90 protein-coding genes, 11 tRNA genes and 9 pseudogenes (2 of these 110 running past the window's edge) are annotated in these 115,343 nt (G+C 53.6%); 65 read left to right on the top strand and 45 right to left on the bottom strand.

Annotated features, from left to right (window positions below; genetic code table 11):
• On the top strand, positions 1 to 559 hold the 3' portion of the coding sequence (locus P4S53_RS08275) for a DUF1481 domain-containing protein (protein WP_337112308.1). The gene continues 113 nt to the left of window position 1, outside the view; 559 of the gene's 672 nt are visible here — the last part of the coding sequence; its start codon lies beyond the left edge, outside the window; it ends in the stop codon at positions 557 to 559.
• An 80-nt stretch (positions 560 to 639) separates the two neighbouring features.
• On the opposite strand, the gene purD is transcribed toward P4S53_RS08275, so the two are convergent.
• Together purD and purH are read right to left on the bottom strand one after the other, a co-directional pair.
• Complete coding sequence (gene purD, locus P4S53_RS08270) at positions 640 to 1,926, bottom strand: phosphoribosylamine--glycine ligase (protein WP_337112307.1); 1,287 nt, start codon at positions 1,924 to 1,926, stop codon at positions 640 to 642.
• Positions 1,927 to 2,021: 95 nt separating this feature from the next.
• Positions 2,022 to 3,608 (bottom strand): bifunctional phosphoribosylaminoimidazolecarboxamide formyltransferase/IMP cyclohydrolase, encoded by a 1,587-nt coding sequence (gene purH / locus P4S53_RS08265; RefSeq protein ID WP_337112306.1) that lies wholly within the window; start codon positions 3,606 to 3,608, stop codon positions 2,022 to 2,024.
• Positions 3,609 to 3,828: 220 nt separating this feature from the next.
• Between purH and zntR the strand changes: the two genes are divergently transcribed.
• Positions 3,829 to 4,245 (top strand): Zn(2+)-responsive transcriptional regulator, encoded by a 417-nt coding sequence (zntR, locus tag P4S53_RS08260; protein WP_337112305.1) that lies wholly within the window; start codon positions 3,829 to 3,831, stop codon positions 4,243 to 4,245.
• Between the two features lie 104 nt (positions 4,246 to 4,349).
• The gene (gene ppnP / locus P4S53_RS08255; RefSeq protein WP_120513536.1) at positions 4,350 to 4,631 is read left to right on the top strand and encodes a pyrimidine/purine nucleoside phosphorylase; all 282 of its coding nucleotides are present in this window, start codon (positions 4,350 to 4,352) and stop codon (positions 4,629 to 4,631) included.
• A gap of 218 nt (positions 4,632 to 4,849) precedes the next feature.
• Here the strand turns inward: ppnP and P4S53_RS08250 are convergent, their stop codons facing one another.
• From P4S53_RS08250 to P4S53_RS08185, 14 genes are all read right to left on the bottom strand, one after another.
• Entirely contained in the window at positions 4,850 to 5,380 is a 531-nt protein-coding gene (locus P4S53_RS08250) for an MltR family transcriptional regulator (RefSeq protein WP_337112304.1), read from the bottom strand.
• A gap of 55 nt (positions 5,381 to 5,435) precedes the next feature.
• On the bottom strand, positions 5,436 to 6,584 hold the full coding sequence (locus P4S53_RS08245; protein ID WP_337112303.1) for a mannitol-1-phosphate 5-dehydrogenase: 1,149 nt from the start codon (positions 6,582 to 6,584) through the stop codon (positions 5,436 to 5,438).
• Between the two features lie 63 nt (positions 6,585 to 6,647).
• Positions 6,648 to 8,567 (bottom strand): PTS mannitol transporter subunit IICBA, encoded by a 1,920-nt coding sequence (locus tag P4S53_RS08240; RefSeq protein WP_442958649.1) that lies wholly within the window; start codon positions 8,565 to 8,567, stop codon positions 6,648 to 6,650.
• A gap of 631 nt (positions 8,568 to 9,198) precedes the next feature.
• Positions 9,199 to 9,495, bottom strand: coding sequence for a DNA-binding transcriptional regulator Fis (fis, locus tag P4S53_RS08235; RefSeq protein ID WP_027254108.1), 297 nt, complete (start codon positions 9,493 to 9,495; stop codon positions 9,199 to 9,201).
• Between the two features lie 22 nt (positions 9,496 to 9,517).
• The gene (gene dusB / locus P4S53_RS08230) at positions 9,518 to 10,483 is read right to left on the bottom strand and encodes a tRNA dihydrouridine synthase DusB (protein WP_337112301.1); all 966 of its coding nucleotides are present in this window, start codon (positions 10,481 to 10,483) and stop codon (positions 9,518 to 9,520) included.
• 155 nt (positions 10,484 to 10,638) lie between these two features.
• Positions 10,639 to 11,523 carry a 50S ribosomal protein L11 methyltransferase gene (gene prmA, locus P4S53_RS08225; RefSeq protein WP_337112300.1) on the bottom strand — a complete coding sequence of 295 codons (885 nt, stop codon included), beginning with the start codon at positions 11,521 to 11,523 and terminating at the stop codon, positions 10,639 to 10,641.
• Positions 11,524 to 11,666: 143 nt separating this feature from the next.
• Entirely contained in the window at positions 11,667 to 13,142 is a 1,476-nt protein-coding gene (panF, locus tag P4S53_RS08220) for a sodium/pantothenate symporter (protein WP_337112299.1), read from the bottom strand.
• Positions 13,135 to 13,416 carry a YhdT family protein gene (locus tag P4S53_RS08215; protein WP_337112298.1) on the bottom strand — a complete coding sequence of 94 codons (282 nt, stop codon included), beginning with the start codon at positions 13,414 to 13,416 and terminating at the stop codon, positions 13,135 to 13,137. The genes panF and P4S53_RS08215 overlap by 8 nt, the downstream gene beginning before the upstream one ends.
• A gap of 190 nt (positions 13,417 to 13,606) precedes the next feature.
• Positions 13,607 to 14,950 carry an acetyl-CoA carboxylase biotin carboxylase subunit gene (accC, locus tag P4S53_RS08210; RefSeq protein ID WP_337112297.1) on the bottom strand — a complete coding sequence of 448 codons (1,344 nt, stop codon included), beginning with the start codon at positions 14,948 to 14,950 and terminating at the stop codon, positions 13,607 to 13,609.
• A gap of 11 nt (positions 14,951 to 14,961) precedes the next feature.
• A complete protein-coding gene (gene accB / locus P4S53_RS08205; RefSeq protein ID WP_337112296.1) occupies positions 14,962 to 15,426 on the bottom strand; it encodes an acetyl-CoA carboxylase biotin carboxyl carrier protein in 465 nt (154 codons plus the stop codon).
• Between the two features lie 22 nt (positions 15,427 to 15,448).
• Positions 15,449 to 15,901, bottom strand: coding sequence for a type II 3-dehydroquinate dehydratase (gene aroQ / locus P4S53_RS08200; RefSeq protein ID WP_337112295.1), 453 nt, complete (start codon positions 15,899 to 15,901; stop codon positions 15,449 to 15,451).
• 502 nt (positions 15,902 to 16,403) lie between these two features.
• A complete protein-coding gene (gene acs, locus P4S53_RS08195) occupies positions 16,404 to 18,353 on the bottom strand; it encodes an acetate--CoA ligase (protein ID WP_337112294.1) in 1,950 nt (649 codons plus the stop codon).
• A gap of 201 nt (positions 18,354 to 18,554) precedes the next feature.
• Positions 18,555 to 19,181, bottom strand: coding sequence for a 3'-5' exonuclease (locus P4S53_RS08190; protein WP_337112293.1), 627 nt, complete (start codon positions 19,179 to 19,181; stop codon positions 18,555 to 18,557).
• A 23-nt stretch (positions 19,182 to 19,204) separates the two neighbouring features.
• Complete coding sequence (locus P4S53_RS08185; RefSeq protein WP_337112292.1) at positions 19,205 to 21,034, bottom strand: DUF294 nucleotidyltransferase-like domain-containing protein; 1,830 nt, start codon at positions 21,032 to 21,034, stop codon at positions 19,205 to 19,207.
• Positions 21,035 to 21,288: 254 nt separating this feature from the next.
• On the opposite strand from P4S53_RS08185, the gene P4S53_RS08180 reads away from it, so the two are divergent.
• Together P4S53_RS08180 and P4S53_RS08175 are read left to right on the top strand one after the other, a co-directional pair.
• Positions 21,289 to 22,461 carry a 3-phenylpropionate MFS transporter gene (locus P4S53_RS08180; RefSeq protein WP_337112327.1) on the top strand — a complete coding sequence of 391 codons (1,173 nt, stop codon included), beginning with the start codon at positions 21,289 to 21,291 and terminating at the stop codon, positions 22,459 to 22,461.
• 114 nt (positions 22,462 to 22,575) lie between these two features.
• Positions 22,576 to 26,036 (top strand): annotated as a pseudogene (locus tag P4S53_RS08175) (PAS domain-containing hybrid sensor histidine kinase/response regulator).
• A 176-nt stretch (positions 26,037 to 26,212) separates the two neighbouring features.
• On the opposite strand, the gene P4S53_RS08170 reads toward P4S53_RS08175, so the two are convergent.
• A complete protein-coding gene (locus P4S53_RS08170; RefSeq protein ID WP_337112291.1) occupies positions 26,213 to 27,916 on the bottom strand; it encodes a sodium:solute symporter family protein in 1,704 nt (567 codons plus the stop codon).
• Positions 27,917 to 27,930: 14 nt separating this feature from the next.
• A complete protein-coding gene (locus tag P4S53_RS08165; protein WP_046222165.1) occupies positions 27,931 to 28,197 on the bottom strand; it encodes a DUF4212 domain-containing protein in 267 nt (88 codons plus the stop codon).
• A gap of 407 nt (positions 28,198 to 28,604) precedes the next feature.
• Here P4S53_RS08165 and P4S53_RS08160 point away from each other — a divergent pair, with 407 nt between their 5' ends.
• Positions 28,605 to 30,347 (top strand): potassium/proton antiporter, encoded by a 1,743-nt coding sequence (locus P4S53_RS08160; RefSeq protein ID WP_337112290.1) that lies wholly within the window; start codon positions 28,605 to 28,607, stop codon positions 30,345 to 30,347.
• 8 nt (positions 30,348 to 30,355) lie between these two features.
• Here P4S53_RS08160 and P4S53_RS08155 read toward each other — a convergent pair whose 3' ends face one another.
• Together P4S53_RS08155 and P4S53_RS08150 are read right to left on the bottom strand one after the other, a co-directional pair.
• Positions 30,356 to 30,994: a response regulator transcription factor gene (locus tag P4S53_RS08155; RefSeq protein WP_337112289.1), complete on the bottom strand. Its 639-nt coding sequence runs from the start codon at positions 30,992 to 30,994 to the stop codon at positions 30,356 to 30,358.
• 138 nt (positions 30,995 to 31,132) lie between these two features.
• Complete coding sequence (locus tag P4S53_RS08150) at positions 31,133 to 33,001, bottom strand: protein-disulfide reductase DsbD (RefSeq protein ID WP_337112288.1); 1,869 nt, start codon at positions 32,999 to 33,001, stop codon at positions 31,133 to 31,135.
• Positions 33,002 to 33,370: 369 nt separating this feature from the next.
• Between P4S53_RS08150 and P4S53_RS08145 the strand changes: the two genes are divergently transcribed.
• Complete coding sequence (locus P4S53_RS08145) at positions 33,371 to 33,907, top strand: FxsA family protein (protein WP_337112287.1); 537 nt, start codon at positions 33,371 to 33,373, stop codon at positions 33,905 to 33,907.
• A 63-nt stretch (positions 33,908 to 33,970) separates the two neighbouring features.
• Here P4S53_RS08145 and P4S53_RS08140 read toward each other — a convergent pair whose 3' ends face one another.
• Positions 33,971 to 35,362 (bottom strand): MATE family efflux transporter, encoded by a 1,392-nt coding sequence (locus P4S53_RS08140; protein WP_337112286.1) that lies wholly within the window; start codon positions 35,360 to 35,362, stop codon positions 33,971 to 33,973.
• A gap of 215 nt (positions 35,363 to 35,577) precedes the next feature.
• Between P4S53_RS08140 and P4S53_RS08135 the strand changes: the two genes are divergently transcribed.
• The 11 genes from P4S53_RS08135 (at position 35,578) to wrbA (ending at position 47,353) form a co-directional block, all read left to right on the top strand.
• The gene (locus P4S53_RS08135; protein ID WP_027254091.1) at positions 35,578 to 35,868 is read left to right on the top strand and encodes a co-chaperone GroES; all 291 of its coding nucleotides are present in this window, start codon (positions 35,578 to 35,580) and stop codon (positions 35,866 to 35,868) included.
• A gap of 41 nt (positions 35,869 to 35,909) precedes the next feature.
• Positions 35,910 to 37,550 (top strand): chaperonin GroEL, encoded by a 1,641-nt coding sequence (groL, locus tag P4S53_RS08130; RefSeq protein ID WP_337112285.1) that lies wholly within the window; start codon positions 35,910 to 35,912, stop codon positions 37,548 to 37,550.
• Positions 37,551 to 37,821: 271 nt separating this feature from the next.
• Positions 37,822 to 38,412, top strand: coding sequence for a hypothetical protein (locus tag P4S53_RS08125; RefSeq protein ID WP_337112284.1), 591 nt, complete (start codon positions 37,822 to 37,824; stop codon positions 38,410 to 38,412).
• Between the two features lie 552 nt (positions 38,413 to 38,964).
• Positions 38,965 to 40,173 carry a hydroxymethylglutaryl-CoA synthase gene (locus P4S53_RS08120; protein WP_337112283.1) on the top strand — a complete coding sequence of 403 codons (1,209 nt, stop codon included), beginning with the start codon at positions 38,965 to 38,967 and terminating at the stop codon, positions 40,171 to 40,173.
• Between the two features lie 62 nt (positions 40,174 to 40,235).
• Complete coding sequence (gene asnB / locus P4S53_RS08115; RefSeq protein WP_337112282.1) at positions 40,236 to 42,182, top strand: asparagine synthase (glutamine-hydrolyzing); 1,947 nt, start codon at positions 40,236 to 40,238, stop codon at positions 42,180 to 42,182.
• Positions 42,182 to 43,306, top strand: coding sequence for an FAD-dependent oxidoreductase (locus P4S53_RS08110; protein ID WP_337112281.1), 1,125 nt, complete (start codon positions 42,182 to 42,184; stop codon positions 43,304 to 43,306). Before asnB ends, P4S53_RS08110 begins: the two co-directional genes overlap by 1 nt.
• A 1-nt stretch (position 43,307) precedes the next feature.
• Positions 43,308 to 44,435, top strand: a complete 1,128-nt coding sequence (locus P4S53_RS08105) for an acyl-CoA dehydrogenase family protein (protein WP_337112280.1) — start codon at positions 43,308 to 43,310, stop codon at positions 44,433 to 44,435.
• An 8-nt stretch (positions 44,436 to 44,443) separates the two neighbouring features.
• Entirely contained in the window at positions 44,444 to 44,923 is a 480-nt protein-coding gene (locus tag P4S53_RS08100; RefSeq protein ID WP_337112279.1) for a PaaI family thioesterase, read from the top strand.
• A gap of 46 nt (positions 44,924 to 44,969) precedes the next feature.
• Positions 44,970 to 45,500, top strand: a complete 531-nt coding sequence (locus P4S53_RS08095; protein ID WP_337112278.1) for a ricin-type beta-trefoil lectin domain protein — start codon at positions 44,970 to 44,972, stop codon at positions 45,498 to 45,500.
• A 561-nt stretch (positions 45,501 to 46,061) separates the two neighbouring features.
• Positions 46,062 to 46,682 carry a DsbA family oxidoreductase gene (locus P4S53_RS08090; RefSeq protein WP_337112277.1) on the top strand — a complete coding sequence of 207 codons (621 nt, stop codon included), beginning with the start codon at positions 46,062 to 46,064 and terminating at the stop codon, positions 46,680 to 46,682.
• A gap of 68 nt (positions 46,683 to 46,750) precedes the next feature.
• Complete coding sequence (gene wrbA, locus P4S53_RS08085) at positions 46,751 to 47,353, top strand: NAD(P)H:quinone oxidoreductase (RefSeq protein WP_337112276.1); 603 nt, start codon at positions 46,751 to 46,753, stop codon at positions 47,351 to 47,353.
• Between the two features lie 2 nt (positions 47,354 to 47,355).
• Here the strand turns inward: wrbA and P4S53_RS08080 are convergent, their stop codons facing one another.
• Entirely contained in the window at positions 47,356 to 48,126 is a 771-nt protein-coding gene (locus P4S53_RS08080) for an enoyl-CoA hydratase-related protein (protein ID WP_337112275.1), read from the bottom strand.
• A gap of 204 nt (positions 48,127 to 48,330) precedes the next feature.
• On the opposite strand from P4S53_RS08080, the gene P4S53_RS08075 reads away from it, so the two are divergent.
• The 3 genes from P4S53_RS08075 (at position 48,331) to P4S53_RS08065 (ending at position 51,136) form a co-directional block, all read left to right on the top strand.
• Positions 48,331 to 49,239 carry a LysR family transcriptional regulator gene (locus P4S53_RS08075; RefSeq protein ID WP_337112274.1) on the top strand — a complete coding sequence of 303 codons (909 nt, stop codon included), beginning with the start codon at positions 48,331 to 48,333 and terminating at the stop codon, positions 49,237 to 49,239.
• Positions 49,240 to 49,371: 132 nt separating this feature from the next.
• Positions 49,372 to 50,826, top strand: coding sequence for an ATP-binding cassette domain-containing protein (locus P4S53_RS08070; RefSeq protein WP_337112273.1), 1,455 nt, complete (start codon positions 49,372 to 49,374; stop codon positions 50,824 to 50,826).
• 70 nt (positions 50,827 to 50,896) lie between these two features.
• Positions 50,897 to 51,136, top strand: a complete 240-nt coding sequence (locus P4S53_RS08065; RefSeq protein ID WP_337112272.1) for a hypothetical protein — start codon at positions 50,897 to 50,899, stop codon at positions 51,134 to 51,136.
• A 305-nt stretch (positions 51,137 to 51,441) separates the two neighbouring features.
• Here P4S53_RS08065 and rimK read toward each other — a convergent pair whose 3' ends face one another.
• The 4 genes from rimK to epmB all read right to left on the bottom strand — a co-directional run bounded on the left by rimK (position 51,442) and on the right by epmB (position 56,790).
• On the bottom strand, positions 51,442 to 52,341 hold the full coding sequence (gene rimK, locus P4S53_RS08060; protein WP_337112271.1) for a 30S ribosomal protein S6--L-glutamate ligase: 900 nt from the start codon (positions 52,339 to 52,341) through the stop codon (positions 51,442 to 51,444).
• Positions 52,342 to 52,579: 238 nt separating this feature from the next.
• On the bottom strand, positions 52,580 to 53,812 hold the full coding sequence (gene alr / locus P4S53_RS08055) for an alanine racemase (RefSeq protein WP_337112269.1): 1,233 nt from the start codon (positions 53,810 to 53,812) through the stop codon (positions 52,580 to 52,582).
• A gap of 25 nt (positions 53,813 to 53,837) precedes the next feature.
• Complete coding sequence (locus tag P4S53_RS08050; RefSeq protein ID WP_337112268.1) at positions 53,838 to 55,466, bottom strand: methyl-accepting chemotaxis protein; 1,629 nt, start codon at positions 55,464 to 55,466, stop codon at positions 53,838 to 53,840.
• 301 nt (positions 55,467 to 55,767) lie between these two features.
• Positions 55,768 to 56,790 carry an EF-P beta-lysylation protein EpmB gene (gene epmB, locus P4S53_RS08045; RefSeq protein WP_337112267.1) on the bottom strand — a complete coding sequence of 341 codons (1,023 nt, stop codon included), beginning with the start codon at positions 56,788 to 56,790 and terminating at the stop codon, positions 55,768 to 55,770.
• Positions 56,791 to 56,822: 32 nt separating this feature from the next.
• Here epmB and efp point away from each other — a divergent pair, with 32 nt between their 5' ends.
• Complete coding sequence (gene efp / locus P4S53_RS08040) at positions 56,823 to 57,389, top strand: elongation factor P (protein ID WP_027254071.1); 567 nt, start codon at positions 56,823 to 56,825, stop codon at positions 57,387 to 57,389.
• A gap of 103 nt (positions 57,390 to 57,492) precedes the next feature.
• A complete protein-coding gene (epmA, locus tag P4S53_RS08035) occupies positions 57,493 to 58,464 on the top strand; it encodes an elongation factor P--(R)-beta-lysine ligase (RefSeq protein ID WP_337112266.1) in 972 nt (323 codons plus the stop codon).
• 21 nt (positions 58,465 to 58,485) lie between these two features.
• On the opposite strand, the gene P4S53_RS08030 is transcribed toward epmA, so the two are convergent.
• The 5 genes from P4S53_RS08030 to rsgA form a co-directional block, all read right to left on the bottom strand.
• A complete protein-coding gene (locus tag P4S53_RS08030) occupies positions 58,486 to 59,373 on the bottom strand; it encodes a DMT family transporter (protein ID WP_337112265.1) in 888 nt (295 codons plus the stop codon).
• Positions 59,374 to 59,524: 151 nt separating this feature from the next.
• Positions 59,525 to 61,408, bottom strand: a complete 1,884-nt coding sequence (locus tag P4S53_RS08025) for a methyl-accepting chemotaxis protein (protein WP_337112264.1) — start codon at positions 61,406 to 61,408, stop codon at positions 59,525 to 59,527.
• A 174-nt stretch (positions 61,409 to 61,582) separates the two neighbouring features.
• A complete protein-coding gene (locus tag P4S53_RS08020) occupies positions 61,583 to 63,004 on the bottom strand; it encodes an SLC13 family permease (RefSeq protein WP_337112263.1) in 1,422 nt (473 codons plus the stop codon).
• Between the two features lie 131 nt (positions 63,005 to 63,135).
• Positions 63,136 to 64,038: an archaetidylserine decarboxylase gene (gene asd / locus P4S53_RS08015; RefSeq protein WP_337112262.1), complete on the bottom strand. Its 903-nt coding sequence runs from the start codon at positions 64,036 to 64,038 to the stop codon at positions 63,136 to 63,138.
• Positions 64,039 to 64,190: 152 nt separating this feature from the next.
• Positions 64,191 to 65,243: a small ribosomal subunit biogenesis GTPase RsgA gene (gene rsgA, locus P4S53_RS08010; protein WP_337112261.1), complete on the bottom strand. Its 1,053-nt coding sequence runs from the start codon at positions 65,241 to 65,243 to the stop codon at positions 64,191 to 64,193.
• Positions 65,244 to 65,323: 80 nt separating this feature from the next.
• Between rsgA and orn the strand changes: the two genes are divergently transcribed.
• The 12 genes from orn to P4S53_RS07950 all read left to right on the top strand — a co-directional run bounded on the left by orn (position 65,324) and on the right by P4S53_RS07950 (position 67,328).
• The gene (gene orn / locus P4S53_RS08005; protein ID WP_337112260.1) at positions 65,324 to 65,869 is read left to right on the top strand and encodes an oligoribonuclease; all 546 of its coding nucleotides are present in this window, start codon (positions 65,324 to 65,326) and stop codon (positions 65,867 to 65,869) included.
• 130 nt (positions 65,870 to 65,999) lie between these two features.
• Positions 66,000 to 66,076, top strand: a tRNA-Met gene (locus P4S53_RS08000).
• 41 nt (positions 66,077 to 66,117) lie between these two features.
• Positions 66,118 to 66,193 (top strand) — tRNA-Gly (locus P4S53_RS07995).
• 58 nt (positions 66,194 to 66,251) lie between these two features.
• A tRNA-Met gene (locus tag P4S53_RS07990) sits at positions 66,252 to 66,328 on the top strand.
• Between the two features lie 40 nt (positions 66,329 to 66,368).
• A tRNA-Gly gene (locus tag P4S53_RS07985) sits at positions 66,369 to 66,444 on the top strand.
• Between the two features lie 58 nt (positions 66,445 to 66,502).
• Positions 66,503 to 66,579 (top strand) — tRNA-Met (locus P4S53_RS07980).
• Positions 66,580 to 66,618: 39 nt separating this feature from the next.
• Positions 66,619 to 66,694 (top strand) — tRNA-Gly (locus P4S53_RS07975).
• Between the two features lie 58 nt (positions 66,695 to 66,752).
• Positions 66,753 to 66,829 (top strand) — tRNA-Met (locus tag P4S53_RS07970).
• A 22-nt stretch (positions 66,830 to 66,851) separates the two neighbouring features.
• Positions 66,852 to 66,927 (top strand) — tRNA-Gly (locus tag P4S53_RS07965).
• Between the two features lie 53 nt (positions 66,928 to 66,980).
• Positions 66,981 to 67,056 (top strand) — tRNA-Gly (locus P4S53_RS07960).
• A 53-nt stretch (positions 67,057 to 67,109) separates the two neighbouring features.
• Positions 67,110 to 67,185, top strand: a tRNA-Gly gene (locus P4S53_RS07955).
• Between the two features lie 52 nt (positions 67,186 to 67,237).
• Positions 67,238 to 67,328, top strand: a tRNA-Gly gene (locus P4S53_RS07950).
• 785 nt (positions 67,329 to 68,113) lie between these two features.
• On the opposite strand, the gene queG is transcribed toward P4S53_RS07950, so the two are convergent.
• Entirely contained in the window at positions 68,114 to 69,244 is a 1,131-nt protein-coding gene (gene queG / locus P4S53_RS07945) for a tRNA epoxyqueuosine(34) reductase QueG (RefSeq protein WP_337112259.1), read from the bottom strand.
• Between the two features lie 195 nt (positions 69,245 to 69,439).
• On the opposite strand from queG, the pseudogene P4S53_RS07940 reads away from it, so the two are divergent.
• The 18 genes and pseudogenes from P4S53_RS07940 to rplI all read left to right on the top strand — a co-directional run bounded on the left by P4S53_RS07940 (position 69,440) and on the right by rplI (position 87,774).
• Positions 69,440 to 70,942, top strand: a pseudogene (locus P4S53_RS07940) (NAD(P)H-hydrate dehydratase).
• Positions 70,943 to 70,956: 14 nt separating this feature from the next.
• Positions 70,957 to 71,421, top strand: a complete 465-nt coding sequence (tsaE, locus tag P4S53_RS07935) for a tRNA (adenosine(37)-N6)-threonylcarbamoyltransferase complex ATPase subunit type 1 TsaE (RefSeq protein WP_337112258.1) — start codon at positions 70,957 to 70,959, stop codon at positions 71,419 to 71,421.
• Between the two features lie 4 nt (positions 71,422 to 71,425).
• Positions 71,426 to 73,138 (top strand): N-acetylmuramoyl-L-alanine amidase, encoded by a 1,713-nt coding sequence (locus P4S53_RS07930; protein ID WP_442958647.1) that lies wholly within the window; start codon positions 71,426 to 71,428, stop codon positions 73,136 to 73,138.
• Between the two features lie 14 nt (positions 73,139 to 73,152).
• The gene (gene mutL / locus P4S53_RS07925) at positions 73,153 to 75,243 is read left to right on the top strand and encodes a DNA mismatch repair endonuclease MutL (protein WP_337112256.1); all 2,091 of its coding nucleotides are present in this window, start codon (positions 73,153 to 73,155) and stop codon (positions 75,241 to 75,243) included.
• Positions 75,236 to 76,170, top strand: a pseudogene (gene miaA, locus P4S53_RS07920) (tRNA (adenosine(37)-N6)-dimethylallyltransferase MiaA). Before mutL ends, miaA begins: the two are co-directional and overlap by 8 nt.
• 84 nt (positions 76,171 to 76,254) lie before the next feature.
• Complete coding sequence (hfq, locus tag P4S53_RS07915) at positions 76,255 to 76,521, top strand: RNA chaperone Hfq (RefSeq protein ID WP_027254057.1); 267 nt, start codon at positions 76,255 to 76,257, stop codon at positions 76,519 to 76,521.
• Positions 76,522 to 76,546: 25 nt separating this feature from the next.
• A pseudogene (hflX, locus tag P4S53_RS07910) lies at positions 76,547 to 77,835 on the top strand (ribosome rescue GTPase HflX).
• Between the two features lie 54 nt (positions 77,836 to 77,889).
• Positions 77,890 to 79,044, top strand: a complete 1,155-nt coding sequence (gene hflK, locus P4S53_RS07905) for an FtsH protease activity modulator HflK (RefSeq protein WP_337112254.1) — start codon at positions 77,890 to 77,892, stop codon at positions 79,042 to 79,044.
• 2 nt (positions 79,045 to 79,046) lie between these two features.
• Positions 79,047 to 80,045: a protease modulator HflC gene (gene hflC / locus P4S53_RS07900; protein WP_337112253.1), complete on the top strand. Its 999-nt coding sequence runs from the start codon at positions 79,047 to 79,049 to the stop codon at positions 80,043 to 80,045.
• Between the two features lie 92 nt (positions 80,046 to 80,137).
• The gene (locus P4S53_RS07895) at positions 80,138 to 80,332 is read left to right on the top strand and encodes a DUF2065 domain-containing protein (protein WP_337112251.1); all 195 of its coding nucleotides are present in this window, start codon (positions 80,138 to 80,140) and stop codon (positions 80,330 to 80,332) included.
• A gap of 122 nt (positions 80,333 to 80,454) precedes the next feature.
• Positions 80,455 to 81,753: an adenylosuccinate synthase gene (locus P4S53_RS07890; RefSeq protein WP_337112249.1), complete on the top strand. Its 1,299-nt coding sequence runs from the start codon at positions 80,455 to 80,457 to the stop codon at positions 81,751 to 81,753.
• Positions 81,754 to 81,944: 191 nt separating this feature from the next.
• On the top strand, positions 81,945 to 82,571 hold the full coding sequence (gene motX / locus P4S53_RS07885) for a flagellar protein MotX (RefSeq protein WP_337112247.1): 627 nt from the start codon (positions 81,945 to 81,947) through the stop codon (positions 82,569 to 82,571).
• 259 nt (positions 82,572 to 82,830) lie between these two features.
• The gene (gene rnr, locus P4S53_RS07880; protein WP_337112246.1) at positions 82,831 to 85,374 is read left to right on the top strand and encodes a ribonuclease R; all 2,544 of its coding nucleotides are present in this window, start codon (positions 82,831 to 82,833) and stop codon (positions 85,372 to 85,374) included.
• Positions 85,374 to 86,111: a 23S rRNA (guanosine(2251)-2'-O)-methyltransferase RlmB gene (gene rlmB / locus P4S53_RS07875; protein WP_337112245.1), complete on the top strand. Its 738-nt coding sequence runs from the start codon at positions 85,374 to 85,376 to the stop codon at positions 86,109 to 86,111. Before rnr ends, rlmB begins: the two co-directional genes overlap by 1 nt.
• A gap of 230 nt (positions 86,112 to 86,341) precedes the next feature.
• A complete protein-coding gene (rpsF, locus tag P4S53_RS07870; protein ID WP_337112244.1) occupies positions 86,342 to 86,731 on the top strand; it encodes a 30S ribosomal protein S6 in 390 nt (129 codons plus the stop codon).
• Positions 86,732 to 86,738: 7 nt separating this feature from the next.
• Entirely contained in the window at positions 86,739 to 87,041 is a 303-nt protein-coding gene (gene priB, locus P4S53_RS07865; RefSeq protein ID WP_027254047.1) for a primosomal replication protein N, read from the top strand.
• 16 nt (positions 87,042 to 87,057) lie between these two features.
• Positions 87,058 to 87,285, top strand: coding sequence for a 30S ribosomal protein S18 (gene rpsR / locus P4S53_RS07860; RefSeq protein WP_002539422.1), 228 nt, complete (start codon positions 87,058 to 87,060; stop codon positions 87,283 to 87,285).
• Between the two features lie 36 nt (positions 87,286 to 87,321).
• On the top strand, positions 87,322 to 87,774 hold the full coding sequence (rplI, locus tag P4S53_RS07855) for a 50S ribosomal protein L9 (protein WP_192017359.1): 453 nt from the start codon (positions 87,322 to 87,324) through the stop codon (positions 87,772 to 87,774).
• Between the two features lie 101 nt (positions 87,775 to 87,875).
• Here the strand turns inward: rplI and P4S53_RS07850 are convergent, their stop codons facing one another.
• Positions 87,876 to 88,643 (bottom strand): DUF481 domain-containing protein, encoded by a 768-nt coding sequence (locus P4S53_RS07850; protein WP_337112243.1) that lies wholly within the window; start codon positions 88,641 to 88,643, stop codon positions 87,876 to 87,878.
• Between the two features lie 256 nt (positions 88,644 to 88,899).
• Here P4S53_RS07850 and P4S53_RS07845 point away from each other — a divergent pair.
• The 4 genes and pseudogenes from P4S53_RS07845 (at position 88,900) to P4S53_RS07835 (ending at position 92,740) form a co-directional block, all read left to right on the top strand.
• A pseudogene (locus tag P4S53_RS07845) lies at positions 88,900 to 90,299 on the top strand (replicative DNA helicase).
• Between the two features lie 24 nt (positions 90,300 to 90,323).
• A pseudogene (gene alr, locus P4S53_RS22635) lies at positions 90,324 to 90,919 on the top strand (alanine racemase); the annotation flags it as partial.
• On the top strand, positions 90,911 to 91,402 hold the full coding sequence (alr, locus tag P4S53_RS22630; protein WP_442958648.1) for an alanine racemase: 492 nt from the start codon (positions 90,911 to 90,913) through the stop codon (positions 91,400 to 91,402). The pseudogene alr (P4S53_RS22635) and the gene alr (P4S53_RS22630), both read left to right, overlap by 9 nt.
• A gap of 138 nt (positions 91,403 to 91,540) precedes the next feature.
• The gene (locus tag P4S53_RS07835; protein ID WP_337112242.1) at positions 91,541 to 92,740 is read left to right on the top strand and encodes a BamA/TamA family outer membrane protein; all 1,200 of its coding nucleotides are present in this window, start codon (positions 91,541 to 91,543) and stop codon (positions 92,738 to 92,740) included.
• A 124-nt stretch (positions 92,741 to 92,864) separates the two neighbouring features.
• Here P4S53_RS07835 and P4S53_RS07830 read toward each other — a convergent pair whose 3' ends face one another.
• Complete coding sequence (locus P4S53_RS07830) at positions 92,865 to 94,331, bottom strand: RimK family protein (RefSeq protein WP_337112241.1); 1,467 nt, start codon at positions 94,329 to 94,331, stop codon at positions 92,865 to 92,867.
• 75 nt (positions 94,332 to 94,406) lie between these two features.
• Between P4S53_RS07830 and P4S53_RS07825 the strand changes: the two genes are divergently transcribed.
• A complete protein-coding gene (locus tag P4S53_RS07825; RefSeq protein ID WP_337112240.1) occupies positions 94,407 to 95,492 on the top strand; it encodes a GNAT family N-acetyltransferase/peptidase C39 family protein in 1,086 nt (361 codons plus the stop codon).
• A 49-nt stretch (positions 95,493 to 95,541) separates the two neighbouring features.
• Here the strand turns inward: P4S53_RS07825 and P4S53_RS07820 are convergent, their stop codons facing one another.
• Positions 95,542 to 96,138 (bottom strand): NADPH-dependent FMN reductase, encoded by a 597-nt coding sequence (locus P4S53_RS07820; RefSeq protein ID WP_337112239.1) that lies wholly within the window; start codon positions 96,136 to 96,138, stop codon positions 95,542 to 95,544.
• Between the two features lie 586 nt (positions 96,139 to 96,724).
• Here P4S53_RS07820 and pgi point away from each other — a divergent pair.
• Positions 96,725 to 98,377, top strand: coding sequence for a glucose-6-phosphate isomerase (gene pgi, locus P4S53_RS07815; RefSeq protein WP_337112238.1), 1,653 nt, complete (start codon positions 96,725 to 96,727; stop codon positions 98,375 to 98,377).
• A 71-nt stretch (positions 98,378 to 98,448) separates the two neighbouring features.
• Here pgi and P4S53_RS07810 read toward each other — a convergent pair whose 3' ends face one another.
• The 4 genes from P4S53_RS07810 to ypfJ form a co-directional block, all read right to left on the bottom strand.
• On the bottom strand, positions 98,449 to 98,658 hold the full coding sequence (locus P4S53_RS07810; RefSeq protein ID WP_027254038.1) for a cold-shock protein: 210 nt from the start codon (positions 98,656 to 98,658) through the stop codon (positions 98,449 to 98,451).
• 249 nt (positions 98,659 to 98,907) lie between these two features.
• Entirely contained in the window at positions 98,908 to 99,372 is a 465-nt protein-coding gene (locus tag P4S53_RS07805) for a chemotaxis protein CheX (RefSeq protein ID WP_027254037.1), read from the bottom strand.
• Between the two features lie 36 nt (positions 99,373 to 99,408).
• The gene (gene zur, locus P4S53_RS07800; RefSeq protein ID WP_337112237.1) at positions 99,409 to 99,855 is read right to left on the bottom strand and encodes a zinc uptake transcriptional repressor Zur; all 447 of its coding nucleotides are present in this window, start codon (positions 99,853 to 99,855) and stop codon (positions 99,409 to 99,411) included.
• 347 nt (positions 99,856 to 100,202) lie between these two features.
• Positions 100,203 to 101,105: a KPN_02809 family neutral zinc metallopeptidase gene (gene ypfJ / locus P4S53_RS07795; protein WP_337112236.1), complete on the bottom strand. Its 903-nt coding sequence runs from the start codon at positions 101,103 to 101,105 to the stop codon at positions 100,203 to 100,205.
• Between the two features lie 523 nt (positions 101,106 to 101,628).
• Here ypfJ and P4S53_RS07790 point away from each other — a divergent pair.
• The 3 genes from P4S53_RS07790 to P4S53_RS07780 all read left to right on the top strand — a co-directional run bounded on the left by P4S53_RS07790 (position 101,629) and on the right by P4S53_RS07780 (position 105,357).
• Positions 101,629 to 103,200, top strand: a complete 1,572-nt coding sequence (locus P4S53_RS07790; RefSeq protein ID WP_337112235.1) for a S8 family peptidase — start codon at positions 101,629 to 101,631, stop codon at positions 103,198 to 103,200.
• A 203-nt stretch (positions 103,201 to 103,403) separates the two neighbouring features.
• Positions 103,404 to 103,811 carry a DUF3597 domain-containing protein gene (locus P4S53_RS07785; RefSeq protein ID WP_337112234.1) on the top strand — a complete coding sequence of 136 codons (408 nt, stop codon included), beginning with the start codon at positions 103,404 to 103,406 and terminating at the stop codon, positions 103,809 to 103,811.
• 751 nt (positions 103,812 to 104,562) lie between these two features.
• Complete coding sequence (locus tag P4S53_RS07780; RefSeq protein ID WP_337112233.1) at positions 104,563 to 105,357, top strand: hypothetical protein; 795 nt, start codon at positions 104,563 to 104,565, stop codon at positions 105,355 to 105,357.
• 44 nt (positions 105,358 to 105,401) lie between these two features.
• Here the strand turns inward: P4S53_RS07780 and P4S53_RS07775 are convergent.
• A pseudogene (locus tag P4S53_RS07775) lies at positions 105,402 to 105,773 on the bottom strand (S24 family peptidase); the annotation flags it as partial.
• Positions 105,774 to 105,887: 114 nt separating this feature from the next.
• On the opposite strand from P4S53_RS07775, the gene P4S53_RS07770 reads away from it, so the two are divergent.
• The 3 genes and pseudogenes from P4S53_RS07770 (at position 105,888) to P4S53_RS07755 (ending at position 110,875) form a co-directional block, all read left to right on the top strand.
• Positions 105,888 to 106,996 (top strand): IS3 family transposase gene (locus P4S53_RS07770; protein WP_337112232.1). Its coding sequence is split into 2 segments (ribosomal slippage): positions 105,888 to 106,140 and positions 106,140 to 106,996, totalling 1,110 coding nucleotides; the frame shifts between segments, so codons are not numbered across the junction.
• Positions 106,997 to 107,520: 524 nt separating this feature from the next.
• Complete coding sequence (locus P4S53_RS07760; RefSeq protein WP_337112231.1) at positions 107,521 to 109,308, top strand: DUF3289 family protein; 1,788 nt, start codon at positions 107,521 to 107,523, stop codon at positions 109,306 to 109,308.
• Positions 109,309 to 109,661: 353 nt separating this feature from the next.
• Positions 109,662 to 110,875: pseudogene (locus P4S53_RS07755) on the top strand (IS256 family transposase).
• 25 nt (positions 110,876 to 110,900) lie between these two features.
• Here the strand turns inward: P4S53_RS07755 and P4S53_RS07750 are convergent.
• The 5 genes and pseudogenes from P4S53_RS07750 to P4S53_RS07730 form a co-directional block, all read right to left on the bottom strand.
• Positions 110,901 to 111,298 (bottom strand): annotated as a pseudogene (locus tag P4S53_RS07750) (site-specific integrase); the annotation flags it as partial.
• Positions 111,299 to 112,336: 1,038 nt separating this feature from the next.
• Positions 112,337 to 112,510 carry a hypothetical protein gene (locus P4S53_RS07745; RefSeq protein WP_337112230.1) on the bottom strand — a complete coding sequence of 58 codons (174 nt, stop codon included), beginning with the start codon at positions 112,508 to 112,510 and terminating at the stop codon, positions 112,337 to 112,339.
• 2 nt (positions 112,511 to 112,512) lie between these two features.
• Complete coding sequence (locus P4S53_RS07740; RefSeq protein ID WP_337112229.1) at positions 112,513 to 114,132, bottom strand: hypothetical protein; 1,620 nt, start codon at positions 114,130 to 114,132, stop codon at positions 112,513 to 112,515.
• Positions 114,129 to 114,614 (bottom strand): baseplate complex protein, encoded by a 486-nt coding sequence (locus P4S53_RS07735; RefSeq protein ID WP_337112228.1) that lies wholly within the window; start codon positions 114,612 to 114,614, stop codon positions 114,129 to 114,131. Before P4S53_RS07735 ends, P4S53_RS07740 begins: the two co-directional genes overlap by 4 nt.
• On the bottom strand, positions 114,608 to 115,343 hold the 3' portion of the coding sequence (locus P4S53_RS07730) for a hypothetical protein (protein ID WP_337112227.1). It continues 155 nt past the right edge of the window; only the last 736 of its 891 coding nucleotides appear in the window; its start codon lies off the right edge, out of view; the stop codon is at positions 114,608 to 114,610. Before P4S53_RS07730 ends, P4S53_RS07735 begins: the two co-directional genes overlap by 7 nt.

Below are 115,343 nucleotides of genomic sequence, written 5' to 3'. Positions count from 1 at the left end.
TGGTGATGCGTCATCACTGTATTGGGTCAACCAGCGTCAGTCGAAACCCGAGTCTTTGGCTGAACGGGTCTGGATGGGCGATTACGGGGAGTATCAGACGGATTATCGCTGGCACGACGGGCAACTGCGTGAATTGAAGCGGGCCGGCACAGCGCTGAAAGACGATCAACACCAGCCGTTTGAATTACATGTGCGTTACGATCAGCACGGCGATGCTGTGTTCCAGCGCTATAAAGTCGGCGACACAGTTTTTCCTTTGTCTGATACCCAACTCCATCAGCTCAGCCAGCAGGCCGACAGGGCGGTAGATCTGGTCCGAGAGCAGTCGCGGGAGGGATTCCAGCTGGTGCAGGGTGTGTGGGACGGTCAGCGGTTTGTTCACTGTGATGATCAGACTGAGATTGAGATCAACTGGCAGCAGATTCATGTCCAGCCGGGCTATATCGCGCTGGTCGGAAAATCTGACGGCCGGGGCAAGATCACCGCGCAGCAACTGGTGCTGAACCGGACAACCGAGCAGCGCTGCCTGACGCCGCCCAGATTACTGGATGTGTCCTGACGGACTGAGTGACAGATAAACGGATAACAACCAATAAGGCGCCTTTCGGCGCCTTATGTTTATGGGGATTGGCTGCCGGATCAGTCCTGCTCGCGGGCAATGGCGCGGTAGCCAATGTCATCGCGGAAGAACACACCGTTCCAGCTGATTTGTTTTGCCAGCGCATAAGCACGTTGCTGAGCATCTGACACTGTGTCACCCATCGCTGTGGCACACAACACGCGGCCGCCATTGGTCACGACGGCACCGTCTTTGCTGGCTGTACCGGCATGGAAGACTTTTTGTGCGTCGCCGTCCTGCTGAGGCAGACCGGAAATCACATCCCCTTTGCTGTAGTCGCCCGGATAACCGCCGGCGGCCAGTACCACGCCAATTGCCGCACGCGGATCCCACTGAGAGTCTACGGTATCCAGTTTGCCATCAACCGCGGCCAGACACAGCTCAACCAGATCGGACTGCAGGCGCAGCATAATCGGCTGGGTTTCCGGGTCGCCGAAGCGGCAGTTATATTCAATCACTTTCGGTGTGCCGTCGGCCATGATCATCAGGCCGGCATACAGAAACCCTGTGTAGGGATTGCCTTCGGCAGCCATGCCACGCACGGTCGGAACGATCACTTCGTCCATCACGCGCTGGTGGATTGCCTGAGTGACCACAGGGGCCGGCGAGTAAGCGCCCATGCCACCGGTATTCGGACCTGTGTCGCCGTTGCCAACGCGTTTGTGATCCTGACTGGTGGCCATCGGCAGAATATGTTCGCCGTCCACCATGACAATGAAGCTGGCTTCTTCGCCATCCAGGAATTCCTCGATCACGACGCGGTGACCGGCTTCGCCAAAGGCATTGCCTGCCAGCATGTCACGCACTGCCGCTTCGGCTTCTTCCAGTGTCATGGCCACGATCACGCCTTTACCGGCCGCCAGACCATCGGCTTTGACCACAATGGGCGCGCCTTTTTCTTTCAGGTAAGCCAGAGCCGGTTCGATCTCGGTAAAGTTCTGGTATTCGGCGGTCGGGATCTGATGGCGGGCCAGGAAATCTTTGGTGAAGGCTTTGGAGCCTTCCAGCTGGGCAGCAGCCTGAGTCGGACCGAAAATCGGCAGTCCGGCTGCACGGAATGCGTCTACCACGCCAATCACCAGCGGCGCTTCCGGGCCAACAATGGTCAGGCCGATCTGCTGCGCTTGGGCAAACGCCACCAGTGCAGCGGTGTCTTCGACGCCAATCGCGACATTTTCCAGCTTAGGTTCCAGGGCAGTCCCGGCGTTGCCCGGTGCCACGAAAACTTTTTCGACCTGTGCAGACTGAGCCGCTTTCCAGCCCAGGGCGTGCTCGCGGCCGCCATTACCAATGACAAGAACTTTCATGCTAAATCCTTTACCTCGTGAGATGGAGGAAAGCCCCTGATGTGATCAGGGGCTGATATACGCAGGAAGGCGCCACAGAGACGCCTGCCAAAATATTAGTGACGGAAATGACGCATGCCGGTGAAGACCATCGCCATGCCGTGTTCATCGGCAGCGGCAATCACTTCTTCATCACGCATCGAACCGCCCGGCTGAATCACACAGGTGATCCCGGCTGCTGCTGCGGCATCAATGCCGTCGCGGAACGGGAAGAAGGCATCCGATGCCATCACACTGCCGGCGACTTCCAGATTTTCATCCGCCGCTTTGATGCCGGCGATTTTGGCAGAATACACGCGGCTCATCTGGCCGGCGCCCACCCCAATCGTCATATTGCCTTTGGCGTAGACGATCGCATTGGATTTGACGTATTTGGCCACTTTCCAGCAGAACAGCGAATCGCGCAGTTCTTCTTCGGTCGGCTGGCGCTTGGAAACGACTTTTAAATCGCTCTGATCTACCATGCCCTGATCGCGATCCTGCACCAGCAGGCCGCCGTTGACGCGTTTGACGTCGAAGCCTGTGGTTTTGCTGTGCCACTGGCCGCATGCCAGCAGACGAACGTTTTGCTTGGCAGACACCACTGCAGCCGCTTCGGCGCTGACGCTCGGGGCAATAATCACTTCAACGAACTGGCGCTCAACAATGGCTTTGGCGGTGTCGGCATCCAGCTCACCGTTGAAGGCAATGATACCGCCAAATGCTGACGTTGGGTCAGTTTGATAAGCGCGATCATAAGCTTCCAGCAGGTTAGCACCCAGTGCCACACCACAAGGATTGGCGTGTTTGACGATTACACAGGCTGGCTGGTCGAATTCTTTGACACACTCCAGCGCGGCATCGGTATCGGCGATATTGTTGTAAGACAGTGCTTTGCCTTGTAACTGACGTGCAGTGGCGACGGATGCTTCTTCAGGCTGTGCTTCGACGTAGAAAGCAGCGTCCTGATGGCTGTTTTCGCCATAGCGCATGTCTTGTTTCTTGATGAACTGCTGGTTGAAGGTGCGCGGGAACTTAGAGTCTTCGTCAGCAGAGTCACCATAAGAAGGCACCATAGTGCCGAAGTAGTTGGCAATCATGCCGTCGTAAGCAGCAGTGTGCTCGAAGGCGGCAATGGCCAGATCAAAACGGGTGGCGTGGGTCAGAGAGCCGTCGTTGTCGGCCATTTCAGCCAGCACGCGGTCGTAGTCATGTGCATTGACCACAATCGTCACGTCTTTGTGGTTTTTGGCGGCACTGCGCACCATAGTCGGGCCGCCGATGTCGATGTTCTCAACGGCGTCTTCTAAGGTACAACCCGGCTTGGCGACTGTCGCCGCGAACGGATAGAGGTTTACCACCACCATATCAATCGGTGCAATGCCATGCTCAGCCATGATCGCATCGTCCCGGCCACGTCGGCCCAGGACGCCGCCATGCACTTTCGGGTGCAGGGTTTTGACACGGCCATCCATCATTTCAGGAAAGCCCGTGTAGTCGGAGACTTCAGTCACCTGAATACCCTGATCAGCCAGCAGGCGGGCAGTGCCGCCAGTGGACAGGATATCGACGCCACGGTTGGCAAGAGCTTGTGCGAATTCAACAATTCCCGTTTTGTCTGATACGCTGATCAGAGCACGGCGAATAGGACGAGCGTTTTCCATTGCTACCATCTCTTTGATTGCGGTGAATTATTTGCCAAAAGCTGACCTGTTATACTGAGGTTGCCTTTGGCAAATAGCCTCATCCGTCAGGCGGGATGGGATTTGCGTAATGGCGCGTATTTTACATGATTCCCTGCATTGCGCAAACGTTTGCCTTGGGCCAAAAATGGCCAGTTGCGAGTACTGTGCAGGGAGAGGGGAGAAGGATCAGGAGGTAATGATGGCTAGGTACTTGATCGGACAACTGGCAAAGCTCTGTGAGGTCAGCAGTGATACTTTGCGCTTTTACGAAAAGAATGGCCTGCTGATCCCCGGTGAGCGCAGCGAAAGCGGCTACCGGCTCTACAGCGACGACGATGTTTCCCGTATCCGGTTCATTCTGCGGGCCAAAGCCATTGGCCTGAGCCTGGAAGAAATCCGGGAGCTGCTGGCGATCCGGGTCGAAGCCGACCAGCACAGCTGCGCGGAAGTGAAAGCCATCACGCAGGCCAAGTTAGATGATATTGACAGCAAACTGGCGGAATTACAGCGAATACGGCGGGCATTGAAGCGCTTGAATGATGCTTGTTGTGGTGCGGCGGATGACGATGCCAGCCACTGTTCAATCCTGGAAGCGCTGGCCGATGAGCAGTACTGACTGAGGCCTCAGCAAGCGCTGAGAAAGGTGTATGCGACCGTAAAAATCTGTGATAGCGTGATGGGTTTCCAATGCCCGAAAAGAAGAACAGGATAAGGATTATCATGCTGAATACGAACGAATATTTTGATGGGAATGTAAAGTCTATTGGTTTTGAAGCCGAAGGTGCGCGCAGCAGTGTCGGTGTGATGCTTCCGGGGTCTTATACTTTCTCAACGGCTGCGCCGGAGCGCATGACTGTGGTGAAAGGGGCGATTTCGGTCAAGCTGCCGGGCCATGTCGATTGGGAAACCTACAATGCCGGTGATGATTTTGAAGTCCCTGGCGATGCTTCATTTGATGTCAAGATTGCAGAAACCACCGCTTATTTGTGTGACTACCTGTAATCTGCCCTGCTACCCGCCAGCTGGGGATACCAGCTGGTTTTCCTGCCTGATATTGCTTTGCGCCCCTCTTTTTATCTGCCGCCTTTAATCGGTTCAAGCACGTACTGCGCCTGGTTGCGAACCTGTCAGCTGATGGCTGAGCAGGGCAACAGAGGTTTGAGCGGGTGACGAGTCGCTGTTCATGCTGTCTGCCACCTGGCAGGGCAACCGGACGGGATCTAAAACGGACTGTCTTTGTTGAGCGAAGTGGCAATGCCGGAAATGGCCAGTGCCAGGGTGGATTTGACGATCTGCTCCTGACGGGCGGTCTGCATCTGATAGAAAGCCAGATCGATGTCTTCGGTGATCGGAGCCATGTCCAGCTGGGCGATTCCCATCACATTGGCCTGATGAAGCGCCTTGATTTCTTGAATGATTTTAGGGTCGGTAAACTGGTATTCGGTCACATCCCGGTTGAGCATGTCTTTGATATGCAGACAGCGTTCAATATCCTGATAGACAGGCTGGGCAATCACCCCCAGGCCGTACAGCAGCTTAAGACGCACGCTGAGCTCCCCGAGCGGACCTGTGTCGTGCAACAGCGGTTCTACCACAGATTTCACCGCAAAGTCGTCCTTGCGGAAAATGCGCTGGATCAGTGCATCGACGGCTTCTTCTAAGATATCCACAGAGGTAATAAAAAAGCCGCGAACTGTCGTCGCCTCGTTCAGGCGTTCTATGATGTCAGCTTCGTGTTTACTGGTTGCCATGGATTCGTCTTCTCTTTGTGCCGCAAAGGCGGGGAGCGAACTCCCCGCAAAGTGATCAGGTCAGTGCCTGATAGCAGTGTTCTATGTCGCGGGCCACTTTGCTGCCAGCATCCAGACCTGTGTATTGTGCCAGTGTCCGGCGGACCCCTTTCTCGTGTAATGTCTGCTGCAGTTCCACAGCCTGTGGATCGGTCGCATTCACATACTTCAAAGCCGCAGCGATACCTTTGATCAGCATACGATTGTCAGTACCGTACTCCAGAGTGCCCAGCAGAGGTTTAATCAATCTGTCGTTGCTGCCCAGCTTGCGCAGCGGCTGGCGGCCAACCCGGTCAATCTCATCGCGCAGGAAGGGATTGGCAAAGCGGGTCAGGATTTTTTCGATGTAAGCATCATGCTGCTCACGATCAAAGCCATAACGGCGAATCAGCACTTCGCCGCTTTCCCGCATTGCGGTTCGGACCTGCCCGCAGATCTCCTGATCTTCTATCGCATCGCGGATCGTCCGGTAGCCCTTCAGCGCGCCCAGATAGGCGGTCATGATATGGCCTGTGTTCAGGGTAAACAACTTCCGCTCGACAAATGCCATCAGGTTATCTGTGGTTTCCATCCCGGCAATGCGGGGGATCTCGCCTTTGAACTGTTGCTGATCGACAATCCACTCGCTGAAGCTTTCCACTGTGACTTCCAGGGGATCATCGTTAGCCGCTTCCGCGGGCGGCACAATGCGGTCGACGGCCGAATCGACAAAGCCGACATGCTGATCCGCCAGTTGCCGGTGCGCAGGCGTCAGTTGTTTATAGACCTCTTCTTTCAGATGCGTGGTGCCCCGCACCATGTTTTCACAGGCAATGATATTGAGCGGCTGGGTGTTACCCGCTTCAAACCGTTTGGCCAGTCCGCTTGCGATGGTACTGGCAATTTTATCCAGCACCGCAGGGCCGACGGCTGTGGTGATCAGATCGGTCTGCATTATCTGATTGATCACGTCCGGTCCGACGGCATTGACCGCGGTGATATGGCTGACGGTATCCAGATGACAGTCGTTGCCTACCACTTTAACCTTGTAAGACTGCGCATGGCTGAGCTGGTCGATCAACGGCCCGTTAACGTCGGCAAAAGTGACGTTAACCTCGGCATCTGCCAGTACTTTACCAATAAACCCCCGGCCGATATTGCCGGCGCCAAAATGAACTGCTTTCATGATGATGACTACCTTAAGTTTGTAAGAGGCCGCGCTGGGCGGCCCCGGAATCTGCACTGGCGGTTACGCCGCTTCTTCACTGGCCAGGATGCTGAGCACTTCCCGGACATCCTGAGTACGTTTGAGACGCTCAATGGCCTCGTGGTCATCCAGTGCGTTGGTGATGGTAGTAATCACCTGAATGTGTTCGTCATTTTTGGCGGCAATGCCGATCACCAGATGGGCGATGTCGTCTTCGTCGTCGGTAAACGCTACCCCGGCAGGGTACTGGCAAATGACGATACCGGTTTTGATCACCCGGTCTTTGGCTTCCACCGTCCCGTGCGGCACGGCGATAGATTCCCCGAGATAAGTCGGCACCAGCGCCTCGCGGGCAAACATGGCATCAATGTATTCAGGTTCGGCATAGCCCAGTTTGACCAGCTGCTCACCGGCAAAGCGGATGGCCTCGTCCTTATTGGTGGCTTTGAGCCCGAGATGGATATTGGCCGCCTGGATCTGGAAGACCGAGGGTTGCTGCGGCGCCAGGCTGTCGTCGTTGGCGGCCACCGGCGTCAGTTTGACCAGGTTCGGATCATTGGCCGCTTCCGGGCTGGACGCGGCGATGATACGGGTGATCAAATCATTGTAGATCTGACCGTCGAGGAAGTTGGTCAGCGACATATGTTGCGCCTGCGGGGCATGCTTGCGGGCACGTTCCGTGAGATCTTTGTGGGTGATCACAATATCGACATCATCGGGCAGGTTGTTGATGGCGCTGTTGGTGACATCAATATTCAGTTTGGCTTCATGGACTTTCTTGCGCAGTAAACCGGCCCCCATGGCGCTGGAACCCATCCCGGCATCACAGGCCACGATAATTTTGCGGACCTGACTGAGCTGAACCGCAGAAGCAAGCTGGCGGCTGGCAGTGGTTGCCGAAGCGCCTGTGGTCGCAGCCCCTTCCGTGGCTTTGCCCGATTTCATGGCTTTCATCTTCTCGCTGGCATTTTTCAGCGCGCTGCCGTCGTCGTCTTCGGTCACTTTCTGGGTTTTCAGCAGCAGTGAAGCCACCAGGAAGGACACAGTCGCCGCTGCCACGATAGAGCACAGCACGCCCACGATGGAGGCTTTCGGCGCCATCAGCATCACGGCGAAGATAGAGCCCGGTGATGCGGGCGAGACCAGACCGGCGTTGAACAGGGTCAGGGTGAAAACCCCTGTCATGCCACCGGCAATCGCCGCCAGGATCAGGCGCGGATTCATCAGAATATAGGGGAAATAAATTTCGTGGATCCCCCCGAAGAAGTGGATGATGGCGGCACCCCCGGCGGTTTGCTTGGCTGTCCCGCGGCCAAAGACCATGTAAGCCAGTAAAATGCCCAGTCCGGGACCCGGGTTTGCTTCAATCAGGAAGAAAATAGACTGACCGACCTCATTGGCCTGCTGAATGCCCAGCGGCGAGAAGATGCCGTGATTGATGGCATTGTTGAGGAACAGGATTTTCGCCGGCTCAACGAAGATCGAGGTCAGCGGCAGTAAACCGGCATCAACCAGGAAGTTGACCCCGGCAGCCAGACCGCCAGAGAGAATTTTTACGAAAGGACCGATCAGGAAAAAGGCAACGATGGCGCACAACATCCCGATGATGCCGGCCGAGAAGTTGTTGACCAGCATTTCGAAGCCGCTTTTGATTTTGCCTTCAACGGCCTTATCAAAGTGCTTAATTGCCCAGCCGCCCATCGGGCCGACAATCATGGCCCCCATGAACATCGGGATATCTGTCCCCACGATCACACCCATGGTGGTCACGGCGCCCACCACGGCACCCCGATCGCCACCCACAAGTTTACCGCCGGTATAACCGATCAGCAGGGGCAGCAGGTAAGTAATCATAGGACCCACCAGCTTGGCTATTGTCTCGTTGGGCAGCCAGCCGGTCGGAATGAAAAGCGCTGTAATAAACCCCCAAGCGATGAATGCGCCAATATTGGGCATCACCATGTTGGAGAGGAAGCGGCCAAAATTCTGTATCTTGACCTTGGTGTCTGGTGATATCATAACGTTTCCCCGTTTGATGTTCAGCTTCAAGTTCTGTTGCGTCGATAACGGTTCGCCAAAACCGTCGATTGCTTCGTACCCAATCAATCTACCACAGATCCTGAAAACGGAACTGATAACGGGGTTCTCGTGATCCCCGTCTCCTTTTCTAGCGCCTCCCCACCAAGATACAGTGATCCAACTAACATTTATCCTGTGTAATAAAATTACATTTAATGCGTCCTGCAATAGTCAATTAATTTTAGCTGCTTGATGTCACATTTATTAACTGATGGGTTATTAATCTCTTGGTGATCTTGATCACGCATCATGCATTTTGACAAACGGGCTCTGGCAATCTGGGTGATCTGTATCACGCTGATATTTTTGTTCGCGCTGTGAAATAAAAGGGCATCATTCAGGCGCTATTAATTTGTCGCTAAGTTACAGCTTGGGGATATGCATCTGAGGGCTTACGGGCGTGCATCGGGAAAGTTTGGCAGGGTGAGCGTCAGGGGCGAACAGGGGAAGGGCCATCAAAAAAGGGCTATGCGTGTGCATAACCCTGTAAAATCAGCGTCATCTGAACTGATGATCAGTTCATGCCGTATTTTTTCAGTTTCTTACGCAGGGTACCGCGGTTGATGCCCATCATGGTTGCCGCGCGGGTCTGGTTGCCGCGGGTGTACTGCATGATGGTGTCCAGCAGGGGTTGCTCGACTTCAGCCAGTACAAGCTCGTACAGATCATCGACGTCCTGACCGTTCAGCTGGGCGAGATAGTTCTTAAGCGAGGCTTTGACGGAGTCACGCAGTGGTTTCTGAGTGATTTGGTCTTGAGAAGTGACAGTAGTCACTGTAAGTGCTTCGGAAGTCAGATTTTGTTCGAACATATTCTGTAAGCTCTTCTGGTATTTATGCAACGTTGTCGAAGTAGCCTTGCAGCGCATCGATTTGCTCTTGAGCATCTTCGAGTGCGTTGAAGGTCCGGCGGAAATCACCCGCAGAAGCCTGTTCTTTGAGGTACCACGACACGTGTTTACGTGCGATGCGTAACCCCTGGTACTCCCCATAGAAAGCGTGGAGTGCCTGTACATGCTCCAGCAAGATGCTGCTGACTTCTTCAAAAGAAGGCGCTGGCAGGTGTTCACCGGTTGTTAAATAATGCTGGATTTCCCGAAAAATCCACGGCCGTCCCTGCGCTGGGCGGCCAATCATCAAGGCATCGGCCCCGGTATAATCCAGGACGAAGCGTGCTTTTTCCGGTGAGTCGATATCACCGTTCGCAATCACAGGAATCGACACCGCCTGTTTCACTGCCTTGATGTAATCGTATTCCGCTTCCCCTTTGTACATACAGGCCTTGGTTCTGCCGTGCAGGGCCAGTGCCTGAATGCCACAGTGTTCAGCGAGCTGTGCGATCTCGACACAGTTTCGGTTCTCTGTATCCCAGCCGGTCCGTGTTTTCAGCGTCACAGGGACGTCCACGGCGCTTACCACGGCCTTGAGGATATCCTCGACAAGATCCGGGTATTGCAGCAGGGCAGAGCCTGCCAGGCGTTTGTTTACTTTCTTGGCCGGGCAACCCATGTTGATATCAATGATCTGGGCACCGTGCGCCACGCTGAAGCGGGCGGCGTCGGCCATCTGCCGGGGATCTGCCCCGGCAATCTGTACCGAACGAAGTCCAGACTCACCTTCATGCACCATGCGGTTGAGCGACTTGGCCGTTTTCCAAACGTCTGGGTTGGCAGACATCATCTCGCTGACCGCCATGCCTGCGCCGTGACGCAGACATAACTCGCGAAACGGACGATCGGTCACACCTGCCATTGGCGCGACAATTAACGGGTTGTCTAATTGATATGGACCGATCTTCAATGTCTGTTCCTGACTATGCCAGTAAGGGCGCGCATTTTACGCATTTTTTGCTGTGCTGAAAAGGCCAATATTTGAGCATCCTGATTTTGGATTGCAAAAGGTCATGGAATTCAGTGTATTGCTCATAAAATGCACAATGGACAAATTTGTCAGGATCAGGCTTTTTGGCCTGAAATCCGGCACCATTCCTCGCGGGCAGCGATCGGGTCCAGCGTCAGCTCGTCGCTGTAATGGCTGGCCACATCGTCCGCCTGAGACTCCAGGACTCCGGAAATCGCCAGCAGGCCGTTGTCCCTGACCAGGCTCTTGATCACCGGTGACAGCTCACGCAGCGGACCGGCCAGAATATTGGCCACCACCACATCGGCTTGCAGATTTTCCGGCTGATCTTTGGGCAGATACAGGTCCAGGTTTTCAGACACACCGTTGCGTTCCGCGTTGTCACGCGAGGCCAGGATCGCCTGCGGATCAATATCAATCCCGATCACTTTGGCAGCGCCCAGCTTGAGGGCGGCAATCGCCAGAATGCCGGAGCCACAGCCGAAATCGATCACGGTTTTGCCGTTCAGATCCTGGCCGTCCAGCCATTCCAGACACAGAGAGGTGGTCGGGTGGGTGCCGGTGCCGAATGCCAGGCCCGGATCGAGCAGCACGTTGACGGCACCCGGCTCAGGCGCTTCACGCCAGCTCGGGCAGATCCACAGACGCTGGCCGAATTTCATCGGGTGGAAGTTATCCATCCACTCGCGCTCCCAGTCTTTGTCTTCCAGCTGCTCAACCTTGTAGGCAAAATCGTCCGCCAGTAACGGACTGCTTTTCAGCAGCGAGAGCACCATGTCCATGTCGCTTTCTGCATCGTACAGGCCAATGACGTCGGTATCGCCCCACAGGCGGGTTTCGCCCGGCAGCGGTTCGAAAACCGGAGTGTCCTGTGCGTCGAGAAAAGTGACCGACAGAGCGCCGGTTTCATCCATCAGCAAGTCGCCAATGGCTTCTGCATTGGCCGCAGTGGCATTCAGTTTCAGTTGAATCCAAGGCATGAGTAAATTCGCTATCAAAGAGACTTTGGCATAAGGCCGCGGAGTTTAGCACGAAAAGTAGTCAGCTCGCATCAGCTTCCTATCGCGCACGGCAGAGGATACTGGCTGCAGAGTAAAAAATAGCACCCCATGGTGCTATTTTGTCAGTTTGCAGTGCATTCCGCCTTGGCGTGCCGGGAATGTGCCCGGTTGGGCCAGAGGTAGCTGGCGGCGACAAAGCTGATCAGCCCGACCAGCAGGGTCGGAACAATCGCATGCACGCCATGCAGATCCGGCTTGAACAGCGATAGTGTGATGTAACATCCCAGCCCGCTCAGCATGGAGGCAAAGGCCCCGGCGGCCGAGGCTTTTTGCCAGTACAGCCCCAGCACCAGTGGCCAGAGGAAGACGGCTTGCATGCCGCCAAAGGCCAGCAGGTTAAGCCAGATAATCATATCCGGCGGATGGGTTGCCGCGATAAAAACCAGTAGCGAGAAAATGCCGGTCACCCACAGCGATAACTTTGGCAACCGGCTTTCGATATCAGGCTGTTCCGATGCTTTGGGGTTGATGTAATTCAGGTACAAATCTTTCAGCAGTGTCGCGGAGGCCTGAATCAGCTGGGAATCAATGGTCGACATAATGGCCGCCATCGGACCGGCGAGAAAAATACCGGCCACCACAGGCGGCAGTACGCCCATCATCAAGGTCGGCATGATCTGATCCGGCGTGGCAATATCCGGGAAAATCGCCCGCCCCAGTGCGCCGGCCAGGTGCATCCCCAGCATCAGAAAAGCGACCATGGCGGTGCTGATCACCATGCCGCGATGCAGGGATTGACTGTCTTTGTAGGACATACAGCGCACAGCGGCATGGGGCAGACCAATGACGCCGAAGCAGACCAAGATCCAGAAGCTGAGCATAAAGGGCTGTGACATAAAGTTGTCCGGACCGTACGGTGAAATCAGTGCCGGATCGATCTGGTGCAGTGTGGTGACCAGCTCACCGAGACTACCGCCAGCGTGAATAATGCCAGCCAGCAGAGCCAGTGTGCCGATGATCATCATGATGCCTTGTAAGGTATCGGTCATGACCACAGCCCGGAATCCGCCAATCGTGGTGTACAGCCCGACGGTGGCGGCAAAAATCATCAGCCCCTGAGCGTAAGACAGACCGGTGACGGTTTGCAGCAACCGGGCCCCGCCGACAAACTGCACCACCATAGTGCCGAAAAACGCCAGCAGCAGTGCCAGGGAAGCAAAAACCACCACGCCCCGGTGCTGATAGCGGGCGTAGAGCATGTCATTGAGGGTCAGTGCGTTATGCTTGCGGGCTTCAATTGCAAATTTTTTCCCCAGCACTCCGAGTGTCAGCCAGGCGGCCGGGAGCTGGATCATCGCCAGCAATACCCAGCCCAGTCCCATCTTGTAAGCCGCACCGGGTCCGCCGATGAAGGAACTGGCACTGGCATAGGTGGCTGCCAGTGTCATCGCCAGCACGAAGCCGCCCATACTGCGGTTACCCAGCAGATATTCGCTCAAGAAGCCACTTCCTTTTTGAGCGCGGCGGCGGGTAAACAGAGCCAGAGCAAACACAGCCGCCAGATACAGCACGAGCGGGATCAGTAATTGATTATGCATCGTCATCCTCCGCATCCGCGGACAGCGGCATATCCTGATAGATGCACTTCACCATCAGGGCGCACAGCAGCGTAAAGAGTACCGGCCCGACGATACAGGCGAGCAGAAACCAAAGCGGTAACCCCCAGTAAAGCGCAGGCAGGCTGCTCTGCATGGGCTCAGGAGCAAAGAAATAGGCAGAGCAGTACCACCACAGAAAATAGGCGAAAGCCAGTCCCAGCGCCCATCTGGCTTCTCTGTGCGCCTGACGGTATCGGGTGGAAAGTGTCTTCATACTGAATTTCCGGTCAGTCAATGTAAAACGTCGAACGACGTCGATATCCGGGCGAAATCGTTCCGAAAAGAAGAAAAAGAAAGCTATTGTGACAAATGACATTCGTCTGCACCAGCGGCAGGTCATTGATTCGGGAAATAAAAAGGCTGCCCGGAGGCAGCCTTGGATATGACTGAAAGTGGGATTGCAATTATTGCAGGCCCAGTTTCTTCTCCAGATAGTGGATGTTGGCACCACCGTGCTGGAAGTTCTCGTCTGCCATGATGTCTTTCTGCAGCGGAACGTTGGTCTTGATGCCGTCGATGATCATCTCGTTCAGGGCGTTGCGCATGCGCGAAATCGCCACGTCACGGTTTTCACCGTAAGCAATCAGTTTGCCGATCATCGAATCGTAGTGCGGCGGCACCGTGTAGCCGGTGTAGATGTGGGACTCCCAACGGATACCCATACCACCTGGCGCATGGAAACGCTCGATCTTGCCCGGAGAAGGCAGGAAACGCACCGGATCTTCAGCATTGATACGGCATTCAATCGCGTGACCACGCAGGTGAATGTCGCTCTGGCTGAATGACAGCGGCTGACCGGCTGCAATGCGCAGCTGCTCTTTGATCAGATCAACGCCAGTGACCATTTCGGTGACTGGGTGCTCAACCTGAATCCGGGTGTTCATTTCAATGAAATAGAACTCGCCGTTTTCATACAGGAACTCGAACGTACCCGCACCGCGGTAATTGATTTCGAGACAGGCTCGGGTACAGCGCTCACCGATGTACTTGCGCATTTCTTCGGTGATGCCTGGTGCCGGTGCTTCTTCAACCACTTTCTGGTGACGGCGCTGCATGGAACAGTCACGCTCACCCAGATGGATAGCACCGCCCTGACCGTCGGCCAGCACCTGAACTTCGATGTGGCGTGGGTTTTCCAGGAATTTTTCCATGTACACCATGTCGTTGCTGAACGCCGCTTTGGCTTCGGCACGTGTCATGGCGATCGACTGGATCAGATCCGCTTCTTTGCGGACCACGCGCATACCACGACCACCGCCGCCGCCAGAAGCTTTGATGATGACGGGATAACCGATACGCTTGGCAATCGACTTGTTTTTGGCTTCATCGTCGCCCAGCGGGCCGTCAGAACCCGGCACACAAGGGACACCGGCTTTTTTCATGGCGTTGATGGCGGACACTTTGTCACCCATCAGGCGGATGGTTTCTGCCTTAGGGCCAACAAAAATGAAGCCTGAACGTTCAACCTGCTCGGCAAAATCCGCGTTCTCAGACAGGAAGCCGTAACCCGGGTGGATGGCAACAGCCCCGGTCACTTCTGCCGCACTGATGATGCGGGGAATGTTCAGGTAGCTGTCTGTGCCTCGTGCCGGACCGATACAGATAGACTCATCTGCCAGAAGAACGTGTTTCAGATCGCGGTCAGCTGTGGAGTGCACAGCGACCGTTTTGATCCCCAGCTCTTTACAGGCACGCAGGATACGCAGGGCGATTTCGCCGCGGTTTGCTATGACTACTTTATCTAACATATGCGCCTCAGTTACTCGATGATAACCAGAGGTTGATCGAATTCAATCGGGTCACCGTTTTCGGCCAGGATAGCCACAACGGTACCGGCTTTATCGGCTTCGATCTGGTTCATCATTTTCATGGCTTCAACGATGCACAGGGTATCGCCAACGTTTACGCTTTGACCCACTTCCACAAAGGATTTTGCTTCCGGGCTAGGCGCGCGGTAGAAAGTACCGACCATAGGAGACAGGACCTGGTGACCGGCAGGCGCAGCAGGAGCAGCTGGTGCCGCCGCTTCAGCAGGTGCGGCAACCGGTGCCGGTGCAGCAGGAGCGGCTGGTGCCGGTGCTGCGTACATTTGCGCAGGGGCAGCAACCGGTGCTGCTGTGGTACGGCTGATGCGTACTGATTCTTCGCCTTCAGAGATTTCCAGCTCGGAGATGCCTGACTCTTCTACCAGTTCGATAAGTTTCTTGATCTTGCGAATATCCATGTATCTTTACTCTTCATGTTGTTCATTGAGCGTTCTGAAGGCGGCGGACAGCTGCCTCCAGGGCGAATTCATAACCATCAGGGCCCAGACCGCAGATCACGCCAACCGCCTTGTCAGACAGGTAGGAATGGTGGCGGAAGGGCTCGCGGGCATGCACGTTTGACAAATGTATTTCAATAAACGGGATAGCCACGCCCAACAGCGCATCGCGAATGGCGACGCTGGTATGGGTGTAGGCTGCCGGGTTGATGAGGATAAAATCCACCTTACCGTGCGCCTGGTGGATGGCCTCTATCAGTGCGTGTTCTGCATTGGACTGCAGGTGATCCAGTGTCACGCCCAGACTGGCGGCTTTGGCACTCAGGTTTGCTACAATCTGATCCAGTGTCTGCTGGCCATAGTGTCCCGGCTCGCGCAGGCCCAGCAAATTCAGATTGGGTCCATTAAGCAGTAAAATGCGGTAATTAGTCGACATATTCTGTTATCTATACCTGTTCTTGCTGTTTCAAGCGACAAAGCACAAAAAAACTGTGACTTTGCTTCCTTTCATGCAAACCATCAAGGCCTAAAACCTGTTTGTGGCTCAATTATAGAGAATTCAGCACAATTCGCAGCAAAATACTGGTCTAATCACCACTTTTTTGACCTTACAACTGTACGCAACTGGCGTAAATTGCCGCGTGTCGCCTCGCTTTTCGTCGCTGCTTCAGTAAGATAGCCGACAGATGAAGCTCACCTACAAGATAAGCGGCCAATCACCTTGAATCTTAATCAGTTTTGCGGAAATTAACCGCATAATGCAGCAGGTTCAAACAAAGATGCTGTGGCGGTGAATCAGACAAATCAGACAATGGAAGATTGCCGGGAGTTCCCGCAATACGGATCTGCTTAGGTTTTTGCTGGCATCGGAGCCGGTTGGCCGGGGATAGAAGAAAGCCGCCTTGCGGCGGCTTGTGTGGCGTGCAGGTATTTGTCGATCAGACGACTTTTTCTTTTTCTGCGATCAGTTTGTCGACCACACTGGGATCGGCCAGGGTAGAGGTATCCCCCAGTGAGCCGGTGTCCCCGGTGGCGATTTTGCGCAGAATCCGGCGCATAATTTTACCGGAGCGGGTTTTCGGCAACGCGTCAGTCCAGTGCAGGAAGTCCGGTGTGGCAATCGGGCCGATTTCCTTACGGACCCAGTCTTTGACTTCTTTATGCAGTTCAGCCGTTGGGATCACGCCGTCATTCAGGGTGATATAGGCATAAATGGCCTGGCCTTTGATATCGTGCGGCACGCCGACGATAGCGGCTTCGGCAATCTTGTCGAAAGCCACTAGTGCCGATTCAATTTCAGCGGTTCCCATGCGGTGACCTGAGATATTCAGGACGTCATCGACACGGCCGGTGATCCAGTAGTAGCCGTCTTCATCGCGGCGGGCGCCGTCACCGGTAAAATACATGCCTTTGAAGGTCGAGAAGTAGGTCTGTTCAAAGCGCTCATGGTCACCCCAGAGCGTACGCATCTGACCCGGCCAGCTGTCCAGCATCACCAGGTTGCCTTCCGTCGCGCCAGGCAGAATGTTGCCCATGTTATCGACCAGCGCCGGCTGAACGCCAAAGAACGGACGGGTGGCCGAGCCGGGTTTCAGCGCGGTCGCGCCAGGCAGCGGGGTGATCAGGATGCCGCCGGTTTCGGTCTGCCACCAGGTATCGACAATCGGGCAGCGGCTGTCACCGATCGTGCGGTGATACCATTCCCAGGCTTCCGGGTTAATCGGCTCGCCAACCGAGCCCATGATCCGCAGCGATGAACGCTGAGTCCCGGCAATGGCTTCATCGCCTTTGGCCATCAGGGCGCGAATGGCGGTCGGCGCGGTATACAGAATGTTGACCTGATGCTTGTCGACCACTTCGCTCATGCGGGCTGTGGACGGATAATTGGGGACGCCTTCAAACAGCAGGGTGGTGGCGCCGTTGGCCAGCGGACCATACACCAGATAGCTGTGGCCGGTGATCCAGCCCACATCGGCGGTACACCAGTAGACTTCACCTTCCTGATAGTCGAAGACATATTTAAAGGTCATGGTCGCGTACACCAGGTAGCCGCCCGTGGTGTGCAGCACGCCTTTCGGCTTGCCGGTCGAGCCCGAGGTATAGAGGATAAACAGCGGATCTTCGGCATTCATCGGTTCCGGGTCGCAATGATCCGGCACGGCTGCCGTGGCGTCATGCCACCAGACATCGCGGTTATCATCCCATGCCACCGCATTGCCGGTACGCTGGAACACCACCACTTTCTCAATGCTGGTGACCTCAGGGTGTTTCAGGGCATCGTCGACGTTCTTCTTCAATGGCACCGCGCGGCCACCGCGAACCCCTTCATCGGCGGTGACAACGACTTTGGCTTTTGAATCGATAATACGACCCGCAAGGGCTTCCGGCGAGAAGCCGCCGAAGACGATCGTGTGCACGGCACCGATGCGGGTACAGGCCAGCATGGCTACCGCGGCTTCAGCCACCATTGGCATATACAGGCAAACCACATCGCCTTTTTTCACGCCCTGGGCTTTCAGGGCGTTGGCGAACTTGCAGACTTGCAGATGGAGTTCGTGATAAGTCAGGGTGGCATCATCGGCCGGGTCGTCACCTTCCCAGATGATGGCAGGCTGATCGCCGCGGGTTGCCAGGTGACGGTCGAGACAGTTGGCGGAGACGTTCAGTGTGCCGTCTTCAAACCATTTGATATTGACATGGCCGGTATCGAAAGAGGTTTGTTTAATCTTGTTGTACGGGGTGATCCAGTCAACAATCTTACCGTGCTCGCGCCAGAAGGCTTCCGGGTCGCTGACAGACTGCTGGTACATGTCGATGTATTGCTCTTCCGTGATATGAGCCCGCTCAGCAATCTGCTGGTTGACAGGGTAAACATGAACCTCACTCATCTCATTCTCCTTGTGTTTCCGTCTTCGTCCTGCGCGGACCGGATCATTGATCATTATAGTTGTGTTAACTTGAGCCAGATTCGGAACCGGCTCAATTAGACTTTAGGATGAGTGTGCGCTGTCATGGCTTTTTCTGTGTATTTGCATTGGCTTACATTATTTTCCGCCAGGCTGGTTGGAGGAGTGGCGAGCTAAAAGCCCTTACAAGGGCGAGGTCAGCGCGGGCAGATCCCCGTGTTTGAGCCGGACATAAATCAGGGCGGCGGTAATGCTGTCCTGCAAGGCATCGTGCCGCTCCGGGTGCGGCAGGCCCAAATGACGGCTGATGGCCTCAAGGCTCAGATCGTAACAGGTATTGGGCAATTGGCGCTCAAGCTGCTCATGGTACAGGTGGCTGACCTCGACCAGTTTATTGGGCAGGGCAAAGCCGAACAAGCGCTTGAAATAACGGTCGAGAATCGCCTTATCATAACGGATGTGATAGCCGACCAGGGGCCGGTTGCCGATGAACTCCAGCAGCAGTGTCAGAGCCTCTCTGGGCGCCAGACCGTGACGGAGATCCTGATGGCGCATCTTGTGGATGGTCACCGAGGCCGCGCTCAGGCTGTCGGGTGGGCTCAGGGTCAGATAAAGCGACTCACTGGTCAGGATCCGGTTGGCTTTGATGCGGGTTGCCGCAATCGTCACCAGCTCCGCGCTGGCGGGATCCAGGCTGGTGGTTTCACAGTCAACCGACACCAGTTCATCGCCGTTATAGCGCTGAAACAGGGCGTGTATCGGGTGATGGCGGAATTTGTACTGATACCACCAGCGACGCAGAATATTCATTTCATCTCACCATTCCTTAAGTCTCAGTCTCTGATCTGGTAGTGATAGCCGAGCCATTCTTTAAATTTTTTCACCACATGCAGGCTGTGCCGCAAGAGATCGCGCTCCGCGCGGCTGAGTGTGGCCAGATCCAGCAGATGATGCTGTCCGGCAGAGGCCGTGCCTGCAGGCAGGCTGAGCTGCTGACGGAGCCTGAGGCGGATGAAGAGCTTGAGGGCCTCGCTCAGATTTGAAGCCGTACTCGGCTCCAGCACCTGGCGCTGCTGCAAGACGGTCAGGCGGCGAAAGGTGTTGGTGTCTGCCACATCGTGCTCAAGTGCCAGAGTTCTGATGCCGTGAACAATCGGGAATATTCCGCCCCGCTTGATGTCCGGCCCGTTTTTACAGCGTTTGATCTGGCCGAACAGGGTCAGCGGGACGCTGAACCTGAGCGCCGGGCGGGCAAAGGTTGCCAGCAGTAATTCCTGACTGCTGAGCCGTTGATGCAGGCTGTTTTTGACCGGTGTCAGCAGTTGCCTGTTACCTGCAACGGCCTGAGCATCCGCCAGGATGGCCAGTGTCATCATGGCGGTTTCATCCCCTTTGTCGCAGCATGTCTGCACGGTGTGCTGCCAACCGGAGACGCTCTGGACCCAGTCCGGATTATTGACCATGACCCGGCCCGGGCAGGGCGGGTAACCGAGCTGACACAGGGTGTCGCTCAGCTGTGCCATCACGGCCCTGCACTCAGGCCAGTCGATGTTGTCTGCCAGAATCAGGGCGTTATCCTGATCGGTTTTCAGAATTTGCTCACCGCGGCCTTCTGAGCCCAGCACGAGCAGGCAGCAGCGGGACTGCCATTGTTCTGGCACCACCAGCTGAAAGGCTTTTTCAATTATCTGTTCATTGATGCTGGCAATCAGCTCCATCAGGAACCGGGTATGAATGCCGTTGTTGAACAATGTCTCTACCAGTGCCAGCTGGCTGGCTGCCGCCTGCGCCAGCTCCTCAATGCGGGTGGCACGGGCTATGCGCAGTGCCAGCACATGGGAATGGGTGGAAAACAGGCTCAGTACCTGAGTCATGTCCAGCATGCCGGCGATGTCATTGCCCTGTGTGACCAGCACGCGTTTGACCTTGTGCCGGGTCATGGTGATCATGGCCTTGAACAGATACGCCCCCAGCTCAATGCTGATCACCGGCGAGCTGGCGATCTGGCCGACTGCAGTGCCGGCGGCCCGGTTATCCAGCATCACGGCATGCAGCAGATCGGTGCGGGTGACGATGCCAAACCTGTGTTCGGCCTGCTCTGCCGTGTCATCCACAATGATGAAAGCCGCATCGCAGTTGCGCTGGCGCATATGTTCGGTGGCGGTCCGCAGATCGGTTTCGGCAGGCAGTACCAGACAGGGCTGGATATTGTCCTGGCGGATGCGGGTCAGAATGAACTCCGCCAGATTCTGTTGCTGGTGCGCCTGTTCGAGCAGTTGCTGGCGGGTGGCCAGATCGCTGTTGAAATAAGCCGCGAACGCCGGATTGTGCTGACACAAACCGGTAAAGTGCGCCTGAGGGAGCAGATAGCACAGCGTGTCTTCTGTCGCCCGGTACTGATGGCGGCTGTGACCGCTGAACTGGGCGCGCACATCAAACAGGTCATCTGTGGTGTAGTGGGCAAAGTGCTCTTGCCGGTCCGCCGAGGTCTCTTCCACGCTGCCTTTAATAATGATGTGCAGCGACTGGCAGGGATCGCCGGCCCGGATGATCACCTCACCGCTGCGAAAATACGCCACATCCAGCGCTTTGAGCAGTGCGTCCTGCTGGCTGGGGTCGAGCCGGTCAAACGGGATCAGGGACGTATTCAAGGTATCCGGCATTGCTCTCTCACTTTGGGTGCTAGCGCAGGTGGCGCGGGTGTGCACAGGGGTGAAGGTGAATCCTCTGCTAAGCAGTGTCGCCCAGTGCCCGCTTTTGCTCCAGCCGACTTTAGTCTAGGGGACGGCCAAACAGTCGCTGCACTGTCAAAGGCGGGAGAATGTGCGGGGTCAGGGCTAATAACTTTGCTGCCGCCTTTCCTGCCATGTGCTGGACAGGCATAATGACGACCATTTTCATGCAGCAGGGTTTTGGGATGTTAAGAAGTAGCCCGTTTGGCTGGACAGCACAGTATATGTTCGGCTTTTACTTTAACTATGGTGTGTATCTGCCGTTCTGGGCCGTCTGGCTGAATTCACTGGGCATACCGGCCGGTGATATCGGTGTGTTGCTGGGGCTGGGCCTGGGGGTGCGCTGCTTTGCCAATATGGTGCTGACGCCCAGGGTACACCAGGTGGAGCACTTGTTGCCTGCGTTGCGCTGGCTGGCGGTACTCAGCTTGATCTGCTGCGTGTCTTTTGTGATGGTCAGCGGCAATCTGGCCGCGCTGACGGCCGTGATTGTGCTGTTTAATATTCTCGTCGGGCCGGTGATCCCGCTGACAGACAGTCTGGCTAATTATTACGCCAAACACGGGCATTTAGACTATGGTCGAACGCGGCTGTGGGGATCGATCGCTTTTATTGTCGGTTCGACCATCGCCGGTATGGCGGCCGCCGAGTTTGGCGCGGCGGTGATCCCCTGGGTCGCGGTTGGCGGGCTGGCTGCTGCCTTGTTCTTGTCGTTGCGCCAGCCAACTGTATTGCCCAGCGAAGCCGACACAGTACGCCAGTCCCGACCTCCGTTACTGGGGATTCTGCGCGATAAACGGGTGATGCGTTTTCTGATCATTGTGGCCCTGCTGCAGGGGAGCCATGCCGCGTATTACAGTTTCAGCGCTATGTACTGGAAAACGATCGGCTACAGCGAAGCGGTGAGCGGCTATTTGTGGAGCTTCAGTGTGATCGCTGAGATTGCGGTGTTTGCACTCAGCAAACGGTTGTTTGCCGGCTGGCGTGTGGCAGCCATGTTCCGGCTGGCGGCGGTGGGTGTCTTGTTGCGCTGGGGACTGACCGCGACCATGACCGAGCTGCCGATGCTGGTGATGACGCAGGCGTTGCATGGCGTGACCTTTGCCGCGGCGCATCTGGCGGCGATTCGTTATATTCAGCATGCGCAAAGCCACCAGATGGTGGCACTGCAGGCGCTCTATAATGCCTTGCCGCTGGGCGCTGTCATGGCGGCGCTGACCACTCTGAGCGGCTGGGGATACGGCTGGTGGGGAGCCGATGTGTTCTGGCTGATGGCCGTGATGGGGCTGCCGGTCTTGCTGATGAAAATTGATGAATCGCCCCAGGCGGAACGCGCGGCAGCGCGCGAAGTGCATTAAGCACAGCAGCCTGCAGGTGAGATGTGACCTGCCGGACGGATACTCACCCGAGAGTGAGGTACACTCGGCCCCAGGCACGGGGCCGAATCAGGGAACATTTTTCAGGGAGATCCTATGGAGCAGGGATGGATAGTCGTGCCGGTATCACTGGCCTATCTTGGGCTATTGTTTTTCATTGCCTGGTACGGCGATAAACATACCGGATGGATGTCCCGCTGGCGCCCCTGGATCTACAGTCTGTCGATTGCGGTCTACTGTACCTCCTGGACGTTTTACGGCACGGTCGGTCAGGCCAGCCGGGATTTGTGGTCGTTTCTGCCGATCTACCTGGCGCCCATTCTGGTCTTCACCTTTGGCTGGCGTATTTTTGCCCGCCTGATCCTGATCGCCAAGCGCGAACATATCACCTCGATTGCCGATTTTATCGCCGCGCGCTATGGCAAATCTCAGGGGCTGGCGGTGCTGGTCACCCTGATTGCCACTGCCGGTATTCTGCCTTATATCGCCCTGCAACTGCGGGGGATCACCATGGGGCTGGCCCAGGTGGCCCCTGATCTGACCCGCAACAGTATGCTCAACGACGGCGATATTGCCTGGCTGGTGACCCTGGCGCTGGCCGCTTTTACTGTGCTGTTCGGCACCCGTCATCTCGATACCACAGAACATCACCGTGGCATGATGATGGCGGTGGCCTTTGAATCCTTGATCAAGCTGGCGGCCTTTCTGGTGGTGGGATTGTTTGTCATGCTGCTGTGGTGGGATGTCCCGGCGCTGGAACTCAGCCAGCTGGATATGTCTGTTTTGCCCTCCATGGATATCAATGCCGGCAGTTTTATTATTCATACCCTGCTGACCATGACAGCGATTATCTGTCTGCCGCGCCAGTTCCATACCACCGTAGTTGAAAATACCCATGCGCCGGATCTGCACCTCGCTCGGCGGGTATTCCCTGTGTACCTGCTGCTGATGGGGATATTTGTGGTGCCACTGGCGCTGGCCGGGAAAGTGCTGCTGCCGGATGTCCCCGCCGATACCTATGTGATCAACCTGCCTTTGCTGCAAGGGGCCGACACCATTGCCTTACTGGCATTTCTGGGCGGCACCTCGGCGGCCAGCGGCATGGTGATTGTCTCGACCATCGCACTGGCGATCATGGCATCCAACGATCTGGTCCTGCCATTGCTGCTGCGCCGGTTGCGGGTCTCGAGCCGAAACCATGCCGCGTTTTCCGGCCTGCTGCTCAATATCCGCCGCGGGCTGATCCTGTTGCTGCTGCTGGCGGCCTGGGGCTTTCATGAAGTGCTGGATGAAATCGAATCGCTGTCGGCGATCGGGCTGTTATCCTTTGCGGCGATTGCCCAGTTCGCACCGGCGTTGCTGGGGGAATTTACTGGCGCGAAGGCAACCGCAACGGTGTCTACGCCGGTATGCTGGGCGGCACCGCGCTGTGGGTGATCACCCTGATGAGCCAGACAGGCATGCTGGCCGGCAGTGCCGACACTAACCTGTTGCTGTGGTTGCTGACGCCGCCTTCCCTGCCGGTACTGAGCGAGTTGACTACGGTGGACTGGGGCATGCTGATCAGTCTGACGACCAACCTGCTGCTATACGTTCTGGTGTCTATGGTGACCCGCTCATCACTGACCGAGCGCCTGCAGGCCGCCACTTTTGTCGGCGCGCCGATGCCGGAGGCCGATGACGCCCGCCTGTACCAGGCCAGGGTGACTGTGTCTGAGCTTGAACTGCTGGCGGCGCGGTTTGTCGGCCGCAAGCGGATGCGTCAGGCTTTCACCCACTTTGCCCAGCAGCACCAGTTTAATTTTCAGCCCCAGCAGCAGGCGCCGGCCAGCCTGATCCGCCATACCGAACGGGTACTGGCGGGGGTGTTTGGGGCCTCTTCGGCCCGTTTAGTACTGACCTCTGCGTTACAGGGGCGCAACATGCAGCTCGAAGAAGTGGCCACCATAGTGGATGAAGCTTCTGAACTGTTTGATTTCAGCCGCGGACTACTGCAAGGCGCCATTGAACACATCAGTCAGGGGATTGCCGTGGTGGATAAACAGCTGCGGCTGGTGGCCTGGAACCAGCGTTATCTGGAACTGTTTTCTTTCCCGCCCGGATTAATTCAGGTCGGGCGGCCGATTGCGGATGTGATCCGCCATAACGCGCGTCTGGGGTTGTGCGGGCCGGGGGATCCTGAAGTCCATGTTGCCAAGCGGGTGAAGCACCTGCAGCACGGAACGGCGCATACCTCTTCCCGGATCCGGCCGGACGGACGGGTGATTGAAGTGCAGGGCAATCCGATGCCGGGCGGTGGTTTTGTCATGAGCTTTACCGATATCACAGCATTTCGTCAGGCAGAGGAAGCGCTCAAAGAAGCCAATGAAAACCTGGAGGCCAGGGTGCGGCAGCGAACCCAAGAGCTGGAGCAGCTGAACCGCCGGCTGGTCTCGGCCACGCAGCATGCCGAGCAGCAGGCCCATTCGAAAAGCCGTTTTCTGGCTGCGGTCAGTCACGATCTGATGCAGCCGCTCAATGCGGCCCGTTTGTTTTCGTCGTCGTTGTCTGAGGTGGCCAAGGATGAGGAAAGCACGAAACTGGCACACCATATTGAGAGCGCGCTGGGAGCGGCCGAGGATCTGATTGGTGATCTGCTCGATGTGTCGCGCCTGGAGGCCGGAAAGCTGCAGGTCAATGTCCATGTGTTTCCGCTCAGCGATGTGTTCAATACGCTCAATGCCGAGTTCAGTGCGCTGGCAAAACAGCAGGGCATAGACTTTGCCGTGGTGGACAGCAAGGCGCTGGTGCACTCGGATCCCAGGTTGCTGCGCCGGGCGCTGCAAAACTTCCTGACCAACGCCTTTCGCTATAACCCGGGCGGCAAAGTGCTGCTCGGGGTGCGGCGGGTTGGCAGCCAGCTCCGGATCGAAGTCTGGGATAACGGCCCCGGCATTCCGCAAGAGAAACAGGCCAATATTTTTGATGAATTCACCCGTATAGACCGCGGACGCGGCGATCATGGTCTCGGCCTCGGGCTGGCCATTGCCCGGGGGATCAGCCGGGTGATGGATCATCCGCTGTCGCTGCGCTCCTGGCTGGGCGAGGGCACAGTGTTCGCACTGTCGGTACGCCGGGGACAGGCGATCCATTTGCCGCAAAGTAAACCGGAGACAGCGCCAGAGCCGCCGTTGCCCTTGTCCGGAACCCGGGTGCTCTGTGTTGATAACGAAAAAGATATTCTGACCGGCATGGACAGTCTGCTCAGCCGCTGGGGCTGTGAGATCCGGCTGGCGGAATCTGTGTCGGCTGCGCTGGCACAGTGTGATGACGGCTGGGTGCCTGATGTCATTTTCAGCGACTATCACCTCACCGAGCTGGAAACCGGCCTGGATGTGCTGATTGAGTGCGAAGCTAAGCTGGGACCGGTGTTCAAAGGCGTGATCATCAGTGCCGACAGGCTGCCGGAAACGCAGCAGACGATCCGCAGCAAAGGCTTTGCCTTTATCAGCAAGCCGGTGAAGCCGCTGAAACTGCGCTCTTTGCTGAACCAGTACGCGCAGGCGAGGATCAGTTAGAGGATACGCTGCGGCATCCTGCGCTCGAAAGTGGCACTGCACCTCAGAAGTGGCGCAGAGAGCGGGCGAAACGCAGCGCTTGCTCTGCGCATAAAAAAACGGAGCCATCATGGCTCCGTCAGGGAGTGGGGTTTCCCCCGTTTTGCTACTGAGTGTTGTTATTCTGTCGGTTGGGTTTAGTGGCTGTGCGCTGCACCCGATCCTTTCGGATAACGGATTGACTCCACCAGCTCCTGGACATCTTCCGGTACTTCTGCGGTGAACTTGTTCACCACAATCGACACCACGAAGTTCACACACATACCCAGGGTACCGATACCTTCAGGGCTGATACCGAACCACCAGTTGTCCGGGGTGCTGGCCGCCGGGTTGATGAACTTGAAGTAGATGATGTAAGCCGCAGTGAACAGGATCCCGCTCAGCATACCGGCGATCGCGCCTTCCTTATTCATCTTCTTGTAGAAGATGCCCATGATAATCGCCGGGAAGAAGGACGAGGCCGCCAGACCGAAGGCGAAAGCCACCACCTGTGCCACAAAGCCCGGTGGGTTTATCCCCAGATAGCCGGCACCGATAATCGCCAGCCCCGCCCCTATCCGGGCCGCCCTCAGCTCCTGTTTATCCGTCATATTGGGTTTGAAGCCTTTTTTGAGCAGGTCATGCGCGACTGAGGTGGAGATGACCAGCAGCAAACCGGCCGCCGTCGACAGTGCTGCCGCCAGACCACCCGCCGCCAGCAGGGCAACCACCCAGTTAGGCAGTTTGGCCAGCTCAGGACTTGCCAGTACGATGATGTCACGGTTGATGTTCATCTCGTTACGCTCATCGCCAGAGTAGAACATTTTGCCGTCGCCATTCTTGTCCTCCCAGCTGACCAGACCGGTTTTCTCCCAGTTGGTCACCCAGCTTGGAGCTTGCTCGGCCGCAACACCCTGCATGTCCGGACCGTTTAAGGTTTCAAACATGTTGATACGGGCAAACGCCGCCACAGCCGGTGCCGTGGTGTACAGGAAGGCAATGAACAGCAGTGCCCAGCCAGCCGAAATACGGGCATCTTTCACGCGAGGTACGGTGAAGAAACGGATGATCACGTGCGGCAGACCTGCCGTACCGACCATCAGAGCCGCGGTGATGAAGAAGACATCCACCATGCTCTTGGAGCCGTCGATGTAGGAGGTGAAGCCCAGTTCGGTACTCAGGCCTTCCAGCTTGTCCATCAGGTAGACATCTGTCCCACTAATGGTCGAACCGAAGCCGATTTGCGGAATCGCGGAACCGGTGACCATAATCGAGGTGAAGATGGCTGGTACCATAAAGGCGAAAATCAGCACGCAGTACTGTGCAACCTGAGTGTAGGTAATGCCTTTCATGCCGCCCATAACCGCATAGAAGAACACGATCGCCATACCGATAATGATACCGACGTTAATGTCGACTTCCAGGAAGCGGGCAAAAACCACGCCCACGCCACGCATTTGTCCTGCTACATAGGTGAAAGAAACAAAGATGGCGCAGAACACAGCGACCATGCGGGCCGTGCGGGAGTAGTAACGGTCGCCGATAAAGTCCGGCACAGTGAACTTGCCGAATTTACGCAGGTAAGGGGCCAGGCACAGTGCCAGCAGCACATAACCGCCGGTCCAGCCCATCAGGTATACGCCGCCGTCATAACCGGCAAACGAAATAATCCCTGCCATAGAAATGAACGAAGCGGCAGACATCCAGTCCGCAGCGGTCGCCATACCGTTCGCGACCGGGTGAACGCCGCCACCGGCGACATAGAACTCGCTGGTTGACCCGGCACGGGACCAGATAGCAATCCCGATATAGAGTGCGAAAGACAGACCCACCAGTATGAAGGTCCAGGTTTGAATATCCATGAGTGACTACTCCCTTAATCCTCGTGAACGTTAAATTTGCGGTCCAGCGCATTCATCTTGTAGACATAGACAAAAATCAATGCAACAAAGATGTAAATGGAACCTTGTTGTGAAAACCAGAAGCCGAGTTTAAAGCCGCCCAGCTGAAACTGATTCAGGGCATCCACAAACAACACACCTGCCCCGTATGACACGAGGAACCAGATGGCAAGCAAAGAACCCATAATGGTCAGGTTCTCCTTCCAGTAGGCTTGCGCTTGCTCCTTGGATTCAAACGCCATGGTCATCTCCTTACTATGGTCAGTCATTTTTCAGTTAAAAAAATGTTACGTGATGACAATAGCAAGCTTATTGAAGACGCACAGTGCAACTTTAGTCGGGCAAAAAACCATCAAATGTTGGCTAAATTTAGAAAGTTAGTGATATGACTCAAGAAAAATGGGATGTTAAATTGCTGTTAAGTTAGCCGAAAGTATAAGGCGGGCTGCAGATAAAGATCAGGCGGTTACCATGGCTTCGTGCCGAATATTCGCGGGGGAAAATAGTGCTGGGTCAGCGTTAAATACTGGCAATGTCGGGGAATTGTTTACATATAGTTTTCTCAATGTCGCTGTATATTAGGGCAAAATACAGGAGCCACCGGTTTTGTCTGCCGGTGGCTGAATCAATCATAATTTTTGGAGGATGAGTGGACGCGATTACCATCAACGGTTTTTTTCTGGTTGGCGCTTTACTGATTGCGTTAAGTGTTCTCCTGAGCCCGGTATCATCCAAGTTAGGCATTCCGATTCTGCTGGTGTTTCTGATCGTCGGCATGATGGCCGGTGAAGACGGCCCGGGCGGGATTTTGTTTGATGATTATTCCGTGGCTTATCTGGTCAGTAACCTGGCCCTGGCCATTATTTTACTTGATGGCGGCATGCGGACCCGGGTGGCCAGTTTTCGGGTCGCTCTATGGCCTTCCGTGGCGCTGGCCACGCTCGGGGTGGCAATCACCACAGCGCTGACCGGGCTGATGGCGATCTGGCTGTTTGATCTTGAACCCTTGCAGGGCATTCTGATTGGGGCGATTGTCGGCTCGACCGATGCCGCCGCGGTGTTTTCCCTGCTCAAAGGACGCAGCCTGAATGAGCGGGTTGGCGCGACACTGGAAATTGAATCGGGCACCAATGATCCGATGGCGGTGTTTCTGACCGTGACCCTGATTGCGGTCCTCAGCAGCCAGGGAACCGAGTTCAGTGCCGGTTTTCTGGCCCTGAGTTTCGTCAAGCAGTTTGGCATTGGCGCGATCGCTGGCCTGTCGGGTGGCTGGCTGTTGTGGCGCCTGATCAATCGCAATCAGCTGCCGGAAGGTTTGTATTCGATCCTGGCGGTCAGCGGCGGATTGATGATCTTTGCCATTTCAAACACCCTGGGCGGCAGCGGTATTTTATCGATTTACCTGGTGGGTTTGCTGCTGGGGAATCGTCCGACACGCTGTCGTCATGCAATTCTCAATGTGCTGGACGGCATGACCTGGCTCAGCCAGATCTGTATGTTCCTGGTGCTGGGCCTGCTGGTCACGCCGTCAAATCTGATTGCGATTGCACTGCCCGGACTGGCTCTGGCGTTCGGGATGATTGTCTTTGCCCGTCCGATCTCGGTCTGGATCAGCCTGCTGCCGTTTCGCAGCTTCACGGCGCGGGAGAAATGGTTCATTTCCTGGGTCGGCCTGCGCGGCGCCGTGCCGATTATTCTGGCGGTCTTTCCGATGATGGCCGGGCTGCCCAATGCCCAGCTGTATTTTAATCTGGCTTTCTTCGTGGTCATGGTCTCGCTGATCCTGCAGGGAGGCAGCCTGACCAAAGCCATGTCGCTGGCGAAAGTCGAACTGCCGCCTCGTCCTGAACCGGTGTCCCGCACCGGGGTAGAAGTGTTTCCCACCAGTGAGTGGGAGCTGTTTGTCTACAAAATGAAAGCGGACAAGTGGTGTATTGGTGAGCCATTGCGTAACTTGTCACTGCCGCTGGGCACCCGGATAGCGGCTGTGTTCCGCGAGCAGCAATTGCTGCACCCTTCGGGCAGTACCCGGCTGGAAGAGGGAGATACCCTGTGCGTGCTGGCGCAGGAGAAAGATCTGGAAGCCCTGAGTCAGTTGTTCAGCGAAGCCCCCGAGAAAGCCGAGCTGGCGCGTTTCTTTGGTGACTTTTTTCTCGATGCCGACGCCAGACTGGCGGACGTGGCGATTGCTTATGGTCTGGAACTGGGTGAAGTCAATCCGGCCATGACGCTCAAGGATCTGGTGACTGAACATCTGGGTACCAATCAGGTACTCGGGGATAACTTTGAATGGAATGGCCTGTATTGGGTGGTGGCGGATATCGCCAACTGGCAGGTCACTAAGGTGGGTTTACGCCTGCCAGAAGACGATCAGGCACAGGATGATGAGTGAGCAATCACTCACTCATCACTGAGTTCATTGAGCAGAATCACCGCCTGAGTGCGGTTTTTGACCCCGAGTTTGCGGAAAATGGCCGTCATGTGTGCCTTGATGGTGGCTTCGGAGACATTGAGTTCATAGGCGATCTGCTTGTTGAGCAGACCATCGGACAGCATGCACAGCACTTTGTATTGTTGCGGTGTCAGGGTGGCGATGCGGGCCGCCAGTGCATCCAGCTCGGGGTTGTCTTCATCATCACCGATACCCGGCGGGAAGTAAGGTTCGCCGTCCAGCACCTGATTCAGGGCGCTGATCAGCTCTCGCATATCGCTGGATTTGGGAATAAAGCCAAAAGCGCCGTGATGACGGACCTGGCGGATGACGGATGCCTCTTCATTGGCAGAGACCACCACGACCGGCAGTTCCGGGTGCTGGGCGCGAAGCTGGATCAGACCGGACATGCCATTGGCACCCGGCATTTTTAAATCCAGCAGCAAGAGATCAACATCCGGCTCTTTATCAAGCAGCTGTAACAGGGTATCGAGAGAATCTGCTTCCAGCAGATTGGCCTTGCTGACCGCCATGTGCACTGACTGAAACAGGGCGTTTCGAAACAGTGGGTGATCATCGGCAATGACTATAGTGTACTGAGCGTCCATGACATTAAGCTTCTTGTTTTTCCTAACGCTAGCATTGCTGAAATGCCAGATCAATTTGTTCACCGCCAAGATACGAACTGGATCCGTTCCCGTACCTATCTTGGGGGTATTTTATCCCGTCAGGGAATAGTTCCCGACTTACTGGCCGATCAGCTGGTTGGCTTTCAGGTGATCGAGAAAAGGCTCAGCTTCAACAAAGCCGGTCAGACGGGCTTTCGGCGCCTGTTCACCATCCGCATGCCAGAAATCCAGGGTCGGCAGGCCCAGCACATTCATTTTTTGCAGTAACTTGATGTCGTCCGGATTTGTGTCAGTGACATCGGCCTGTAACAGCACGAAGCGCTGTAATTCAGGTGCCACGCTGGCGTCATGGAAAGTGTACTTATCAAATTCTTTACAGGCGACACACCAGTCGGCGTAAAAATCCAGCATCACAGGCTTGCCTTCGGCTTTGGCCTGGGCCAGCGCCGTGGTCAGTTCCTCCATACCGGCCACGCGCTGAAAGCTGATCTGCGGCGCGTTCTGTGGTACGGCCTGCGGCTGAGTGCCGGTTAGTCCCTGATAGACAGGCAGCAGAGCGGCGAGCAGGCCGGTGATGGCAATGACACCGACCAGACTGCTGCGCCAGGAATGGCCCATGCCCTGTTTGACATGGTACAGCCAGCCGAAGGCGCCCAGCCCGAAGGCGGACCATAAATACGGCATCAGAGGCGCGGGCAGAATACGTTCCAGCAGGAACAGCGGCACAGCCAGCAGCACCAGGCCGAAGAAAACTTTCACGCTTTCCATCCAGGCCCCCGCTTTGGGCAGCAGGCGGTTGCCGAACAGGGCGACCAGAATCAGCGGGATGCCCATCCCGATTGCCAGTGCATACAGCGCGATGGCACCGGTCAGCAGATCACCGCTCTGGGCCACGTATATCAGGGCGCCAGACAAGGGCGCCGTGGTGCACGGCGAGCAAACCAGTCCGGAGATGGCGCCCATTGCAAATACGCCGCCGAGCTGGCCGCCTTTTTGCTGATTGCTGAGCTGATTGAGCCAGGTCTGCACCCCGGAAGGCAGTTGCAGCGAATAGAGGCCGAACATGGACAGGGCGAGCAGCACAAACAGCACGCTCAGGCCAATCAGGACATACGGGTGCTGCAGGGCAGCCTGAAACTGCATGCCCGCCGAAGCGACCACTAACCCCAGCAGGGTGTAAGTCAGTGCCATGCCCTGGACATAGGTGAAAGCCAGGGTGAATGTGCGCCCGCTGCTGAGCTGGCCGCGGCCCAACACGATACCGGTCAGGATCGGGTACATCGGCAGGACGCAGGGCGTGAACGCCAGTCCGATACCCAGCGCCAGAAACAGCAAAGGCGTCCACCACTGCTGCGCCAGATCGCTGGCCAGTTGATCCTGCTGGCTCAGCGGCGCACTGTTGCTGAGCTGTTGTCCGGCAGAACCCGTCGGGGTCATAGTCGCTGCCGCTGCCTGATTGTCAGTGCTTACTATCAAGTTGGCCTTGAACGGTTCTTGCCCTGCGAAAGGCGCACCAGAGTCAGAGGCTACGGCAAACAGTGGCACTTCGCGGGTTTCGGGCGGATAACAGAAGCCGGCCTTGGCGCAGCCCTGATAGCGAACGGTCAGGGTCGCATTGTCATTGGCCTGTGCAATGGGCACTGTGAGTGCCAGAGATTCAGGGTAGATCTGAACCTCGCCGAAAAACTCATCCTTGTAGGGTGTGCCTGCCGGCAGCCGGATATCGCCGATGCTGGTCCCGTTTGCTACCACGGAGAACTGATGCTGATAGAGGTAGTATCCCGGTTTGACCTGCCAGTCGAGCACCAGTTGATCGTCGCTTTGCGAAAAGTTAAAGGCAAACGCCTGATCAACGGGAACAAAACTGTTCTGACCCGATGAATTGGTCAGCCCGGGCAGAGAAAATTCGGCCCGCAGCGGCAGGCTGAGTATCAGCAGGCTGAAGACAAAGAAACGCGTAATCGGCAAGTGTCGCAGTATAGTCATCGGATTCGGGCTCGTTCAGTCTCGGGTCATCGGCTTGAAGATGGCGTCTTGATGTTGCCAATATACCCCATATGGGGGCAAAGTGTCAGACCCGAGAAATCAGGCTGAGTTTCATTGTCTGTGTTCTCAGGCAATTATAGCTCCCGGCAGGCTTGGCAAAGTGCAGTAACCACGGCTGGTTTGAGTGCTTTAGCCAAGGCCGCGGCAAAAAATCGATGCAGAAAGGTGATCCAGCTAAAAGCCTCTGCTGCTATGGTTGAAAATCAGGGCAATCTCGCCATCATAGGCGGCATCTTTGCGCTATGTGGCTGCAGCTCAGCTGCGGACGGTAGTTTCCTCATGAGTCGCCAGCCTGAATAAGGGGTGTTTGTGTTTCCGGTACTTTTGTTTTTATTTATCCTGGTTCCCATTATCGAGATCGCCCTGTTTGTGCAGGTTGGCGGTGTCATTGGTCTGTGGCCGACTCTGTTGCTTGTTCTGCTGACGGCCGTGGTCGGCGCCTCACTGGTGCGCAGCCAGGGCATTGCGACCCTGATGTCGGTACAGGACAGGCTGAATCAGGGAGAATTGCCCGCTCAGCAAATTGTGGAAGGTGTGATGCTGGCGGTCGCCGGTGTGCTGTTGCTGACACCGGGTTTTATGACAGACGCGATGGGGCTGGTGGTTTTACTGCCCGGACCGCGTGCCGCATTGGCAAAATATCTGATGACCAAAGTAAAAGTGCAGAGTATGCATCAGAGCGGCTTTGGCGGTGGCTTTGGTCCGCAAGGGCCGTTTTCTGGCCGTGACCCTTTCCAGCGCGATCAAAACGGGGATGTGTTTGACGGCGAATATGAGCGCAAAGACAAAGATGAGAAAGAGAAGAAAGACCACTCAGATGATGATGATCAGCACCGGCTACACTGAGTGATTTGTTAGATTATTGATTTAATGAAATAAACGTCATTCCCGCGCAACTGTCAGCGGCAGCTATCGCGATCGTGAAGGCGAGCTGGCTTCCTGTTGGTGCCCTGAGCTGACATGTTGCCGGTGCAGCCTGCGCGCATACCCCAGTGCCGCCAGGCCACACAGCCCGTTGGCCACGGCGATCCCGGTAAATAACCCTTCAGTTCCATTGAGCCAGCTGCCAATCCAGGCTGCCGGCAGCAGCAAGCCGAACAGACGGCTCAGATTCCACAGCAGTGCCTGAACCGACAGATGCATGGCATTCAGCGCATTGATCAATTGCATGCACACGGCCAGCAAGCCATAGCTGGCCGGGACCAGGATCAGGTAATGCCACAGCTGGGTCTGCACCGCTTCATCCTGACTGAACATAAGTGAGATGGGCCAGCTCAGCGGCACCATCATCACAAACACCAGTAACTGAAAGCCCAGGGCAAATTTCATGGCCGTGAACAGGGCATCGAAGGCCCGTCTGGGCTGTTTTGCGCCAAAATTCTGCGCCATGAAAGGCATCAGGGCCGAGCTCAGGGCGAACATGACCAGCATCAGCAGAGACTCCACCCGCATCGCTGCGCCATAGGCGGCGACCGAGGCGGTGCCCTGGCTGGCCAGCAGGACCATCACCAGCGCATTGGATAAAGGCGCCAGGGCGTTGGACAGCCCGGCCGGGGTCCCGATGTGCAGTATCTGTCGCCAGTCAGCAAAGATCAGCCGCAGATCCGGGACCGCCAGCAGCTTTTCGCGCACAATCAGTATCCGTAACGACCAGACGAACGCAACCGCCCAACTGACGCCGCTGGAAATGGCTGCGCCGCGCACACCCAACTCGGGAAAAGGGCCGTAGCCAAAAATCAGCAGGGGATCGAGCACGCCGTTGATCACTCCGGCCAGCATCATGATTTTCGCCGGCGATTTCGCATCGCCTGTGGCCCGGATCGCACTGTTACCGGCCATGGGAATGACCAGCAGCGGGATCGCCAGATACCAGACTTGCATATAGTCACGAATCATCGGCAGCAGGCTGTCTTCGGCGCCTAACAGGCGAAACAGCGGATTGATGGTCAGCAGCCCGGCGATCACAGCAATGATCACTAACAATAGCGCCAGCAGCAGGCCGTGACTGGAGACTCTGGCCGCCGCCTGGCTGCTGCCGCTGCCCAACAGACGGCCAATGCAGGCGGACAAACCGACGCCGACCCCCATGGTAATGGAGTTGAGGGCAAACGTGACCGGGAAGGTGAAACTGACCGCCGCCAGTGCCTGGGTGCCCAGCAGTGAAATGAAGAAAGTATCGACCAGATTAAACATCAGGATAGCGACCATGCCAAACACCATAGGAATGGTCAGACGCCGCAGGACTTCCGGAATCGGATCGGACAGTAAACCGTGTTTATCAGGGCGAACAGTTTGGGTCATAAGGCTCTCTGGTCTGTCTTTGCCAGCACACCCTAATGCAAAGAATGTGATCGGGCAAAAAATCTGGCACAAAAAGTAAAAAAATTAACGTCAGGACTTGGGTTCCAGAAAAATGACCCAACATGTCTAAGTATCAGTTTTCGCGGGATGGAACCAAACACCGTCCTGCATTCTAACAACCCATAGATATTACCAAAATCAGGAGAGACGACCCGATGAATATTCGTCCTTTACATGACCGAGTGATCGTTGAGCGCCAGGAAGTTGAATCAAAATCTGCTGGTGGCATCGTTCTGACTGGTTCTGCTGCAGAAAAATCGACCCGCGGTACAGTGTTGGCTGTAGGCAAGGGCCGCATTCTGGAGAATGGTTCTGTGCAGCCGTTGGACGTGAAGGTTGGCGACAGCGTGATTTTCGCTGAAGGTTATGCCACCAAGTCTGAGAAGATCGACGGTAAAGAAGTTCTCATCATGTCTGAAAATGACATCTTGGCAATCGTTGAATAATCCATTCACTTTGAATTAAGAATTAAGAAAGGAAGATAAACATGGCTGCTAAAGACGTAAAATTCGGTAACGATGCTCGCGTAAAAATGCTGGAAGGTGTCAACGTTCTGGCCGATGCCGTAAAAGTCACCCTGGGCCCGAAAGGCCGTAACGTTGTGCTGGATAAATCATTCGGTGCGCCGGTTATCACGAAAGATGGTGTGTCTGTTGCGCGTGAAATTGAACTGGAAGACAAATTCCAGAACATGGGCGCACAAATGGTGAAAGAAGTCGCTTCTCAGGCCAATGATGCGGCGGGCGACGGTACCACAACAGCCACAGTGCTGGCTCAGGCGATCATCACCGAAGGTTTGAAAGCGGTCGCAGCGGGCATGAACCCGATGGATCTGAAGCGCGGTATCGATAAAGCCGTGATTGCGGCGGTAGAAGAGCTGAAAGCGCTGTCTTCTCCTTGTGCAGACAGCAAAGCGATCGCACAGGTTGGTACGATTTCTGCCAACTCCGATTCTACCGTGGGTAACATCATCGCTGAAGCGATGGAAAAAGTCGGTCGTGACGGCGTGATCACCGTTGAAGAAGGTCAGGCGCTGCATGACGAGCTGGACGTGGTTGAAGGGATGCAGTTCGACCGTGGCTACCTGTCACCTTACTTCATCAACAACCAGGAAGCGGGCAGCGTTGAGCTGGAAAGTCCGTTTATCCTGCTGGTCGACAAGAAAATCTCCAACATCCGTGAACTGCTGCCAACACTGGAAGCGGTTGCGAAAGCCTCTCGCCCACTGCTGATCATCGCAGAAGATGTGGAAGGCGAAGCACTGGCGACGCTGGTAGTAAACAACATGCGTGGCATCGTGAAAGTTGCAGCGGTGAAAGCCCCTGGCTTTGGCGATCGCCGTAAAGCCATGCTGCAGGACATCGCGGTACTGACTGCTGGTACTGTGATTTCTGAAGAAATCGGCATGGAACTGGATAAAGTGACGCTGGAAGATCTGGGTCAGGCCAAGCGTATCTCTATCACCAAAGAAAATACCACCATCATTGATGGTCACGGTGAAGAAGTGGCAATCCAGGGTCGTGTGACTCAGATCCGTCAGCAAATCGAAGACGCAACCTCAGACTACGACAAAGAGAAACTGCAAGAGCGTGTAGCTAAACTGGCTGGCGGTGTTGCTGTGATCAAAGTTGGCGCGGCAACTGAAGTTGAAATGAAAGAGAAGAAAGACCGCGTTGAAGATGCCCTGCACGCAACCCGTGCTGCGGTTGAAGAAGGCGTGGTTGCCGGTGGTGGTGTTGCCCTGATCCGTGCGGCCTCTAAAGTGGCTGGTCTGACTGGCGACAACGAAGAGCAAACGGTCGGTATCCGTGTTGCACTGCGTGCCATGGAAGCGCCTATCCGTCAAATCACCCGTAACGCCGGCGACGAAGAATCTGTTGTGGCGAACGAAGTGAAGAACGGCGAAGGTAACTACGGTTACAACGCGGCCACTGGCGAGTACGGCGACATGCTGGAAATGGGTATCCTGGATCCAACCAAAGTGACGCGCTCTGCGCTGCAGTTCGCTGCTTCTGTTGCGGGTCTGATGATCACCACCGAAGCCATGGTCACTGAGCTGCCTAAAGCTGACGCGCCTGATATGAGCGCGGCCATGGGCGGCATGGGTGGTATGGGCGGCATGATGTAATCAGCCCCGTCACCTGTAATGAATCTGAAAACCCGCCGCAAGGCGGGTTTTTTGTTTCTGGCATCCGCAGGCTTACCTCATGACAGCATATGCGTACACTGTCAGTTTGACTCATGAGAGTGATAGTCAAATCACCCGCCTGTAACCATGCTGACTATCAGCACATGTTTATTATCATCTATGTTGCATATTTGGTATTCAGTTGTATCTTTGCCCTCAGGGTTTGATTAAGACTCAGTGTTTTCAACTGTCACATTTCAGAGGAATCGTTATGTTGAAACACACTTTGGCCTTGTTCATGGCCGGCTGTGTTCTGGGTACCACCAGCAGCCATGCCGGTGATGCCGAGCAAAGCTTTATTGACCAATACCATCTGGATGCTCAGATCCATCAGATCCCGGGCGATCAGATGCTGTCTGACGAGCGTCTCAGTGACATGTTCCGGGCGCAGTCGAGAAGCATGACCATCTGCCGGGGTGACTTCATTCCAGACGGCTATGTCATCACCGGCACCTCAGTGAATTTCGATTGCGGCAGCTGGCAACACAGCGACAATGCCTATATTCTGACCGTAGCACCGAAGAGCGGTGCATTGTTCAACACCTGCGCCGGATATCACAGCCGGGTGTACGACGGCTTTGTGATTATCGCCAACATCTACAATCCGGCCTGTAATTTTGGCTCGGGTAACTCAGTCAACGGCAGTACGCAGGTGTATGCCGATAAGTACAGGCCCAGTTTCACTGTGTGTGCCAACTCGCCGATTCCCGCCAACTACATCCGCGGCAGACACCATTTTTCTACCAGTTGCCGGGTTGGCATTGGTATGGCCAATAATGCCTATGAGATCACCCGCCAGTAACGCTTCCGGTTGCTGTAGTGGCTGCTCAGCCCGGCCTTCTGGTTCGGGCTTTTTGATGCTGGTCACTTTTCTTTTTCTCTTCTCTTTTTTCACTGTTTCATCTCATGGTTAGCACAGGACAGCCCTGTCATGGCTGCTGCGCTGATTTATCTCCTCAGGGTATAGTTGTAATTCTATTTATCAATAAAAGAAACCAGGATGAATTATTAAAGATTTAATTTTTTAGTTCATTGTCAGTACATTTTTGATATGCGATTGATTAATTTAAATTCAGGCCGTTTTCATTCTATTTAATGATAGTGTTTATTTTCTTTTGATCTCCTTTTTCGCTGATATTTCGTTTTGAGCTCAACTTTTCGTCAATGATTTTGTGTTATTCAAGTTGTTGTTTTTGGTTGGTTTTTGTTCTTGATTTATCTATCTTTTAATTTTTTGGTTAATAGCTTTATATTTTTTTCAATTTTATTTTTATCTGCCTTGTCTATGATGAATTCCAACAAGCAACGAGACATTTATGAATCACTTTATTTACTTAAATTAAGGAATGTAACAATGAACAAGGCAATCAAGGTTGGTATTCATCGCATCGAATTTAGCACGACAGAGAATTACCTGACGCTGGAAAAACTGGCCGAAGCCCATCAGATCGACCCTGCGAAATACCTGCATGGTATAGGTCAGTCTAAGATGGCGGTGCCGGCGCCGGATGAAGACACCATCTCCATTGCGGCGAATGCGGCGCAGGCAGTGCTGAACGCTATGACTCCCGAAGCAGTGAAAACCATTTCGACGCTCATTTTTGCCACGGAAACGGGGGTGGACCAGTCCAAGTCGGGTGCCGCTTATCTGATGGGCTTGATTGACATTCATCCTAACTGCCGGGCGTTTGAAGTGAAGCAAGCCTGTTACGGCGGCACGGCCGGCCTGCAGATGGCTTGCGATATGGTGCGCGCCCGTCCGGAAGAATCTGTCCTGGTTGTGGCCTGCGACATTGCCCGCTACCAGCAAAACACGCCGGGTGAGTGCACACAGGGTGCCGGTGCGGTGGCGATGCTGATTACGGCTGACCCGGACATCATTGAGATTGATGCTGAACGTGGCTGTTACAGTGCAGACATCATGGACTTCTGGCGTCCGAACCAGTTCAAACATGCCCTGGTGGACGGCGAGTTGTCGAAAGATGCCTATCTCAATGTGATGACAAGCAGTTATCAAGGCTATCTGGCCAACGGCGGTCAGCCCCTGGATCAGCTCGAATGGCTCTGCTTCCACCAGCCATTCACGAAGATGGCCAAAAAAGCTTTTGAGCACCTCAGCGCCCAGTATCCCGAGCAGATGGCGGGTAAAACCGAGGCCGCTTACAGCATCAGCCAGCAATACGGCCGTGAAATCGGCAATACCTACACCGCCAGCCTCTACATCGGCCTGCTGTCTCTGCTGGATAACGCAGAGCAGGATCTGACGGGGCAGACCATCGGCTTCTTCAGCTACGGCTCAGGCGCAGTCGGTGAATTCTTCTCGGGCACGGTGAATAAGAATTACCGCAACGCCATCAATACCCTGGCGAATCAGCAAAAACTGGCTGCGCGCACCGCACTCAGCTATGACACCTATTGCCAGTATATGTACCAGCTGCGCGATTACGATCAGGCCAATATTCGCTATAACCCGACGTCCGGCTCGAACTTCAGGCTGGCCGCGATTCACGACAACAAGCGTGTCTATGAACGTGTGCTTGAGCCCATGAGCAAAGCGGCTTAAGGCCAAAGCGCGACTTTGAATATCAAACCAATCTCATCAATTGTTTCATAAGGAAGAGTAACATGTGCGGCTTTGTAACGGTTTATAGTGCGAATCCTCTGAATCAGATTCAACCTGCTCAGATTGAGCAGGGTCTGAAATCCATCATTCACCGCGGTCCCGATGAGGGACGGGTCTGGCAGTCCAATGATCAGCGCATGATTATGGGCCATACCCGGCTGAGCATTATCGGTCTGGATAACGGTATTCAGCCGATTCACAGTACCGATGGTGCCCTGCACATTGTGGTGAATGGCGAATTTTATGACTTTGAGAAAATCCGCTATGAGCTGACCCGTCAGGGCTGCAAGTTTGTGACCCAGTCGGACAGCGAAATCGCGCTGCACCTGTATCAGCTGTACGGCACCAAAGGGCTGGAAAAACTGCGGGGTGAGTTTGCTCTGGTGCTGTTTGACCAGCGCCAGAACCTGGTGATTGCGATGCGTGACCGAGCCGGGGTGAAACCTTTGTTCGTGGCCGAAGATCAGGGTCGTTATTATTTTGCCTCTGAAATCAAAGCCATCATTGATTCCGGTGTCCGCGCTGTCTGGGATGAGGCGTCCTATAACACCCGCGCGTTTTACCTCAAGAATAATACCCTGTTCCAGAATGTGCAGTCGGTGCCGGCCGGGCACATGATGACCCTGACGCCGTCCGGGGTGACCCAGCAATGCTACTGGGATATCGACTACCCGGATGCGGACACGCTCAATGCCAGCACCCTGTCTGATGCCGATGCCATTCAGCAGGTGCACGATGCCATTGAAGAGTCGGTGAAGCTGCGCCTGAGAGCGGATGTTCCGATTGGCGTATACCTGAGCGGCGGGGTGGATTCCTCGGCCATTCTGGGGATGGCGACGCAGCTGGCGGGCAAGCCGTTTGATGCCTATAACCTGTCGTTTGGTGAAATGGAAGATTACGACGAAAACCGGTTTGCCCGCCTGGCGGCGGAGAAGAACGGTGCCCGCTTCCATACGGTGCCTGTAACGCAAAAAGATCTGGCCGACAATTTTGAAAAAGCCGTCTGGCATAACGAGACTCCGTTTTTTAATGCCCACGGCGTGGCGAAATATATCCTCAGCGGCATCGTGCAGGATGCCGGGAACAAAGTGGTGCTGACCGGGGAAGGGGCGGACGAAGTCTTTGGCGGCTACCCGCACTTCAAGCGCGATATGGCGCTGTTTAACACCCAGGGCCAGAACCCGGACGATGTTCAGGCCATCTTACAGAAAATGAAGGCCAATCAGGCGGGCTATACCCAGCAAGGGATGCCGGCGGATGTTGCGTGGCTGACGCAGCAGCTGGGGCACGGCGTCTCCTGGCTGGATAATCAGGCGGGCTGGTTCAAAGAGCTGCAGAACGTCTATGCCGACAGCCAGATTGAGCGGTTTGGTGATGTCGAACCCTACCGTATCTTCTTCAACCAGCTTGATCACCGCAAGCTGGCCGGGATCGACCCGGTGCACCGCTCTATGTATCTGTGGGCCAAGTCTTTCCTGCCGAACTTTGTGCTGACCACCCTGGGTGACCGGATGGAAATGGCCCACAGTGTCGAAGGGCGTGTGCCTCTGCTGGACCACCGGGTGATGGAGCTGGCGGCGAAATTGCCTGTGCACCTGAAAGTGCGCGGGAATACCGAAAAATTTGTGTTTCGTGAGGCCATGAAACCTTACCTGCCTGAAGAACTGTACAAGCGCAAAAAGCATTACTTCCGTGCCCCGCCTTCCACACTGATGCAGCAGGGACCACTGTTTGAACTGGTGAACGACACCCTGAACTCGTCCAGCCTGGATGCACTGCCTTTCTTCGACAGCAAGAAAGTCCGCCGCCTGCTGGCAGAGATGCCGAAAATGTCCCCTCAGCGTCTGGCACTGCTCGACCCGATGCTGATGGAGCTGACCAGCCTGTGCATTTTGCAGCGTAAGTTCAACCTGGCATCGACACCGTCTGTGTATAAGGAAGCGGCATAATGAAGATCGGAATTGTTGGCGCAGGATTGAACGGACTGGCCTGCGCGCTGCTGCTGAAAAAGTTCGGTCATGAGGTCACTGTGTTTGAGCGCAGCGAACAACCGCGAGATTCCGGCACAGGGATTTATGTCTGGCCGCAAGGGGTGCAGATCCTGCGTTTCATTCTCAATGACAACAGCTTTCTCAATGAAGGACAGCCGATAGATTCGCTGGTGACCCTGGATCGCCACGGCAAAGAAGTGCACCGCCAGCTGGTTCAAATGCCGGGGCATGATTTTCCGGCACCGGCTGTGATGTTTGAGCGCCAGCGTCTGTTCAATCTGCTCAAACAGGAGCTGGGCCCGGACGACATCCGCTACGGGGCAGCTTGTACCCAAGTGATCAACACTCGCGAAGAGGCAAAAATTGAAATCAACCACAGTGAGTATGCCTCTTTCGATTTGGTTGTCGGCACCGATGGCATCTCATCCAAGGTGAGGGAATATGTCTGCGACAGCCAGCCGCATTACACCGGGGTGATCGCTTCCCGGGGTGTGACCTGCTTTGACTGCGACATTCTGGAAGAGAATGCGTGCCAGATTTTCGCCCATGATCAGGCCCGGCTGGTGACTTACCCGCTCGATAACAGCACCCGTTTCCGTTACTGGTTCGTGGCGTACCAGCACGACCAGAACCAGCCCACGCTGGACAGAAGCGAGATGGCGCAGCGCCTGGAAGGACTGCCGGCGCCGCTGCTGGAGATGATCGAAAACACGCGGGAAGACAACATCCTGACCCTGCCGCTCAACGCCATCACACCGGGTCACCAATGGTACAACGGCCGTTGTGTGCTGCTGGGTGACAGTATTCACGGCATGTTACCGACCCTGGGTTACGGGCTGACCCTGGGGCTGGAAAACTGCTTCATGCTGGCTCAGGCACTGAACGGCAGCTGTTTTGATGACATTCAACCGGCACTCAAGCGCTACCAGACCCGGGTGGCACAGCGTTCCTGCCAGTTAATCGAGGTGATGGAGCAACTGACAGATTTGTTTTATTTCCAGAAAGAAACCGTGCAAAAACAGCAGCGTCTCGGCGAGGTGATGGGACGCTTTCACGAACTGGCCCGAACAACGGCATTTTAACATGATGATGAATCAATCTTTTGTCACTGAACTCAACCGCTTTGCGGACCAAGACATCAAGCCGTTTATCGGGCAATGGGAAGCAGCAGGCGAGTACCCGCAGGCGTTGCACAGTATGGCGGGCAACGAAGGGATCTTGCGGTTAGGCCATCACGACAGAGACCGCCTGTTTCGCGATACCGACAGTGCCGTGGCGCTGGTGGAAACCCTGACCGCCAGCGGCAGCCAGGGCCTGGCCATGGGGCTGGCGTCCTATCTGGTGAGCTTAAGTGCGCTGCACCAGCATAACGATGGCCGGTTTGATGCCGTGATTGAACAGGTCCTTGACGGCGATGCCACCATTTCGCTGGCGATTACCGAGCCTCAGGCCGGGTCGGATATTGCTGCGATCACCACGCAGGCGCTGCCGTCAGCGCATTCGGATGCATTCCTGCTGACGGGAGAGAAAAGCTATATCTGTGGCGGTCTGCATGCGAACTACTTTGTGGTGCTGGCAAAGTACGGCGATCGTGAAACCGGCCAGCAGGAAATGGGGCTGTTTCTGGTCGACAGAGAGCCCGGGACTGTGTCCGGAACACGTATTCCCACGCTGGGCTGGCAGTGCCTGGATGTGTCGACCGTCAGGCTGGAGATGGCCAGAGGACGGCTGATCGCCGGCAGTCAGGCCTGCTTCGGCACGCTGAAGATGATGCTGAAAAAGGAGCGGGTCAATCTGGCCGTGATGGCACACAGCGATGCCAGAAGCCTGCTGGACGACAGCCTGATTTTTGCCCACAAACGCCAGGTGCACGGCGCGCCGCTGCATAACAAGCAGGCCATATTGCACCATCTGGCTGACATGCAACTGCAGATTTCAGCCACCGGCGCTCTGGTTGCACAAAGTGTGGCTGCGCTGAAAGCAGGGCTTCTGACCGATGAGGCCGCCTGTGTCACCAAGGTCAATGCCACCCGCGCTCTGGATCAGGTGTCCAGCCTGGCCGTGCAGATCTTCGGTGCCCGGGGCTGTGAAAAGGGGTATCTGCCGGAACGGGTCTTTCGCGACGCCAAAATCCTCTCGCTGGGCGGCGGCACCACGGAAGTGTTACAGAACATCATCGGTAAATCATTGATCCATTCTCTGACGAAATAGGAAGAACCATGACTTATTCTGCACAATCGGCGCCATTGAGTGCCTATTCTCAGCTGTTGACTGAAGCGTTAATTAATCATAACTACCAGCAGTTCTGCGGCATAGAGGTGGTCGAACAGACCCCGGAGTACTGCAAAACGCGGCTGACGGTGACGGAACAGATAGATAACCTGAGCCAGACCCTGCACGGCGGGGTGATCTACTCCATGATGGATGTCACCAGCATGCTGGCGACCATCGCCACTCTGGAGGACGGCGAGTACGCCATCACCAATAATTTTTCGGCCAATCTCATGTCAGCGACACAGCGCGGTGAAACGGTCGAGTTTGAAGCCCGCATTACCCGCAATGGCCGCAACCTGCTGTTCAGCCAATGCGAGGCTTACAAAGTGAACGCATCCGGCGCGCGCAGTTTGATAGCTACGGCTCAGCTCAGTAAGTTCAAGCGTCGCCAGGCGCTGAATACGACAGCAGAGGTGGCGGCATGAAGCAGGGCATCAGATCTCTCAGTATGATGATAGGCGGGTTGGCGCTGTGTTTCAGTGCCGGCACTGCCACCGCCCAGTCGGCCCCCTCAAATCGCCTTCCATTGGCGTGATCCAGCTGATCGACCCGCTGGACAGGCCGAAAGACGGTTTTTGTCTGGATGTGATTGGCTACAGCCCCTATGAGCGGCTGGATCTGCCCCTGATTGCCCATAACTGCAAAAACGGCTTATTCAGGGATCAGGCGATGTCGTTGCTCAAAAGCGGTGAAATTTTTCTGCCGGCCTATCAAAAGTGCCTCACGGCTATTGCGCCCCATACTCAGGCGCTGCCGGGCACTGCACTGATGGCGCGAGATTGCGGCGAACATTCCGACTTCTTGCAGGCGCAGCCTTTGCAGAAATTTCAGTGGAGCAGCGAAGGGGAGATCCGGCTGACAGGCTCAGAGCTGTGTCTCGCGGTGGGAGAGCGATCCGATCAGACGTCCTCTCCGCTGCATCGCTGGCGGGCACTGTCGCTGCAGTCCTGTCAGCTCAAAGACACCCGGCTGGCCCGCTGGCAGTTTATCGACAAATCATGAGGCGGCTCCCCCCGGTTGTTGCTTGTCTGATTTTCTATCTTTCTTTTTATCTGATTTCCTTCCTCCGGGCTGGCCTTGCAGCCAGTTGCTGCGTCAGCCCGACCGCGTCTTTTGTCCGACATATTCTGCCGCCACAATGCCCGCCTGAATGGCCGCCATTCAAATAGGGACGGTTACAAGTCCGTCTGACCGCTTGTTCGCTTGTTCCTGTCCGCTTGTCCGTTGGGCATTTTGGCTGTTTGCCGGGAACGCGCGGGTCACCGAGCTGAATCGGCCTGATTGCCCGGCGGCTGAGCACTGCTTTTTTCAGCCTACAAGCCGGGTAAGCACTTTTTTAGCTTTCTTTTCGCGCTCATTACGATCCGTATTGATTTTATATTTATTTAAAAATCAATCACTTATGGTGTTGTTTGAATTAATTCGATACCAATGCGCCACTCTTTTCAATTTTTTTATCAGGCGGGGGCTCCTACTATCAGTCTCGAGGTTCACGAACAGCAAGCAATGCCTGGCCAGGCTTTAGAGAAGAATTAGCAAATTAACCGAAAAGGAAACCAAGCTATGTCTAAAGTAACGATTGAATTTTTTCATGATGCCGTCTGCGGCTGGTGTTATGTCCTGAGCCCACGGCTGCGCAAGCTGGTTGAACGTGCCGATGTCGAAGTCAAACAGCGCTGCTTTGTTCTGCAACGCAATGATGAGGAAATGGTCCAGCGCTTTGGCTCTCTGGCGGCAGCCAAGTCCGAAATTCTCAACCACTGGGTTGCCTGCCAGCAAAGAGCAGATGATCCGACCCGCTTTAATATTGAAGGCATGCGCGCTCAGCCATTTTCCTACCCGAGCGGTTATCTGGCGGCACTGGGTGCCAAAGCAGCCGAGTTGCTTGGTAATTCCGACACCCACTGGGATTACTTCGATGAAATTCAGCGCCTGCACCTGAAAGTGAACGACAACATTGGCGATCGTGACGTCATCATCGCCGCTGCAGGCAATATCGGCCTGGATACGGCAGCCTTTACCCAGGCGCTGGACAGCGATGAAGTCCGCCAGGCGGTAGAAGCCGATCTCAAACGGGCCAGAGAGTTTAACCTGCGCAGTATTCCAAGCCTGATTATCAACGGCGAGCATGTGGTGACCGACACCCTGACCAACGAACAAATCGAGCAGCTGTTTTTGCAATAACCTGAGATGCCGTCCGGATAACCGGAAAACATGACAAATTTCTGATTACATTGAAGTGAGATAAGACAATGACGACAAAAGTACTGGTTCTTTATTATTCAAGCTATGGACATGTTGAAACAATGGCGCACGCAGTGGCAGAAGGGGCCAAGAGCGTCAGTGATGTGCAGGTCGATTTAAAGCGCGTCCCTGAACTGGTGCCGGAAGAGATTGCCAAGCAATCCGGTATTCAGCTCAATCAGCAGGCCCCGATTGCCGAGCCTGGCGAACTGGCCAATTACGATGCGATTATCTTTGGTACGCCAACCCGCTTCGGTAACATGGCGGCCCAGATGCGCAACTTCCTCGACCAGACCGGCGGTTTATGGTTTGAGAAGAAGCTGGTTGGCAAGGTCGGCAGCGTATTCACCTCAACCGGCACAGGCGGCGGCAATGAAACCACCTTGCAGTCATTCCATACCACTTTGTTCCACCATGGGATGGTGGTGGTGGGTCTGCCTTACACAGCCTCTGAGCTGACCGACCTGTCGGAAGTCAAAGGTGGTTCTCCGCTGGGTGCGGCCTGTATCGCAGGGGGTGACGGCTCACGTCAGCCATCGTCCAAAGAATTGTCAATGGCACAATTCCAAGGCCAGCATGTGGCTCAGCTGGCCAAGAAACTCAGCCAGTAATCTTAACTGACCCAGGATGGCGGCCGCTTGTCAAAAAAGGCGGCCAGCCCCTCCTGCCCCTCCTCAGAGACGCGAATATCGGCAATGCGCTGCGCCGTATCCGCAATCAGTTCGGCATCAATCGATCGGCCGGACACATCGGCAATCAACTGTTTGGCTGCTATCAAAGCCTGAGGTGAATTCTTCAGGATCTGATCCAGCAACTGCTCAGCCACCAGCTCAGGGTCATCGCTGATCTGGTGAATCAGGCCCAGACGCAGGGCATCCTCAGCGTGAAACACTTCAGCAGTCAGAAAATAGCGACGGGCCTGCGATTCCCCCATGGCTCTGATCACATAGGGACTGATCACTGCCGGAATCAGGCCCAGTTTTACTTCACTGAGACAAAAAGCAGCATTGGTGGTGGCAATCACAATATCGCTACAGGCGATTAATCCCAGTGCGCCGCCGTAGGCTGCTCCCTGTACCAGCGTGATCACCGGCATCGGGGCGCAATTGAGCTCACTCATCAGGGCCGCGAGCTGTGCGGAGTCTGCCAGATTCTCTTCCCGCGAGTTGCCGGCCATTGATTTCATCCAGGCGAGATCCGCGCCGGCTGAAAAATGTTTGCCGCGGCTGGATAACACAATGGCTTTCGCTTTTTCCTGCCGGGCCCGCTCAATCAGGGTGATTAAGTCGGCAATCACCTGATCATTCAGGGCATTGTGGACCTGTTCGCGGTTCAGCCGGATGCGGGCACAGCCACGGTGGTCAAGATTATACTCAATACTCATGTTTTCTCCCTTCCATGATGTTTTTCTTTCTATGTCTGGCCGGTATCAGATGCTGTGGCTGCATAGATCGAGTTCACAATTTCATTTTTATTCATTGTGTTGCTAATCATTAAGTTGCACTATAACGCAACTTTCAGTCAATGGTCAGCTTGTGTTCAGCAAAAAAAAGCATATTGAGAGTGTGTAGTCAGAGGGATATCTATCATGTCAGCGCGCGTAACCTTAGAAATGTGGCGGGCTTTTATTGCGATTGCCGAGCAGGGCAGTGCGATGAAAGCGGCCCAGAAACTGAATAAAAGCCAGTCGGCCGTGTGTCACAGCATTAAGAAAATGGAGTCCTTGCTGGGGCACTCCCTGTTTATCGTCGAAGGCAGAAAATCCACCTTAACGGATCTGGGGCACAGTCTGTTGCCGCGGGCCCAAAGTTTACATAACAATGCTACCCAGATTGAAGCGCTGGCTTCGAAGTACCAGGGCCAGCTGATGACAGAAATCAATGTCGCGGTTGATGTCCTGCTGCCGTTCGATTTTATCCAGAGCGTGTTTGAACGCTTTTATCAGGCCTATCCCACGGTGTCGATACGGGTATTTGAAACCTCGTTATCCGGGGCCGGGCAGTTGATGGAGTCAGGCAGTGTGTCGCTGGCCATTGCCGGCCGTTTGCCCAAAGAAACCGTGCTGGAACCTTTAGCGGAAATTGAGCTGCTCTGCGTCTGTGCCCCTTCGTTTCCGCTGGCCACTGAAACCCAGGTATTTCAGCCGGAACTCAAACGTTACCGCCAGGTGGTGATCCGTGATTCGGGCAATCAGAATGTGGACAGCGGCTGGCTCGGATCCCACCAGCGACTGACGGTCAGCAGCCTGACGGCCGCGATGGCGTCGGTTGAGCAGGGACTGGGGTTCGGCTGGTTACCCGCGCACAGTATTGCCGATAAGCTGGAGGACGGTGATTTGGTGCCGGTGGATCTGACCAAGGGCAAAAGCCGGGTGGTCAGGTTGCAGCTGGGAATGAGTCCGGATCAGGCGCATGTGGGGGAAGTGAACACTCTGTTCGAGCTGTTCAGCAATCTGAAAACCCGGATTGAATCCCCACCGAGTCCCGCCCTGGTGTGAGACATCATCAATTAAGCATCTCAGGCTGACGTGCAAACGTCGGCTTTTTTATTGTCTTAATAGTCAGGAACGCATAGAAATCAGCCAATAAGTTATGCACTATGGAGGGATGAGAGACTAAGGAAAGTTGATATGCATATTCAGGATTTAAAACACCACACCGAGTCGGCCTCGCTGTCTATCGAAAGCTGGCACATTGAACCGGGCCAGCACTGGGGCATCTTTTCCACCCACAGCCATGCCGCGTCGCTGCTGGTGAGAATTTTCAGTGGCGAGCTGACGCCGGAGCAAGGCCGGATCCATGGCCTGCCGCAATCTGTGGCCTGTATTTCACTGCATGAACAGCAACGACTGCTGGATCTGGAACTGGACAAAGACGAGACCGATTTTACCGACAGCATCGACTACGGCACCAGGGTCGAAGATCTGGTGATGGAAGCCGGGTGCAGTGCTGCCGAGCTGGAGGCGCTGCTGGAAAAGACAGATCTCCTCCACCTCAGGCAGCGGGGATTTCGCCAGTTATCTACCGGTGAGACCCGCAGGGTGATGCTGGCCCGCGCGCTGGCAGTACAGCCGGCGTTGCTGATTTTAGATGAGCCCTACGCCGGGCTGGATGTGCCGCATCGCCAGGCCTTGTCGCTGCTGCTCGATGAACTGTCACAACAGATGCAATTACTGATAGTGACATCCCGGGAAGATGAGCTGCCGCCTTTTATCAGTCATGTCGCTTTGTTTGACGAGAAGCAACTGTCGCAGGTACTCAGCCGTGAAGCCTGGCTGTCGCACCCGGTCATGGCGCAGATGAAAGCCTTGTCCGAGCAAAAAAGTGACGCCATGCTGGCCTTATTACAAGCGCATCAGGCGGCGCATGATTACCCAAACCCCCTGGTCTCAATGCGGAATGTCAAAGTGGAATACGTGGGGGCCAGGATTTTCTCCGGTGTGAACTGGCAGATAGAGCAAGGCCAGCATTGGCAGGTCCGCGGCCCGAACGGGTGCGGCAAAAGTACTTTGCTGGGACTGGTGCTGGGCGATCATCCGCAGTGCTACAGCAACGATGTGACCGTATTGGGCATGAAGCGCGGCAGTGGCGAAACTATCTGGGACGTGAAAAAACATATCGGTGTGGTTTCTTCGGCCTTGCATCTGCAGTACCGCGTCGGCTGTCCGGCGCTGGATGTGCTGTTGTCAGGGTTTTACGACTCCATCGGCTTATATCAGCAGCCGAGTAAGCGCGAAGTCCAGCTGGCCCGTGAGTGGCTGGGGCTGCTTGAAATGGCGGCGTTTGAAAAAGTCAGCTTCCGGGAACTCGACTATGGTCAGCAAAGATTGCTGCTGATTGGCCGTGCTCTGATCAAACAACCGGCTTTGCTGATATTAGACGAGCCTTATCAGGGGCTGGATTATCTGAATCGCAAGCTGGTGTATCAGGCCTTAAATCGTATAGCCTCGGCGAAGATCAGCCAGTTGCTTTACGTGACGCACCATGAAGAAGATGCGTTAGATGCGATTGAGCATTTTGTGGATTTTGTCGCTGATCCCCAAGGTGGTTACGGCGTGAAAATTTACGCCACCGCATCACAGTGACATACCGGTACTGGGTTCGGCGGGGAAATTGCTCAAAAAGCTGTACGAATTTTTATATTGAATAAAATCAGTGATTTATATTGGGTTTATTTACTTTCTCATCCAGCAGGCTGTGATTGAGCAGCAAAACGCTGACTGTGAGGCAAAAAGCCGTACCAGTGGTTGTTGTGTGATTTTTGTTAGCCATGGGCCGTCGTTAACCGTGACCGAGTTCACCGGGAAAAAAGCCGGAAAAGCTGTACATTTAAGAAAATTATTTAAAATCAATAATTTAATTAATTTTAATGCCGGCTTAATTAGCTTCCTCTAATCTTGTGCATAAAAAAGCTGATTTGAAAGGTAAAAGCTGTTTTTGTTTGGTGGCCTTGCCTGTTGTCGTTGTATTGGCTGGCTCAATCCCGCAGATCATGATGAAAAGACGGCATCAGCGTCATCCGGAAAATAACTGAAAAAGCTGTACGAAAATAAAAATTGTTTATTATCAATGTCTTGTTTGTGTTTTCAGGCCGGTATTGCAGAGGAGGATAACAGCGGGCAGGTTAAAGGTGACTTTATTGAAAAAACCTGTACTGGCTGCCTCTGAGTGTCAGAGACAGCGTATCGTAATTACAGGTCTTATTGCTGCTGATGACGGCGCTTTTTAGCCGCGTGCTTTTCGATGTACTCGATGATCATGCCGGCAATGTCTTTGCCGGTGGCATGCTCAATCCCTTCCAGGCCCGGCGATGAGTTCACTTCCATGATCAGCGGCCCGCGGTTGGAGCGCAGCAAGTCAACACCTGCCACATTCAGTCCCATGGCCTTTGCCGCCGCGACCGCGGTACGGCGCTCTTCCGGAGTAATCCGTACTAACGAGGCACTGCCCCCGCGATGCAGGTTGGAGCGGAATTCCCCTTCGACGGCCTGGCGTTTCATGGACGCGATCACTTTGTCACCCAGGACAAAGCAGCGGATATCGGCACCGCCGGCTTCAGCGATGTATTCCTGAATCATGATGTTGGCTTTCAGGCCCATGAAAGCTTCAATCACACTTTCAGCAGCTTTCTGGGTTTCAGCCAGGACCACGCCTATCCCTTGGGTGCCTTCCAGCAGTTTGATCACCACTGGCGTCCCGCCGACCATTTTGATCAGATCTTTGACGTCGTCCGGTTTGCTGGCAAACCCGGTGATCGGCATACCGACGCCTTTTCGGCTCAGCAACTGCAGGGAGCGCAGTTTGTCTCGGGAGCGCGAAATGGCAATCGACTGGTTGATGGAAAAGACATTCATCATTTCAAACTGACGCAGAACAGAACAGCCGTAAAAGGTGATATCCGCCCCGATGCGCGGAATGATGGCGTCAATGCCGACCACATCATGGCCTTCAAAATGGATGGAAGGTTGCACGGAATTGATATTCATGTAGCAGCGCAGGGCGTTAATGACCACGGCTTCATGGCCCCGTTGTTCGCAGGCTTCGCGCAGGCGTCGGGTGGAATACAGGTTTGCGTTCTGGGACAAAATGCCAATTTTCATCGTGTTCTCGTCAAAAAGCTGGAGGGATCCGAGCGGAGGGGCTGGCAACCTTAGAATTTCTGCTCGGTAAAACGGACGCAGAATATGCCCTGAAAGTGACTAAGAATCGAGAGGTTGGACCATGATCTCTTTTAATGGTGACGAGAAGATAATTTACTCAACAAGGCGAAACCACACGATCAGCGGGCTGGACAGGTCCCCTGAGACCAAGGGGGAGCGGTCTCAGGGGAGTGCTGAATTAATTCAGCACTTTCGGGTTTGACGTACCCCAAAGGGTATAGAGCTCAGACAGAATGCGGCCTGAATGCTCTTCTGTTTCGCCAATGGTGATTTCGTCACGGCCCTGACGGCCAAACAGCACCACTTCATCGCCTGGTTTCACGCCTTTGATATCTGTGATGTCGACCATAGTGGTGTTCATTGAGGTTGAACCCAGCACTTTGGCGCGCTGACCGTTGATCAGTACTTCACCGACACGGCTCAGTGAGCGAGGGAAAGCATCCGAGTAGCCAATTGGCAGGTTGGCCAGCACAGAATTGCGTTCCAGCGTTTCCGTCTTGCTGTAGCCAATGGTTGAGCCTGCCGGCAGGCGGTGGACGGATGCGACCTGGGTTTTGAACGACACGATGCGCTTGTACTCAGGGAAATTAGGTGTTGTATCACCGTACAGGGCGCCGCCGGTACGAACCATATCCAGCTGAGCTTCCGGCACCATCAGGGTGGTGAAAGAGTTGGCCACGTGCAGCAGGACCTCATCACGCTCCAGATCCGTGTGCTTGAAAATCCACTGGCTGTCTTGCTTGAACTGCTGCAGACCGGCACGGATTTCCGCCAGATCTTCGGTCGGGAAGTGGGTCATGATGCCCACTATCTGCAGATGTCGGGTATTAACAATCTTTCTGGCTTCTTTCTTGCCGTGTTTGGTGCGCATTTCCAGACCGTTACGGCCCATGCTAGCCGAGTTCAGTGCCAGATGAACCGGGATCACAGTGCCGTGCTGGCGTGCAATGCGGGCGATGATCTTGGCCTGCTGTTTGGTGCCGATTAACTCTTCAAGCTGGAGGTCAACGGCGGTTTCGATTTCAGAAGGTGTCGCCGCACGCAGGCGCATCAGGCGGCCGTTAAAGCCCATCTCACGGACCAGGCGGGCTTCCGCGTTGCTGGTGATGCCGACACAAGGAATGCCGCTTTGCATCACAGAAGGCAGCAGATTGGCAATACCGTTGCCGTAGGCATCCGCCTTCATGACGGCACAGATGTCGGTGTTGCTGCCCACATGGTTTTGCAGATGCGCAATGTTGGACTCAAACGCCGCCTTGTCGACTTCCACCCAGGCATTGGCTGTCTGAACGTCTTCCAGGGTGCTGGCCTGCTCAATGCCTGGCAGCATTGGTGCAGCCGTGGCCTGCATAGAAGCGGAAGTGGTCCCTATCATGGCAAGGGCAATCAGTGAGAATTTAAAGTTTTTCATTATAAGTCTCTGTTGTTATTACAGGTTACAGGGTGAATTGATTGACGACCTGATGCAGCGCATTAGCGCGGCGTTTGAGTTCATCAACCCCCTGCTGAGCTTCCAGGGTGGACAGGCGGTTTTCTTCCGCGCTGTCACTCAGGGAAGCGACATTGCGAGACAGATGATCTGAGGCGTGAGCCTGCTCCTTGACCGAACCGGCGATTTCTTCCATGCCGGAACTGACCGCTGAGATTTCCTGGTTAAAGGAACTGAGGGATGCATTGGCCTGATCGGCGTGCTGCACACTGCTGTCGACCCGGTCGACGGCATGTTGCATGGTTTGGGTGGTGTCGCTGGTGTCGGTCTGAATCGAACGGATCATGGTGCTGATCTCCACCGTGGCTTTGGCGGTGCGCTCCGACAACTGACGGACTTCATCGGCGACCACAGCAAAGCCGCGGCCCTGTGCACCGGCACGTGCGGCTTCAATTGCCGCATTGAGCGCCAGCAGGTTGGTTTGATCGGCAATGTCTTTAATGACTTCGACAATGGAGTTGATTTCACTGGCACGGTTGTCAAGCTGCTGCAGCTTGTCAGCCACGGTATTGGTTTCCAGCTGGACAGACTGCATGCCGCGCACGGCGTTATCGATGGCCTCGACTGTGTTTTGAGTCAGCAGTTCGAACTGGCCCATTTGCTGGTTCGCATTATCGACAATTTCAGTGATGCTCTGGGCGCTGGCCGCCAGCTCTTCAATGGCGGTGGCACTGCTGCCGACATGTTCCGACTGGGTCATTGAGCGGTCGGTCACGGCGCGGATCAGGGTGTCGAGCTGGGCGCTGGTGGCTGCCACACTGTCGGAGGATTGCTGCACTTCCAGCATCCGCTGGCGCAGGGCGGCCATAAAGATATTGAAAGAATCGGACATTTCGCCGATTTCATCCTGACTGCGGACGGTCACGCGCTGGTTCAGATCCCAGTTGCCGTTCGCCAGTGAACGCAGCACCTGGTTGAGGCCATTGACCGGGGTGACGATCAGGTTGGCAATCATGCGTGCCGCGATGACTGTCAGCACCAGGAACACAGCTGCGATAAAGAAGGTTTTCTTCAGTGCTTCGGTTTTGACTTCTTCAATGTCTGTCAGTTTGACATCAATGCCGATGACATGGAGATCGCCGTTATCACCGCGGAAAGGCACGAAAATGGAGCGGTACATGCCGTATTCGCCCTGATAACTCTGATACTGGGTTTGCTCGGTACGGAAGGCTTCGTACAACATTTCCGGCACTTTCAGGTATTGCTCCAGATACCAGTTCTTATAGCGGCCGCTTTTCCACTCATTCTCATCCCGGTTGATATAGGTGTAATACACCTGGCCACCGCGACGCACGGTCGAGTAGGCCCATTCCAGCTTAGCGCCTTGGGTAAAGTGGGTCAGATGGGCTGAAATGTCGTCATACAGGGCATCATCCCGGCCGGCTTCCTCATTGGGCAGATCGCCGATGAGCTGTTCCACGGCCTGAGCAGCAGTGTTCAGTTCGGTATCAATACTGCTCATCGCTGAATTGACCAGGGTGTGATAAGAAATCGCAGACAGAGCCGCGATGATAATAAGCGCGATGGCTGTGAACAGCATCGAAAGCTTGGTTTTAAGATTCCAATTGGCAGTCATGACTTTTTCCGAATGCTAGTGAGTGATATGAATCACAAAAATATGCAATACGAGAGTATTCGGCGGCCAGTCTAATGACATTATTAACACTTTCAAACGCTAATAAGTGATTAATTTTATTTGTTTTTGTTTTGTATGATTATTATTTTTCAGTTGTATATGCTAATGATCTGGATGTGAAGAAAAGGTTGTACTTTTTTAGGCGGGGCGCGTCCCTGCGTCAATAGGAACGCGCAGATCATCATTGGTGAGCCTGATCGGTCAGGTAAAAGGGACCACAGCGGAGGCAGTTATCCGGGCGTTATTCCAAATGCAGATCCAGCGGGGTTTTACTGGTACGTCCGCCTATCTCTCGGGTCAGTTTGGGCACTAAATAACCGGACACCTTTTCGATCAGGCCAGCCATTAACACCCGGGCTTCGTCATCGCTCACCATGAAATGGGCCGCGCCCTGTACTTTGTCGAGCACGTGCAGGTAATAAGGCAGGATCCCGGCATCAAACAGGGCTTCGCTCAGATGGACCAGGGCGTCAACCGAGTCGTTGACCCCCCGCAGTAACACGCCCTGATTGAGCAAAGTGACGCCGGCGTCACGCAGCGGTGCCAGTGCTGCGCTCAGCTCGGGGTTGATTTCATTGCCGTGGTTGATATGGGTGACCAGAACGACCTGGAGCCGGGTTTGCTGCAGCAGCAAGCGCAGCTCGGAAGTGATCCGGGCCGGGATCACCACCGGCAGACGGGTATGGATCCGCAGCCGTTTGATATGGCCGATGGCGGCGATACCGTCCACTAACCAGCGCAGTTCACTGTCTTTGGCCATCAGCGGATCGCCGCCGGACAGGATCACCTCATTCAGTTCAGGGTGAGCGGCAATATAATCCAGCGCCTGCTGCCACTGGCGCTTGCTGCCCGGATTGTCCTGATAGGGAAAATGGCGACGGAAGCAGTAGCGGCAGTTAATGGCGCAGCCGCCTTTGACGATCAGCAGCACCCGGTTGCGGTATTTGTGCAACAGGCCGGGCAGGGCGTTATTCTGCTCTGCCAGCGGATCGTGTGAAAAGCCCTCATGCACCTCAAATTCTTCGGCCAGCGGCAACACCTGGCGCAATAAAGGATCATGCGGGTTGCCTATTTCCATTCTGTCAACGAAGCTTCTTGGGACACGCTGCGCAAACAGCTTTCTGGCTGCCAGCCCGTTTTGCCAGGGGGCAGGGTCAATCTCCAGCCGGTGAAGCAGTTCAAGCGGATCCGAGATCGCATCGGCTAATTGTTCGAGCCAGTTTTGCTCAACAGTCGCGACGTTTCGGGTTATGATGTGCGGCATGAAAAATAACTCGAAGATGTTAAGAGGAAAAAATGGCGTCTTTCAGCACTAATGAATTCCGCGGCGGAATGAAAATTATGCTCGATAATGAACCCTGTGTCATTATCGAAAACGAATTTGTGAAGCCAGGCAAAGGCCAGGCGTTTAACCGGGTCAAAATCCGCAAACTGCTGTCGGGTAAGGTTCTGGAAAAAACCTTCAAATCGGGTGATTCCGTTGAAGCCGCAGACGTGGTCGATATTGAACTGGATTACCTGTACAACGACGGTGAATTCTACCACTTCATGAACAATGAAACCTTTGAGCAAATCGCGGCTGATGTAAAGGCAGTTGGCGATAATGCAAAATGGCTGGTCGAAAACAACACCTGTACGCTGACCCTGTGGAACGGCAACCCGATTGCAGTCACGCCACCTAACTTTGTGGAGCTGGAAGTGGTTGAGACGGACCCGGGCCTGAAAGGCGATACCCAGGGCACAGGCGGTAAACCTGCGACTCTGTCTACCGGTGCTGTGGTTCGTGTGCCGCTGTTCATTCAAATCGGTGAAGTGCTCAAAGTTGACACCCGCTCTGCGGAATACGTCAGCCGCGTGAAGTAATTTCTTCGTGTGAGCAGACAAGGGCCGCATGATGCGGCCTTTGTTGTTTTCATGCCCCGTATGAATTTCACCCCTTTCGACTCAGATGAAAAAAGACTCTCCTATGACAATGCATTGGCAACCCACGGCTGATCTGGCAAACCTGCGCCAGCGGGCCGCAATTCTGGCGTCTGTGCGTGAATTTTTTGCACATCGCGGTGTAATGGAGGTGGATACCCCGGCCATGAGCCAGGCCACAGTCACCGACATTCACCTGCATACCTTCCAGACTGAATTTGTCGGTCCCGGCTTTGCCCATGGTCAGACGCTCTATCTGATGACCAGCCCTGAATTTCACATGAAGCGTCTGCTGTCGGCGGGAAGCGGGGCTATCTATCAGATCGGTAAGGCGTTCCGCAACGAAGAGTCCGGCCGTTACCACAACCCGGAATTTACCATGCTGGAGTGGTATCGCCCCGGGTTTGACCACCATGCGCTGATGGATGAAATGGATGCCCTGCTGCAGCTTGTGCTGCGATGCGGCGCTGCAGAACGGATGAGCTATCAGCAGGCTTTTTTACAGGTGCTGAATGTCTGTCCGCTGACCGCCGCGATGGCCGAGCTGAAACGTGCGGCACTGCCGCTGAATCTGGGCGATGTGGCGGCTGATGAAACCGACAGGGACACCTTGCTGCAACTGATGTTCAGCATGGGGGTGGAGCCGGTGATCGGCCAGCAGGTGCCGGTTTTTGTGTATGATTTTCCGGCCTCGCAAGCGGCACTGGCGCGAATCAGCCCGTCTGATCACCGGGTTGCTGAGCGCTTTGAGGTGTACTTTAACGGCATTGAGCTGGCCAACGGTTTTCACGAGCTGGCCGACGGTGATGAGCAGTTATCCCGCTTTGAAGCCGATAACGCCAAGCGGCTGGCAATGGGGCTGCCGGCGCAGCCGATCGATCAGCATCTGGTTGCCGCACTCAAGGCTGGTTTTCCCGATTGTGCCGGCGTGGCGCTGGGCATTGATCGCCTGGTGATGCTGGCTCTGGGGCAGACCCACATCGCAGCAGTGACCGCTTTTCCGGTCACGATCGCCTGATCGGCACTCGGCCAATCGACATCAGAGACTGAGGATCAAGCCGGTACCGATCACCGCCAGTAACGCGCCCAGCCAGGCGGCGACCGGCGGTCGGTGTCGGGTGTAGATCCACAGCAGCGGCAAAATCATGATCGGGGTGGTGGAAGATAACAGCGCCACCATACCCACATCACCGTGCTGCAGGGCAAACAGAATCAGCGTCATTCCGACGGCCATGGCCAGAAAACCGTTCAGGGCAACCATCCCGAAGATCGGCAGATTGATCGGTTGCAGGGGTTTGGCAATGCTGGCGCCACTGAGGCGCAGCACACTGTGGGCGCCGAATGCCGTGGCCATGCGCATCGCCGAAGCGGCGACCGGGTCGAGCGTGGTCTGCATCGCGGGTTTCGCGATAATCGCGCCCAGCGACTGACACAGTGCCGCCGTCAAGCCCAGCACCACTGCGACAGCTAAACTGCCGGTGATGGCTTCGATCTGATGCTTCTGGCTTTTCTGGCCGAAGAGAATGGCCGTCACCACACCGGCAAACACCAGCAGCGCCCCGACCAGCTTCCAGCCCAGCAGGGTCTCATCAAACAGCCAGATACCAAGCAGCGCCGAGAAGACGGCATGGCAGGAGAACAACAGGCCGCCACGGCGCGGGCCAATCCGGTTGAAGCAGGCAAACAGCGCAGTATCACCAATAAAAATACCAATCAGTCCCGACAGGGCCATCACCAACGCCAGATCCAGAGTCAGACTGGCCCAGCCTCCATTGAGGAGCGCCATAGCAGACAGCATCACAGTCACGCAAGCCATGCGCCAGCGGCTGTAGGCAAAGGCACCGAGATGGCGAGACGGTGTGACGGAGATTAAACTGCTGATGGCCCACAACAAAGCGGCGGCCAGCGCCAGCCATTCGTAACCCATGGATATCCTTATTCGAAAACACTGCGAGGCAGTTTGTGATGCTGAGTGGTGGCATATCATGCAGCAAAGCGGCGGAAAATGGTACGGATTGATCAGCAGAAAACGGGCACGGCCAGCCTGTCCGGGCTGACCGTGCGGGGGATGGCCGGGGTTAAATCTTAAAGCGTGAGGCGTCGTCGCGCATCGCTTTGGCCGCCTGATTCATCCCCTGAGCGCTTTGACTGACGTCCTGCGTCTGGATGGCCAGATGATCCGAGACATCTCGGATTGCCTGCGTATTGCGACTGATATCTTCACTCACCGCACGCTGCTCCTCTGCCGCGCTGGCAATTTGGGTGGCCATATCAGAAATCTCGGCGATGGAGCGGGTGATCTGACTCAGGCTGTCACTGGCGGCCTGGGCGTAATCCACACTTTGCCCGGCCAGCTCTGTGCTGGCACCCATGCTGTCGACCGCCTGGCGGGTATTGCCCTGCAGCGTGTCAATCATGGCCCGGATCTCTTCCGTCGAGTCGTGGGTGCGCTGACTCAGCACTCTGACTTCATCGGCCACCACGGCAAACCCGCGGCCCTGTTCACCGGCACGGGCGGCTTCAATTGCGGCATTGAGCGCCAGCAAATTGGTCTGCTCGGCAATGCCCTGAATGGTCGCCAGAATGTGGCTGATGTTCTGTGCATTCGCTTCCAGGGTCTGGATCACAGTGGCGGCATCCTGGACCTGATTGGCCAGCGACATGATGGCTTCGCGGTTTTGGCTGATCACCGTCTGGCCCTGATCGCACGCACTGGTTGAAGACTGAGCTGCAGACGCGGTCAGCTCGGCGTGGCTCGCCACTTCGGCAGCGGTGGCTGACATCTGGTGTATGGCGGTGGCAATCTGGTTGATTTCATTCTGCTGACCGTGCACCCGTTCTGAAGCCTGGCGGGCCTGGTGAAATGATTGCTCGGCCTGCTCGCCCAGGGTGTGTGAGCGGGAGACGATGCCTTTGATCATCTGCTGCAGCTGGCTGAGGAACAGGTTCATATTCTCTGCCAGCTCGCCGACTTCATCCATGCGCTGGATGGCAATGCGCTGGGTCAGATCGCCGTTGCCCTGGGTCAGCGCATGCACCGAGCGATTGAGTTCACTGAGCGGACGCAGCAGGCTGTTAATAATCCAGCCGGCCAGCAGAGCGATGATCACATACATGAGCACAGAGGCAATCAGGGTAAAGGACAGGGTTTTCCCTATGGCGGCATACGCCAGATCTTTATCCTCAATGATACCCACAGACCAGTCGGTACCGGCAATCGGCGAGACAAAGAGCAGTTTGTCTTTCCCGTCCTGATCAAAATGGAACTCTGCGACCTGCTGGCTGCCGGTCACCTTGCGGATAAAGCCAGAGGAGAGATCATTATCTAATTGGGTTAAGGGCTGACGGCTCAGTGAAGCATCCTGATAAGCGACCAGCGTATTGTTGCCGTCAATCAGAAAAGCGCTGCCAGCGTTGTCCAGCGTCAGGCTGAGAATTTTGTCGATAATGTGGGTGACGGTAAGGTCTGCGGCCAGTACACCGCGCCGTTCGCCGCTGAATGAACGGGCGAAGCTGACCACCAGGCTGCCATCAAAATCCTGATAGGGCTCAGTCAGAATCAGCTGGCTGGACTTGCTCGCGTCCTGATACCAGGGGCGGGTGCGGGGATCATAGTCAGCGGGCCAGTCTTCCGTTTTATCGCCGTAGGCAATGCTGCCGTCGCTGAAACCGGCATAGACAGACAAAAAATTGCCGGCGCGCTTGGTCAGCAGCAGCTCTCTGTCAATGTTGTGATCGGTTGCAATCAGCGGCAGGTTGGCTAAGACCATATCGCGGCGGGTACTCAGCCAGTCGGCAATGTAATCGCTGGTGGCCCCGCCGGCGGCACGCATTTGAGCATTGACTTCATTGGTCGTTTCGGTGCGAAGCTGAGTGACCGAAATGCCAGCCTGAATCGCACTGACGGTGGCGATGATGGCTGCAATGGCCACCTGGATTTTCATTTTTATCGTGAATTTCATACTGCAATCCCGAGTTCGTTCCCTGACTTTCTTTTGCTGTGAAAAGCATGGGTAGAAGTAAATAGTGAGTCACTCGGAATTATCAGCGAATCTGATGTTTGCTTGATGCCTAATTGCGCAGTCCATTGTTAGGATGTGATCATGGTGCCAAAATGATGCTTTCACCGGACTGAGTTACACGGATAAAGCTATTAATGCTGCCAGATACAGAACCGACAGGCCGCTGAGCCCGACCAGCACGCCCACTTTCATCATGTCGCGACTGTCAATCAGGCCGGTGGAGTAGGCCAGGGAATTGGGCGGGGTTGAAACGGGCAGCACCATGCCTAATGAAGCAGAGAAGGCCAGCATGATCAGCATGGCCGTCAATCCTCCCGACCCGGCCAGTGAAGGGACCGAGGTGGCAATCGCGGCTCCGATGGGCATCAGCAGGTTGGCCGTCGCCGTATTCGACATAAAATTGGCCATCAGCCAGCACAATACCGAGAGCAGGATCAGAATCAGCAGTGACGGCAGGCTGGCGTAGTCAATCGCATGGGCCAGCTGTCCGGCCAGCCCGGTCTGTTCCAGTGCCATGCCAATGGCGATTCCGCCAGCCACCAGCCACAGCACATCCCAGTTAAAAAGTTTGAGCTCTTCTTTGCCGATGATGCCGGTCAGCGCGAATACTGTCAGCGGGATCAGGGCGACGACATAGGCATTCATACCGTGCCAGGCCGTGGTCAGCCAGAGCACTATGGTGAGACCGAACGTCAGGTAGACCACCCAGGCCTGCCAGCAGCGCTGAAACTGCCCTTCAAGGTGCAACGCCAGGGTGTGATGCCGGGCAGGAAACAGCCGCTGCAGCAACCACCATGCCAGCGCCAGCTGTACAAGGACAAACGGCAGGCCGAAGGCCATCCAGCCCAGGAAACTGATGCTGTGCTCACCGCTCAGGTACTGTAATGCAATGGCATTGGGCGGCGTGCCGATCGGGGTGGCAATACCGCCTGTGTTGGCGGCAACCGGTATCGCCAGCACCAGTGCTTTGACGCTGTTGTCCTCTCTGGGCACTGCTGCCAGGATCGGGACCAGCAGCGCCAGCATCATGACAGTGGTGGCGGTATTGGACATGAACATGGAGAAGACCGCCGTGATCAGCATCAGCCCCAGCATGATATAGCGTGGCTGTGAGCCAAAGGGCTTTAACAGCACACGCGCCAGATTGGTGTCCAGCCGGTACTTGGCGGCGGCAATCGCCAGGGCAAAGCCACCGAGAAACAGCATGATGATCGGTGAAGCAAAGGCGTGGAAAATATCGGTATAGGCCATGAAATCGCCCAGCGGGGTGGGGTCTGCCGGCTGACGAAACAACAGCAGGCTCTGATCGGAGAGCATGACAAGTTGCAGTACGATGATCAGCAGGGACGTCGCATAAACAGGCACCGGCTCTAAGACCCAGAGCAATGCTGCCATCACGAAAATGGCCAGTAACCTGTGCTGCACCAGCGTCAGCTCACCCAGCGGCAGCGAGGGCGTCGGGACCTGCAGCAGGGCAAAGGGCAGGCCGAAGGCAATCAGTAATTTCAGCAGTAGCGATAAGGATGTTTCCCGCATGTCCGGCGCTCTGTATAAAAAAGGCACGGACAGCATAGCACTCTCAATAAGATGCATATGACGGGTGAGATCAAATTATCGCATCAACAAAGGGACGAATCCGTCCCTTTGTTGTCAGTCAGCATGAGCGGTTAAGCGTCGCTGTGGTCTGCCACCGGCTCAGTCACTGACGATGCAGTCAGACGGGCATAGGCTTCACCCATGCGGGTCGCCACATTGGGCGCCAGATTGTCGGCAAAGGTCACCATCTCTTTCGGGAACAGGTTGATGACGGTGGATCCCAGTTTGAAACGGCCCATTTCCTGGCCTTTCTTCAGGGTGACGGCCTGCTCGCCGTCGGCCGGGTAATCCCAGCGACGGACCACAGGGCCGCGTGGCGGTGCAATCGTGCCAGCCCATACGGTTTCGATACTGCCAACGATGGTGGCTCCCACCAGGACCTGAGCAACCGGGCCGAATTCCGTATCAAAGATACAGACCACGCGCTCATTACGGGCAAACAGGTTGGGTACATTTTCAGCGGTCAGCGGGTTGACCGAGAACAGATCGCCGGGCACATAGATCATCTGACGCAGGGTGCCGTCACATGGCATGTGGACGCGGTGATAATCTCGCGGAGACAGATACAGAGTGGCGAAACTCCCGTCCGCAAATTCTTCTGCCAGTGCCTGATCGCCGCCCAGCAGTTCAACGGCGTCGTAGTAATGGCCCTTGGCCTGAATCAGCTGACCTTTTTCAATCGGGCCCAGCTGGCTGACACAGGCATCGGCCGGGTGACAGAAGACCTCTGCGTCGTCGTTCAGCGGACGGGCATCGTCTTTGAGCTCGCGCACGAAGAAATCGTTGAAAGTGGCGTAAGATGCTGGATCTTCGTGACGGGCTTCTGCCATATCCACTTTATAGCGGTTGATAAACCAACGGATCACTGCCGTGGTGACAAAGCCACCTTTCAGGTCGGCAAGTTTGCCGGCCAGACGGGTCAGGGCATGTTTGGGCGCGCAGTATTGCAGGCCAATTTTCAGATTATCGCTCACAATAAGATTCCGATTGTTCTATAAATCAATAATTTGGTTCTTCGCCATCAGTAGCGCTGACCCGGGTCGCGGATTTTACCTGATTTCAGATATGAAGTCAGGTAAGCGCACGCGAAGAGGGAGCCAGCTCGCAGTTGATGACGCAGGGCCGCTTAATTTTGCTTATTTCGGGAAAACTGACGGTTCGCCACGTTTTCCGACATGCTTTCAATGATTTTATGGTAGCTGTCAAAGCGTTCCTGGCTGATGTTTCCGTCTGCTAAAGCTTCGCGCAGCAGGCAGCCCGGATCGTCCTTGTGTTTACAGTCGCGGAATTTACAGCCGCCCAGGTAACGCCGGAACTCGACAAATGCGTTCGTCACTTGCTCCGGTTCCAGGTGCCACAGTCCGAACTCCCGAACCCCGGGTGAATCGATCAGATCCCCACCTTCAGCAAAGTGGTACAGACGTGCTGCTGTGGTGGTGTGCTGGCCCAGTCCCGAGTTCTCTGACACATCGCCGATCTCGGCATCCACTTCCGGCATCAGGGCATTGACCAGGCTGGATTTCCCCACCCCGGATTGACCGGCAAAGATGTTGACGTGATCTTTCAGATCCGCTTTCAGTGCCGCTAACCCTTCCCCGGTCATGGTGCTGACGTAACGCACTTCATAGCCGATCTTCTGATACAGCGACAAGGTACGCTCGACCTGCTGACGGGTTTTGTCATCGAGTAAATCGACTTTGTTCAGCACAATGAGCGGCTCGATTTCAACGGTCTCGGCCGCCACCAGATAGCGGTCGATAATGTTCAGCGACAGCTCAGGCAGCACGGAAGAGACGATGATGATGCGGTTAACATTTGCCGCCACCGGCTTCACCCCATCGTAGTAATCCGGGCGGGTCAGCACCGACGTCCGTTCATGGACCGCTTCGACCACACCGGCGATGCCCTGCAGGGCTTCAACACCGGGCCGCCAGACAACGCGATCTCCGGATACCAGACTCTGAATACTGCGACGCAGGTTACAGCGGTGGATGGTCCCTGTTTCCGGATCTTCAATATCGGCATGCTGGCCGAACCGGGTGATCACCAGGCCTTCACGGGCATTCTCCAGCAGGGCTTCATCCCATTGGATATCTTCCATGCCCTGAGTCAGGCGCTTATTTTGGTTAGAGCGGACACGTCGGCTCTGACCTTTAGTTAACTTTTTCTTTTTTGCCACAAGAATATCGTTCTGTTTGGTTGGCTTTCACTTCAGGCTAAGTATGATACATGCTTTAGTCATCAAATAGGCAAATTCCAATGACAATCAGCGATCAGAACCTGATTTGGATCGATCTGGAAATGACAGGTCTGGATCCCGATACACACAAAATCATTGAAATTGCGACCATAGTGACCGATGCCCAGCTCAATATTCTGGCCGAGGGACCGGTACTGGCAATTCATCAACCCCAAGCCGAACTGGACAAGATGGATGACTGGTGTACCAATACACACACTCACAGTGGCCTGGTCACCCGGGTGCAGCAAAGTCAGGTTAATGAACAGGAAGCGGTACGTCAGACCATCGCATTTCTCGAACAATGGGTGCCCAAGGGCGCATCGCCTATTTGTGGCAACAGCATAGGCCAGGATCGTCGTTTCCTTTATAGGCACATGCCGGAATTAGAACAATACTTTCATTACAGGTATCTGGATGTCAGCACACTGAAAGAGCTGACCCGTCGCTGGAAGCCTGAGCTGCTGAACGACTTCCATAAGCAGGGCAGCCACCTGGCGCTGGATGATATTCGCGAATCCATTGCTGAACTGCGTTTCTATCGTGAGCAGATCTTTAAAATTTGATGCTTTAATGAACGGTTGAACGGGCCGGCGGAGATTTTTACTCAGAACTATTGCATCCGCCTGTTTTCCTCGTATAATGCGCAGCCTCGAAAGGCAATAATGTTTCAGTTTGCTTTTCAGTGTTTTCGGACGCGGGGTGGAGCAGCTTGGTAGCTCGTCGGGCTCATAACCCGAAGGTCGTTGGTTCAAATCCAGCCCCCGCAACCAAAAATTTAAAGGTGATTTGGTGAATACCAGGTTATCGAAATGCGACACTAGCTCAGTTGGTAGAGCGCAACCTTGCCAAGGTTGAGGTCACGAGTTCGAACCTCGTGTGTCGCTCCAGCTTTCTTTGCTTGAAGAAAAGCGGTTGTCATCGTACCTGACGGTGAAACAATACGGACGCGGGGTGGAGCAGCTTGGTAGCTCGTCGGGCTCATAACCCGAAGGTCGTTGGTTCAAATCCAGCCCCCGCAACCAAAATTAAAGATGGCTTGATTCAGTATCAGGTTATCGAAATGCGACACTAGCTCAGTTGGTAGAGCGCAACCTTGCCAAGGTTGAGGTCACGAGTTCGAACCTCGTGTGTCGCTCCAGCTTTCTTTGCTTGAAGAAAAGCGGTTGTCATCGTACCTGACGGTGAAACAATACGGACGCGGGGTGGAGCAGCTTGGTAGCTCGTCGGGCTCATAACCCGAAGGTCGTTGGTTCAAATCCAGCCCCCGCAACCAAATTAAAGATGGCTTGATTCAGTATCAGGTTATCGAAATGCGACACTAGCTCAGTTGGTAGAGCGCAACCTTGCCAAGGTTGAGGTCACGAGTTCGAACCTCGTGTGTCGCTCCAGCTTTCTTTGCTTGAAGAAAAGCGGTTGTCATCGTACCAAACGGTGAAACAATACGGACGCGGGGTGGAGCAGCTTGGTAGCTCGTCGGGCTCATAACCCGAAGGTCGTCGGTTCAAATCCGGCCCCCGCAACCAATTTTCTTTTTTAAGAAAATATGCGACACTAGCTCAGTTGGTAGAGCGCAACCTTGCCAAGGTTGAGGTCACGAGTTCGAACCTCGTGTGTCGCTCCAAATTCTTTGCTTGAAAAAGCGAGTTGTCACCGTACTCAACGATGAAACGTGATGCGACACTAGCTCAGTTGGTAGAGCGCAACCTTGCCAAGGTTGAGGTCACGAGTTCGAACCTCGTGTGTCGCTCCAAATTCTTTGCTTGAAAAAGCGGGTTGTCACCGTACTCAACGGTGAAACGTGATGCGACACTAGCTCAGTTGGTAGAGCGCAACCTTGCCAAGGTTGAGGTCACGAGTTCGAACCTCGTGTGTCGCTCCAAATTCTTTGCTTGAAAAAGCGGGTTGTCACCGTACCCAACGGTGAAAGCGATGCGACACTTGCTCAGTAGGTAGAGCGCAACCTTGCCAAGGTTGAGGTCACGCCTCGTTCCTTGAAGATCAGGAACTTCGTGTGTCGCTCCAAATTTCCTACTTGATAGGAAGATCACAGCTTAATACATTGAAAGCTGTAGAATCACAAACCATTACTGTGAAGTAATAGTCTTAGAGGTCAGAGCTTTGCCTCGCGAGGTTCTATCGGACACTGTCCAGACCACCTCAAGCTTACATAAGTATCAGTGAGCTGAAACCAACATCATCCCAAATCAGTGAAGACAGCCGAAAGGTTGTTTTTTTGTCTGAGAATAAGATGCTCTGTACTCCCATACTGAGAAGTATTGGCGACCATCAATGATGACAGTCAATGTTGTTTAGCCAATATGGGCTACACTACAATCTTGTCTGCACGTCAAATCAGCCCCAGAGCACATGAGTGTGCATACGCTTGGGTCTGCTGTTATCCAAACGACATTCTGCATTTGCATCATCTAATGCACAGAGTTATCCACATTGTTTTGTTTGTGGATAAGTCAGTTGATTAGTTGTGTTGTCTATCTGTGCATAACTCTGTGCATTTAAATAAATATCCCCATTATCAACAGAAAATGAATCTTTCGTTAATTGTTTAACTCATTGTTTTTTATGTGCTTAATTGTGGCAAATTCAAAGTTGTGAACAGAGTGATCATATAATGATCATGGTGAATAACATTCTTAAACCAAACAGCTTCAGCTTGTGCTTAATAACCAGTGTTCATAACCAAAATGGTGCAAATGAAATTGTTTTCCACATACAAAAAAGGCTGATCGGGATCGCGTTTTGTAGCCCGTGAATCACCCGCAAACGGAGGGGACGCGCGGTGACTGGTTTCAGGCGTCTCGGGGAAGTCCTTTTTCGACGATACGGATCAGTCGCTTGGTTTTATTGGCCACGACATCGACCCGGGCTTCATCCCGCCTGGCGATTTGACGACAGATTGACCAGTCAAGGTGCTCATCCAGCACACTGTCCAACCCTTTCCGTTCAATCAAAGCGTTAAGCAGTTCAGGTGTGTAGGGCGCATTACCAATGGCGACACTGAGATTGCGTAGCCATTTGAGATGGCCGATGCGCCGAATGGGCGAGCCTTCGGTGTTCTTCAAAAACGTGGCTTCGTCCCAGCGGAATAATGTCAGTAGATCTTGCTGATAGAGCTGCGGCCGGCAGTGGTAATCCGGTTCATCGGTAATTGCCGATTCCCGGTTGTAAGGGCACACCAGTTGGCAATCATCGCAGCCGTAAATCCGATTCCCCATGGCTTCGCGAAATTCTTCCGGAATAGGGCCATCCAGCTCAATGGTCAGGTAGGAAATACAGCGACGCGCATCGACCACCCCTTCAGCGACGATGGCCTGAGTCGGGCAACTGGTGATGCAGGCCACACACTTGCCGCATTGATTATCGACTGGCTCATCGGTGGGTAAAGGCAAATCAATCAGCAACTCACCGAGAAAGAACCAGGAACCTGCGTCCTCACTTAAGATGAGGGAATGCTTGCCCGTCCAGCCTAATCCGGCTTTTTCCGCGAGCGGGCGCTCCAGGATGGGGGCAGAATCGACAAAGGGTCGGTAGCCAAAAGCACCGGTAATCTGTTCGATTTTCTGGCCCAGCTGTTTGAGGCGGTTACGGACCAGCTTATGGTAATCGCGGCCGAGGGCATAACGGCTGATATAGGCTTGCTCTGGCTGTTTCAGGGTTTGAGCAAAGCCGGCTTCCGGTGGCAGGTAGTTCATCCTGACGCTGATGACTCTGATTGTACCGGGCAATAATTCTGCCGGACGGGCACGCATCATGCCATGACGGGCCATCCAGTCCATCTCGCCGTGATAGCCGGCATCCAGCCAGCGTTGTAACTGCGCCTCGTGCTTTGACAGATCAACATCGCAGATACCGACATGCTGAAAACCCAGGTCTTTACCCCATTGTTTGATGTCGTGAGCGAGCTGTTGATAGTCGAGCATGATGTGGCTGCCGTCTGATGGATGAATTGGGGGCCGGAGTGTAGCACAGTTCGCACGGTGAAAAATAATTGGCGATGGCGAAAAATACGGCACAGATTGTTGTGCCCGGAAACGCTTTTCGGCACTATTTTAAAGTATATGCCCAGTATGGTGTGCTTTGATAAGCAGACGCAGCGCTAAGGAAATCGTGCCGACATGACAGAGACTTCGTTACCCAGTTCCGCTTATCGGGCTGAGCAGGTCAGGCTGGGTGAGAAACAGGCGGCGCAACAGCTGGGCTGGCCGATGTATCAGTTAATGGAAAACGCAGGGTCAGCGCTATTTGACTGCCTTCAGCAGTACCATCCTGCGGCCCGGCATGTGCTGGTGTGTTGTGGCGGCGGTAACAATGGCGGTGACGGTTATGTGGTTGCCCGTCTGGCACGCGAATACGGACTCACAGTCACCTTGTGGCAGTTGGGGGAGGCTTCCCGTTTACAGGGCGATGCGGCGCTGGCCCGGGATGCCTGGCTGGCCTGCGGTGGCAAGATAGACACCCCAAAGCCACAGATTGATGCAGCGGTTGATGTGATTATCGATGCTATCTTGGGGACCGGGCTGTCCGGTGCCGTGCGTGATCATGCTGCCGCACTGATAACAACGCTCAACGCTGCCGCGAAGCCTGTTCTTTCTGTGGATATACCGTCGGGCTTGTGTGCCGATACCGGCCGGATTTTGGGTGAGACGGTAAAAGCCTGGCAGACAGTCACCTTTATTGGCATGAAAAGAGGATTGTTGACCGGGCAGGCCGCCTTGTACCGGGGGAGTTAATCTTTGCCGGGCTGGGGGTTGCCAAGGTATTCGAACAACTGCAACCATCCAGTATCAGCTTGATTCAGCAAGAGGACGTTGCCGCCATGCTGCCGCCGCGCTCGCGGACAGCCCATAAGGGCAGTTACGGCCGGGTGCTATGCCTGGGCGGCGATCAGGGCATGGGCGGTGCGATTCGTCTGGCCTCTGAAGCCTGTGCCAGAGCTGGCGCAGGCCTGACGGCGGCCGTCACACATACTGACAATGTGCTGGCAATTGTAGCCGCGCGTCCTGAAATAATGGCTCAGGGCTGGCAAATGGGCCTTGACCAGGATAATCAACAGCTCAGCGGCCGAATTGGCTGGGCTGATGTTGTCGTATTAGGCCCGGGTCTGGGTCAGCGCGCATGGGGAAAAGCGCTCTATGCCAGCCACAGTGTGGTGCGACAGGATCAGTCACTGGTACTGGATGCAGATGGATTGAACTTATTGGCTCAGACACCAGACTATAAAGAGAACCGCATTTTGACGCCTCACCCGGGTGAGGCTGCCCGATTACTCAACCTGACCGTTACAGAGGTCGAAGCTGATCGTTTTGCCGCCGCAGAACAGATCCAGCGACGTTATGGCGGGGTTGTAGTACTGAAAGGAGCCGGCACTGTGGTGTATGATGGCCGGCAGCATTATGTCTGTCTGGCCGGAAATCCCGGCATGGCGACGGGTGGAATGGGGGATGTGCTGGCAGGACTGATTGGTGGACTGCTGGCACAGGGGCTGACGCTATCGCAAGCGGGCCGGACGGGTGTGGATTCACAGCCGGGCGGCTGATCTGGCTGCAGCGTCAGGGGAGCGCGGCTTGCTGGCCGGTGATCTCTTTGCGTATATTCGACAATTGATAAATCTAAGATAAAGATAACGACAACAATGCAGACATTGAATATTGTGTTGGCCGATGAAGCGGCAACGGTGGCCTTTGGTCAACAACTGGCTCAGGCCTGTGAGCGGCAGACGACGATTTACCTTCACGGTGATTTAGGTGCAGGGAAAACGACCTTTTGTCGGGGCTTTATCCGTGCGCTGGGTCATCAGGGTAATGTAAAAAGTCCGACCTATACCCTGGTGGAACCTTATGAACTGCCGCCCTGGCAGGTTTATCATTTTGATCTTTACCGTCTGGCCGATCCGGAAGAGCTGGAATTTATGGGTATCCGTGACTATTTCACCTCGGATGCTATCTGTCTGGTCGAATGGCCGGAAAAAGGCACCGGATTATTGCCGGCGCCGGATCTGGATATTGAACTTCGCTACGTAGATCAGCACCGTCAGGTTGAAGTGACGGCGAACAACGGCTACGGGATGGCAGTGTTAAAGAAACTGGAGCAGAGTTGATTCAATGGGGTGGCGCAGAAGTTTTTCTTTGACGGTATTTCTTGCCGGGATAGCGAGCGGCTCAGCTCTGGCCAATGAAGTAGAAGGGATTCGTGTCTGGCCAGCCCCGGATGAAACCCGGGTCGTGCTGGACATGGAGGAAGAGCCGACTTTTACCTATTTTACGCTGACGAAACCTGATCGTCTGGTGATCGATCTGAAGGCGACGTCGTTGAAATCCTCGTTACCGGTTGTGGTCAAAGACAGCGATGTATTGACGAAAATTCGCAGCAGCAGCCCGCCGGAAACCGGGACAGCCCGGTTGGTGTTTGAAACCCGCGCCACCACGTCCCCCAAAATTTTTAAACTGCCACCGACTCCGGATGGTCATTACAGTCACCGCCTGGTGCTGGATCTGCCGCATGCGGCTAAAACCGAAACCGTTAAATCGGCGGACACGGGCAGCAAGGCAAAAGCGGTCGACAGCATTCATCTGCCTTACGGTAATGATGATATTATCGTGGCCATTGATGCCGGCCATGGTGGCGAAGATCCCGGCTCTATCGGACCGAGCCGGAAATATGAAAAAAATGTCACTTTGACTATTGCCCGCAAGGTGGCTGATCGCATTAACGCCACACCCGGCATGAAAGCGGTCATGACCCGCCGCGGGGATTACTTCGTCAATCTCAACAAGCGCTCCGAAATCGCCCGCAAGAACAAAGCGCATTTACTGGTTTCCATCCATGCGGACGGCTTTCATAAACCGCAGCCGCAAGGGGCCTCTGTTTGGGTATTGAATACCCGCCGCGCCAATACCGAAATCGGTCGCTGGCTCGAACAGCACGAGAAGCAGTCTGAATTGCTGGGCGGCGGCGACGTGCTGTCCGGCGGCCAGGATGATCAGTACCTGAGTATGGCGGTGTTGGATTTGCAGTTCAGCCATTCGCAAAAAGAAGGGTATGACGTTGCCAGCCGGGTCCTGAACGAAATGGCCAAAGTAACTAAGCTGCATAAGTCAAAACCCGAGCATGCCAGTCTGGCGGTGCTGAAATCGCCGGATATTCCTTCCCTGCTGGTAGAAACCGGATTTATTACCAATCCGCGCGAAGAGCGCTTGCTCAACAGCACCAGCCACCAGAACAAACTCTCAGAGGCGGTGTATAAGGGAGTGCTGGCTTATTTCAATGATAAACCACCGGAAGGGACCTTATTTGCCGCCCGCAAGCACGGTATTAAGCACAAAGTCGCCAGTGGCGAGTCATTGAGTGTGATCGCCGATAAATACAGCTCGTCTGTCCAGGCCATCCGTCAGATGAACCAGCTGTCATCCAATGTGGTGAAAGTGGGCCAGATACTGCGCATTCCCGCCGGTAAAACGGTCAGCCACAGCAGGGGCACCTCCAACAGCAGTGCCGCCGTGGCCAGCATCACGAAAAGCACTGTGGTGCATACCGTGCAGCGGGGTGAGTTTTTGGGTAAGATCGCCAGCCAGTATAAAGTAACGGTCGACAGCATTCGTCAGACGAACGCTTTGCGCTCCGATGAACTGGCTGTCGGTCAGAAGCTGAAAATTTCGGTTCAGCGCAAGCTGGTGGAGCATACGGTACGCCGCGGTGAGTTCCTCGGTAAAATTGCTGCCCATTATGGGGTCAGCGTCAGTAGTATCCGGCAAGCGAATCAGCTAAGCTCAGATACACTGGCGGTGGGCCAGAAACTTAAAATTCCAAGCACTTAATTGCAGACCTGATTATGCCCATTCAGATATTACCTGCCAGGCTGGCGAACCAGATTGCCGCTGGTGAAGTCGTGGAACGCCCTGCTTCTGTGGTGAAAGAGCTGGTAGAAAACAGTCTGGATGCTGGCGCAACCCGTATTGAAATCGACATTGATAAAGGCGGCAGCCGCACCATTCGCATCCGTGATAACGGAGTAGGGATCGTGAAAGAAGAGCTGCAACTCGCGCTCAGCCGTCACGCCACGTCAAAAATTACCACCCTGGATGATCTGGAAGCGATCGCCAGCCTTGGCTTCAGAGGCGAGGCACTGGCGAGTATCAGTTCGGTCTCCCGCCTGACACTGACCTCCCGTACCGACGCGCAGCCGGAAGCCTGGTCGGCTTATGCCGAAGGGCGTGACATGACGGTGCAGCTTAAACCGGCCGCCCACCCGGTCGGGACCACCGTGGAAGTGCTGGATCTGTTTTTCAATACTCCGGCGCGCCGTAAATTTCTCCGGACCGAAAAAACCGAATTTGCCCATATTGATGAACTGCTCAAACGCATCGCACTGAGCCGGTTCGACGCCAGTATACTGCTGCGTCACAACGGCAAACTGATCCGCCAGTACCGTGCGGCAGAGACACAGGCGCAAAAAGAGCGCCGGCTGGCCGCCGTGTGCGGGCAGGGATTTTTGCAACATGCGCTGTCACTGGAGTTGGGTCACGGCGATCTGAGCCTGTCAGGCTGGATCTGCACCCCGCAAGGGGCGCGGGCACAGAACGATATTCAGTACTGCTATGTCAATGGCCGGATGATGAAGGATAAGCTGATCAATCATGCGATCCGTCAGGCCTTTGAAGGCGCCCTGGCCGCAGAGCAGTACGCGGCTTACGTGCTGTTTATTGAAGTCGACCCGCACCAGGTGGATGTGAACGTTCACCCGGCCAAGCATGAAGTCCGCTTTCATCATGCCCGTCTGGTGCATGATTTTATCTATCAGGGTGTGCAAAGTGCATTGCAGCAGAGTGGCGCTGAAACCAGCCTGTACTCGGCACCGGAGCGAGCATCGGCCCGCGGCGATGCCGCCCAGCAGAATGCTTACCAGATCAAAGAGCCGGCGCCACTCAGCAGACAGCCGGACTCGGTACCAGACGCCGACAGCGCGCGCGTCCCTTCCTCCAGAACCCTGGATGCCATTGCCAACAATCCGGCCTATCCGCGACAAGCGCCGGCAAAAGAATGGCGACAGAGCGATATGTCTGTCACCTCAGAGCGCCCGGACGGTCGTCCAGAGCAGGAGAGGGCCTCAGCGTCATCCCGTTCTGCTGCCAGTGCCCGGAGCCACTCGCCTCGTCAGTCTGGCGCAGAAACGCCTTCCAAAGCGGAAGTTGCGGCCTATCAGGTATTGATGCAGACGCAGGTCGCCTCGTCAGAATCTGAGCAAAGGTCACGTCAGCCGCAGAAGACGCCCCCAGACAACGCCTGGCGTGACACGCCGGAACCGGTCAAACGCGATCCGGTACTCAACAGCCAGCCGGAGCACGGGCTGGGCAAAGCGCTGACTGTGATTGCTGAGCGTTATCTGCTGGTCAGTCATGGTGCTGATGTCGCTTTATTATCGCTCACAGAGGCCGATCAGCTGCGTATTAAAGGGCAACTGCAATTTGCCCGTCATGACGGCCTGAAACCTCAGCCATTACTGATCCCGCTCGTGATCCCCACCACTCAGCGATTGAACCAAAGTGCCGGGCAGCACAGCGCGGTATTGCAGAAACTGGGTGTTCAGATCCGGGCAAAAGGGCAGGATAAACTGGTGATCCTGACAGTAAGCCTGCCACTTCGCCAGCAGAACCTGCAGGTGCTGATCCCGGCGCTTTTGGCGCAACTCAGCGCGTTGTCTGAGGCCGGGGAACACCTGAATGACGCAGATTACTGGGACGCTTTACTGGACTGGCTCGCCGCCGAGCTGTCGGCGCACAGTGAACGCTTCAGCCTGTCTCAGGCCATCACGTTGCTGGGTGAACTCGAACAACTCTGGGGAACAACCCTGGAATCTTATTATTCCCGGTTGCTGCGTCCGGTCGATTTGCAGCCGGCATTAGAAGCGTTTAATCATGACTAAATCTCTTCCACAGGCCATTTTTCTGATGGGGCCGACCGCGTCGGGTAAAACCGATCTGGCAATCCGTTTGCGTCAGCAGCTGCCTGTTGAATTAATCAGTGTGGACTCGGCACTGATTTACCGTGATATGGATATCGGTACCGCGAAACCGGATGCCGCTGAGCTGGCCCAGGCGCCGCATCGGCTGATCGATATTCGTGATCCGTCACAAAGTTATTCAGCCGCCGATTTTCGTGCAGATGCCCTGAAAGAAATGGCAGATATCGTCGCAGCTGGTCGCATTCCATTATTGGTTGGCGGCACGATGCTCTACTTTAAGGCATTGCTGGAGGGGCTTTCGCCACTACCGCAGGCTGATCCGGCCATTCGTGCTGAGATTGAGCAACAAGCCCAGGAGCAGGGGTGGCTGGCTTTACATCAAGAATTGCAACGAATTGATCCCGTCTCTGCGACACGGATCCATCCAAATGATCCACAACGATTGTCGCGGGCATTGGAAGTTTTTCGAATTTCAGGTAAAACTTTAACTGAGTTGACCCAAACGCAGGGGGAAACATTACCTTACCAGGTACACCAATTTGCGATAACACCCATGGATAGGGCTATTCTTCATCAGAGGATCGAACAGCGCTTTGACAAAATGATCAAAGCAGGCTTTGAACAGGAAGTTCGAGCCTTGTATGAGCGGGGGATCTGCATCCGGATCTCCCGTCAGTGCGCTGTGTTGGATACCGACAGATGTGGGATTACTTTGACGGTAATTGCACCTTGGATGACGCAGTTTTTCGCGGAATCTGTGCAACCCGTCAGTTAGCCAAGCGGCAGATTACCTGGCTTCGCAGCTGGAAAGCGCTGACTTGGTTGGATAGCAGTGATGTAGAGAAAGCGTTACAAACAGTCACAAACTCCGTTAGCCGTGAGGTTTGATTAACGTGTATACTCATCTCTGCTTTGCGTATTGTTTTTTGTTCATTGAAACATACAACTACAAACAAATAAGGAAAAGAAAGAATGGCTAAGGGGCAATCTCTACAAGACCCGTTTTTGAATGCGCTGCGTCGTGAAAGAATCCCGGTTTCTATTTACTTGGTCAATGGTATTAAGCTCCAGGGACAGATTGAGTCATTTGACCAGTTCGTGATCCTGCTGAAAAATACGGTCAACCAAATGGTGTACAAGCACGCTATTTCTACTGTCGTGCCGGCTCGCCCGGTCAATCATCACCACTCAGGTGATCGTCCGACAACAGAACGTGGCCAGGAAAAAACAGAAGAATAACATTCTTCGATAAGGAGTTGATTGCTTGTTTGACCGTTATGAAGCCGGTGAACAGGCAATTCTTGTTCATATCAACTTCACGCAAGAAGGGGAATGGGAAGATCTCAGCGAGTTTGAAATGCTGGTCTCCTCGGCGGGAGTCAATAAGCTGCGTGTGATTACAGGCAGCCGACAGTCTCCCCACCCTAAGTATTACGTGGGAGAAGGTAAAGCACAGGAAATTGCCGATGCGGTCAGAGCGGAAAACGCCGAGATCGTCATTTTTAACCATTCACTCTCGCCAGCCCAGGAGCGAAACCTGGAGCAGCTGTGCAAATGCCGGGTTCTGGACAGAACCGGATTGATCTTGGATATCTTCGCTCAGCGCGCGCGAACCCATGAGGGTAAGCTGCAAGTCGAGCTGGCGCAGTTACGTCATATTTCTACCCGTTTGATCCGCGGCTGGACCCACCTTGAACGACAGAAGGGCGGGATAGGTCTGCGCGGGCCGGGTGAAACTCAGCTTGAAACTGACCGTCGTTTGCTGCGCGAAAGGATCAAGGCGATTCTGCGCCGACTGGATAAAGTCTCCAAACAGCGGGATCAGGGTCGTCGGGCCAGAAGTCGGGCAGATATTCCGACCATCTCGTTAGTCGGTTATACCAACGCCGGTAAGTCTACCCTGTTTAACCGGGTGACGGATGCTGGGGTGTATGCTGCAGATCAGCTGTTCGCCACCTTGGATCCGACGTTGCGGAAAATTGATGTGGAGGATGTGGGAACCAGTATCCTGGCTGATACGGTCGGATTTATCCGCCATCTTCCTCATGATCTGGTGGCTGCGTTTAAAGCCACACTGAAGGAAACCCAGGAAGCCGCGTTGCTGTTACATGTGGTGGATGCCAGTGATGAGCGTTATCGGGAAAATATCGATGCGGTCAACACGGTACTGGAAGAGATCGACGCCAGTGATGTCCCGGTATTGGTGGTCATGAATAAGATCGACAATCTGGAACAGGCTGAGCCGCGTATTGAGCGCGACGAAGACGGTATTCCACGGTGTGTCTGGGTTTCTGCCCGTGAAGGAACCGGGATTGACCTGCTCTTCACGGCACTGACGGAACGGCTGTCCGGGACTATGGTCACCCATACTCTGTGCCTGCCGCCGGCAGTGATCGGTCGCTTCCGGAGCAAGTTTTATCAGCTTGGGGCGATTGTCCGGGAAGAGTATGAAGAAAATGGTAACCTGATACTGGATGTACGTTTACCCATCGCAGAATGGGCTCGACTGCAAAAAGAGAGCACCAGGGGCTGGATGACTTTATCCTTGCCTGATGGACTGCTAGAGTAATAAAAACTGTCGTCATATCATATTGATGGAGTTCTATAATGGCGTGGAATGAGCCTGGAAACAACGGTGGCCGCGATAAGGACCCTTGGGGGAACAATAATCGTGGTGGTCGTGAACAAGGGCCGCCTGATCTCGATGAAGTGTTTGCAAAACTGAGTCGTAAGTTTGGTGGTATTTTTGGGAATAAGCGTGGACCTTCGAGCGGTGGCGGTGCTGTCGGCTTAGGTGTCATTGCTGTTATCGCGGCTGCGATTTGGGGATTTTCTGGGTTTTACACTGTTGGCGAAGCTGAGCGTGGCGTCGTACTTCGGTTTGGTAAATTCTATGAAATGGTCGATCCTGGTCTGAACTGGAAACCTACCTTCATCGATGATGTTGAGCTGGTCAACGTACAGGCGATTCGTTCTCTGCGCAGCTCAGGTCTGATGCTGACAAAGGATGAAAACGTACTGCGAGTTGAAATGGAAGTGCAGTACAGGGTTTCTGATGCACAGAAGTATCTGTTCAGTGTGACCAATGCGGACGACAGTCTGCGCCAGGCGACGGATTCTGCACTGCGTGCGGTGATCGGTGACTCCACGATGGATGAAGCCCTGACCCGTGGTCGCCAGACCATTCGTGCCAATACCCAGACGGATATCGATAAGATTACCGACAAGTATGACATGGGTATTCTGGTTGTGGACGTGAACTTCCAGTCGGCCCGTCCGCCGGAAGCCGTGAAAGATGCATTTGATGATGCAATTGCGGCCCGTGAGGATGAGGAGCGCTTTGTGCGCGAAGCAGAAGCGTACAGCAACGATATCCTGCCAAAAGCGACAGGTCGTGCTGAACGTCTGAAGAAAGAAGCGGAAGGGTATACTGAAAAAGTGGTTAACGGCGCACTGGGTGAAGTGGCTCAATTTGAGAAACTGCTGCCTGAGTACAACGTAGCGAAAGAAGTTACCCGTAATCGTCTGTACCTGGATACCATGGAGCGCGTTTACTCCAACACCAGCAAAGTGATGGTGGACTCGAAATCCGGTGGCAATCTGTTATATCTGCCTCTGGACAAGCTGATGAATCAGTCTGAAGCCAGTAAGCAGCAAATGAGCCCATCCAGCTCGTACGGTATTGAGCTGGAGAAGACGGAAAATGCGAATCCTACTCCAGCGGCACCGCGTGCTGATTCTGGTCGTCAGGGGAGATATTAATTATGCGTAAGTTAATTATCCCGCTCGTAGTCATTCTCATCGCTCTGGTGTTGATGTCCGTCTTCGTCGTTAAAGAGGGCGAGCGTGGTATTGTGGTTCGTTTCGGTCGAATCATCAAAGATGACACTAGCAACATGACGCGTGTGTATGAGCCGGGCCTGCACTTCAAAGTGCCGGTATTTGACCGTGTTCGTAAGCTGGATGCCCGTATTCAGACCATGGATGATCAGGCTGACCGTTTTGTCACCTCTGAGAAAAAAGACGTGATTATCGACACTTATGTGAAGTGGCGTATTCAGGACTTCGGTCAGTATTACCTGACCACCGGTGGCGGTAATACCGCAACGGCGGAAGGGCTGCTGAAACGTAAGGTGGTCGACAGTCTGCGTGCGCAGATCGGTGCCAAAGAGATCAAACAGATCGTGTCTGGTCCGGATCGCGGCAACAACGTGGATGCCGGCGCTGCTGCCCCCGTTGATGAAAGCGTGGCCATTGCGTCTGAAATTGTCCAGGAAGTAGCCCCCAAGCGAGAGCTGGAAGGCGAGCGTGACAAGATCATGGCCGATGTACTGGCTGAAACTCAGATCAGTGCCCGTGACCTTGGGATTGAAGTGGTTGATTTCCGCATGAAGAAAATCAACCTGCCGGATGAGATCAGCGAGTCGATCTATCGCCGTATGCGTGCCGAACGTGAATCGGTTGCGCGTAAGCACCGTTCTCAGGGCCGTGAAAAAGCCGAGGTTATCCGTGCGCAGTCTGAGCTGGAAGTCGCCAAGATTATTTCTGAAGCTGAACGTATTGCCCGCATCCAGCGCGGTGATGCCGAAGCAAAAGCAGCAGATATCTATGCGACTGCGTTTAACAAAGATCCGGAGTTTTATAACTTCCTGCGTTCTTTGAAAGCGTACGAAAACAGCTTCAGCTCCAAGCAGGATATTCTGGTGGTGGATCCGAACAGTGATTTCTTCAAATACATGAAAGGGTCGGACGGCCTGAACTAAGCGGGTTCAGTGCTGACAAAAAAGACAAGGCGTTGGCCTTGTCTTTTTTTGTCTGATACCTGGAGATTGTGAGCCGATAGCGGGGGAAAACGATGAGTCAAACATTCTGGCTGGCCGTCGGGCTGGTCCTGATTCTGGAAGGTTTGGGGCCATTGCTGGCACCCAGAGGCTGGCGCGAACTGATCAGTCAGTTGAGCCGTCAGGATGATCAGACATTGCGCCGCATAGGGGGTTGTTTAGTCGTCGCTGGCAGCGTGATTGCTTATCTCATGTTCACCCAGCTGTAAATCCTGACGTCGGGTATTCGTGAAGCCTGACTTTCGATTTTCTGGGTCATGGTCAAAAAATGACTGCAAGCAAATTTGTAAGGTGCTAGAATCCATTTTTAACTACTGATAGACGAAGAAAGATGGCAAACAATGTAGTCGTTCTCGGCACCCAGTGGGGTGACGAAGGTAAGGGCAAGATCGTTGATCTGCTGACTGAAGATGCACAATATGTGGTTCGCTACCAGGGCGGTCACAACGCAGGTCACACCCTTGTCATAGATGGTGAAAAAACTGTCCTGCACTTAATCCCTTCAGGCATCCTGCGTAACAACGTGAAATGCATTATCGGTAACGGTGTTGTCCTTTCTCCAGATGCTCTGCTGAAAGAAATGGAGCCACTGGAAGCGCGTGGTATTCCAGTTCGTGAGCGTTTATACCTGTCAGAAGCTTGTCCGCTAATTCTTCCGTATCATATTGCGCTGGACCAGGCTCGTGAACTGGCTCGTGGTAAGAAAGCAATCGGTACGACTGGCCGTGGTATCGGTCCTGCCTATGAAGATAAAGTTGCTCGTCGCGGTCTGCGTGTTGGCGATTTGTTCGATAAAGAGGCATTTGCCGAGAAGCTGAAGGAAGTGATGGCTTACCATAACTTCCAGCTGGAGCATTATTACAATGTTGAGCCTGTAAGCTACGAAGAAGTACTGGAAACTGTGCTGGCTCAGGCGGACATCCTGACATCTATGGTTATTGATGTAACCCAGGAGCTGGATGACGCACGCAAGCGTGGCGACAAGATCATGTTCGAAGGTGCACAAGGCACGCTGCTGGACATCGACCACGGTACTTACCCGTATGTGACTTCTTCTAACACGACTGCAGGCGGTGTTGCTGCCGGTTCTGGTTTCGGTCCTCGCTACCTGGGTTACATTCTGGGTATCGCCAAAGCCTACTGCACACGTGTTGGTGCAGGCCCGTTCCCGACTGAACTTGATGACGCAGTTGGTGAGCACCTGGGTGTGAAAGGTAATGAGTTTGGTGCGACCACAGGCCGTAAGCGTCGCTGTGGCTGGTTTGATGCCGTTGCAATGCGCCGTGCCGTGCAAATCAACTCAGTGTCGGGTTTCTGTCTGACCAAGCTGGATGTTCTGGATGGTCTGGAAGAAATCAAGATCTGTACCGGTTACAAACTGCCGGATGGCAAGATCCTGACTGTGTCTCCAATGGCGGCTGATGCATTCGAAAACGTAGAGCCTATCTACGAAACGATGCCAGGCTGGACTGAGACCACCTTCGGTGTGAAAACACTGGAAGAGTTACCACAGGCGGCACTGAATTACATCGCGCGTCTGGAAGAGCTGACAGGTGTACCTGTCGATCTGATCTCAACCGGCCCTGATCGTAACGAAACCATCATCAAAGTTCATCCTTACGCAAGCTGATTGCTGAGCGATATGACCTGATGCTCAAAAGCCAACCTTCGGGTTGGCTTTTTGTTGTTCGCTTTCTGAAATTTTGGCTAAAGTCTGTTTGCCTCTGGTCGATAAGGTTCATACCGCCGGATTTTTTATCGTTTCAGCGAAGAAATGTGGCTGAGTCCAGTCGTAATGTTTCAATGTAAAGAGAGAGCGGAATGGTTCTGCGTGCAATAGTGCTTTCAGCTTTAATGGCGGCGATGCCGGCTAAAGCGATTACAGATGTTGGGGATGCTGTGCCTTTGTATTCAGAGGCGGAACTGATCCATCTGTTTGAGAGCAACCAGCAGTTACAGCGCGTGAAAGCCGATGAGTGCCAGTTGGTACAGGATATTGAAGTGCGGGCAGAGCGTGTTGAACTGCCGGCGTATCAGTTTCTGTATGGCGACATGCTGGCCTGGGGCGTGTGTGTGCAGCGTGACGTTGAACTGGGTCTCTATTACATGGAAACCGCGGCTCGCCAGGGCCTGCCTTCGGCGCTGGAACAGCTGGGCCGTTATTATGCCCGGGGCACCCTGGTGCAGCAGGATCGGGAACGTGCAATTCCTTATTTGCGTGAAGCGGCGGCGATGGGCCATCTGGCAGCACGCATTCAGCTTGCCGAGTTGCTGCTCAATGACTATGGCAGCCCGTTGGATTACGAAGATGCTTATCGCTGGCTGTATCAGTCCGTCACGGCTGACGGCCGCACCCACAGAAAGATTACTCAGTTACGCCGCAATTTAGAGCAGCGTATGCCTTCCAATGTGATTGCTCGCGCGAAGCGACGAGAGAGCTTCTGGTAACCTCCCTCTTACCCAGGCGATTTTTGGCCTGCGGTATCTTTTCAGGCAGTTAGCGCTTAGAATGTGATCTGAGCGGCATTTAACTTGTCGCGTTGCTTGAGCTGCCGGAGACAGGCAGGCTCACAAAACAAGCGTGTAAGCGACTGATTCACACGCAGATATTATCTTCATTTATTGGAGCGGAATTTGACCTGCTCCCAACTAATTATTGATGGCAGGGATATACTTAGGGTATCTGGCTGCCAATACGGATTATTTTATGTCCAAAGGTACAACTGATTTACCCGTCGATCCTTTCCGCGAGCGGGAAGCTCAAAACTACGAAAACCCCATCCCAAGCCGTGAATTCATTCTGGAAGTGGTTCGCGGCTTTAGTACACCTGTCAATCGCGATCAGCTGTTTACCGAGCTGAAATTGCAGGGCGAAGACCAGTATGAAGGCCTTCGCCGCCGATTGCGCGCCATGGAGCGCGACGGCCAGCTGGTGTACACCCGCCGCCAGTGTTACGCACTGCCGGAAAGGCTGGATTTGATCAAAGGCCATGTCATCGGCCATAAAGACGGCTTTGGCTTTGTGCGCCCTGAAGGCAGCGGCATGGCCCGTCAAGATGACCTGCTGTTGCCGTCTCATCAGATGCGCGGTGTGATCCATGGTGATTACGTGCTGGTTCAGGTAGCAGGCGTTGATAAACGCGGCCGCCGTGAAGGGCGTATAGTCCGTGTGCTGCAAGAATACAGCGGCCAGATTGTCGGCCGTTATTTTATTGAAGACGGTATGGGCTTTGTCGTACCGGATGATTCACGGATCTCGCAGGATATCGTGATCCCGCAGGAAGAGCGTCAGGGCGCCCGTATGGGGAACGTCGTGGTGGTGGAAATCACCCAGCGCGCCACCCGTCAGTACAATGCTGTCGGTAAAATTGTGGAAGTGTTGGGTGAGAACATGGCACCGGGCATGGAAATTGAAATTGCCCTGCGTACCTACGATATTCCCCATGTCTGGCCGGCAGAAGTTGAGAAGCAGGTCGCGACACTGAAAGAAGAAGTGCCGGAAGAGGCCAAAAAAGGCCGTGTGGATCTGCGGGATTTGCCGCTGGTGACAATCGACGGCGAAGACGCCCGTGATTTCGATGACGCTGTGTTCTGTGAAAAGAAAAAATCCGGTGGCTGGCGTTTATGGGTGGCTATCGCCGATGTCAGCTACTATGTGCGTCCTGACAGCGCGCTGGATAAAGAAGCGATCAACCGTGGTAACTCGGTTTACTTCCCGGCACAGGTGATCCCGATGTTGCCTGAAGTGCTGTCGAACGGTCTGTGCTCGCTCAACCCTCAGGTTGACCGCCTGTGTATGGTTTGTGAGATGACCATTTCGGCGGCCGGCAAACTGTCCGGCTACCGGCATTACGAAGCTGTGATGAACTCCCATGCTCGCCTGACGTACACCAAAGTCAGCAAGATGCTGGAAGGGGACGAGGAGCTGCGTCAGCGCTATGCGCCTTTGGTGCCGCACCTGGAAGAGCTGTACAGCATGTACAAAGTGCTCAAGCTTGCGCGCGAGCAGCGCGGTGCCATTGAGTTTGAAACGCTGGAAACCCAGTTCATTTTCAATGCGGATCGTAAGATTGACCGTATTGTGCCGTCAGAGCGGAACGATGCCCACAAGATCATCGAAGAATGTATGATCATGGCCAATGTGGCTTCCGCCAAGCTGGTGGAAAAAGCCAAAGAGCCAGCGCTGTACCGGGTGCATGATACCCCGGGTGAAGAACGCCTGACAGGCTTCCGGGATTTCCTCGGTGAGCTGGGTCTGAATCTGACCGGTGGTCTGGAGCCTGCGCCGAGTGATTATGCTCATCTGGCTGCGGCGATCCAGAATCGTCCGGACAAAGAACTGATCCAGACCATGTTGTTGCGTTCCATGAAGCAGGCGGTGTATCAGGCGGAGAACCTGGGCCACTTTGGCCTGGCGCTGAACTCATATGCGCACTTTACTTCACCGATCCGCCGCTATCCTGATCTGGCTCTGCATCGTGCTATCAAATATCTGATTGCCAAAGAAAACGGCACTCACAAAGATCGCTGGACGCCGACCGGCGGCTACCACTACTCCTTCGACGATATGGATGTGCTGGGCGAGCAATGCTCAATGACAGAGCGTCGTGCCGATGATGCCACGCGTGATGTGGCTGACTGGCTGAAATGTGAGTACATGCAGGACCATGTCGGTGATGAGTTTGAAGGCGTGATTGCCAATGTGACGGGCTTTGGCTTCTTTGTCCGCCTCAATGAGCTTAATATTGACGGCCTGGTACACATCTCAAATCTCGATAACGATTACTACCAGTTCGATCCGATTGGTCAGCGCCTGGTGGGGGATGCCTCCGGCAAAATTTACCGTCTGGGTGATACGGTCCAGGTGAAAGTCGCGGCAATTAACCTCAATGACCGCCAGATTGATTTCGAACTGGTGGGCGGCGGCAGAAAGTCCCGCCGGCCGGGTAAAACCGCGCAAACTCGTGAGAAGCAGCAACGGATGCGCAAAGCAGAAGGCTTGCAGCGTCAGAACCTGAAAGCGTACCGCGTTGAAAACGGTGAAGCGCAGCAGGAGCACAAAGCGGAAGCGAAGAAAGAACGCACTTCTGTCCGTCAGCAGCTGAAAGCCGGTGTTATCGCCAAGCCTGGCAGCGAAGACGACAAGAAAGGCAAAAAAGCCAAGAAAAAAGATAAGGCAAAAAAGAAATCGGTCAAGGCGCGCAAGCCGCGGGCCGGTAAGAAAGAACGAGCGGCGAAGAAGACTAAGTAATGCGTAATGATATGATTTTCGGCATTCATGCCGTCAGCGCTGTGCTGGGTTCCGATCCGGCACGCTTCATTGAAGTCTTTGTGCTGAAAGGGCGTCAGGACGAGCGTGTATTGCCGCTGCTGAACGAATTGCAGCGATTAGGGGTGACGATTCAGCAGACCGGCCGAAAGGCTCTGGACGATAAAGCCGACGGCGGCAGCCATCAGGGGATTGTGGCGCGGGTAAAACCGGGTAAACAGTACAATGAACAGGATCTGGATGACCTGCTTGAAGGCAAAGACAATCCACTGCTGCTGATACTGGATGGCGTGACTGATCCGCATAACCTGGGCGCGTGTCTGCGTAATGCCGATGCCGCCGGTGTGGTGGCGATTATCGTGCCGAAAGACAGGGCCGCCCAGTTGAACGCAACCGCGTCTAAAGTGGCCTGTGGCGCTGCTGAAGTGGTGCCGCTGATTCGGGTGACCAATCTGGCCCGCACTATGCGTGCCTTGCAGGACAAAGGGATTTGGATTGTCGGCACCGCCGGTGAAGCGACTCATGACCTCTATCAAAGCAAACTGACCGGGCCGCTGGCCATCGTGATGGGCGCGGAAGGGGAAGGGATGCGTCGTCTGACCCGTGAGACCTGTGATGATCTGATTAAGATCCCGATGGCGGGCACGGTCTCCAGTCTGAATGTGTCGGTTGCAACGGGTATCTGCCTGTTTGAAGCGGTGCGCCAGCGCCAGGGCTAAAACAAAAAGACCTGCAAAATCAAATGAAATGCCATCCGCTCGGGTGGCATTTCTGTCTGCGGTGAAAATAAACACCAGCACAGGGCGATATCGCTGTTCTTTTAGTTGCGCTGAGCGGTGTAATTCTGTACTATCTCGCGCCTAAATTCTCGGTTTTATTTTTTCGTTCCTTGCTTCCCCAGGATAACCGAGCTGAACAGGGAAGCTGAATAATCCGTAAGGAGCAACCCATGCGTCATTACGAAATCGTATTTATGGTGCACCCTGATCAAAGCGAGCAAGTTGCTGGCATGGTCGAGCGTTACACTGGTGCTATCAAAGATTCTGGCGGTCAAATCCACCGTCTGGAAGATTGGGGCCGCCGTCAACTGGCTTACCCAATCAACAAACTGCACAAAGCACACTACGTTCTGATGAACGTTGAAGCAGAGCAGTCTGTGGTCGACGAGCTGGAGTCAAGCTTCCGCTTTAACGATGCTGTGATCCGTAACATGATCATGCGCACTAAAGGCGCTATCACTGAGCCATCTCCAATGATGAAGGCTAAAGAAGAGCGTGCCCCACGTCGTGAAGATCGTGCTGATGCACAATCTGAAGGTCACATGGCCGACGCTGAGTAATTATTGAATGACCAATCGTCTGGAGCTGTCTGGCACTGTTGCCAAGCACCCCAAACGAAGCCAGTCCCCGGCGGGCGTACCTCATTGCCATTTTGTGCTTGAGCATCGTTCCAACCAGGTGGAAGCGGACTTAACCCGGCAGGTGTACTGTTACATCAACGTGGTGGTCAGCGGTAAAGGTCAGCAATTACTCACTCATGATTTAGCTGTCGGAAGCAACATTAAAGCCGGGGGATTTATCTCGTGGCAAACCGGCCGGAATGGCATAGGTAAATTAGTGTTGCATGCCGATCATATTGAAAAAATTTAGTTCAGGAGATAAGCCCATGGCACGTTTCTTCCGTCGTCGTAAGTTCTGCCGTTTTACTGCAGAAGGCGTACAAGAGATTGACTACAAAGATGTAGCCACTCTGAAAAACTACATCACTGAAGCTGGTAAAATCGTACCAAGCCGTATCACAGGTACTCGCGCTAAGTACCAGCGTCAGCTGGCTCGCGCTATCAAGCGTTCACGTTACCTGGCTCTGCTGCCATATACTGACAAGCATCAGTAATAGGCCCGGTTTAATTAAGTTTAAGAGGACAAGATAATGCAAGTTATTCTACTTGATAAAATCGGTAACCTGGGCAGCCTTGGTGATCAGGTAAGCGTTAAAGCTGGTTATGCTCGTAACTTCCTGATCCCTCAGGGTAAAGCAGTTATGGCTACCAAATCTAACGTTGAAATGTTTGAAACTCGTCGTGCTGAGCTGGAAGCAAAAGTTGCAGAGCAACTGACTGCTGCTCAAGCGCGTGCTGAGAAAGTTAACGCTCTGGAAGCTGTAGTGATTGCTTCTAAAGCGGGTGACGAAGGCAAACTGTTCGGTTCAATCGGTACTCGTGATATCGCTGATGCAGTAACTGCTGCTGGCGTTGAAGTTGCGAAAAGCGAAGTACGTCTGCCAGAAGGTGCTCTGCGCACAACTGGCGAATATGAGATCAGCCTGCAGCTGCACTCTGACGTATTTGCAACAGTTAAGCTGGAAGTTGTTGCTGCTGAGTAATCAGCACCGGCACTTCTGCGAAAAAACCAGCCTCAGGGCTGGTTTTTTTATGTCTGGAGAAAGGCTGTCAGCAGGATGGCACAGCTCAGTCATGACGCTGTTCAGTAATGGAATAGCAGGTTGATTGTCATGGTGCCGTCGCGCTTTTGCAGCCCGTCCGGTACCCAGCTGTTGAACTTCTGCGTGTTGCTGAGCTTGATGGCGATATGTTCTGAAATCGCACTGGTGAGAGACACCTGGGTTTCCAGCGTGCTGTTACTGTTACCGGCGATGCCTGTCAGCCGGACATTCAGCTCGACATCTTTGGACGGTTTCCAGATCCAGCGGGTGCTGCCACGCAGGATCAGTTCATCGACGGTTTCAGGCACGATGATGTCATCATCGTCAATTTCGTCGATGTTGGGTTCCTGATGGCGGTAACCCGGGCCGGCTTCAATTTCCATCATCATGTTTTCCAGTCGGATAACCCGGTAGCCGATACCGGTTGCCAGGGTGAAATCCCTGAAGTAGGGGCCGTATTTGTCGTCGATGTAGCTGGTATTGCCCAGCACATACGCCCGTTCATTGATGATGAAGTCGCTCTGTAATTCGAGCTGGCCTTTGCGTTTTTCTTCCTCACCATCTTCTTCCGCCAGCAGGTATTTGGCTTCGACCTGCTGACGAAACTGATCTTTGACATAGGTCAGTCCCAGCCGGGTATTGAGCGATTTGGTATTCGAGTTGCCGGAAAGCGACTGGTATCCCAGCTCCAGTTCACTGGACCAGGGCGAGGTGATCGGCGGGAGTTCTGGCACATCTTCTGCCCAGGCGTCTGCCATGATACACAGGCCGGATGCCAGTACAGGAAGCAGGATGCATTGATTTGCCACGTGCCCTCCCAACAACTGACACAAGAAACGACGGCTAGCACAAAAAAGTGCAAAACAAGGTGTAGGCGGCGCAGTGTAGCTGAAAAATGTCAGATGATCGTCAGGATGTTGCGCTATTAGACATAAATTTTGCTGAAGTGCCGTAAGATTGGGCAGCGCAGTTTTTACCGGGTCTTTTTTGTCTGGTTGGCTGCCAGCTCGCAGGAATGTTCAGGTATACTAGCAGGCCGGATTCAGGTCAAACGTGCAAGTGGTTATGGCAGAGAAAAGTAAACCCAATCGTCCAAAAGACACTCAGATGGATGCGCTCAAAATGCCGCCTCATTCGCTGGAGGCAGAGCAGTCAGTGCTTGGCGGCTTGTTGCTGGATAATGAGCGCTGGGACAGCGTTGCAGAAAAAGTGGTCGCGCGAGATTTTTACAGCCGTCCGCACCGGATGATTTTGAATCAGCCGCCGGATTGCTTGAGTCCGGTCAGCCGCTGGATTTGATCACCCTGTCAGAGCGTCTTGAGCTGCATGATCAGCTAGATGATGTCGGTGGCTTTGCCTATCTGGCCGAACTCGCCAAGAACACCCCTTCTGCGGCCAATATTACCGCCTATGCTGAGATTGTCAGAGAGCGTGCGCTGATCCGCGACATGATTGGGGTCGCCAATGAGATTGCCGATGCCGGTTATGACCCGCAGGGCAGAACCAGCGTCGATCTGCTTGATATGGCAGAAAGCAAGGTGTTTGCCATTGCCGAGCAGCGGACCAATGAGAATGAAGGCCCGCAGAATGTCGATACCATTCTGGAAAAAACCCTGGAACGGATTGAGCTGCTGTACCAGTCGCCTCAGGATGGTGTCACCGGAGTCTCGACCGGCTTTACGGATCTGAATAAGAAAACTGCAGGTCTGCAGGGCTCGGATCTGATTATCGTGGCGGCCCGTCCATCTATGGGTAAAACGACCTTCGCGATGAACCTGTGTGAAAACGCAGCCATGGAGCAGGAAAAACCTGTGCTGATTTTCTCGCTGGAGATGCCCGCCGAACAAATCATGATGCGTATGCTGGCGTCGCTGTCGCGGGTGGATCAGACCAAGATCCGTACCGGACAGCTGGACGATGAAGACTGGGCGCGCATTTCGTCGACCATGGGTATACTGATGGAAAAGAAGAACATGTACATTGATGACAGTTCTGGCCTGACCCCGACAGATGTCCGCTCTCGTGCCCGCCGGATTGCCCGTGAACATGGCGGTCTGAGCATGATCATGGTCGACTACCTTCAGCTGATGCGGGTGCCTGGCTTGCAGGATAACCGGACGCTGGAAATTGCCGAAATTTCCCGCTCGCTCAAAGCCCTGGCGAAAGAGCTGAATGTGCCTGTGGTGGCGCTGTCGCAGCTGAACCGCTCGCTGGAGCAGCGTGCCGATAAGCGCCCGGTGAACTCGGACTTGCGTGAATCCGGTGCCATCGAGCAGGATGCGGACTTGATCATGTTCATCTACCGTGATGAGGTATATCACGAAGACAGTGCACTGAAAGGCATTGCAGAAATCATCATTGGTAAGCAGCGTAATGGTCCTATCGGCAGCGTGCGCCTGACTTTCCAGGGCCAGTTTTCCCGTTTCGATAACTATGCCGGCCCGGCTTTTGATGATGAGTATTAATCTCTCCCAGCAGTAGGAAAATGAATGAAAGCCGCAACCGCCTATATTGATCTTCAGGCCCTGCGCCAAAACGTCAGTCTGCTCAGACAGCACACGCCAGGCTGTAAGTTGCTCGCCATGGTCAAAGCCAATGGTTACGGGCATGGTCTGGCGCAGGTGGCAGCGGGACTGCCGGATGCCGACGGCTTTGGTGTCGCGAGAATCGAAGAAGCCCTGTCGTTGCGTGCCTGCGGCGTGGTCAAACCTATTCTCCTGATGGAAGGCTTTTATTCGCCCTCGGATTTACCTGTGCTGGTGACCAATAATATTCAGACTGTGGTTCACACCATAGAGCAGCTGGAAGCTCTGGAGCAGGCCGTGCTGGAGATGCCGGTGAAAGTCTGGCTCAAAATTGACAGCGGTATGCATCGCCTCGGCGTGCGTCCGGAAGAGTTCCAGGCATTTGTCGAGCGCCTGCATGCCAGCCAGAATGTGGCGCAGCCGCTGCGCTATATGAGTCATTTTGCCTGTGCCGATGAGCTGGACAGCCCGGTGACAGACAGCCAGATTCAGACTTTTATGTCTCTGACGCAAGGTTGCCGGGGGAGCGCTCTCTGGCCAATTCCGCCGGTATCCTGGCCTGGCCGGACAGCCACCTGGAGTGGATTCGTCCCGGCATTATCATGTATGGCATTTCGCCGTTCGCGGATCAGACACATTCTGCCGAGGCCTTTGGTATGCAGCCTGTGATGACACTGACTTCCAGTGTGATTGCGGTGCGGACGGTCAAGCAAGGGGAAGCGGTCGGTTATGGCGGCTCCTGGGTCAGCGAGCGAGATACCAAAGTCGGCGTAGTGGCCATCGGTTATGGTGACGGTTATCCGCGTACCGCGCCGAACGGTACGCCTGTGCTGATCAATGGACGGCTGGTGCCGATTGCTGGCCGGGTCTCTATGGATATGCTGACGGTTGATCTGGGACCGGATGCCACGGATCAAGTCGGTGATGAAGCTATTCTCTGGGGGCAGGGATTACCCGCCGAGGTGGTGGCCGACCATGTCGGGACCATCGCGTACGAGTTGGTCACCAAGCTGACCTCGCGCGTGGCCATGGCCTACAGGTGAGGGGAGCCGGATGACGCTGGATAAAATCAAGAGTCATCTCCATAGCAAACCTAAGCCAGGTTCTCTACGACAGGTCGCGGCGATAGCAGCGGCCTGTTTTTTTCGGCCGGTATTTATGCCGCAGATGATGGCGTGAAAGTGAATACCGGCCAATATGACGACGATGGCGAACTGAGCTGGGCAAAAGATTATGCCGTGGTGCCCTTTGCTTTTTATACCGACAATATCGGTTTTGCTCTGGGGATGGCCGGGGTGGTCAAAGGCGTTTTTCAGCCGCAGGCCTCACTGTTCGGTGCCGGGCTGAAAGGAAACAAGGGCACCTGGCTGACCTATATGCGCGGCGATAACTTTCGCTTCAGCAATGACAGCCGCTGGCTGCTCGGTGCCGAGATCTACAACGCCGATTTTCAGCAGTCCGATTTTTATCTCGGCGAGGCGGCCAGCAATGATTCAAGCGCCCTGGATGCCTTGAACGCCAATGCCTATGATGCCCGATACCGGCTGTTTGCCCGTTATATCTTTCCGCTGGGCTCTGCAACGGCCAACCCGCTGGCCGCCCTGGCGCTGGAGCGGCCACTGACCGGCAGTACCCCGTGGCAAAGCGGGATCACCTCTCTTGAATTTCGTCCATATTATCAGAGCCGCCGCTTTCACGACTCCCCGCCTTTGCCGGACACGGAATTTGCCGATACGGATGAGGTCTGGGCGCTGGAAACCCGCCTGGAGTGGGATAACCTCAACAGCGAACATAACCCGAGTCAGGGGTCGCACAGTCTGCTGACGGTGACCACAGATCCCGGCGGCAGCGATCGGGAAAGCTGGTGGCAGTGGGAGCTGAGCCAGAGCTGGTTCTGGGATATCGGACCTGCCGGCGACTGGTTTGATCAACAGGTGATCGCCTTCAATGCCTATGTCTCGGATGTGCCAAGCTGGCATCAGAGTGAGCAGGTCGATGGGCAGACCCGTTATCACAGGCCACCGGAATTTGCCCGCGCCAGCCTGGGCGGGCTGTTTCGCCTGCGCAGCTATCCCGGCGGGCGTTTTTCTGACCGCAGTGCGCTCAGCTACAGCATGGAATATCGCGTGATGCCCGAATGGCAGCCGCTGGGCGGCTGGCCGGTGTTTGACTGGTATGATGTCCCCTGGTGGCAGTGGGTGCTGTTTACCGATTTGGGGCGGGTGGCAGACGCGTTTGATCTTGCTCAGCTGAACCAGGACATGCGCTGGAGTGCCGGTGGCGCAGTGCGCTTTCAGGTGGAAGGTGTGGTGGTCCGGGCTGAAATGGCCTGGGGCGAAGAAGAAAGTAGTTTCAACGTCATGGTCAATCAGCCCTTCTGAGAGCGGTGCTTTAGCTGTTCGTCCGCCTGGCCAAGAGGAGGGAATATCCGCGCTTCAGCAAATTCTGTACAGTGCCTCCCCCTTTGACGGGGGAGGCTGGCTGGGAGGGAGTTGAGTTACAGACTCAAAATCCGCGCAGCTGAATGCGGCGCAGAAATTCTGTCATCACCCGGTCGTAGAGCAGATCGCCAAGGAAGGCATCTTCGACTTTATGATCGATACTCGGGTTATCGTTCACTTCGATCACCACCACCTGACCATTCACTTCCTTCAGATCGACGCCGTACAGACCGGACCCAATCTGGTTGGCCGCTTTGAGCGCCACCTCAATCACGTTCTTCGGCACCTGTTTCAGATCCAGGGTTTCAAAGCCGCCCGAGGTGACCCGGCCGCTGTTATGGTGCTGGTAAATCTGCCAGTGGCCGCGGCTCATATAGTATTTACAGGCGAACAGCGGCTGACGGTTGAGAATCCCAATCCGCCAGTCAAAATCGGTTGGCAGAAATTCCTGCGCCAGAATCAGTGTACTGCGCGCAAACAGGGTATCCATTTGGGTCAGCAGCTCTTCGCGGGTTTTCACTTTGACCACGCCGACGGAAAAAGCACCGTCCGGCACTTTCAGCACCATCGGGAAACCGATGTCGTTTTCGGCCTGCTCAAGCCAGTTCGGATCGAAGCTTTTCAGCACTACGCTTTTCGGGGTCGGGACTTTGTGCAACCGCAGCAATTCGGTGAGAAACACCTTGTTGGTGCATTTCATGATGGATTCCGGATCGTCCATGACGATCAAGCCCAGCTTCTCCGCCGTTTTGGCAAATCGGTAAGTGAAGTTGCCAATATTGGTGGTGGCGCGAATGAACAGGCCATCGAATTCGCCCAGCCGGGAGAGATCATCCGGCGTAATGGGCTGCAGCCGCATGCCCAGGCGCTTGGCGGCCTTCTTAAAATTGTGCAGTGCCGCGCTGTCTGATGGCGGCATCTTTTCGTTCAGATCGACCAGCAAGGCCAGATCGTAGCGCGCATTTTTGTTGGGCTTGGGTGAACGCCATACCTTGTTGGAAAAACGTTCCAGCGCCTCGGCAAACAAATCCTGCTCAGGATCCGTCAAATCCTGAAACGGGAACGGCGTGATCTGATCTACCTGCCAGTGCGAATCGGAGCGGCGGATGACCACTTGAATCACAGGCACCATGAAGTGCTCGAACAGGCGGCGCGCCATTTTCTCAAAACCGGGTACTTTGGACTGACCAAAGTAAATTTTTTCTTCGAGCTGATCCCCAGACGACTGCAACTGGTGTGCAAAGGCTTTTTCCAGCTGGTCTGACGGTACCGACAATAAGAAAGGCTGAGACAAATCATTGATCGTCATCACCCGGGGAATCACCCTGTGCCCACGGGCTTCGGCCATCAGCGAGCAGTAATAACCGCTGCTCATGTAGCCGTAGTCCCGGCACAGGTTGATGACCTGAGTGGCTTTGTTTTCACAAAATGCGCCCTGCTGCAAATAAGTATCGACAGTGACAACCCTGTCAGAGGGAAAGTACTGCCGCCAGTCACTGTCGTTGTCGGTAATAATGAGGACTTTTGTCATCTTTTTCTTCACCTATAGCCTTACGGCTAATTTTGGGATTAAATCGAACTAGTCCACTCAAGTGTGAATAAGTCCATGATAGTCCGTATTGCACAGCTTTATGATCTAGATAGTTTAAATGCTCTCGAGGCTCAGCTTTTCGACGGGGATCGAATTTCTCCCCGTCAGATGCGGCGGTTTATTAAATCACCCCAGAGTGTGCTGTATGTCGCGGAAGATGAAGGCCGAATCGCTGGCTATGGACTGGTGTTGTTTCACCGGGGCACCCAGCTGGCGCGGTTGTATTCCCTTGCCGTCGATCCCGTTTACCGAGGCAGGCACATTGCTCAGCAGTTATTGTCTGCCTGTGAAGCGGCGGCGTTGGAAAACGGTTTCAATACATTAAGGCTGGAAGTGCGCAATGACAATGTCGCGGCGCGAAATCTTTATGAAAAATGCGGTTATAAACCATTAAAAATTTTAATCCATTATTACGATGATCTGGCCGATGGCGTCAGGATGCAAAAACGCCTGAGCCCTATGGAAGCGAAGCATTTGCTAGCGCTTCCTTTGTATGTGCAAACCACGCCATTCACCTGTGGTCCGGCATGCTTAATGATGAGTCTGTCTTATCTGGATGCTGAATTTCAGCCTAGTCGTCAGCTGGAAATGCAGTTGTGGCGAGAGGCCACCACTATCTTCATGGCATCGGGCCACGGCGGGTGCAGCGGGCAGGGTTTGGCGCTGGCGGCATACAGACGCGGATGCAAGGTGGAATTGTGGGCGCAGTCACTATCGACCCCTTTTATTGACAGTGTTCGCGATCCCAAGAAAAAGGACATTATCGAACTGGTCCATCAGGACTTTTGTCAGCAGTTGGATGAAGCGGGGGTGCCAGTGGTGGATGCCATGCCTGCGGTCAGTCAGATCGAAGAGTGGCTGAAACAGGGCTGCTGTCTGCTGATGCTGATCAGTACCTACCGTTTTAACGGCTGCAAAGAGCCGCACTGGATTGTGCTGAGCGGCGTCAGCGATCAATTCTTTTTCTTTCATGACCCCTTTGCTGAAGACAAGGCAGACAGCAGTCATCGTGCGCATATTCCGCTCAATAAAGCTGGTCTGAGCCAGATCCTCGGTTTTGGCCGCCAGAAACAGACGGCCTGTGTGGTGATCAAACCCTAGCGAGTATCGCTTCGGCTTTTCTTTGCTGTCAGGGGCCTGATATGGGGAGTTACATACCGAACGGGAAATCTTTCATCCCCTGTTGCAGCGCTTCCCTTACCGGGCCCAGCGCTTTGGCATAGGCCGCCAGGGATTGAACGGTATATGTCGCCCGGGCGTGGAACCGCTCATCACTGACGACCTTGTCGGCAGACAGCAGGGTTTCACAGTCGCGGAAGATCAGGTGATCCGGAATGAAACAGGCGTGGTTATTTTTACTCCCCGTCATACGCAGCTCACTGATGGGGTAGACCCCGTTCACGCTGGCGGAAACACTGGCCAGCAGAACGGGTTTGTGCCCCAGCTCTGCTGAGGTGCAGAGCAACAGGAAGTTTTTCAGCGCAGGGGTCGCCATGCCGTGCCATTCGGGCGTGATCAGTACAATGGCATCCGATGTTTTCAGATCGTCGGCGAAGCGTCTCCATTCGCTCCATTCTTCACTGCCACGCCAGACGCCGTCATTCCACAGCGGAAATTCAAGAACACTCAGATCGAACACATCGGCCTTCTGGAAACCCTCACTGAGAGCAAGGTGCTGTAAATAGAGCGCCGCTTTAGCACTGTACGACTGTTGACGGTGGCTGCCTGAAATAATGCTGAGTTTCATGGTTCTTTTCCTTGTGTCATTGCTGCGGACATGTTCAGTGATTGAAAATAGATAGCTTTGTATTAAGTATCTTTATGAAAAGGTATGTGACTAAAGATAAATCTGATAAATCTTTTTATCAAGTATCTTTTTAAGAAGGTAATTAAAACTGTGTCTGCAACCTGATGAATCAGCGCCATGGCTGGCTTTCTGACAAGGCTGGTGGCTGGATTCAGAGGGGGACTGTTCCGGCAGAATTATGGTTCATCTGTTGTTCAATTTCATCAGCCATGGGCAGGAAGTCAGGTCAAGGTGACGCTGGATGCTACTGTCTCAGCTGACGTATGTCGCTTTTATCTCTTTATTCCTTTCAGACTGCAGGATAATTTCCTATAGTTTAGCGGCTGTATACGATTCACCGAAAGCGTGACCTGGAGCAAGGCAGGTCGGGCGGTGGTAGCGGCATAATGAACAATAAGTTGTAAAATTACTAAAATGTCGCCATGCTTATGGCCAGTTTGGCTGTGCAAACGCCGTTGAATTGGACATTCACTGCAGCGCCACCGGTTGTGCTGTAGTGAAAAAATAACACATCAGGAACGTCATTATGTTGAAAAACATTAACCCCACGCAAACAACTGCCTGGCAGGCACTGACTGCCCATTTTGAACAGGCGCAGGATCTTCAGCTCAGTGAGCTGTTTGCTAAAGACTCATCACGTTTCGAGACGTTTTCCGCGGCGTTCGGCAACGATATCCTGCTGGATTATTCAAAGAACCTGATCACTGAAGACACGTTGGCCAAGCTGTTTGATCTGGCGGAGCAGACCGAGTTGAAATCGGCCATCGCGTCTATGTTCAACGGTGAAAAAATTAACCGCACCGAAGATCGCGCCGTACTGCACGTTGCGCTGCGCAACCGCAGCAACACGCCAGTGCTGGTGGACGGCGAAGATGTAATGCCGCATGTGAATGCCGTGCTGGCGAAAATGAAGCAGTTCTCCGACCGGATCATTGGCGGTGACTGGAAAGGGTACACAGGCAAGGCGATTACCGATGTGGTCAATATCGGCATCGGCGGCTCTGATCTGGGGCCTTATATGGTGTCGGAAGCACTGGCACCGTACAAAACCCGTCTCAACCTGCATTTTGTCTCTAACGTGGACGGCACCCATATTGCCGAGACCCTCAAGGGGCTGAACCCGGAAACGACCCTGTTCCTGGTGGCGTCAAAAACCTTCACCACTCAGGAAACCATGACCAACGCCCATTCGGCGCGTGACTGGTTCCTGGCGGAAGCCCAAGATCAGGCGCATGTGGCGAAGCACTTTGCTGCGCTGTCGACCAATGCCGATGCGGTGTCTGCCTTTGGTATTGATACCGCCAATATGTTCGAGTTCTGGGACTGGGTCGGCGGCCGTTATTCACTGTGGTCAGCGATTGGTTTGTCTATCTGTCTGGCTGTGGGGTACGAGCGTTTCGAAGAACTGCTGGCCGGTGCGCATGCGATGGATCAGCATTTTGCCCAAGCACCGCTGACCGAGAACCTGCCGGTTATTCTGGCGCTGATTGGCCTGTGGTATAACAATTTCTTCGGTGCCGAGTCCGAAGCCATTCTGCCTTACGATCAGTACATGCACCGTTTTGCGGCGTACTTCCAGCAAGGCAACATGGAATCGAACGGTAAGTATGTCGACCGTGGCGGTAATCCTGTTGATTATCAGACCGGACCGATCATCTGGGGCGAGCCGGGCACCAACGGCCAGCACGCGTTCTACCAGCTGATCCATCAGGGCACCAAGCTGATCCCGTGTGACTTTATTGCCCCGGCAATCAGCCACAATCAGCTGGGTGATCACCACCCGAAACTGATGGCGAACTTCTTTGCCCAGACCGAAGCGCTGGCATTTGGTAAAACCCGCGAGCAGGTGGAAGCCGAGTTCACTGCGGCCGGTAAAACGCCGGAAGAAGCCGCAGAGCTGGCGCCTTTCAAAGTGTTTGAGGGGAACCGTCCGACCAACTCTATTCTGGTCAAGCAAGTCACCCCGTATACCCTGGGTGCACTGATCGCGATGTATGAGCATAAGATCTTCACTCAGGGCGTGATTTGGAATATCTACAGCTTCGATCAGTGGGGCGTTGAGCTGGGTAAACAGCTGGCCAATCAAATTCTGCCGGAACTGGCGGACAACGCGCCGGTGAGCAGTCATGACAGTTCGACCAATGGCCTGATCAATACCTTCAAGCAATGGCGTCAGTAATTCAGTCGTCAGCCTGAAATGATAAAACGCCGCTTTTGCGGCGTTTTTCTTAGTTGCGGTATGCCTTAGGGTTAAGACAGGGCGACCACTTCGCTGGCTTGTGGGCCTTTCTGGCCGTCAGTAACGATAAACTCAACGTTTTGGCCTTCTCTCAGGGTACGACGTCCCTGAGCCTGAATGGCGCTGAAGTGAACAAAAACATCTTTGCCATCCGCAGCAGAGATAAAACCAAAACCTTTATCATCGTTGAACCATTTAACGGTTCCTGTCAGTTTGCTCATTTGACGATCTTTCCTTTGTAATCTATTCCTTGCGTTACCCGAAGGCAGGCAACACGAATGCTATTCACAGGTATCTTTATCGGTGAGTCGATGCCTAAATAGCATTTCCAGTCTAGATCGTAACCGGAAGGCGGGGCAATGATTTATGCGTTATTTATGCAAAAAGGATGAAAGAATTAAGCATGGTCACGCCAATAGGTCAGGCCAGTTTGTACTGGCCTGCAGAAAAAGACGTGCTATGTAAGAAAGTTAGCGGTCGAAGCTGATTTCGATGAAGGCTTTGCCGTATTCAGATTCAAACGGCATGATGATGATCGCCCCTTCGCTCTTGTGCGTGATGGTGTGGCCGCGGCCTGACACAACGGCAGGCGTGGCCATTTCAAAGTCATAGCCTTTTTCAGACAGAATACGTTTCGCGCCGCCTGTCACCATATTGGTGATCTCGCCGACCATATCGGTGACTTCATCATTGATGCCATTGGGCCGTTCGCCCAGCATGCGCTGCATGATTTCCAGCGCCAGGCCTTCATCAAAGGTAATGGACATTGAACCTCTGGTCTGCGGGCCAATCATACCAATCAGGCCAGATACATCACCACGGGCGACTTCATCTTTTTTCAGCAGAGGTTTTTGCGGGGCCAGCTCCATTGACGCCATGGTCTTGAGCACATTCAGCAGAGAGGCCAGAAACGGGTTTACAAATTCTGCTCGCATAGGATCTGGATTGCCTTGTTGTTGTTCAGAAACGGACTACTTCTTCAGTTGGCATGCTCGGCACACACCGTGGCTTTCAACCACATGGTGAGAAATCTGAAAGCCTTGCTGTTGTGCCTTTAGTTTTAGCATTTTAGCCAATTCATCGTCGTGACATTCCTCCACATGACTGCATTCATCGCAAATTAAAAGCTGTGAACAATGAGAGGCATGGTCCAACAGATTGCAGGCGATATAGCTGTTTGTCGACTCAACTTTATGCACAAAGCCCTGGGCCAGCAGAAAGTCGAGTGCGCGGTACACAGTGGGAGGCTTGGCCTGAGGTTCAGTTTCCCGAAGCAAATCAAGCAGCTCGTAAGCACTGATAGAACTTTGACGCTCAACAATCAGTTCCAGTACTTTCTGGCGTTGCGGGGTCAGCCGGACTCCACGTTTATCACAGAGTGTTTGGGCCTGATTCAGCAGTTGCATATGATTTGCCATACTTCCTCAAAAAAGCGACTAGCGTCATAGTCTATCATAGCATTTCAAAAACCTAGCTCTGAGAGACATAATCCAGCACGGATGGACAAAATTTTCGTGTAACTGATCACATTCGCATCAGCTGTTAAGAAGATGACGGCAAGATCGATTGATTTATTGACTAGTTTGTCAGTCAAAGATGCCGCCTATGCCGGATATGGGGCTTACCGTGCTGACAGTCATACTCAAGTGTTGTTGCCCTGAATAATGCGAGGCAAAGTGTATGCACAAACCATGAAATGGCAAGCAGGACTTAGGGGCTTGGTCGCTCTTTTCAGGGCCAGCGTCGCGCTGGCCCCGGAGCAGGGTTACTGCAGGTTCTGGAAAGTGTCGCAGTCTTTGGGATTGCCGGATTCGAACCCTGTGCGAAACCAGTTTGCCCGTTGCTCAGACGTCCCGTGGGTAAAGGCATCTGGCTGTACGGCCTGACCTGCCATTTCCTGCAGCCGGTCGTCACCCACGGAACTGGCGGCTTTCAATCCCTCTTCAATGTCGCCCGGCTCAAGCAACTGCATGTCATTGTGAACATAATAGCCCCAGACCCCGGCATAGCAGTCGGCCTGAAGTTCGAGCATCACGCTCAAGCGATTGGCGTCGGCCTCGCTGGCCTGCTGCTGCATCTGGGCAACCTGTTTGTTGGTACCCAGCACATTTTGCACATGATGGCCGACTTCGTGCGCGATGACATAGGCAAACGCGAAATCGCCGGGTGCCCCCAATTTTTTCAGCTCATCCATAAAGCTGAGATCCAGATAAACCTTGCTGTCTGCCGGACAATAAAACGGGCCGGACTGCGCCTGGCCCATGCCACAACCCGTCTGGGTAATATTGGTGTACAGCACCAGCTGCGGTTCGGGATACTGGCCGTCGAGCAGCTTGCTCCATACGGTTTCTGTGGTGCCCAGAATCGCCGCGACAAACTGGGCATCTTCGTCACTGGCCGGTAAACCACCAGTTTGCGCGCCTTCCTGCTGCATGGTTCCTGGACCAGGAGCAGAGCCCGGCTGGACATCCATCATGCCCGCTCCACCAGTAAAGTACTGGTAGGCAAGGTATATCCCACCGACCACCAGAATCAGTTTCCCTACTTTGGTTTTGAGCAAAAACGGGAGAAAACGCAGCAAACCAGCGACAGCCATCCCGGAGCGAGCCGGCCCCTGACCACGTCTGTCATCGATGTTGGTACTTTGTTTGGTGTTGCGCCAGCGCATAGGTTTTCCCCTGAGTCGTCAAAGAGGTTCTCAACAAGTCTGAGCGAAAAACGGACATTTTTCCTGTTACACCCTGAGACGCGGCCATTTTTTTGTTTATCAGCACAACATACTCTGCTGTTAGCCAAGATCTTCTGTTTTACAAATTCGGGCAAAATTAGCATTTAGGCCTGCTGTAAAGTCGGGCTGTTGAAAAGATACGGATGATCTTTGCCCTTTTACATCTAACATAATGAAATATAAGTGGTCATGAGCAGATTTTTTACCTGTTCGGATTTGTTTACATCCTTCCTTGTGCGAAATAAACCCGGAGTGCTGGACATAAAATTATATGAAAACAGCAACTTATTTATGCCTTGTGATGGGTCACAACTTGGATGCAACCACTTATAGCTCTGTTTCACTGATAAAATTCAGTATTTATCTCTTATGTGTAAGAGCTTTGTTGCGTATAGGTTTTAACTGTGCCGGATGTGAGGGGTAGGCCATTCCAAGTCACGGACAAACATAAAAAGGAATAACAATGTTGAAGACAATGCTAGGTTGCTGTATCACGTCTGCGCTGGTATTAACCAGTGCCGCTTTGCAGGCTAACGACTCACTGGCTGCGGTCAGTTCAGAGTCTCAGGCTCAGCTGATCACCGCGGCGCCTGAAAAGGCCGTTGCCAATCAGTATATCGTGGTGTTCAAAGAACCGGCGTACATCGCCAATGATCTCGCCGCGCGTGCCGAGTTTGTGGCCCGTACTGTCGAGTCGATCAGCACGCTTCATGCCGTGAAGGCGGAAAGGGTGTTTGATTCAGCCCTGAGCGGCTTTGTTGCTGAGCTGACGACAGAACAACTCAATGCACTCCGCCGGGACAATCAGGTCGACTACATCGAGCAGGATCAGGTGATTTCACTCGATCCGGTTTTCCCTGAAGCCTTTGATGCGCAGCAGACCAATGCCACCTGGGGCCTGGATCGCGTGGATCAGCGCAACCTGCCGCTGGACGGTAATTTTGTCACCCAGTATAACGGCACCGGCGTGACGGCATATGTCATTGATACCGGTGTCACCACCACCCATGCCGAGTTTGGCGGCCGTGCCCGTTCCGGTTACGACTTCGTCGATAACGACAGCAATGCCACCGACTGTAATGGCCACGGTACACATGTGGCCGGCACCATTGGCGGGACGCGCTACGGTGTGGCGAAGAACGTCAGCCTGGTTGGGGTGCGTGTGCTGAGCTGTAATGGCTCGGGCACCACCTCCGGGGTGATTGCCGGGGTGGACTGGGTGAAACAGAACGCCTCGGGGCCTTCTGTGGCGAATATGAGTCTGGGCGGCGGCATTTCTACCGCACTGGACAGCGCCATCAACAGCGCGGTCAATTCAGGTGTCAGCTTCATGCTGGCGGCGGGCAATGAAAATCAGGATGCCTGTAATGTTTCGCCCGCCCGGGTGGCAAACGGGGTCACTGTCGGTTCGACAACCAGTTCAGATCAGCGATCCAGTTTTTCGAACTGGGGCAGCTGTGTCGACATTTTTGCCCCGGGATCGTCTATTACCTCCGCCTGGTATGACGGCAGTTACAAAACCATCAGCGGAACCTCCATGGCAACACCGCATGTGGCCGGTATCGGCGCGCTGTATCTGGACGAATACCCGAACCTGACTCCCGCTCAGCTCAGTCAGTTACTGGCGCAGCGCGGCACCACAGGTAAAGTGAGCGATCCGCGGAACAGCCTCAATCTGCTGGCTTACAGCGGCACAGACAATGGCGGTGGTGATCCGGGCACTCCGTCAGACGGCAAACTGGAAAACGGTCAGGTGCTCAGTGGCCTGAGCGGGACGTCCGGCAGTGAGCAGCATTACTATATTGATGTCACCGCAGGACGTACCCTGACGGTTCGTACCTCTGGCGGAACAGGGGATGCCGATCTGTATGTGCGCTTCGGGCAGAAAGCCACCAAATCAAGCTGGGATTGCCGGCCTTACCGTGCGGGTAACGGTGAAACCTGTACCGTCACACCCACGCAGACGGGGCGGTATCACATCATGCTCAATGGCTATAACGCTTATGGCGGCTTGTCCTTAGAAGCGAGCTTCTAAACTGTCATCACCGAGAAGGGAATGACGCTCGCGCCCCGGACAAGGACGTTCAGGGCGCTTTTTGGTGAACCCGTCGCCAGTCGTTGAAATGCGACGCTCTGTACCGAATAACCCGACTAGCTTTAATGAAGCTGAGCGCGCACTTCTGCCGCTCTGTTTTGCCTGTCATTCGCAATCCGGCCAACACCGGTTAAGGAGCTGTCATGGGTTTGTTCAACGATATTCTCAATAAGCTGGGCTTTGGCAAAAAATCCCCCCAGACACCAACGCCATCTGCCAATGTCACCTTTGCCCCCGACGAAACCCCTGCTGTTTCTCCGGCACCGGCTGAGCCATCCGCACCGGCGATGGAAACTGTCGATGTGGTCGCCAAACTCGATGCTATGGCTGCCGGCCATCCGGAAGCACTGAACTGGAAAACCTCGATTGTCGATCTGCTCAAACTGCTGGGTCTCGACAGCAGCCTGTCGGCCCGCAAAGAGCTGGCAACTGAACTGGGCTGTCCCGCAGACAAAATGGCCGATTCCGCCCAAATGAATATGTGGCTGCATAAAACCGTGCTGCAGAAACTGGCCGACAACGGCGGGAACGTGCCTGATGAACTGTTGTGACTGAATCAGTAAAAATCGTTTTCTGCATCACCCATCACCCATCAGCCCCGGACTGACGTGGGCTGATTTGGGGAGTGCCCCCTGAACGGCTATCTTTGACCGCTTAGGTAGCCTGAGACCTGACTTGGCGAGTTCCTTTTTCCTGATCATTTTGTATTCTGCATGTCTAATGCGCCCCTGCTTTTTAACGAACACAGTTGCTTTGTACCGCCTGTTATCGCTCTCGGGTGTTGTTTCCGACGATGAATGAAGCGAGATAGTCCTGCTCTGGAAGGGGGACGGCGAGGGTACAGTGAACGGAATTCGTGCAATTTCAATTGAAGTGACAGGAAATTCAGAATGACGCGACACACTGAAAATACTCAGGAAAATCACAGCCTCGCTGGCGATCACCCTTCATGCCGCTTTTCTGTGGCGCCTATGCTCGACTGGGCTGACCTTCAAGCTATTTGAGGGTTTGGGTGTATTGGGGGGTACTATAGGGGGACTGTCTGAGATACGAATGTTGAACGCGATTGTTTATTGGTTCGATGCTCGATAATACGCGCAATTAGCGCCCTGTCTGGGCTAGTGCGCGACTCACGAACCGAATTCATATTTTTTGAGTGTATCTTAAGTTTTACTTAGTTGTATGTAATAGCAATATAGTATAATCCAATTTTTAGTGGAAAGTTAGTTGCCTATTAGCTTTCATGCTGAAGTACTTATAAGATGAATTAACAATTATTTTATTTACGAAAGGATGATTGAAGTGGTGAAAAGGATTGGGTTTATTATTTCTTGTATTTCAGTTTTATTACCATTGATTTTATGGCTAGTTGATCAGGAGTCAAATGAGCTCCATGTCGAATTAGTATCAATAGATAATCTTGCTCCGCAATTAGCAGGAGACTCTGAGTTAAAAATGTTATTTGATGGTAAGCCTGTTGAATCTCCAAACATAATAAACATAACAATTAGAAATAAAGGCTCGGAACCAATTAAAAAAAGTGATTTCGATTCTCCGATCACTTTTGTTTTTGAAGATAAGACAAAAATACTAAAAACATCATTGAAAAGCACATTTCCGCCATCAATTCCAGTGGAATTGAATAATCATGAAAACTCTGTTGTAGTGAAACCATTGTTGTTGAACCAGGAAGATACTATAAATTTATCGATAATGGTAAATGGAAATCCTAATTCTTTAAGTGTTTTTGCAAGGGTGGCAAAAGTAGCTGAAGTAAAATTGTCAGAAGACACTTCTAAAACAACAAAAAAAATACTAGTAAATACACTTTTGATTTTCAGTATGCCTGTTATGACTTGTATTTATATTTATTCGGCTTTTAGATGTTTTTCGGGTGAATTGAAAAGCAATGTTAAGTACATATTTTTATGGGTGGCTTCTGGAACATCAGCAGCATCATTGATGGCTAAACTTGAAACAAGTATTAGTTTTTTTGATAGCTCACTTACAGTACCAATTTCAGCGATATTTTTCATATTAAGTACTATTGTTATGAAAAAACTAAACTTATTTAATGTAGAGAAAAATTTTATTTAAAAACTTGCAGTGCCCTAGATTGGAATTGGGCACTGCATAGTTATCTACATCCTCTGTCCTGACCAAACTACTTCACCAATCACTTCAAAATCACTACTCATGATCTCTTCTTTGCTCAGTTCCCATGGCTGGTAGCTGTCGTTGTCACTGGTGACAGACAGGCCATGCTTTGAGAACTGAAGGCGTTTTACCATTAACTGCCCTTCAAAGCGAAAGACGTAAATTCCATCCCCAGTAAAATGATCAATTTTGTTCACCATGACCAAGCAGCCATTTTTGAGTGTTGGGTACATGCTGTCACCCTTCACAGGCATCAGAAAGACATTGGCCGCCTTCACTCCGACTTCGTTTTGAATGTAGGATTCGCTGAAAACGATGTCACTGGATTTCTCTTCACTCACCACTAAAGCACCGTGTCGGTACTTACTTCAACTTTTAATGTACATAACCTCTTGGTGGAGCTGTCCACTTCCCCTATGCTGAGACAGTCTAAACTGGAGATTTCTGCCACATAACAGCAGGAGATCACCATGAAGAAGTCACGGTTCACTGAAACACAGATAGTCGCGATTCTCAAAGAAGCGGATGCTGGCCTGAAGGTCGATGATATTTGCCGTCAGCACGGGATTAGCAGCGCCACCTACTATAACTGGAAAGCCAAATATGGCGGGTTGGACGCCTCTGAGCTCAAGCGCATCAAAGAGCTTGAAGCAGAAAATGCCAAGCTCAAAAAGATGTTCGCAGACGTCAGTTTAGAAAATCAGGCCATGAAGGAGCTGTTCGAAAAAAAGGGTTGGTAGCCAGCAGCAGGCGCGATTGTGCATGTATGTTGGTGGCTGCAGGTCTTAGTGTCACCCGTGCGTGCCGACTCACGCTTTTGGGACGGGCCAGCTACTACAGAAGTCCCAAGGATTGGCGCATTGCCGACAGCGATGTCATCGATGCCCTGAACGCGGTGCTTGAGAAGTCACCCAATGCAGGATTCTGGAAATGCTTCAGGCGAATGCGACGAAAGGGAAAAGGGTTCAATCATAAGCGCGTATACCGAGTTTACTGCCGGATGGGATTAAACCTAAAAAGGTGTCAAAAACGCGTATTACCGGCTCGCATCGCTACGCCATTAGATGTGGTGAATCAATCGAACTATCAATGGGCACTCGATTTTATGCATGACAGCTTATATTGTGGCAAGCGTTTTCGGACACTGAACATTCTTGATGAATCGACCCGAGAATGTCTGGTGATAGAAGTGGATACGAGTTTGCCCGCAGGACGCGTGGTGCGCGCCTTAGAGCATTTGAAACAGGAGCGAGGTCTGCCAAAACAGCTTCGAATGGATAATGGGCCAGAGCTGATATCGTCCCAGTTAACCGACTGGTGTGAGGTTCATAACATCGAGCTGGTTTATATCCAGCCAGGAAAACCTCAGCAAAATGGGTTTGTAGAACGCTTCAACGGGTCATTTCGCCGCGAGTTCTTGAATGCCTATTTGTTCGAGTCACTTGAGCAGGTTCGGGATATGGCTTGGGTATGGATGTGCGATTACAACGAAGAGCGAACACACGAGAGCTTAGGCAATATTCCTCCGGCTGAATACCGGAGGCAACTGGAAACCTCTAGTTGTGAATTGTCTCGCTAAAGGGGAAGTGGACAGAGCATTTGCAGCCTGTCCTGAAAAGACATGAATTCGTCTTCGTTCACCAAATGAAAGCTCTGTGCTTTTGCCATCGCGACTAATTGCAGCATATCCGGTGTTGGTTTGACCCGTTCAGTTTCCAGATCGCGCCGAAGCACGGAACGAGCCAGCGCGGCAGGATTTTGGCGATATTGAGAAACCCAGCCGGGAGTATGCCCGCGATGAGGTGATTCCGGTCTGTGACTTGATTATGGATGAGGTGAATAACGTCCCGGAAATCTCGCCGTATCGGGATTTGCACCTGGTGTTTTATTTGGCGTAGCCGGGAGATGGGGGAAAATCTCTTGAATAAATTGTTAGAGAGCATTTTAATTTTACCCAATAACATGATAGCGACGCCCTAATAATTTGAATCAGAGTCTCACATTAAGAAAAATATGCATTTCGACAGGAATTTAAGTCTAAATAACTGTTTATCAATGATAAATATTACACTAGCTTAGTGGTTTTTATGTAACTAAGCAGACATGAGTAATAAGAAAAGTATTTTCCCAGTGACATCCATGGCCTATGAATCGCCTGAAAGGCTTAGTCCAATTACACCTGAAGAAGACCTTTATTATAATAAAGCCAGAGAGAATAGTTTTTTCCCAACTTGGTCAATGGCTTATGAAGGCGATTTGCTAGATGGGAAAATAACGCCTCCAATCAGTATTTCACGAAATGTGACTACAAATAACGTCGTTGAAGGTGATCCCGACCCTATTCAATCATTAATGAAAACTCAACGACCATTGTCGGATAAAGTTTTTGCTGGAATCACTTCTGATTCCAAAGATAAAAACTCGATAAAACCCATTAGTCACTTCGGAGATTTTTCTTTATTTATAGGAGGTGAGCCAATAGAAAACAAAAACTATTTCTCCTCATTAAAACCACAAAACTCTCTTAAGGCCTCTGGCTCGACCGCAAGCATAGAAATTAATTTGAATCGGCTAGGTGAATGGACATTTAGCTTTGATGAAACTCCTGTACTTCCAGCATGGTGCGTTGTGTTCTCACCAATAGGAATGGGAGGAAAGCACTTATTAAACAACAATGATCTTTCGAGTGTACGGGAAGCGCCTACAAACTTAATATTTAGAGTAAAAGTAAATAAAGAAGGGAGAGAGTGCCTCATTCCCTTTCAGCATTGCAATCATAATGTCCCAGTTGTAATGGCAGAGAAAATTGAAGTTGATACAGAGCAATATCAAGCTATTTTACCAAATGGGCTTTGTTTGAAATGGGATAGAAATGGCGATAGCCCAATTAACACTAAATCATCACCGATAGGTCGTATGAGGTTGGACAATGTGGATGTTCAACCAGAAGATAGTGGAGATTTTTCAGACATATCCCTGGAAAATAACCTCGTTGAGGAAGTAATAATTTCTTTTCCAGCTGAAAGTAAAATTGAACCTTTGTATTTAACAATGCCCAAATTTATCACTAAATCAGTTTTAGAGGTGAATGCTGGGCTGATGTTCTGGCCCACCGAAGATAAAACAAATGAAGATAAATGGAACCCGGTTCCTAGTGAAGGATATCCAATTAAAATATATCAAACTAAGAGAAAAATGGATGACTACTCAGCAGATGACCTACAATGTGGAGATTTAACATCCTCGGATATTCTAAAAATGGGCGTTATAGAAGTTTTCAATCGCAATAAATCAGAGTTGGACTATGATGCGGATGAGCATTTTGATAATATGAGATCAGGTGTATGGTATGTCTCATGGGGTGAGTATGGTTCAATTATAGGAGAGTTGATTGATAGGTTTCAAGAAAGCACAGGTGAAAAATATTCAAGTCCTTTGCTGAGTAAAGCAATGAAAGAGCATTATACCACTAATGACTTTTCGAATAGCATCTCGAGATACATTGCTAATTATTTAAAAGAAAACAACTGTTTGATTGGAAAAGATTTTTTTAGTGTGATATCACAAAAATTAAATGAAAACGATATTTTACCTAAGTTTTCCGGCTATGGTTCTTGGGGGAATGGCACAGGTATCGCAGTTCATGATGTTTGGTCGGTTATTGTTAAAGTTAAAGAGCTAGAGTTTAATGGCAATCAGTTTAGAGGTATAATCGAATATAAGATACAGGACCATTTTGGGCTTGATAAACCCGATGTTAATGGTGGGAAAAATTTTGAGTTATTATCTCTATTTAGGTCTTGGTTTCTCTTACAAAGATACGAGAAATACGCTTATAAGCCATTTATTACAGAAATGAATTTTGACTATATTATTGAAGGTGAGTTTTAATGTATTTTTCAATATTTTGGTATTTGTTTATATTTATTAATATAATCCTTGATATGTTTGGCATATCTTATTATAACCTTCCGCTAATACTAGGATATTTTCTTGGTCTGACTATACCGTTCACAATTGTTTTCTATCTTGTTCAAACCATTTGGACTATGTACAAGCGTGACTGGAAAAAATTTATGTTCCATCAAATCTGTATGGGAATAATTGCTACATCTTTCTATATACTGATGTATTGAATAGTATTCAATGTTAACTTATTCCATCACATACAATGCCTCAAAGGAGGGTAGTGTTCAAAGTTTTGTGTCTTTTCCTACACTTCCTAAAAAAGGGAGAGGCACATCATGGCTGATAAATACGAAATTGATATCCAGGCATTCGTCAAAGCGCTGCAGTCCGGGCAAAACCTCAATGGCAAGGATGGCCTGCTCACGCCGCTGATCAAGCAGATCACTGAAGCCGCTTTGGGAGCCGAGCTGGACGAGCACCTGACGAATGAAACTTCTGCCAACCGCAAGAATGGCTCCTCTAAAAAGACGGTCAAAACATCGTCAGGTGAGTTTGAACTTGAAACGCCAAGAGACCGAAACGGCACGTTCGAACCTCAGACCGTCAAGAAGTATCAGACCCGCCTGACCGACGAGATGGAGGGGAAGATCCTCTCTCTGTTCGCACTTGGCAACAGCTATTAGAACATCCGCGAACACATCTTAGATCTGTACGGCATGAGTATCTCCAGCGGCACTATCAACACCATCACCGACCGCTTGGTACCTGAACTCAGGGCATGGCAGGAGCGGGATCTGGAGCCGGAGCCGCTCTATCCCTTTGTCTGGCTGGATGCAACTCACTATAAAATCAAGGAGAACGGTCGCTTCATATCGAAAGTCATCTACACGATTCTGTGTCTGACCGTTGAGGGTAAAAGAGCTGCTGGGGCTGTATCTGTCTGAAAATTAAGGCGCACATTACTGGCTCAGCGTGCTGACCGACCTGCAGAACCGCGGCGTCAAGGGCATCCTGATCGCCTCGGTAGATGGCTTGAAAGGCTTCCCGGAAGCGATTGAAACCATCTACCCCAAGACGGAAGTGCAGATCTGCGTTATTCACCAGATCAACAACTCCATGAAGTACGTTGCGAGCAAGAACCAGAAGGCCTTCATGGGCGGATCTCAAGTGTGTCTACAAGGCCGTCACACAGAATGCTGCTGAGCTGGCGCTGGATGAACTGGAAACAAAATGGGGCAAACAGTATCCGTTGGTCATTAAGTCCTGGTGCAGCAAGTGGCACAATCTGTCGGTATACTTCAAGTATCCTGAGCAGATCTGGCGGGCTATCTACACCACTAATGCGGTTGAGGCGGTACACCGTCAGTTCCGCAAGCTCACCAAAACTAAAGGCGGCTTCGCTAACGAAACCAGCTTGCTAAAGCTACTTTATGCGGGGATGTTGAAGGCTTCCGAGAAGTGGACGCATCCGGTGCAGAACTGGAATCTGACGTTATCCCAGTTGAGCCTCCACTTCCCGAACAGGGTCGATCAATATGTGGATCTGTGACTTATGCTGACACAGAACTATGAACACCCTCTTCCGTTACCTGGGCCACTTCTTCAATCGAGCCACCGAGCAAAGGCACAATGATGTGGTTGCCTTCTTTTTTGCGTGGGTCTTTCCTGTCGCGGACCAGAACGGTTTATGGTCTTCGTTCAGATCTTCCCAGCGCAGGCCGCACACTTTGCCAATGCAAATGCAGGTGAGAATGCTGAATTCCAGAATGTCAGTGAATGGGATACGAGTAGGCCCGTTACTACGGAATTCTTGGCGGTCTTTTAACCCTTCTTTCAATCGCTCTAGCTCGTTATCCGTTGGGCGGCGTGTACGTTTCTGGCTTTTACCGACTAAGCCCATTTCAATCAGAACGGGAACAGCTTCTTCAAAGATGTCTGGATTGGCTTTGATATCGAATACTGGTTTATCTTTCAGTCCCCCTTCAGATGCTGTCTCGCTGAGCCTGTCTCTGCCTTAGGTACGGGCGAGTTCCTTTTTCCTGATCATTTTGTATTCTGCATGTATAATGCGCCCCTGCTTTTTAACGAACACAGTTGCTTTGTACCGCCTGTTATCGCTCTCGGGTGTTGTTTTCGACGATGAATGAAGCGAGATGGTCCTGCTCTGGAAGGGGGACTGCGAGGGTACAGTGAACGGAATTCGGGCAATTTCAATTGAAGTGACAGGAAATTCAGAATGACGCGACACACTGAAAATACTCAGGAAAATCACAACCTCGCTGGCGATCATCCTTCATGCCGCTTTTCGGTTGCACCGATGTTGGATTGCACGGACTTTCAGGCGATACCTGGGTTCGTGGTGATTGAGGCGTACTAAAGGCAACCCAGCACAATTTCCAGCACTTCAAATCTCTCATTAAACTCACGTAAACCTTGATTCCTTCACTGACGTTTCTCCTCTCTGTTTTTAGTTCTCGTATTACATCTGTTTGAGAATTTTTTGAAATTATCTAATCTGTATAAATATCTTCGAATCCCTTGTGTTTACTGGCTTCACGGTTAGACACTGGATCATTCTATGCAAGCAGCTTGATCTTACCAATCATCACGTAATTCTTATTAAATCTTTAATTTTCAGTAATTTAAGCATTTACCTTGAGATCTTTAGGGATCTTTCTTTTTTCAATATGCTGAAATTTTTCTCAATTATTGAAATTCTGTTGAGCGTTTATATTTTGTATTTTTATCTTTTTTAGTTTTCCCGCGGCCCAGTATTGGCGGGCTTTAGAGTGAGGTTAGGGCAGGGGAACTATTATCAAAATTGAAGCAATCCAAAACTGCAAAAAAGCTACCGCAAAAACCTCGCAGGCGGGTGTAGAGGAGCGCGGATTACGTGACCCGTTTGTTCCTTTACGTGATCCTCTGGGTGTAAGTGTCGCGGCGTACACCAGGCAAAAGAGAACGCACCCGGTTGGGTGCGTCGAGTGGTTATTTCTATGCGGGTGTATTGTCAGCTGACCTTAGTGCCGGCCACTTCCGCGTTCTGGGTGATTTCATCCACCACAGCATTGGCGATGGCTTCCGCCATCTTGGCAGCCATGGCGAATTCACCACCGGTCTCAAAGCCTTGAGCATTTAGCTCGGTTTCGAGCCTTACTTTCAATGATTCCTTATTCAGTGCCATGGTTACTTCCCTGCAAAAACGGTGGTCGATACATCCACATGCGGCTTGCCTGTGAACGGGCAGATGGTGGCACCGGTGCAGACGCCTTTGCCACCGTTGAGTTTGATGGTGTCAGCATCCTCGATGATATTTTTTGCCTTGATGATGAGGTCTTTGCTGATGGTCAGTTGGTCATTGCCTTCAATGGTATGGATGCGGTCTTTCATCACCGTCAGTTTGTCATCCAGCGCAATGACCACGTCACGCAGCTGGCCGATGACCTGGACCAGATCGCCGGCGATAGCAACTTGCATATTCCCCAAACTGCCGAGCACCAGGTCATCCCCGGCCAGCAGGTTAATGGTACCCAGGGCTTCAATCAGTTTTTTGCCTGTAATTGCTTCAGTGCTGTGCTCATCGATGGTCAGGTGATGCTGGCCGAACTGTCCCTCAAAGTTTTCTGCCTGGTCATTGAGTTTGAATGCATTGCGGTTGTACTGCTGGTCAGTCCTATCGGTGATATTACCTGCAGCATCAATGCGACGGCTCACGCCTTCCCGTTGCTGTTGTAGCTGTTCGCCTGGCTCGATCTTTGGCAATGCGTAATCCCGGCCATAAATGCCGCGGATGATAGGCCGATCATTACGGCCATAGGCGAAAGCAATTTCAACAACCGTGCCTTCCAGCGGATACGCCATCAACCCGGATTCGTGGCCGCTCATGTGCACCGGCAGCGGGACTGAGCGATAAACTGGGACACTGCTGTCAGGCTGCATGTTTTCATTGAGCAGCTGCACGTCGACCGCATAGCGGGGCCGGAATGGATCTGCTGGCTGTCCGGACTGGCTACTGTCGCGCACCGCCTCAACCCGACCAAAGATAGGCAAATGGTAACCTGCCGCCAGTTCCGGGAACTGGTTCAGGGTCTCGCGTTTTTTCGGCGAAACCGGGGTTTCCGTGGCTTGCCAGTAGGCGGTCATTTCATCGCCGTGCAGTTCCAGTCTGGTGATGCGCTTACCGTTCACCCTGGCGCCTGGACGGAACACAGGAAACGGTGCAAACGTCATGCTGTCGGCCATCTGCCGCTGTGACAGCTCCGGCGGTACCGAGAATGCCCGCTGACCAAAATGGCAATTTGCCCAGTTCCCCACATACACGCTGCCATCGGTTTGCTGGTACCAGACAAAATCAGGTACCTCGAATGCTCGCCCCAGGGATGCCATTAACTGATAGCCGTCGCCCTGACTGACGAAATTGGGGATTTTGCGGTCGGTGTAATCCACGTCCTCAGGCAAAGAAAAAATCAGCCCGGTCAGTTGCGTGAGCTTTTCAATGACGTCGCGTAAGCTTGGATGCTCCAGACTTACCGCCCAGCGCTGACTTAAAATCCCGGCGTTTTCCTTGACCATGATTTTGTGATGGCCGTTTTCAGACGGTTGCACCTTCTCGATATAGCCATCAAACCAACGGTGCAACTTGCCGTTATAGCCGACATCAAAGGCAACGGGTTGATGCATTTCAGGCGATTGTTCTGCGCTGAATACAAAAATTGCCCGTCCACCCAGTGACAGTTTGAGGCTGACTTTATGATCGGCCAGTTTCACTTCCTGCTGATTGACGAATAGCCGTGTTTGCAGCTTCACTGGTTCACCTCCTCAGATTGTGCCAGCGCCTGCTGAAATTGAGTCTGGTCCGTTTTCGGGGCTTGCGGTTTGCTGCCTGACTTCTGCTTTTCACGTTGCTCCCGTTGTTCGGCCACTGAGTGATGCTCCCGCAGGCTGAAACTGACAATCCACGCCATTTGTGATTCATGTTCACGGGCATTGATTCGGCCAGAAAATTTGACCTGGCGGATTTTCAACGCACGGGCGATATCATTACCTATCCGGTAGATATGACGCTGGCCGTTGCCATTTTTGTTTCCGGCAAACTGGTAAATCTGGGTTAAGGTCAGGGCGTCTTTGAAAGGGACCAACCCGGTAAAGGTGAGCTGCTTGCCCTTGTCTCCCTGCTCTGCGGTGTCGGTCGCTGAGCTTTGCCCGCTCATATCCTTGTCTTTCAGCTCCATTTGCATTTCAACCCGCATTTCATGCATGCGGATCACCACACCATCGAGACTCAGCATAATAGTTCCTCAAAAAACGTCAGCGGCTCGTTACTGAGCATCAGGCTGGCAATGGTGTACGGATGATTGCCGGGCACTGCAGCGGCAGCTAGTGTGGTTGCCATGGAATGCGGGTTGCCGGAAAGTGGCATGCTCCAGACGCTGCCTTGTAATGATTTCAGGGCGTTTAAATGGTCACTGGCAAATGCCAGGCGCTGTGCGCGTTTCGTGGCTAATGTGGCGAGTTTGCCGATCACCGTCATCTTATCGTCAGCCAATGATGCCAGTGTTGCCAACTGAGCCCCCATGGCAGACGACGCTGCCCGCAATGGCTGAGTATTCAGGCCTGCAGTTGGCTTAAATCTGGGCTGAACAATGGCCGCAGGTTGATGCAGCCTGGTTTGCTCATTGGTAGTCAGCGCGGTCGTGAACCGGGCCACCTGACACCAGTCAGGTAAATTGAAGACACTGGTAAGCTCGGTCAAACGTTGCGCGAATTCTGATAACTGGCTGGCGGTGAGCATGATGGCGAGGCCATACAATGCCCCGGTTGGCCGATGGACATCGACCTGATCCCGCAATTTGCCTGCCAGATGGCTTACCGCCTGCTGTGGATTCAGGTAACGGCCGGACTGCAGTTCACTGCCGACTTGATGCATGTATGGCGAAACCGTCAGCACCGTGCCTGTTTGCTGCAGTGCGTCCAGCTCAGCACGCAAGCTGAGTAACGCCTCAGCTTCCGCACCCAGC

Origin of the sequence: Photobacterium sp. Hal280 (assembly GCF_037162255.1) — a bacterium.
Classification (GTDB): Bacteria; Pseudomonadota; Gammaproteobacteria; order Enterobacterales; family Vibrionaceae; genus Photobacterium.
This window is presented reverse-complemented; position numbering and strand designations above follow the sequence as displayed.

What these genes read in the sequence shown, in the direction of transcription:
- purD (WP_337112307.1), bottom strand. Translation starts at nt 1,926, where the DNA reads ATGAAAGTTCTTGTCATTGGTAATGGCGGCCGCGAGCACGCCCTGGGC.
- purH (WP_337112306.1), bottom strand. Translation starts at nt 3,608, where the DNA reads ATGGAAAACGCTCGTCCTATTCGCCGTGCTCTGATCAGCGTATCAGAC.
- zntR (WP_337112305.1), top strand. Translation starts at nt 3,829, where the DNA reads ATGGCTAGGTACTTGATCGGACAACTGGCAAAGCTCTGTGAGGTCAGC.
- ppnP (WP_120513536.1), top strand. Translation starts at nt 4,350, where the DNA reads ATGCTGAATACGAACGAATATTTTGATGGGAATGTAAAGTCTATTGGT.
- P4S53_RS08250 (WP_337112304.1), bottom strand. Translation starts at nt 5,380, where the DNA reads ATGGCAACCAGTAAACACGAAGCTGACATCATAGAACGCCTGAACGAG.
- P4S53_RS08245 (WP_337112303.1), bottom strand. Translation starts at nt 6,584, where the DNA reads ATGAAAGCAGTTCATTTTGGCGCCGGCAATATCGGCCGGGGGTTTATT.
- P4S53_RS08240 (WP_442958649.1), bottom strand. Translation starts at nt 8,567, where the DNA reads ATGGTGATGCCCAATATTGGCGCATTCATCGCTTGGGGGTTTATTACA.
- fis (WP_027254108.1), bottom strand. Translation starts at nt 9,495, where the DNA reads ATGTTCGAACAAAATCTGACTTCCGAAGCACTTACAGTGACTACTGTC.
- prmA (WP_337112300.1), bottom strand. Translation starts at nt 11,523, where the DNA reads ATGCCTTGGATTCAACTGAAACTGAATGCCACTGCGGCCAATGCAGAA.
- panF (WP_337112299.1), bottom strand. Translation starts at nt 13,142, where the DNA reads ATGCATAATCAATTACTGATCCCGCTCGTGCTGTATCTGGCGGCTGTG.
- P4S53_RS08215 (WP_337112298.1), bottom strand. Translation starts at nt 13,416, where the DNA reads ATGAAGACACTTTCCACCCGATACCGTCAGGCGCACAGAGAAGCCAGA.
- accC (WP_337112297.1), bottom strand. Translation starts at nt 14,950, where the DNA reads ATGTTAGATAAAGTAGTCATAGCAAACCGCGGCGAAATCGCCCTGCGT.
- accB (WP_337112296.1), bottom strand. Translation starts at nt 15,426, where the DNA reads ATGGATATTCGCAAGATCAAGAAACTTATCGAACTGGTAGAAGAGTCA.
- aroQ (WP_337112295.1), bottom strand. Translation starts at nt 15,901, where the DNA reads ATGTCGACTAATTACCGCATTTTACTGCTTAATGGACCCAATCTGAAT.
- acs (WP_337112294.1), bottom strand. Translation starts at nt 18,353, where the DNA reads ATGAGTGAGGTTCATGTTTACCCTGTCAACCAGCAGATTGCTGAGCGG.
- P4S53_RS08190 (WP_337112293.1), bottom strand. Translation starts at nt 19,181, where the DNA reads ATGAATATTCTGCGTCGCTGGTGGTATCAGTACAAATTCCGCCATCAC.
- P4S53_RS08185 (WP_337112292.1), bottom strand. Translation starts at nt 21,034, where the DNA reads ATGCCGGATACCTTGAATACGTCCCTGATCCCGTTTGACCGGCTCGAC.
- P4S53_RS08180 (WP_337112327.1), top strand. Translation starts at nt 21,289, where the DNA reads ATGTTAAGAAGTAGCCCGTTTGGCTGGACAGCACAGTATATGTTCGGC.
- P4S53_RS08170 (WP_337112291.1), bottom strand. Translation starts at nt 27,916, where the DNA reads ATGGATATTCAAACCTGGACCTTCATACTGGTGGGTCTGTCTTTCGCA.
- P4S53_RS08165 (WP_046222165.1), bottom strand. Translation starts at nt 28,197, where the DNA reads ATGGCGTTTGAATCCAAGGAGCAAGCGCAAGCCTACTGGAAGGAGAAC.
- P4S53_RS08155 (WP_337112289.1), bottom strand. Translation starts at nt 30,994, where the DNA reads ATGGACGCTCAGTACACTATAGTCATTGCCGATGATCACCCACTGTTT.
- P4S53_RS08150 (WP_337112288.1), bottom strand. Translation starts at nt 33,001, where the DNA reads ATGACTATACTGCGACACTTGCCGATTACGCGTTTCTTTGTCTTCAGC.
- P4S53_RS08140 (WP_337112286.1), bottom strand. Translation starts at nt 35,362, where the DNA reads ATGACCCAAACTGTTCGCCCTGATAAACACGGTTTACTGTCCGATCCG.
- P4S53_RS08135 (WP_027254091.1), top strand. Translation starts at nt 35,578, where the DNA reads ATGAATATTCGTCCTTTACATGACCGAGTGATCGTTGAGCGCCAGGAA.
- groL (WP_337112285.1), top strand. Translation starts at nt 35,910, where the DNA reads ATGGCTGCTAAAGACGTAAAATTCGGTAACGATGCTCGCGTAAAAATG.
- P4S53_RS08125 (WP_337112284.1), top strand. Translation starts at nt 37,822, where the DNA reads ATGTTGAAACACACTTTGGCCTTGTTCATGGCCGGCTGTGTTCTGGGT.
- P4S53_RS08120 (WP_337112283.1), top strand. Translation starts at nt 38,965, where the DNA reads ATGAACAAGGCAATCAAGGTTGGTATTCATCGCATCGAATTTAGCACG.
- asnB (WP_337112282.1), top strand. Translation starts at nt 40,236, where the DNA reads ATGTGCGGCTTTGTAACGGTTTATAGTGCGAATCCTCTGAATCAGATT.
- P4S53_RS08110 (WP_337112281.1), top strand. Translation starts at nt 42,182, where the DNA reads ATGAAGATCGGAATTGTTGGCGCAGGATTGAACGGACTGGCCTGCGCG.
- P4S53_RS08105 (WP_337112280.1), top strand. Translation starts at nt 43,308, where the DNA reads ATGATGATGAATCAATCTTTTGTCACTGAACTCAACCGCTTTGCGGAC.
- P4S53_RS08100 (WP_337112279.1), top strand. Translation starts at nt 44,444, where the DNA reads ATGACTTATTCTGCACAATCGGCGCCATTGAGTGCCTATTCTCAGCTG.
- P4S53_RS08090 (WP_337112277.1), top strand. Translation starts at nt 46,062, where the DNA reads ATGTCTAAAGTAACGATTGAATTTTTTCATGATGCCGTCTGCGGCTGG.
- wrbA (WP_337112276.1), top strand. Translation starts at nt 46,751, where the DNA reads ATGACGACAAAAGTACTGGTTCTTTATTATTCAAGCTATGGACATGTT.
- P4S53_RS08080 (WP_337112275.1), bottom strand. Translation starts at nt 48,126, where the DNA reads ATGAGTATTGAGTATAATCTTGACCACCGTGGCTGTGCCCGCATCCGG.
- P4S53_RS08075 (WP_337112274.1), top strand. Translation starts at nt 48,331, where the DNA reads ATGTCAGCGCGCGTAACCTTAGAAATGTGGCGGGCTTTTATTGCGATT.
- P4S53_RS08070 (WP_337112273.1), top strand. Translation starts at nt 49,372, where the DNA reads ATGCATATTCAGGATTTAAAACACCACACCGAGTCGGCCTCGCTGTCT.
- rimK (WP_337112271.1), bottom strand. Translation starts at nt 52,341, where the DNA reads ATGAAAATTGGCATTTTGTCCCAGAACGCAAACCTGTATTCCACCCGA.
- alr (WP_337112269.1), bottom strand. Translation starts at nt 53,812, where the DNA reads ATGAAAAACTTTAAATTCTCACTGATTGCCCTTGCCATGATAGGGACC.
- P4S53_RS08050 (WP_337112268.1), bottom strand. Translation starts at nt 55,466, where the DNA reads ATGACTGCCAATTGGAATCTTAAAACCAAGCTTTCGATGCTGTTCACA.
- epmB (WP_337112267.1), bottom strand. Translation starts at nt 56,790, where the DNA reads ATGCCGCACATCATAACCCGAAACGTCGCGACTGTTGAGCAAAACTGG.
- efp (WP_027254071.1), top strand. Translation starts at nt 56,823, where the DNA reads ATGGCGTCTTTCAGCACTAATGAATTCCGCGGCGGAATGAAAATTATG.
- epmA (WP_337112266.1), top strand. Translation starts at nt 57,493, where the DNA reads ATGACAATGCATTGGCAACCCACGGCTGATCTGGCAAACCTGCGCCAG.
- P4S53_RS08030 (WP_337112265.1), bottom strand. Translation starts at nt 59,373, where the DNA reads ATGGGTTACGAATGGCTGGCGCTGGCCGCCGCTTTGTTGTGGGCCATC.
- P4S53_RS08025 (WP_337112264.1), bottom strand. Translation starts at nt 61,408, where the DNA reads ATGAAATTCACGATAAAAATGAAAATCCAGGTGGCCATTGCAGCCATC.
- P4S53_RS08020 (WP_337112263.1), bottom strand. Translation starts at nt 63,004, where the DNA reads ATGCGGGAAACATCCTTATCGCTACTGCTGAAATTACTGATTGCCTTC.
- orn (WP_337112260.1), top strand. Translation starts at nt 65,324, where the DNA reads ATGACAATCAGCGATCAGAACCTGATTTGGATCGATCTGGAAATGACA.
- queG (WP_337112259.1), bottom strand. Translation starts at nt 69,244, where the DNA reads ATGCTCGACTATCAACAGCTCGCTCACGACATCAAACAATGGGGTAAA.
- tsaE (WP_337112258.1), top strand. Translation starts at nt 70,957, where the DNA reads ATGCAGACATTGAATATTGTGTTGGCCGATGAAGCGGCAACGGTGGCC.
- P4S53_RS07930 (WP_442958647.1), top strand. Translation starts at nt 71,426, where the DNA reads ATGGGGTGGCGCAGAAGTTTTTCTTTGACGGTATTTCTTGCCGGGATA.
- mutL (WP_337112256.1), top strand. Translation starts at nt 73,153, where the DNA reads ATGCCCATTCAGATATTACCTGCCAGGCTGGCGAACCAGATTGCCGCT.
- hfq (WP_027254057.1), top strand. Translation starts at nt 76,255, where the DNA reads ATGGCTAAGGGGCAATCTCTACAAGACCCGTTTTTGAATGCGCTGCGT.
- hflK (WP_337112254.1), top strand. Translation starts at nt 77,890, where the DNA reads ATGGCGTGGAATGAGCCTGGAAACAACGGTGGCCGCGATAAGGACCCT.
- hflC (WP_337112253.1), top strand. Translation starts at nt 79,047, where the DNA reads ATGCGTAAGTTAATTATCCCGCTCGTAGTCATTCTCATCGCTCTGGTG.
- P4S53_RS07895 (WP_337112251.1), top strand. Translation starts at nt 80,138, where the DNA reads ATGAGTCAAACATTCTGGCTGGCCGTCGGGCTGGTCCTGATTCTGGAA.
- P4S53_RS07890 (WP_337112249.1), top strand. Translation starts at nt 80,455, where the DNA reads ATGGCAAACAATGTAGTCGTTCTCGGCACCCAGTGGGGTGACGAAGGT.
- motX (WP_337112247.1), top strand. Translation starts at nt 81,945, where the DNA reads ATGGTTCTGCGTGCAATAGTGCTTTCAGCTTTAATGGCGGCGATGCCG.
- rnr (WP_337112246.1), top strand. Translation starts at nt 82,831, where the DNA reads ATGTCCAAAGGTACAACTGATTTACCCGTCGATCCTTTCCGCGAGCGG.
- rlmB (WP_337112245.1), top strand. Translation starts at nt 85,374, where the DNA reads ATGCGTAATGATATGATTTTCGGCATTCATGCCGTCAGCGCTGTGCTG.
- rpsF (WP_337112244.1), top strand. Translation starts at nt 86,342, where the DNA reads ATGCGTCATTACGAAATCGTATTTATGGTGCACCCTGATCAAAGCGAG.
- priB (WP_027254047.1), top strand. Translation starts at nt 86,739, where the DNA reads ATGACCAATCGTCTGGAGCTGTCTGGCACTGTTGCCAAGCACCCCAAA.
- rpsR (WP_002539422.1), top strand. Translation starts at nt 87,058, where the DNA reads ATGGCACGTTTCTTCCGTCGTCGTAAGTTCTGCCGTTTTACTGCAGAA.
- rplI (WP_192017359.1), top strand. Translation starts at nt 87,322, where the DNA reads ATGCAAGTTATTCTACTTGATAAAATCGGTAACCTGGGCAGCCTTGGT.
- P4S53_RS07830 (WP_337112241.1), bottom strand. Translation starts at nt 94,331, where the DNA reads ATGACAAAAGTCCTCATTATTACCGACAACGACAGTGACTGGCGGCAG.
- P4S53_RS07825 (WP_337112240.1), top strand. Translation starts at nt 94,407, where the DNA reads ATGATAGTCCGTATTGCACAGCTTTATGATCTAGATAGTTTAAATGCT.
- P4S53_RS07820 (WP_337112239.1), bottom strand. Translation starts at nt 96,138, where the DNA reads ATGAAACTCAGCATTATTTCAGGCAGCCACCGTCAACAGTCGTACAGT.
- pgi (WP_337112238.1), top strand. Translation starts at nt 96,725, where the DNA reads ATGTTGAAAAACATTAACCCCACGCAAACAACTGCCTGGCAGGCACTG.
- P4S53_RS07810 (WP_027254038.1), bottom strand. Translation starts at nt 98,658, where the DNA reads ATGAGCAAACTGACAGGAACCGTTAAATGGTTCAACGATGATAAAGGT.
- P4S53_RS07805 (WP_027254037.1), bottom strand. Translation starts at nt 99,372, where the DNA reads ATGCGAGCAGAATTTGTAAACCCGTTTCTGGCCTCTCTGCTGAATGTG.
- zur (WP_337112237.1), bottom strand. Translation starts at nt 99,855, where the DNA reads ATGGCAAATCATATGCAACTGCTGAATCAGGCCCAAACACTCTGTGAT.
- ypfJ (WP_337112236.1), bottom strand. Translation starts at nt 101,105, where the DNA reads ATGCGCTGGCGCAACACCAAACAAAGTACCAACATCGATGACAGACGT.
- P4S53_RS07790 (WP_337112235.1), top strand. Translation starts at nt 101,629, where the DNA reads ATGTTGAAGACAATGCTAGGTTGCTGTATCACGTCTGCGCTGGTATTA.
- P4S53_RS07785 (WP_337112234.1), top strand. Translation starts at nt 103,404, where the DNA reads ATGGGTTTGTTCAACGATATTCTCAATAAGCTGGGCTTTGGCAAAAAA.
- P4S53_RS07760 (WP_337112231.1), top strand. Translation starts at nt 107,521, where the DNA reads ATGAGTAATAAGAAAAGTATTTTCCCAGTGACATCCATGGCCTATGAA.
- P4S53_RS07745 (WP_337112230.1), bottom strand. Translation starts at nt 112,510, where the DNA reads ATGGCACTGAATAAGGAATCATTGAAAGTAAGGCTCGAAACCGAGCTA.
- P4S53_RS07735 (WP_337112228.1), bottom strand. Translation starts at nt 114,614, where the DNA reads ATGCTGAGTCTCGATGGTGTGGTGATCCGCATGCATGAAATGCGGGTT.